Source organism: Chryseobacterium sp. JM1 (assembly GCF_000737715.1).
Lineage (GTDB): Bacteria > Bacteroidota > Bacteroidia > Flavobacteriales > Weeksellaceae > Chryseobacterium.
In genome coordinates, this window is sequence record NZ_JPRN01000001.1 from 288,358 (window position 1) to 403,700 (window position 115,343).

Here is a 115,343-nt window from a genome sequence, read left to right on the forward strand (position 1 = left end):
CAGAAGGGCTGGAGCCAGTCTGATCTTGCCCGTGCGTGCAACAAAGACCGTCAGGCTATTGAAAAACTGGAAAACGGAAAAGTGAATCCCACGCTTTATACTTTGCTTGAAATAGCGAATGCTTTGGAGGTTTCTTTGCCGGAGCTGGTGGATTTGGGTTGATGTGTGAATTTTCTTGACTTTGGATCGATTAATTTTACTCACAAGGTTTAGAGATTTTGTAGAGCAGGGACTTAGTACTAATAAACAGAAAGATTTCTTTGATTTAATTGGTAGCGAACAAGATGCTCGAGCCAGCATTAGTGGTGTTTTCCATATTTTGTTTGTATTCTGCTATTTTTGTTATACTCTTAGATTTTTCTATCGAAATATTCTTATCATAACTTAAAATACAAAAAGAAATTATCCAACAAGTCAATATTAATAGCTGATATAGAACCTTTTCCGAATATTTTAGCCCACTCCAAAATTCATGTAATATTGTAAAAATAAATAAGGAAAAAACTAAACTAATTTTAAAATAACTATTATAGCTTTCATTAAAGTTAATTAAAACGAGAAGTAATAAAGGTTGAATACTCCATAATGTAATAAGTTTGAAATAATTTTCTCTAGGTAGTTCTTCGTTTAGTTTTATTTCGATATCACCTAAAATATTTTCCTCATTATTCATTCCATTATAAAAACTTCTACGATTATTTCGTTCGATTTCTCGTTTTATAAAAATTATTGTTACTGTTAAAATTATTGAAAATCCTGCACTTAAAACCTGATAAATAATTGTCTCGTTAAAAATTTTAGATATATTCATAATTTAAAATCTATTATTTACCCAAGTTTGAATTCTATAATCTCTATCTTTTAATATTTGCTTCCAAAGTCTTTGTGTTTTTTGACCATTTTTATCAAAATCAGAAATAAAATATTCAAGAGATACACCTGGAGTTAAAAGAGGAATAAAGTAGTTTTTTAAAATTTTATCTTCTAAAGTTATTTCAATTCTATTCAATAAATTCAATTCTAAAAGTTTATCTAAATAGATAAAATTATTAGGTATAATTACCGATTCGTTTAATAAGTAAATTGAATGTTGGGATTGTGGTTTAAAATTCCAATCAATTATGAATTCATTAAAAAATCCTTTCTTTATGTCTAAGTCATTAGGATTCATTAAACTTAATTCTAGCCAAGTATAAATAAGAAGTAAACTTTTGAATGCTTGTTGTTCATAAAAATTTGCTTTTGCCCATTTGAAAAATTTCTTTTCATAAAATTTTATAGTAAGTGAGTTTGTGTCAGTTCCTCTTATTTTTTCAAATAACGAAACTAATTCAAATCTATTTTCAAACACTATATTTTCTACATTTGACTCTAGTGAAATTTTTTCAAATACATTTTTTGCAATTTGTATTTTAATGTGTCCATTATTATATTCTTTTGAACTAAAAGATTCTATATTATAATTTATTTCTATTTTATTCATGTGTAATTTAAAATCTAAATTTTACGTACTGTTCCCATAAATATATAAAATTTTGTTAGTGGTATAATGAATTGTCTTATTAAATTTTTAAGCGATTAGAGTAAATCTAGACAAAAGTTTGTAATTTTTTCTAGATTACTTTCTTTAACAAAATTCTAACAATTTCAGAACGGTTTAAATCTATTTGCTTCGTTCACTAACCGTTACATCATTCCCGGCATTCCACCTCCCATTGTCATAGCAGGTTCAGCGCTCTTCACTTCAGTGATCACACATTCAGTGGTAAGAAGCATTCCGGAAACAGAAGCTGCATTTTCAAGAGCAACTCTTGTTACTTTAGCTGGGGCAATGATTCCTGCTTCAAGCATTTGAATATATCAGTTCGTTTTAGAATTGTATGTTGTCTTTCAAAATGTTTTTCCTTCAAATTGATTTATTCTATTGGCTCAAGCCAGGAGACATTGCACTGCGAGGTGTAATCGAAACTTTTAATTAAAATACAATTTTCTACCGAAGCACAAAACGTGAATCTTGCATTTTAGCCCGCCTAGCTCAAAACCCATATTAGAGGTAGTGCTTATTGTTTCCACATTTTAGCTCCAATTCTTTCCTCTATTTGCAATGTTTCATTTAGTTCATTTGTCCAAATATTTGTGTCGAAATTGAAACTAAAAACTTCAAGTCTTGGATTAGTCAAAGCATTAGTAACGATACACAACTTATAATGTGTCTTTTTTTCTTTTGAGTTTTTATATTCGTTAGGTGTTAATTCTATTGATGAAATATTTCCTGATAAACCTTTTACTTCTAATAATAGTGTCTCATTAATATTGGTTGCCTCTAAGTCCCAACCTACGTTATCTTTTTCTTTGGATATAACTATGTAGTCTAATCCTTCAAAGTATTTGATGGTAGTTTCAATTGCAGAAATTTCTACTTGTTGCTTTTTGAAAATGTCAACTTGACGCTGTAAAGGTTTTGTATTCTTGTTGTTTCTTTCAATAGAGTAGTTTCTAAATTTTACAAACGCATTAAAATGACTTGAATAATCTTTTTTAAAATTTTCTGGTTTATCAATTAGATTGCGAATATGATTTAGATTTGTATTAACATCATAAATTCCTTCTCCTGGCAGATTGAATTGTTTGTTAAGAGCATTTAGCCCTGTGACATATTGTGTTCCTGTTGTCAAAGGGTTTTTGGTCTTATGAGAAATGTAGATTGTCTCCAACCAAACTTTAAATTTTTCTGCTGTTGTCATAAAATTTCGTGTTTTTAGCATTACCGCTAACATTCAAATTTACGTATTACATCCATATACAATATACAACGACGAATAAAATTTAAGGTAAAAAGTCAATTAGGCTTTCTGTATAAAAAAACCGCCCCACAAAAGCAGAGCGGTTTATATATTTAAAGCATCGTTGATGACTACATCATTCCCGGCATTCCACCTCCCATTGGCATAGCTAGTTCCATCACTCTTTACTTCAATGATCACACATTCAGTGGTAAGAAGCATTCCGGAAACAGAAGCTGCATTTTCGAAATATATTCTTTAAAATTAAAACTTTTCGTCGGCTCCTTTTTGTGTTGAATTGTATTCAATTAATGTAGCGAAGGCTTTTTTCAATCTTTCAACTAAAGCTTGGTCAGCTGTAAAATTAAATGGAGCAGAATAGTCATCATAGTTAGGTCCACTAATCGACAAGAAATCTTTTTCGGTACCATACTCTTTTCCTTCCAATACGGTATTAACTAATTTTTTCCCAGTCACATAAAAATCTTTTGAATACTCATTATTCATTCCTTTAACTGTGTTTAAATCGATTGTTGTAAAATACCATTCGTTCATTGTAGCCTCCTTTTTATAAACAAAAATGCCATTGCTGTAAGAAACAAAGTGTCTAAAATCGCCTAATGTCCCGGCTAAATTTTCTTTCATTTTTCCACCAATCCAATCCATGGTTTCCTGTTTGGTGGGTTTTGCGGTTTTGTTTTCAGTGGCTGCTTTGGTAGATTTTGCAGTTGTTTTCTTTTGGGCATTTACACCCATGCTTGCAACTGTTACTAGTAGTACAATTGCCAGCTTTAATTGTCTGGTCATAGTTTTAAGTTTCATTGAATGCTTACTACTGTTGTGGGGTGTCTGTTCAGCTTATTTCCCTGTATTCATGTTTAATATTTTTTTATAGAATTTCGTTTTTACTAAACGACTTCAATAATTTATATGGTTTGCAAATTTATAAATTGTTTTAATTGGCCAATATACTATTTATTACTTATTGCAGAATAGTTAACCAAAATACACAACAAAAAAACCGCCCTATAAAATAGAACGGTTAGTATATTAAATTGTCTCAGCGACACGCTGTTACATCATTCCCGGCATTCCACCTCCCATTGGCATAGCAGGCTCAACGCTTTTCACTTCAGTGATTACACATTCAACATTAAGCGGGACTATTGCAAATATCATGTTGCAAGCAGCTATTCTGTACTAAAGCTGTTTCAAATCTTTCAAAGCATTTGCTGTCAAGTGAATGTTACTTGTTTTGACTTTGGAATACGCTTCAAGCAGATTGTAAGTAGCATTGTAAATATTTCTAAATTGCTGTGTCCTCGCGTCAAAACGGTCATCTATAGAAACGTCAAGATTCTTAAATAGCCGGTCAATACGTTCTATCCACTTTTTATCTTCAGGTTCCTCCGAAAAGTAAATCTGTTCAAACTCTTTAAAGCCAATGACTTCAAATTTTCTATCAGTATCATTTGAAGCTTTCTTAATCATCATGTCACCCAATGCAGACTGCCAATCTCTAAAAATCCATGCTTCAACTCTCGACATTTCTCTAATTACAGTTTTAACAGTTTCGTTAATAACTTCTATATCAATTTTTGGGCTGTTGATTGTTGTGCAAATTAAATGACAGACTTCTTTCGCCAAGCATTTCTTTCCTTCATCTGATAAATTAAGGGCGATTTCAACATTTTCTTTGAAGCAAAGCTCATCAATAGCTTTTTCAATGTCTACACCTAATTTATTCCTTTGCTCTGATTGAAGTTTATCAATTTTTAAATTCCAATGTTTGGCTAAATTTTCTAAAATTGATTGCTCAATATGTTCACCATCAGCCAGACTTTTTTCAAATCCGGTTATAGCTTTTTCAAGTTGTTGATAGTCGTCGGTTGTGTCAACCTCAATGTGAGATAGCTCAATTTTAGATGCCCGTATCCAGCCAATCAGAGCGAGGATTCTGTAAACAGAGCTCACATATTTATAATTGTTATAAAAATTTTTAGGTGTAACGTCAAGCAAAAAGTAGCCACGAAAAAATATTTCTTTAATTCTGTAAAGCAATGCCACTGAAGACATCATCAATGGATTAGCATACTTTCTGAAAGTTTGTCTCCGTTTGGCTTTAGAGCTCCTTTTTTCTGTCAGGATTGGAAACCAAAAGTCTTTCGTCAAAATTGTCAAAATGGAAATGCCTGCTCCAATAATAGCAGCGATTATTGCTCCAATAGCAGCATCTGGTATTTTTAGAAGTGTCCACATATAGTTGCTTATAACATCCACATTTACGCATTAAGTGAATATACATATATACAGTTGCGCTAATGTTGTTTTGGTTTTAGCTGTCTATTTATTAATTATTAAATTTAAAATATAAATATACTGTTTCCTTACGGAAAACCATAAAACAAAAAAACCGCCCTGCAAAAGCAGAGCGGTTTTTTATATATTGTTGTAAGCTTACGCTATTACATCATTCCCGGCATTCCACCTCCCATTGGCATAGCAGGTTCAGCGCTCTTCACTTCAGTGATTACACATTCTGTTGTAAGAAGCATTCCGGAAACAGAAGCTGCATTTTCAAGGGCAACTCTTGTTACTTTCGTAGGGTCAATGATACCTGCTTCAAGCATGTTTACATACTCGTCAGTTTTAGCATTGTATCCGAAGTCTCCTGTACCTTCCGCAACTTTCGCTACGATTACAGAACCTTCACCACCTGCGTTGGCAACGATTTGTCTTAATGGCTCTTCGATCGCTCTTTTTACGATTTTAATACCCGTAGTTTCATCAGAATTGATTCCTGTAAGGTTTTCCAAAGCTGAGATTGCTCTTACTAAAGCAACACCACCTCCTGCAACGATACCTTCTTCAACAGCTGCTCTTGTAGCGTGAAGGGCATCATCTACTCTGTCTTTTTTCTCCTTCATTTCAACTTCAGAAGCTGCACCTACGTAAAGTACGGCAACACCACCAGCTAATTTAGCCAATCTCTCCTGTAGTTTTTCTCTGTCGTAGTCAGAAGTAGTTGTTTCCATCTGAGCTTTGATCTGAGCTACTCTTCCTTTGATTTTAGCTTCATCACCACCACCGTTTACGATCGTCGTGTTATCTTTATCGATAGTTACTTTCTCAGCAGTTCCAAGCATATCTAAAGAGATGTTTTCCATAGTGAAACCTTGCTCTTCAGAAATAACCTGTCCACCTGTAAGGATCGCGATATCTTCCAACATTGCTTTTCTTCTGTCTCCGAATCCCGGAGCTTTTACAGCAGCAATTTTAAGAGAACCTCTTAATTTGTTTACCACTAAAGTAGCTAAAGCTTCACCTTCCACTTCTTCAGAGATAATTAACAGAGATTTTCCGCTTTGTGCGATAGGCTCAAGAACAGGAAGTAATTCTTTCATTGAAGAGATTTTTTTCTCTACTAAAAGGATATAAGGATTCTCTACTTCAGCTACCATTTTCTCAGGGTTAGTCACGAAGTAAGGAGACTGGTATCCTCTGTCGAACTGCATACCTTCTACAACGTCTACCGTTGTATCGATACCTTTAGCTTCTTCTACTGTGATTACCCCTTCTTTACCTACTTTACCGAAAGCTTCAGCGATCAGAGATCCGATGGTTTCGTCGTTGTTTGCAGAAACGGAAGCTACCTGCTTTACCATTTCTTTAGAATCTCCAACTTCTTTAGACTGAGCTTTAAGACTTGCAACAACAGCTGTTACTGCTTTGTCGATACCTCTTTTTAAATCCATTGGGTTAGCACCTGCAGCTACGTTCTTAAGACCTTCTCTTACGATAGCCTGTGCCAATACAGTAGCGGTAGTAGTACCGTCTCCTGCGATATCATTGGTTTTGGACGCAACTTCTTTTACCATTTGCGCACCCATATTTTCTACTCTGTCTTCAAGTTCGATTTCTTTTGCTACAGAAACACCGTCCTTAGTTACGTGAGGAGCTCCGAAAGATTTCTCAATCACTACGTTTCTACCTTTTGGTCCTAACGTTACTTTTACTGCATTAGCCAATGCATCAACCCCTCTCTTTAAAGCGTCTCTTGATTCAATATCGAATTTTATTTCTTTTGCCATTTTTTGCTGTATTATTGTATGATGTACAATGTAAAATGTACTTTTTTATTTTTAAATAATTTGATTAAACGTTGCTAAAATACGTTGTACTTTTTACAAATCTTACCCGATTACTCCAAGTAAATCTCCTTCCTTAACGATTAAGAAATCTTTCCCGTCTAATTTTAATTCAGAACCTGAATATTTTCCATAAAGAACTTTGTCACCTACCTGAACAGTTGTAGGCTCATCTTTTTTACCTGGACCTACTGCTACTACAGTACCTTCCTGCGGCTTTTCCTTCGCAGTGTCCGGAATAATAATACCTGAAGCTGTTTTAGTTTCTGCAGCGATAGGCTCGATAAGAACTCTGTCTGCTAATGGTTTAAAGTTTACTGACATAATATATTTTATTTTTTAATTAATTCTCCGTTATAATTCTCTAAATGTATGCCATGAGGTCCCTGTGGATGAAATGGCAGAGTTTTAATTTCAAGTGTGAAAATTTGGCAGAAAAATGAAAAAGTAAAGCCGGAAACTTCCGGCTTTTGTATTTAACTCTAATAATTCGTTGAATTAAGGGCAGTGCTGTCCAGGCCCGATCCATAAAGTACATTTTCCCTGATCGTCGCGCTCGCAACAAACAAGTCTCGCCGCACCACCCATAATGGATTTTTGCGCGTCTCTGCTTAATGATTTAGCATTTTTCATAGATTAATATTTAATTTGTTTTACATTCCTGAACATTTAATGTCAATCAGGATTTTTGACGATTTGGTGTGGTAAGTGTACCTCAAAGATAGAAAAAATATCATTACATAATACACCGTGTGTAGATTTATTATTGATGTTTGTGTGATGATAATCAATTGTTTAATGATTGCTTTGTAGTAGGGGAGTGCGGAGATTTTGTAATTAGGATTACCCTTTAAAAAAGAAAAAGTTTACTATAACAGTAAACTTTAAAGATTTTTATTTGATGGTTTCCAGTGTCATTTTTCTTCCGCCGAGGTCCATATCCTGTTTCAGTATTTTTCGGGTTTCGGGATCAATATAATAGGTGACAAATGTTGTTTTATCTCTGATATCATCCGTTGTTTTTACGGCCCAGACTTTTTTCCCGTCGTAATCGGTTTTCTTCACTTCCAGGATATAGGCTTTTATAAGTCCCTGTTTAGCATCCGGATTATAATCGAAAATGGAAAGATCGGCGGTATAATTTTCTTTAAGCGGAGAAAACCGGATCATCATAGGATAACTGCTGCTGTCGAAATAATTCGCTGCCGGAATGTCTATACTGTGTTTTTCCTGAGATTTTTTGTTGAGATAATAACCGGTTACTTTTGTCTTACCTGATTTGAGAACCATATCCCGCATCATATTGAAAGAAGAATGATAAAGGGGTTCAAAACTGGCTGTTTTTACAATGGTAGAATCCGTCCACTTGGCATCAGGAGCCTGCTTCAACTTTACGGTGGTTCTGATGAGAAGATCCGTTTTGTTTAATTTTTTAAGCTCGGTAATGATGCTTCCTATTTCTGTTTTTGCGCCTGCATTGTCGGCATACCAGACCGCTTCCGAGGTTTCATCTTTGATCAGTTTAACATCAATACTGCTGTTGGCTGGAGTGAGCAGTTTCTGTGAAAATAAATGAACGCTGCTTACTAATAAAAGGATAAGAAATGTTCTCATGATTTTTTTTAGTAATAAGTGTTTCTCATTTTCAAAAAGTTACAACCCTGATTATAAGTAATGAGTAATGAGTAATGCGGGAATTTACTTCTTATCCTTAACCTTATTCTAATCTGAAATCTGAGTTTTTATTCTTTTGATTCTGGTTAATCTTCGAAATCACCGCCCCGGAAATCGCAATACTGATAAAATTGGTCACAGATCTCGCTTCGTTCATAAAACGGTCTACGCTGTAAAGAAGGGCAATATCTGTTAATGGAATTTTTCCAAATCTGTTCAACGTAAAAATTAAAGCTAAAAATCCTGAGCCGGGAACTCCCGATGCCGTTTTCGAAGTCACGGAGATAATAACGAAAAGCCATAGATAATCACTGACGGTTAATGAAATGTTATAAAACTGAATGAGAAAGCAACATGTCACAGAAATGTAAATACACGCCCCGGAAAGATTAAAATTATAACCCAAAGGAATCACAAACCTTAAAATTTTTCTGCTGTATCCTTCGGACTCCATTTTTTCAAAGATCAGCGGGAAGGCCGTTTTGGAGGAAGATGTGGTGATTACGAGGATAATTTCTTCCTTTAAATTCAGTAAAAATTTCCACAACTGTATTTTGAACAGGTACGCGACAATTCCCAGAATTCCAAAGATAAAGACGATATCAGCCAGATAAACCGTTGCCACGACTTTACTGAGCGGCAAAAGAGTATTGATGCCATATACTGAAACCCCATAGGCGATATTGCAGAAAATAATGACAGGAAGGATAATGTAGAGGTATTTAATGACGGTATAAAAAAGCTTAAGACCCTTGTCCAGGATGTTCAGGAATTTTTCTCTTGCTCCGGAAAGGTTCATGAAAATTCCCGCTACGATGGAAACAATCAGAAAAATTCCGTGCCTGTTGAGATACAGGTTTCCGGATAAAGTACTGTCGTTGATCTCAAATGTTTTAGGAAGAGACCTGCTGATCTTTGCGGTATCAATTCCCGTATCAGCACCCGGTTTTACAGCAAATCCAAATATGAATCCTAAGATTATAGCGACCGAACTGATAATCAGAAAATAGAGAATCGTCTTCCAAACGATGCTGCTCGCATTTCTGATTCCCGACAGCTGGCAGATTCCATACATGATCGCCATAAAGATAATCGGTAGGATCAGCATTTCCAGAACCATAAAGAAATACCGGCTCACAATACCCAGCTGAATGCTTGCCTCAGGCGCATAATGTCCCGTAAGCACTCCACCGAGAATGGCGGCAAATACATATAAGGTGAGATTTTTTAAGTATCTTCCTGTGAATGTTTTTTGGGTTTCAAAAAGGTTCATCTGAATAAATATACTGTCCGTACAAAGATCTGTTGTTTTTTTTACATCTGAAAAATAATAATTGAGTAAGGATGATGGAAGAGGGAAGATGGAGTTTCTTGAAGAGAAAATAATAGCTTCCAGCCGGTTTCTATTAATCTTTAAAGCCTCCCATTAATTTTAAAACTGCGTCCAATATCAACTTCCATCCTCCCTCTTCCAGCTTCCAATCTTTAGATTAAATCACTCCAAGAATCAATGCAGCGATCAACATGACAATTGAAGATCCCAATGCCCATTTCAGTGTATATTTCAAATGGTCTGAAAATTCTACACCAGCCAGCGATACCAATAAATAAGTAGACGGAACCAGCGGGCTCAAAAGATGGGAACCCTGTCCGATAAGGCTCGCTCTTCCAAGAATTTCCGGAGAAATACCCAGCTGATGCCCCGTAGCGACAATAATTGGGAGTATTCCAAAATAATAAGCATCATTCGAAAGGAAAAAAGTCAGCGGAATACTGAAAGCCGCTGTTACAATGTTCAGATAACCGCCCCAGCTTTTCGGAACGATTTCAATCATACTGTTTCCCATCGCCTGCATGATGCCGGAACCATTCAGAATTCCGGTAAAGATTCCTGCTCCGAAGATCATTCCCGCTACAGATAAGGCATTGCCCGCATGCTTTGAAATAATTTTCTGCTGGTCTTTTAATTTAGGATAATTAATAATGGAAGCGATACAGAAAGCAATCATAAAAGCAATTCCCAGCGGAACAAGGTCCAGAATCATGACCACCAAAAGAGTAATGGTAAGTGCCAGATTGATCAGGATCAACTTAGGACGTCTAAGTTTAAGATCTACTTCACCGATGATATCATTCGTGTTATAATTGGTGAATTTTCCATGTTTTGCAATTCTTATTTTTTCTCTTCTTCCTAAAATATAGGCAACGAATATCACCCACAGAATGCCAATGGCCATAATCGGGATCATAGGAACAAAAATTTCTGTGTGTCCCAGTTTCAGGGAACTCATAACTCTTGCTGTGGGACCACCCCAAGGAAGAATATTCATGATTTGTCCTGCCAGCATAATGATGCAGGTAAGAATCAACGGGTTCATACCCTGTTTTTTATAAAGCGGAAGCATTGCAGCTACGACAATTAAATAAGTGGAAGAACCGTCACCGTCCAGAGAAACCAGGGCAGTAAGAACGGCTGTTCCTATTGTTGTTTTAACGGGATTGTCCCCAACTGTTTTTAAAATGATATTGACCAAAGGCTCAAAAAGTCCCGTATCAATCATTAAACTGAAATACAGGATGGCGAAGATCAGCATAACGCCGGTAAGGGCTATTTCTTTAACCCCGTTTTTCATCATTTCTCCCAGTTCAGGACCAAACCCTGCAAAGAGAGCTACGGTTACAGGGACGATGACCAATGCCGTAAGCGGAGTCATTTTTTTGTTCATGATCAGAACCATGAAGATCAGAATCATGACGAATCCAAGGAATGTAAGCATAGATGATTTGATTTATAGTTATTTATTTTTGTTTTTCTTTCTCCAGTCGAAACTGTTTCTGTAGCCGATGTAGCCATAATTACTCGTAGATCCGGTCTCCAGCTGATTGATGAAAGCAACTTCAATGGCTGAGTTTTTCCCGACTTTAATTCCAAGTCCGGCCGTTAAACGGTTGCTGTCAAATGGGTCTTCCTTCACCACATTCATCCTCAATTCATTTTTCAGAATGCCGTACAGTTTTTCTTTTTCTCCCTTTCTGTTAAAAGGAATTCTCAGGGAAATCAGATAACGGAGCCTGACGATGAATTCATCCGGGTTGCTGATGAAACGCTCCTCCACACGGAAACGATGTGAGACGGAAGTTCTTCCGATATTGCCTCCCAATGTCACCTGCTGGAAAGGTCTTTTTTCATAGCGCTGTTTCTTTGAATTGTCAGTTTTATAGGAATCCAAAACCAAAAACATGAATCCGGCAGCGGGTTTCACTTCATTGGCCACTTCATAATCTACATAGGCAGAAACGAGGAAAAGTCTGGTATCATACGCGAGGTCAAAAGAACGGTACTGTGAAAGGGCAGTCAGTGTACTTTTGTCGGTGAGTCTTGCGGACATCAGATACTGGAACCACATATTGTAGTTGTCGCGGCTTTGCGCGTTGGCGAGCCGGATCATTCCCAGCAGCAAAACGATGATTAATCTGAATTTAATTTTCATGTAATATTGAGTTAATATCCTGATGTCTCAAATATATTTATAAGAACCAGCCGCAGATTTATTTTTCAATCAATGACAGTTTTTATCAGTGAACTGCACGATGGGGTAAAAAAGATGGTATATTTGAAAGATTGAAATTTGGATTTTTTAAATGTTTTTAATTATAAATATTGTATTTATATTATTGGTTTTCAGGATTTTGTTTAATGCAAAAGTTTTGAAAAGGCTGATGGAATATCATTGGGGATTTTTGTTGAAGTTTCAGCATGTTTTTTTCCTTTTGATCTTCGTGGTCATCACTTTTTTTACTGAAAACTACTTTTTAGACGTTCCGGAACTTATCTGGAGTGTTTTGTCGGTCATTATTTTTAATGTCGGAATTTACAGTCTGGTCTATTTTTATCTGGTCCCGGAATTCTATCTTTCCAATAAATATCCCGAGTTCATTCTTTATGCGCTGATCAGTTTTCTGGTCTCGAGCCTTTTCCGGATTTTATTGCAGCCGGCAGTTTTTCATATGAATTTTAATGAAACCCTTTCCAATACCAAATTCCTCTACAACGTATATACAGCGCAGGGAATTGTCATATTGGTGGCTTCATTCTTAGGCATTACAAAGGATAAATTTCTTATCGAACAGGATTTCAAAGATCTGGGAGAAGAAAAAGACCAGCTCTACCTAGACTTGCTTAAATCTAAAATGAATCCCCATTTTCTGCTGAATACGCTTAATAATATTTACTCCAAAAGTTTTCAGCCTTCTGAAAATACGTCAGAATCTATATTGCAGCTCAGTAAACTGCTTCAGTATGTGATTTACGACACCAGCAAGGAAAAGATTTCTATGGCGCAGGAATTTTCATCCATTAAATCTCTGGCAGGCTTGTATCAGTTAAAGTACAATAAAGAGCTCAATATCCGTTTTAGTATTGAAGATGAAGAAACTCTTGAATTAATTGATATTCCGCCTTCTGTTTGTCTTACCTTATTTGAAAATGCGTTGAAGCATTCTGCGGTGGGAATAGAGGCGGAAACTTATATCAATGTCAGCTATAAAATACAGGATCAGGAACTTTTGTTTGAGATTGAAAATTCTGTATCAAAGAAAAAAAATCTTGTCGGAAATATGAATGACAGCGGCTTAGGAAATGAAGCGGTCATCAATATTCTGGAAAAAAACTATGCGGGAAAATATACTTTTATATCCGAGCCCGCAGACCATAACAACTATCAGACTATTTTAAAAATTAAACTGTAATGGCTAATCTGACGATTGTAAGTGTAGATGATGAATACCCGGCGCTCCAGCTGATCCAGAAGTACTGCGGGCAGATGGAAGATGTAGATCTGCTGAAGGTTTTTCAGGACCCAGAAGAAGCATTGGAATATCTTAAACAGAACCCGGTAGATTTGGTGATTCTGGATATCAATATGCCCTACATCAATGGAATTGAGCTCCTGCATCAGCTTCCTTACAAACCATTGTGCATATTCCTCACATTGGAAACCCAGTATGCAGTCAAAGCTTTTGAATTGGATGTTGTCCATTATCTTGTAAAACCTGTTGATTTTGAAACATTCAGAAAGGCGATCAATAAAGCAAAAGATTTCCTGCAGTTCAAAAATTCTACAGAACAGCAGAAGAAAGAAGATTTCATCATGTTCAAATCCAATTACGTGATGCACAAAGTTCTTCTGGATGATGTGCGTTGGGTACAGGGTTTCGGGGAATATATCATTCTGGTGACCCATTTGAAAAAGTATATGATTCTTGAACGGATGTCCAATTTTGAAGAGAAATTTCAAAACCTGGGGTTTATCAGAATTCACAAATCCTATATCGTTCTCTCTTCCCATATCAGTTCGTATGATACGGCGAATGTGTATCTCAAAGATGGAGAAAAACTTCCGTTGGGGAGAACGTATAAAAATTCTTTAAAGGCTTATTTGAATTAATTTTTTTCGTGTAAAAATCTCTCGCAGATTACACAACTCCATAGATTTTTAAATATTGGCTTTAGCCCAATCATAAATCTGTCGCATTCATTAAAAGAAAAAAGGTTGTCTCAAATTTGAAACAACCTTTTTGATTTTTATGATTTTTTTCCGCCGGCCTGCATTGGGTTTACTTTTCCGTTGGCGCCACCTCTTACCGGGCCACCTCCCTGTTTCTGTTTAAACAATTGGAATTTTGAAACCTGAGTATCTGTGCCATTGCGGCTCCATAAGTTATTGGAAGTATCAATGTCAGCAGTCTCTCTCATCGGGTCCAGTTGGATAGACTTGATCTTTTTGTCAAAATAATAAGTCTTTGAAACCTTCTGTTCATTCTGTCTCCAGATCTGTGCCGAGGATTTGTCATATAACTTAGATCCGTCTTCGAAAGTGAATTCAAGGATGATCGGCATTACAAGCCCGCCTTTGTTCACAAAATCAATCTGGTAGCCTGTAAGATTTTTGAATTTCTCTTTATCCTTAGCATCCAGAGGTTGGCCCGCTTCCGTTTTTACGGTGTATTCCTTTTCGGTGTCAAATTTTTCCTGACCTCTGTCATATCGGTAATAGAAATCCTGTAACTCTTTATCTTTATCTACATAGAATGTGATGTTCTTATCTTCTTTATTTCTGATTTTAGAAATATCTTCAAAAGCATTCTGAAGTGGTTTTTCCACTTTATACTTTGTTTCTTTGGCATCTCTTGGAGGCGTATTGAGATCCGGAACTGCCACAGTTACTTTATCGATGGCAATATCTACAGGATCCGTTCCGTAGAACCATCCTCTCCAGAACCAGTCAAGATCCTCACCGCTGGCATCTTCCATCGTACGGAAGAAATCTGCAGGTTCAGGGTGTTTGAAGGCCCATCTTTTAGCGTAAGTTTTAAAAGCTTTGTCAAAAAGTTCTCTTCCCATGATTGTCTCACGAAGAATATTCAATCCGGTAGCCGGTTTTGAATAAGCATTTGGTCCAAACTGAATAATGTTTTCAGAATTACTCATAATAGGCTCCAGCTGATCTTTAGGAAGCTTCATATAATCGGTGATCGTCCATGCCGGACCTCTTTTGGAAGGGAATTTATTATCCCATTTCTCTTCCGTAAGATATTCCGTGAAGGTATTCAAGCCTTCATCCATCCAGCTCCATTGTCTTTCATCAGAGTTGATGATCATCGGGAAGAAATTATGTCCAACCTCGTGAATTACCACGCCAATCATTCCGTTTTTGGTTCCTTCAGAATAGGTTCCGTCTTTTTCAGTTCTTCCGAAGTTGAAACAGATCATCGGGTATTCCATTCCATTCGCTGCTTCTACAGATTGTGCGACAGGATACGGATAAGGAATCGTGAATTCAGAATAGGTTTTGATCGTATGAGCAACTGCTTTTGTTGAATATTTTCTGTATAATCCGTAAGCTTCTTTTGGATAGAAACTCATCGCCATTACTTTATTATTGTTTTCAGGAATCGTAACGCGCATTCCATCCCAGACAAATTTTCTGGATGAGGTCCATGCGAAATCTCTTACATCGTTAGCTTCAAAATTCCATGTTTTTCTCTCCTTTGAATGATTTTTCTCTGCTTTTTTAGCTTCATCTAATGTTACAATTTCAACCGGCTCGGTAGCACTTTCAGCCTTTCGGTATCTGGCCATTTGATCTGATGTTAAAACCTGTTCATAGTTTTTACATTCGCCGGTTCCGCCTATGATGTGATCTGCGGGCACATTCATGGAAACTTTAAAATTTCCGAATACCAATGCAAATTCGCCACGTCCTGTGAACTGGTGGTTCTGCCATCCGTGAAAATCACTGTATACACACATTCTCGGGTACCATTGCGTCATCGTGTACAGGTCATTGCCGTCTTCAGCGAAATTTTCATAACCGCCGCGGCCGCCCATTTTTATTCTGTTCGGGATATTATAGTTCCAGTCTACTTTGAAAACCAGTTTTTCTCCTTTCTTTAAAACCTTCGGCAGATCAATACGCATCATCGTTTTATTGACCGTATATTTCAGGGGATTTCCTGAAGCATCCGTTACCTTTTCCAGATTCACGCCATAGCCGTTATCTTTTTCCGGAAGTTCAGTAACTTTCAGTTGTTGATCATTGGAAGAAGCGGGAAGGGTAGAAGGAAACTGAAAACCAGCATTTTTAACGGTGGATTGTTCATTTTCGTCCAGCTGAAGCCAGATATAATCCAGATCATCCGGAGAATTGTTATAATAGGTAATGGTTTCAGAACCTTTCAGATTTCTTTTGTCTTCATCAAGGTAAGCGGTAATATCATAGTCAGCTTTATTTTGCCAATAGCCGTGTCCGGGAGATCCCGAAGCCGTCCTGTAAATATTGGGAGTCGGGAGAATAGTTCCCAGCTGCTCGAATCTGTTTCCGTGATTACTTCCAGGATTATTCTGGATATTTTGTGCGGTGAAACCTGTATAAGCAAATACAGAAAATGAAAGTAGAACTGTTTTTAGTTTCATTACCGAATTGATTTAATAATTACCAAAGATAATAATAAGTAGTTGAAAAATTGAAAATGTTTCAAAGTTAAAACGGAAGTCTTTCCAAAGTCATTTTTAACGCTAATGCAAATACTCCGGAAGAGACAAACAAGACCCAGTCTTTCTTATTGACCTTAAAGATTTTCAGAAGGATAAACAAAAGGATAAGAATACCCGATACAATAACGATCTGCCCAAGTTCGAGCCCAATATTAAATCCAAATAATGGAATAGCTATACTTTGACTTTTGGCGATCATTACCCTTGCCGTATTGGCGAAACCCATTCCGTGGACCAATCCGAAAATCAGAGCAAGATAATAATTGGCCCGCATAAGCGTCTGCTTTTTATTTTTCATCAGAATATTATCCAGAGAAGTAAGGACGATCGTCAGCGGGATTAAAAATTCCACCCATGCTGAAGGAACTCTGAAAACATCAAGTATACTTAAGGCAAGTGTAATGGAATGCCCGATGGTGAAAGCAGTCACCAGCACCAGTATTTTTTTCCAGTCGGTGTAAGAATACACTGCGATCAAAGCCAGTACAAATAATTGATGGTCCAATGCATCCAGAGAAATAATATGCTCCCAGCCAAGCTTTAAATAGAATAGAAAATCCTGCATTTTGAATAATGTTTATAATTTTTTATTTTTTGATGATAATTAGTTGAATTTTTTTAAAATAATTGTTTCTGATGTAATTTAATTAAAGGATAAATTAAAACCTGTAATTTTTCATTTATCAAGGCGATATTGTGAATTATTTTATATTAATTTGTTGTTTTTATGAATAATATTGGTGTTTTGATGGCATTGTTTGTATTATAAATATTTGTATAATTGTAATGTTAAAAAAACTTAAATATGCATTTAAAAAAACTATTTCTTACAAAAGTAAACATTCCGAATGGAGGAGCGAAGTTTCTTAGAAACGCTACAGCTGCTTTTTTAGGACTGTATTCGTATGCTTTCTATGGACAGGTACAGAAATTAGATTCCCGGTTTGATATTTTATTGAAAAATAAAGAAATTATATCAAAGGGAAATGCCGTTAAAGGTATGGAGCGGGATGATATGAAACTGGATAAACATCTGGTGGTGACTTCTAAAGGAGCTCAAACCATGTATTCATGTATTATTTATACAAGAACTCCTGAAAAACTTAAAGCCGACGGATTTTTAGTGCAAAGTCAGCTCCCTGGTTTTGCAACTGCTTTGGTAAGTATTGAAGATATTGAAAAACTGACCCAGCTTCCTTATGTAACTTCTGTAATGGCCCCTACATTTGATGAGCTTCATAACGATGTAAGCAGAGCCCAGTCTGGAGCAAGCCTTTTGCAGGACGGGGCCTTCAATAATACCGCTTACAACGGAACCGGAATCCTGGTAGGCGTTTTTGATACGGGGATAGACTGGAAACATCCTGATTTCAGAAATGCAGCTGACCAGACAAAAAGCAGAATTGTTTCCATTTGGGATCAGACATTAACCGCGCAGGGCACCGAAGTTCCTCCAGCAGGATTTGCAACAGGAGTGGAATATACAAGAGCCCAGATTGAAGATGAATTGGACGGCACTCCGGCAGGTTTTGTCCGGGAAAATGATACGAACGGCCACGGAACGCACGTATCCGGTACTGCTGCAGGAAATGGCGCTGCCTTTGCCGATAAAAGACACAAAGGTTTTTCTTCCGAAGCGGATATCGTTTTTGTAAAAGGAGGAAATGGTTCTTTTCCCACGACCAATACCATCAATGCTTTAACGTACTTTAAAAATGTAGCGACAGCTTTGAATAAACCCATTGTGGTCAATATGAGCATCGGAGGACAGGGAAGTGCCCACGACGGAACATCTTCTCATGAAGTAGCCGTCAATAGTTTTACCAGCTCAGGTCCGGGAAGAGTCGTTGTAATTTCTGCAGGAAATGATTACGGGGCTAATCTTCACCGAAAAGTAGATATAGAACCGAATGCTACACAGTCTTATGCGTTCACCGTAGGCAGTAATACTTCAGCGGCTTCCGTGTTTGCATTTCTGATGTATGCTAATAATGATACAGCTGTTACCGCCAGACTTACCACTCCGGATGGACAACAATATACACAGAACATAAGTACCAATACCGCACACAGTATTTTAGGCGGAGGTTTTACAGCATCCATGTACAACTATTGGAGCACAGATAACAACAAGCGCTATGTGCAGCTGGTCATAAGCAGAAATACAGGTTCTACTGCCAATTGCCAGGGAAATTATACACTTGAGATCACCAATGACGGAACTCAGCCTATTACTACCCATGGCTGGTTATACAGTAAAGGGACAGGAATTGTGGCCTCCCTTCAGAATGGAGATAATGAATATGTAGTGGGAAGTCCGGGAAATGCATCCAATGCTATTACCGTAGCATCGTATATGGGAAGAGGAAGCTGGTATTCTTCAGCAGGTGCTTATTTAACAACCACGGCACAGGAATCTATTTCGTCGTTCAGTGCACAGGGACCAAGAGTGGATGGTTTTCAGAAACCGGATATTACAGGTTCAGGTCAGAATGTGATTTCTTCAAGATCAGTTGATTCTGCGCCGGGAGCTACGGACATTATTATCGGAACCAATTTCTATGTGAAAAATCAGGGAACCAGTATGTCTTCACCGGGAGTGGCGGGAGCAGTAGGGCTATTGCTTCAGGCTAATCCTGCACTGACAGCCGCACAGGTGAAGAGCCGTCTTACTTCTAACGCAAAAAAAGATGTTGCCACCGGAAACATTCCGAATGCAAGATGGGGCTATGGGAAATTAGATATTTACAAGGCGGTTACCGATGAATTAGGATGCGTACAATCCAATTTTGAAACAGTAACTTATGATGAGCCTTATATTATTGCCAATACAGAAAATAACAATTTCTTCGATAATACAGCTTTAGCGGTTCGGTATACACCAACGTTAACCGGAAAATTAGGAGGCTTTTCATTTACAACGGGATCATCTGCTATTCCAAGTGATATGGCAGTTGATATCCAGATCAGGAAAGTGAATGCCAATGGCGATCCGGGGGACATTATTGCCACGAAAACCGTTTCTTCATGGGTGAATGATATTCAGAGATTTACCTGGAATTATGTAGATCTTTCCGGGCTCAATGTACAGATGGTAACAGGCAAGGATTTTTATATTGTCATTAACGGACTAAGCGGGAGAATTTCTATGAAAAATGAATCTGTTTCCGCTAGTGGGCGAAGTAAAACTTCAACAAATGGAACAACATGGACGGCAAGAACATTTGACCTGAAAATGAGAGCCACCGTTTATGAAAATATTGCTGAAGTGAAAAACCTGGCTACGGTAAACCTCAATAAAACAGCAACAGTAGCGGGAGGATACAACTATTTCACCAATACCTGTCAGCTGATCACAAGAGTAGAAAAAGAGACTGCCAGCACTGTTTCAGGAGATGTTACTTCCAAAGTTTGGGTAGATAACGCACAGCCGAATTATGTTTCAAGAAGATACGAGATCAATCCGGCAGCCAATCCGGCTACCGCCACAGGAAAAGTTACTTTATATTTCAAGCAGGCAGATTTTGATACTTATAATTTGACGAACACTGTGAAATTACCCACTTCAAGCACAGATAACGCGAATAAAGCCAATCTTGTGATTGAGAAATTTGCAGGAACCAGCGCGGGAAATACGGGTACTACAGCTTCTTTTGGTAGTTCTGCTACAGTGATAATGCCAAATGTGGCTGATATTATCTGGAACGAAACCTACCAATACTGGGAAGTAAGTTTCCAGACGACAGGTTTTGGAGGATACTTTGCGAAGTCAAGTTCAGCTGTATTGGGAACGGCAGATGTAAAGGTGAATATAGATGTGAATATCACACCGAATCCTGCTAAAGACTTTGTCAATGTAAGATTAGGGAAGTATTCTAAAGCTTCCGTAACTATTTATGATGCTTCCGGAAAATTGATTAACACGGCTAATGTTAATAGTTCAGAAAGTAAAATTGATGTTTCATCGCTGGTAAAAGGAGTTTATCTGTTTACCATTACATTAAACGACAATACAAAAATTACTAAGAAAGTAGTTAAGGAATAATTAAAGATAACCAGATAAGGGTAATCTTAAAAGGCAGCGGTTGTATAACTGCTGCTTTTTTTATATTTGTTTAAAAATAAAATCAATGCAGGGTAAATTTTTCTTCGCCTTTATTTTTTCGGTGCTGCTGGTGTTTCAGGGCTTTACAAAAGCCGATGAGGTTCACCCTTATCATGTAGGTTCTGTAGAAATTAATTATAATTCGAAATCAAAATCCTTTGAGATCACCGGCCGTTTTTTTCTGGATGATCTGGAAAACGGATTAGGAAAGAAATATGGAAGCTCTTTCCACTTTAATGATGAAAAATATAAAACGAAGCTGAATGAAGCTTTAGAAAAGTACTGTGCTGAGTATTTTAAATTAAAGGCAGACGGGAAGTTTTTAAAAATAAACTACGTAGGCTACGAAGAAGACAGCGAGTCAGTGAATGTCTTCCTGGAGTCTGAAACTGTGATCAGCCCCAAAAAACTGGAAGCAGCCGTAAGTTTTCTGTACAACCTTTTTGATGATCAGATCAATATTGTTCATATGATTATAAAGGGCGACCGGAAAAGTGAAAAGCTTACCTATCCGAACCGTTATCTGTACCGCCAATTTTAGCATTCCTTTTTCTTCATTTTCTTTTATACATCATTTCATATTTTAAATAAATATTAAATCACCACATATTGATTAATATTTTTGTATTGTCTCTCTTTTAAAATTATTTTTAATAATTAATTAATAGAAAATAATGTATTTTATTATTGATAATTAATGTATAAATATTATTTAATTAATTAACGCTTGTGATATTTGTTTTTTATTTAAAATAAATTATATTTGTGTAGATCTAGTTGTGTTTAATTATTTTTTTATTAAATCACTTTTTTAAGTAAAATTTTAATCAAAATTGTAATTTGACTACTGCTGGTGGAAACATATAAGTTTAATATTTTAATAATATACTAAAACAACTCATATGAATAAAACAAACTTATTTTGTATTTGATTTTTAAAGATAGTTGTTTGTTTTATTGTCTAGGTAGGTATTGCGACTTATGCTGTAATATTTGTATTTGACAGGCAACAGAACATAAAAATTTAAGATAACCGAAAATGAGATATTGATTCTAACAACACAAATTGTTAAAAGCACTTACGTTCCCTGTGAGTGTTTTTTTATTGATGATCGAGCTGAATCAGCGCATTGACACCTTTGGCGTGAGCGAGAAGATCAGGGAAGAAGTCATCATAACATTCCTGCAGAAAAGGTTTATTGTTTAGAAATGCTTCGTAAACAGCGATGTCCGGTTCCAGATATTTGGCTTTATTCATCACATTCCGCATGCTGAATTTAATGCCCCAGTCTTCGCGGTAATTGTACAGCCAGTCATCCTGTTCCATCTTAGTCAGCATTAATTTAAAGTTTTCAGGAAGCCATTCTTCATGTTCGTTAAGGACTCTGTACACTCTTAAGGAATGGGCCTTCCACTCAGCTAATGAATGTAGAGAAAGATCAGTAGCTACAAAATAATCCATAGCCACATCTACAAAAGCACCGGCATAGAGTCTGACCAAAGGAGCAAATACTTTTTTAGCCTCATGAATAGCCGGATGGGAATCTGTGAAAGTATCCACAGCTCTGTGCAGCGTAATACCATCCTGAATATCTTTCGGAAAAGAATAGCGGTCTTTGTTCCGGATAAAATCTTCAAGAAACTGTCCTACGATCTGTCCGTCCGAAAAAGTAAGAAAAGAATGGGCTAAATAATTCATAAACGAATATAAAAATTTTTACCCAAAAAACCTCCATCTGTAAGGAACAGAGCATTGAAAAACTTTTAAGAATTCTGAAAATATGTGAGGATTAGCCAGCCTGTTCTTTTTTGAACTCAGAAGGCGTCATATCCGTCATTTTTTTGAAAATCGTATTAAAAGCTGTTTTGGAATTAAAGCCGGATTCAAAGGCAATGCCTACCATAGATAATTTTTTGTACGAATCATCCGTGAGCATTTTCTTGGCATGTTCTATTCTGTATTTGTTCACAAAATAAAAGAAGTTTTCATGAAAGCCGTTGTTCAGTAGATAAGACAGTTGATGCGCATTGATCTGAAGCAGATCCGACAGCTTAAGCAAATTAAGATCGCCATCCAGATGAGGCTTTTCTGTTTCCATTAAAGCATTTAACCTGAGTTTTAAACTTCCAAGCTCATGATCGGGGATCAGTTTTTTTCTTTCCGTTTCTTCTTCCTCACTTTCCAGCTCGATAGATAAAAGCTCATCGCGCTGTTTCTTATTCACAGGATAAATTTCTTTCTGCCTCAGTACATAATATAAAGTGCTGTAGACAATGAATAAAAACAAAAGATCCATCACCAGATGCTGATGCATTTTATAGACAAAAGCATTAAACAGCTCGTAACCCACCGTAATAATAATGGTGACAAAAAGAAGGAAACTCAGCTTGATCAGCCATTGCAGATCCATATTTTCGGTATTGGAAGAAATGGTTTCAATCCTTTTCTGATGCCTCCTGATTTTAAAATAAATAAGCGCGATATAAGGAAGATTATGTGCAACATCGATCAGCAAAACCGCATTGTAAATCACCGGGTGTTTATCCGAGTTGAAAAGTAAAATCCAATAGATCGCGGGAACAATAAGACAGACCAGATCCCTCGTTTTAAAACGGTAATTGGGATTAATAAAAAACACAACACTGAAAAACAGGAGAACCGGCGTGAATATCTGTATCGAATAGACTGAAGATGTCAGCAAAGGCCCCGGAGGTAATCCGCAAAACTGTAAAACATTCAAAATCCAGTAGCTGGACCACAAAAGCAGGAATAGCCCGAAAAACAAGTTCGCTTTCCTGTTGACCCTCATCGGATTGATCAGTACCGTAAATGAAAGCAGGGTCAGACCTCCGTAGAGCAGGACAAGAACAAACTTTTGGATATTTTCAAGCTGCATGTGGAATGGTTTTTAAAAGATCCGTTCGTGGAAATCCTCAATTTTGCTCACTTCCTCGATTTTAATTCCAAATTTTCTTTTCGGAATCTTGTTGAGGTTGGAGACAAATATTTTTTCATAGCCTAATTTTTCAGCTTCTGTAATTCTCTGTTCCACCTGTGCGATAGGACGGATCTCTCCGCTTAGCCCGATTTCACCTGCAAAACAAAAATGCTCGGAAATCGCAATATCTTCATTGGAAGACAGGATAGAAGCCACCACGGCAAGATCCAGTGCGGGATCATCCGTTTTGATTCCGCCTGTAATATTTAAAAAGACATCTTTCGCACCCAGCTGAAAACCTGCCCGTTTTTCAAGGACAGCCAACAGCATATTCAGTCTTTTGGCATCAAATCCTGTAGAACTTCTTTGCGGAGTTCCATAAACTGCGGTACTTACCAAAGCCTGAATTTCCAAAAGCATCGGCCGGTTTCCTTCCAAAGTGACCGCCACTGAGTTTCCGGAAAGTTCTTCAAATTTCTTGGTGATCAGGATTTCAGAAGGATTTCTGATCTCTTTTAAACCTTGTGAAACCATTTCGTAAATTCCAATCTCGGAAGTAGATCCGAAACGGTTTTTATTGGCCCTGAGCAGTCTGAAAAGGTGATTTCTATCTCCATCGAAATTTAAAACCACGTCTACCATATGTTCCAGCACCTTCGGTCCGGCAATCTGGCCGTCTTTCGTGATATGGCCTACCAGGAAAACCGGGATATTATTTTCTTTCGCGTATTTGATGATCTCATTGGAACATTCTCTGATCTGGGAAACTGTTCCCGGCGAGCTTTCAATTAACTGAGACTGCAAAGTCTGAATGGAGTCGATGATCATCAAATCCGGTTCCAGCTTTTTGGCTTCGTGAAGGATTTTTTCCAGCGACGTTTCCGTAAAAAGAAAACAGTTCGGGTTTTGGACATCCGTCAGCCTGTCCGCTCTCATCTTGATCTGCGAAGCACTTTCCTCTCCGGATACGTAGAACACTTTTTTCTTCATCTTTAAAGCCAGCTGAAGCAAAAGGGTAGATTTTCCGATTCCCGGCTCTCCACCGATTAACGTTACTGACCCCAGTACAATACCACCTCCCAGAACGCGGTTCAGTTCTTCGGAAGGCGTTTTTATTCTCGGTTCTTCGCTGGTCACCACTTCAATAATGTTGATGACATGCTGTTTTGATTTTGAAAAGGGTGGGGTTTTGGATGAGGTTTTCTCAACAACTTCTTCCACAAGGGTATTCCATTCTCCGCAGTTTTTGCATTGCCCCATCCATTGGGAATATTGGGTTCCGCAGTTTTGACAGAAATATGCTGTTTTCAGTTTTGCCATACTGCGAAGTTAAAAAAAATGAATCTCCTTTCAGAATTTTAATTAATTTTCGGGCATGAAAAATATTCTGGTGAGAAGCCTGGTCGTATTTATTGTGATGAGTCTTCTCAATGCTCAATTCTGCGAATGGACATTGCAATTTTTAAAAGTAAAATCAGATGGGACAGCAATGGTGCCAATGGGGGTTTTGATAGAATGTCTTATCGTAACCGTTGTCAGTTTTATTACGGTATTAGTGTTCAGGAAAAATTATCATTCAATGGTAAGAATGGCGGTTTTATTTGAAATTATTTATTTACTCACGTTACTCATTTCAGGAACGAACCCCATTAAATATTTTTCAGACCAGGGAGATGCAGAGTTTCTGGCTTTATTTATTTATGTCAACTCATTCGTCGTATTTCTTGTGATTTGCCTTTTTAATTTAATGTATTCTAAAATAATCACTCCAAAATTAAAAACTAACATACATCAAGATGAGAATGAGTGATATATCATACCTTTACTTACTCAACTAAAAATAAGTTATAATGAAAAAAGTACTTTTATCTTTCGTATTCACGCTGTTAAGCGTTTTGAGTTTTGCACAGACAGAATGGGTGGCAGATCCGATGCATTCTTCAGTGAATTTCAATATCAAGCATATGGGAATCAACTTTGTACAGGGTAGATTTGATAAATTTGAAGGAAAAATAATGGCTAATGCGGCCAATTTAGATAATGCCGTTTTTGCATTCGAAGTGGAGGTAAACTCCATCAATACCGGAACGGAAATGAGAGATAAACACCTTAAAAGTGCCGACTTTTTTGATGCCGAAAAATATCCGGCGATGAGCTTCCACAGCAAATCTATCACTAAGGATAAAAATAATACCTACATTCTGAAAGGTGCTCTGAAGATCAAAGAAACGGTAAAAGATGTAAGCATTCCGGTAACATTCGGTGGTGTGACTAAAAATCAGCAAGGGAAAGAAGTAATGGGCTTCCAGGCGAAATTTACAGTTAACCGTTTAGACTACGGAATCAAATATGACCCAACCGGTGCAGGCGTAGCTAAAGATGTAGATGTAAGTTTATATTTTGAACTGGTAAAACAATAATTGTATAGATAATTTTGTTAAAAAAGGTTTTTCAAGTGATTGAAAAACCTTTTTTTTATTAGAATTGAGCTCTCGCAGATTCAGCCGATCAGGCAGATTTAACGTAAACATCTGTTCCATCTGCTCAATCAGCGCGAGATTATTTTTTAATTTAAGAATTAATCTTTCCTGAAGAAACGGTGAAAATACCGTAATCATCAATCAGCATGTTTTCTTTACGAACCCCGCTGTGATTCATGACTCTGTCCAGTTCCTTCTGCGAACGCCTTCTCATAACCCAGTCTTTGTTCTGATGATTATTCAAAACATAAGCGATCATTTTCAGTTGCGGATGCCACGGCTGTCCGGTATAAACAACAAAAGAATTTTTTTCGGAAACGGAAGCCGCTCCTTTTATTGCTTTAGCTGCCATTTCATTGTCTCCAAACAGTTCCAGAATTCCTGAAATAATGGTGATATTCGGCTCAAAGTTGATCTTTTTATAGGTTTCAGGATCAAAGCAATCGAAGTTGGTAAAACGGATATTCTGATAATTTTTATCTTTGATCACCTGTTCTCCGATCTCAATATTAGCCTTTACAAATTCATTGATAACGATTTCTGCTTCAGGATGTTTTTCTTTAATATCGAATAGATAATTTCCCGTTCCACCGGCAATATCAAGAATTTTAATCTTTCTGCCTTCCTTTTTAAGACTTTGAATATTCTGCTCCAAAAGTTGAATCAGATGTTCTTTACGGATACGGATTCCTTTCCAGCCGATCGCATTCAAGTAATTTTTATCCATCATTTTCCCAAAACCTAATTTTCCTTTCGGTTGGTTCTGATACACATAATGTAACGAAGCTCCGGAATCAAAACCGTGTTTCAGGCCGATAGCCATTCCGTTACTTATTTTCCCAATGTTATTAAGAGAGAACTTCTGAAGTTTAAAATTCAGATTATTCCCGACATTATTCTGAAGATCTTCATATTCCTTTATTGAAAAACGATCAGGATGAAGAGAAGCTGTTTTATGCGTTCTGTTGAAACATTTTTCTGCAAAATCGGCAACCTTATCGTAAACTTTCTCTTTTCCGGTGTCAAACATGATTCCATGGAAAAAGCCGGATAATACTTCATATTTCTTTAAATCGGTATCAAGCTTGTCATAAAACGTTTTCTGTTCTTTATTAAAAACCACATGGTCTTTTTCTGCGGCAAGAATGAGGGCTGGTGTATCAATAGCTTCGGCATCTTCTACCAGACGTTTTCCTGCTTTCGCAAGATCGATAAGAAGCTCAGCGTCGATAGATCTTGTAATCAGTGGATCTGTATCATATGCTTTTTGCTGCTCAGGATCGTGGGTCAGCATTTTGGATTTTACGTAGCTTTTAATAATGAGCCCTTTTTTAAGCTTTGTCCCAAGCGTGATCATTTCGTTGGCTAAGGGAACGATAAGATTAATTTTAAAAGCAGGCGCCAGAAGTGCCATTCCTGCAATATCCGGAGCGAAATCGTGGGCCCATGCCGAAGCTACAACACCTCCGATGCTGTTCGCTAAAACAAAAATATCTGAAATAGGCACACTGTATTTTGATCCCAAAAATTTGGAGAAAGAATCCAGATCTCTAACGTAATCCATGAAAACAGAAGAGGTCTTGGTTTCTGTATGCCCGTGTCCGCGGAGATCAAAAGCGAAAATACTGTACTTCGAAAACTGGGGTGACTGGGCGATATCGTTCAGTCTTTCCGAATGCTCATGACCACGGTGGATAATGATGATGCTTTTCTGTTGAGGCTGATAATTCCACTCGCGGTAGAACATACTACTGCCGTCAAAACTCTTAAAATGTCCGCTGTTCATAGTTTAAATTTTTTTCAAAAAATCCTTGAGATAAGGATGAATTACTGCATTTTTGTGAATGCCTGTCATGGTGTTTACTGCTTCATCTATGGGTAAAGATAGAATATTTTTCATTACTAAAATGCCTATGACAGAGCTTCTTGTAAAGCCCATCGTACAGTGAATGAAAATTTTTCCATCCGCCGAAAGTATTTTATAGTTTTCTGTGATTTCTGTAACCAGTTTTTTGGTTTGATCAATATCCAAAGTTCCAATATCCAGAAAGGGAACTGAGTGATAAGACGATTTCTTTTTTAAATCCTGTATTTCCTCCATTTCTGCTGAAAGATCATAGATCAAAGTATTTCTGCTGATCTCAAAATGACGAAGATCTTCAAGACCGGGCCTTGATGAAATATAAATGCGGGGCGCAATTGCCAACGGTTTTTTATTCTTCCTTAAAAATTTCCAGAACGTCCAATAGATCATTAGATAAGGTGCATAAAAGATCTTTTTCCACCATGAAATATTTCCGTTTTTGTCTTTTAAAAGATGGACATTATTCTTTTGATACTGATATCCGATGATAATAGCCATTGCGGCAGGCCACAATATAATAAGCCAGAAGTGTCCATAAAACTGGTTTATAAGAATTGATGCAGAAATCAAAATCCATCCGAATAGAAAATAGAAATTGGCCACCTGAAAATTTCTGTACTGAAAATCATTTTTCCGGTAAGGGAAAACCATAAAACTGATATGCGCTAGAACCGTTCCCGAAAGAATATCGATGAAATGATGTTGGTAAGTTGTTAGCGTAGAAATTCCAAGCACAATAAGCCATAGCATTAAAAAGATGCGGAATTTTGTAAAGTTTCTGAAAACGGTCCAGAAAATAAAAGCATAGGCAATATGAAGCGAAGGCGACTGGTTGAAAGGTGAATCAAATACTTTTAAAAACTGAAAAGAGTAGTCCAGAACAGAGCCGTCTGTCATTGGTTTGGGTAAAGAAAACTGTAACGGAAATACGATGAAACACAGACCCGCTGCAACAGTCGTAAACAGCATTCTTTTGGTCAAAACGGTAAGCTGTTCTTTATCGCGGCAGAAAAAGAATACGGAACAGAAAAAAATGCCGCTGGTCATGTACGGGATAATGCTCCATGACAGAAATGGAATGTATTTTTCAAAATCAAACACAAAAGACGGAACTTTTTCAGCTCTTGACGTATACCATGCGGCAAAATTGTAAACAGTCGTGAATACAATCGCACAGAGAGCAAAAGCGAAGATTTGCTGTTTTAAGGTCGGTCGTCTTTCATCCATTGGGCTTTCCTGAACATGATCATATTTAATAAAAAAGGAGGAAGTATGGATAATGATCTCATCATCCATTTCATTTTTGTGGGGAAAATTACCAGTTTTTCCTGCTTTTCAATCGCTTTGGAAATAATATGGACAGCCGTTTCCACATCAGTAAGGAAAGGTTTTTTATGAAGATCATTATTATTGAGCTGTCTGAGTTTTTCAGTGTCTACATATCCCGGAGCGATGGCTGTTACAGAAATCCCAAACGTTTTCAGTGCCCGACGATAAGCATCCGCAATCTGAATCACCGACCGTTTTGTTTTGGTATAAAGACTGGAGTTTTCATAATCTAATATTCCTGAAACGGAAGCAATAACAGCGATGCTGCCTTTTTTCTGTCCTTTCATTGCTTTTCTGGCGACTTCAAAGCAGTTGGCTGTTCCCAGAATATTGGTCTGAAGCATTTCTTCAGCTTCTTCATAGGAAATTTTTCCGGCTACATCTTCGGCATAACTTCCTGCACAATTGATGAAAATATCAAGAGTCTTTCCATCGGTTTGAAAAGAACGTAGTGCAGCGGCAATTGAATTCATATCACAAACATCAGCCTGAAATAGTTTCAGATTTTCAAAAGTATTTTCAGGAACCTTTCCGGGATTTCGTCCACAGATTCCTACATCGTATCCTTTTTTAAGATAATGCCGGGCAAGAGCATAGCCGATACCGGAAGTTCCGCCTGCGATAAAAATAGTCATGAGAGGGTTGTGATTTGAATTTTATGTAAAAATAGATTTTAAAACTGAAAGTTGGATTTTTATCAACCACAAAAGGTTCAAAAGTTTTAAACACTTTAGTCATTTGAAGTGTAAAGGTTTGAGGATAGAAGTTCACATGAATTTTTTGAAATTAAAGATTTTCAATATTCAATAGGAATGGGCTTTGGCACTTTTAATGAAAATAATAGCAATATCATTCGGCTTTAGCCAAAATATATTTCATCATAAAAAATCATCCACGAATAGATTTCATCGTCTGATCAAAACCATACTGCCACTGCATTTCCATGTCTTCTGCAAATTGTTCATAGGTCCTCGGGAAAGAAAAATCAATCTCAAATTTTCCCCAATTAATTCCTTTTTTTAAATAATGTCCTTTTAAATCTTGTTTGATATTCGTTGTGTCAATCTGGAAATTCGCTGAAAGTTTTTCAATCTCTGAAATTCTTTCATTACCACTGAAACCAAGTACAGCCCGGACAAAAGCTTCTTCAACAGAATTATATGCCTGTTTTTTTTCCATAATGACTTCGTCAGCAAGATGGTGAGCCAGTTCAGCAGGAATAAGATCAATTGCTCCGCCAGCGAAATATTTTCCCTGAAGATATACCGGTTCTACGTAAAACATATCGGAAACGGAAATACGGGTACTTTCGAGTAGAGAAAGATCAGTTTTTATCATTGGAATTCTTTCTACAGTACTGTTCATCATGTTTTCAGATGGGATGATGATTTGTTCAGGATTTATTTTTTCTGCCGTCTTTGGATCCGTCAAAATAATTTTCCGATAAAGCTTCCTGCCGTTTCTTTCCTGTCCTGCTTCTTTAGGATCAAAAAGAATTTCTGAACTGATGATAACGGTTGGGATCTCTTGGGAAAACTGAACGTTTTTTAAGGAGGGAAAAACTTCTGTTAAATCTTGAGGCATTTCCACCAGATATCTGCTGAAAACATCTTCAAGGTAGGGTGCATTTCTTTTGTCCAGCACTTTTTTTAATGAGAAAATCCCTATCTGTGAAAGTTTCTTATGCTTTGTCAAAACCGTACCGGATACAAATCTGAAATATTCTTCCGACTTTAAATATTCCTTTCGGGAAATAGTATCAGGAAAAACATTGATCACTGTTGCCGCAAAGGCTCCACCACACGAAGCAATCATTACATCAGGCTTTATATCCATTTCTTCCAAGGCGGCATAAATTCCGAGATAAATCATGAGTCTGGTTCCGCCTCCTGAAAATAGAACAGCTCTTTTAAATTTTTCACTCATGATTTTAATTTTTTACTAAAAGAGAAAGAATCCAGAAGAAAATAGGAGCATTGAAAATCAAACTGTCCATCCGGTCAAGAAGACCACCGTGTCCTGGAAGCAAGGTTCCTGTATCTTTTATTTCTGCTTTTCTTTTTAAATAAGACATTAGCACATCGCCGAAAAATCCAAAAATACCAAGGATAAATCCTATAATTGTATTAACGAAAATATCTGTCTTCAGTAAGAAAAATCCTAAGAGGTTACTTAATATCACTGTAAGAAAAATACCGCCAATAAAGCCTTCCAAAGTTTTATTCGGACTTATTGTAGGCGTGATTTTATGTTTTCCGAAGAACTTACCCATCAGGTACTGAAAAACATCATTCAATTCAGTCACAACGACCACGAATATAATTGAATTCAATCCGGAAGCAGTTTCTCGGATGAATGATAAATGCGGAAAAGCAAACAGACAGACCAATAAAGCGATGAAGATTCCGTAAAGTTGTTTCAGGGCTGTTTTTAAAAGACGAAAATAGAGCAGAACGATAATGGACAAAGCAGAACTGTATATAAAATAGTTGTCAATGGTGAAAAAATACAACAGAAAAAACAGTGCGGTTCCGACAAATAACGATGGAATAATACGGTTCGAATTGATCTTGAACAGTCTTAAAAATTCAAAGAAACACTGAAAACTGATCCATGAAACAAAAAGCTTCATAGCGAGAGGGTGTGAGATTCCCAGCGCAAAAACGATGATAATGCAGACCCATGTTTTTACCCTTAAAGGCACATCTGCAAATTTATTTTCTTCAGGCTTCATGCAGTGATTTCTTTAATCTGATATACGTACTGACGGTCAGCAGCATAATGATAAGGGCAAAAATATATTTTGAAATTCCTGAAATATCTGCTCCGAAAAATACAGCCAGTCCGTAGATTCCTAAGATCAAGGCGCGGTCGCTTTTACCCATCGGCCCATCGTAGCGGCGCTCTTTTCCAACGACTTTTCCTATCAGACCGGCAAATTCATTGATGATACTTAATATGATAAAGGTGACAATCAGGTATATACTTTCAGGCTGGAATTTAAGTAAAGGAAAAAAGATGATCACATCAGAAACGATGTCACCCACTTCGTTTAAAACTTCACCCAGTCTGCTGGTCTGGTTGAATTTTCTTGCCATCATGCCGTCCAGAGCATTCAACGCCATTCTTACAAGCAATCCGATGGGAAGGCTTAAAAAGAACCATTTCGACAGATCTGCATTCCAGAACAACACTCCAATAATCACGGACAGTACTATGGAACTTACCGTGATCTGGTTGGCCGTCATATTTTTCCTGTGCAGGAATAATAAAACCGGGGTGAGCAGCTGCTGGAATTTTGGTTTTAATTTATAAACGGAAATCATGATGGATAATTAACTGGTAACCGGCAATTACTAAATAGCTTGAAAGTCCTTTATTATTACACAGTTTGAAATAATGATATCTCTAATGTAAGCTTTAACAGATTTAGGTTTGTGGTCTGCCACTCTTTCGTTATTTTTAAAAACAGAGATTTCAGAATGAGGATACATACAGTCAGTAGGGCAATGAATAATTTTAAAAGTATAATTGTCCCGAGAACCTTCCGGTGAAAAAGACTCACTAAGAATATAATTTGAATTGATTTTTACAATTCCGTAATGTAGAAAGTGATCATCACAATCATTAGCCATTATATTAAAAAGAACATCATCAGCTTGAGAGTATTTTTCTCTGTTGCATGAGTCATCCTTTATTGGGAATATTGCCGCTGAAATCTCTTTCTCACTGATTTTGCTGCTATCTATAGAAATTCTTGTTCTTCTGAATAAATTTTCATTGATGAAATTTTCATCAATGGGTCTTGCATTCCAGTGTAATTCTGCTGGAATACAAATTTTTTCACAGGGATTCTGATCCATATATATTCTGTTTTAGAATATCCAGCAACTGTGGAAGCTGATCAGCCGTTAAATCCCAAGCTTTCCTTTTATTGTTTTTTATGTCTCTGATAAGAAGAACAATGTCATTATCATGAAAAAACTCTATTAAATAATATTTATCATGGTAAATAAATTCTAATAGATAGCTTTCGGTAGTTTCTTTAGGTTCTATATTTTGAGGACCTAGTATTGCCAAATATTTTTTTGTGATCTTAAGGCTGGATATAAGTTTGTTGGAATCAGTTTGTTCTACTATCATGTTTCTATTATGATATCTTGGATATCCGTGTCTCAATTGAAACATGTATTTCCCCTTTTTTTTTAGTATGGTCATGCTCTTATTTTTTCTGTTTCCAGATAATAGAGGAAAACCTGAGTTTTGTGGATAGACATTTAAAATGATATTTTCAGATGAATCCTGAATTAGAATGTAGGTATATACACGCATCTTTTCATTGGATTCATCTGAAGTAGGAGTAATTTTAATATTTTTTTTATCTATCGTTGACATTTTTGATACAGCTGATAATCAATAGTAAATATACTAATTAATTATAATAGAAACAAAAAATTGACTTGTGTCTGTTTTTCCCATAACTTTGCACAAACCTAATCTAATGAGTAAAAAGAATACAAAGTACATCTTTGTGACAGGAGGTGTAACTTCATCTTTGGGAAAAGGAATCGTCTCTGCTTCTCTGGGACTTTTGTTAAAATCACGCGGTTTTAACGTAACGATCCAAAAACTGGATCCTTATATCAACATAGACCCGGGAACACTGAATCCATATGAACACGGAGAATGTTATGTAACCGAAGATGGCGCAGAAACGGATCTGGATTTAGGCCACTACGAGCGTTATCTTGATGCTCCTACATCCCAAAACAACAACGTTACGACAGGGAAAATCTACCAAACAGTTATCGAAAAAGAAAGAAAAGGAGATTTCTTAGGGAAAACAGTTCAGGTAATTCCTCATATCACCAACGAGATTAAAAGAAGAATCAAAATGCTTTCCAAGCAGAACTACGATATCATCATCACTGAGATCGGAGGAACTGTAGGGGATATTGAATCTCTTCCATACATTGAAACTGTACGTCAGCTGAAATGGGAACTTGGTGAGAAAAATTCTATGGTGATTCACCTTACGCTGTTGCCTTACCTGGCTTCAAGCGGCGAATTGAAAACAAAACCTTCTCAGCATTCCGTTCGTCAGTTGATGGAAAGCGGAATCATGGCAGATGTTTTGGTTTGCAGAACGGAACACAATATTCCAAAAGATCAGCGAGCAAAATTAGCTCAGTTCTGTAATGTTTCTCTGGATAATGTTATTGAATGTAAAGATTTGGAAACGATCTATGAAGTTCCAATGTATCTTCAGAAACAGAATTTTGATGATGTAGTTTTAAAAGAGCTGGATCTGAAAAATGATAAAGAAGCTGATCTGAAAGACTGGAAAACTTTCCTTAAAAAATTCAAAAACCCTAAAAGAACTGTAGAAATTGCCTTAGTAGGAAAATATATTTCTCTGCAGGATTCTTATATTTCTATTGCTGAAGCTTTCAAACATGCCGGTGCAAGTCTTGAAACTGAAGTGAAAGTAAGATGGGTATATAGTGGAGATATCACCGCTGAAAATATTAAAGAGACTTTAGGTGGTGTAGACGGAATCCTTATCGCTCCAGGTTTTGGCGATAGAGGAATTGAAGGGAAAGTACTTACAGCTCAATATGCAAGAGAGAATAAAGTTCCGATGTTGGGAATTTGTCTGGGAATGCAGATCATGACCATTGAATTTGCAAGAAATGTTCTTGGTCATTCAAAAGCCAACTCCATGGAATTTGATACTTCTACACCGGATCCTGTAATTTCTATCATGGAAGAGCAGAAAAATGTAGTAGACAAAGGAGGTACAATGCGTCTTGGAGCATGGAAATGTTCACTGAAAAATGCGTCTAAGCTATATGATATCTATGGAGCTAAAAATATTTCTGAAAGACACCGTCACCGTTATGAATTCAACAGTGATTATCTTCAGGAATTTGAAAAGAATGGTTTCCTTGCAACAGGGACAAACCCTGAAACCGGACTGGTAGAGGCTCTTGAAATGCCAGATCACCCGTTCTATGTAGGGGTGCAGTATCACCCGGAATATAAAAGTACAGTAGCAACGCCGCATCCTCTGTTCAGAGCTTTTGTGAAGGCTTGCGAAAAGAAATAAGGTAATACTATACCATAAACGTCTTATCATAAACTCAGGCTGATTATTCTCAGCTTGAGTTTATTATATAGTAACATGGTAATGCATAGAGTTTTGATAAAAAAACAGTATTTTTGTCAGCTCAAAAAGTAGCATATTGTGATACTTGGGTTAAATTTAAAATTTTAATATAAAATAAAATGCAAGAAAACAAGGGAATCGATAAAAGTCAGATGATCAGTTTTGCGGTTTTATGTCTGGTTCTTTTCGGATTCATGTTCTATTTCCAGAACAAGCAGTCGAAAGAAGAGCAGGTAAAAGCTCAGGAGCAGAAAATCGAGCAGGTAAAAAATGCTGTAAAACAGACTCAGGCCAATAATATCAATCCAAATGTAACTCCTAGTGCCATTCAGACCGCCAGTTTGAAGAACAAAGAACTGAATGTGGAATTCTCAAGCTTAGGAGGACAGGTTTCTAAAGTACAGCTTTCGGAGTACAAAGCATATGATCATAAAACGGATAAGGCAGATCTTCCGCTTTATCTGATTGATAAAAAGAACTCCAACTACGGTTTTCAGTTTAAAGATAAAACCGGAAAAGTAATCAATACTAAAGACTTAGTTTTTACACCGGCTGTTAATGGGAATGCTGTAACGATGACAGCAGATCTTAATGGAGCGGTTATTCAGTTTATCTATACACTACTTCCAAAATATACATTAGATTTTAAAGTAAGAACAAAAGGGCTTGCCGCTGTTACTTCTGATAACAAAGCAGACTTTATCTGGGATTACAGCGTAAGAAACTTAGAAAAGGGTAGAGCTCAGGAGCAGTCTCACTCTGAATTCTCATATGCTTTCAATAATTATAAAGACTATGATTATGACGGAAGAACGGAAATGAGTGAGGAAAAAGAAACCCTTAACTGGATTGGTGTAAAACAGCAGTTTTTCTCTTCTGTAATTGAAGCTAAAAACGGTTTCACGCAGAGTAAAGGGAATCAGGAAGCTATCGAAGAAGGTGAATATCTGAAGAAACTTAATTTTGAAGGATTCGTACAGATGACTGGAAGCGAGCTTAATCAGGATTTTACGTGGTACTTTATGCCACTTGATTTACCACTGTTAAAATCTTACGACAAAAACTTTGACGAAATCTTACCATTAGGATGGTCGTTTATCGGATGGATGAACCGTGGGTTCTTTATGCCAATGTACAACCTTATTGCAGGTTGGGGACTTACAGCAGGTTGGGTGATCTTCTTGATGACGATCATTGTAAAACTGATCTTATCACCAATTATGTATAAGCAGCATAAGCTAAGTGCGATGATGAAAGTGATTCGTCCGGAGATTGACGAGGTAAATGCTAAGCTAAAAGATGCAGATCCAATGAAGAAGCAGCAGGCTACCATGGAAATCTACCGAAAGGCGGGTGTGAATCAGATGGCGGGATGTCTTCCGGCATTGGTGCAGATTCCGATCTTCTATGCCTTATTCCGATTCTTCCCGAACTTTATTGATCTTAGAGGACAGGGATTCTGGTTTGCAAAAGATTTGACAGCTTATGATGATTTGATTAAACTACCATTTAAGATTCCTTTCTTAGGAGATCATTTAAGTGTTTTTGCATTAGCATGTACGATCGTAATCTTAATTTATACTGTAATGACTTCAGGAAATATGCAGCAGCCTCAACAGGAGGGAATGCCAAACATGAAAGTTTTGATGTATATCTTCCCGATTACATTCCTGTTCTTCCTGAATACATCAGCTTCAGGTCTTTCCTGGTATTATTTTGTATCGAATGCGATTAACATTTTAATTATCCTGGTTATTAAATACGTGATACTGGATGAAAAGAAAATCCATGCACAGATCCAGGCGAATAAAGAGAAACCAAAATCTGAAGGAAAGTTCCAGAAGAAAATGAGAGAGATGATGGAGAAAGCTCAGGATCAACAGAAGATTCAGGAGCAGCAGAGAAAAAAGAAATAAGAAAATAAATCTATAATAAAAAAGAGAAGCAAAATTTGCTTCTCTTTTTTATTTGTATCGAATTTTGATCGAAAGAAATGCTCTAATTAGTCATATTTTAATCTGAAGGATTGTCTGTGGTGTTTTGTGGGGCCATACTTTATAAGAGCTTGCTGATGTGCTTTTGTGGCATATCCGAAGTTGGTGTTCCAGCTGTATTCCGGGTGCTCTTTGTGGAGTTCGATCATTAATTTATCCCTGTAGTTTTTGGCAAGAATAGAAGCTGCTGCAATGGACAGAACTTTTGAGTCCCCTTTTATAATGCACTGATGAGGAATAAAATTATAAGGATGGAATTTATTTCCGTCGACTAAAATTAGCTCGGGTATTATCGTTAATTGATCCAGCGCCCTGTGCATAGCATGGATACTTGCATTAAGAATATTGTGCTCGTCTATAAACTCCGGAGGCAGCTCAGCAATAGCGTAATTTTTTACATTATCCTTAATATAGCTGTCCAGTTCCATTCTTGTTTTGAACGTTAACTTCTTTGAGTCATTGACAAGATTTTGCTGGAAACTGTCATCCAGAATAACTGCTGCGGCCACTACAGGTCCGCTAAGGCATCCTCTGCCCACTTCGTCACATCCTGCCTCAATGTAAAGATCTGTCCACTTTTGCAATAAATCCATATAATTATTTATATCATTTCATAAATGAGGTGTAAAATTAGTAAAAATTGCATTTTGAGGTGAAGTGTATTTTTTTTATATAAATATTGTGTTTAATAAATATATTGCTTCTTTTTAACACAATGGTTGTATAGTGTTAAATGGTAGTTGTTTTGATTGTTTTTAAATAATATGCTTTTTTAATTGATATATTTCTAAGTATTTAACTTATTGTTGCTTTCTTGTTTGTTAATTAAATATTTTTAACGAAATATTTGGTGATTTTAAGAAAGTTTCACATATTTGCAATCATAAAAAAAAATAATCAATTTAAATATGAAGAAATTAACTACAAGTGTTTTAGCGATAGTTCTTACCGCTTCCTTTGGGATGGTAAGCGCGCAAAATACACCAGGTGATACTTTACAGGTGAATGACATCCGTGAGATCGTTGTTACAGGTGCACTTGGTCTTAAGAAGAGACAGGATGCTGTGATTACCAGTAATAAAGTTATTGATAATAAGGAGCTTAATCAGGCCGTTAACCCTAATGCTGCCCAGGCATTAACAGGTAAAGTAGCAGGTTTACAAATTAACACAACAAGTAACTCTGTTAATAGCCAGGCAACGGTGACAATTAGAGGAGCGAGATCTATCTCAGGGAATAACCAAGCGCTAATTGTAATTGATGGAGCTATATCTACTCTAAGTATCTTTCAACAATTACCACCTGAAGTAGTTGAGAGTGTAAACGTCATCAAAGGTCAGCAAGGTTCTGCACTGTATGGTGAAAGAGGAAGTAATGGTGTAATTGTAGTTACAACTAAAAAAGGAACAAAATCTGAAAAAATACAATTCTCTCTAACATCTTCAATAGATGTATCTTCTGTTTATAAAACACCAATTCGTCAGCAACTTTATGGACAGGGTTGGACTGGTGAACCTACAGATTTCAGTAGTGTTGAATATGGTGGAGCAAACTGGGTACCATACGAAAACGGTAGCTGGGGGCCGGCATATAATGATCCTCAGATTGGAGGGCAGTTGTTAGTTGCAGGTATGCCTCAAGCAGATGGAAGTCTGATCTACAGTCCTTTCGCTGCAAGAAAAGATAATGCAGATAAATTCTTTAAAAATGGAGTTTTGATGCAGAATGGAATTTCCATGAATGTAGGAGGTAAAGATTCTTATTCCTTCTTATCATTCAACAGAGTGGAAAATGATTTCATGGTTGATGGAGATAAATTAAAAAGAAATACATTATTCTATAAAGGTGGTAAACAACTAGGAAAACTTAGAATTGATGCTACTTTCAACTTTATTGATCAGAATACTTCTCAGTCAGGAGCAAACCTTTTCGGACAGCTTATTCAGACTCCTACCAACATTGATGTTAGAAGATATGCTAACTCTGGTATGGATGGACACTGGACGGCTTTTGCCCGTAGCCCATATTGGTTAAGAGATCATCAGCGTAATGATAATAATACAACAACATTCAACGGTATTATTTCTTTAGGGTATGAGTTCAACAAAAACATCAGCTTGACATATACTGGAAATATGTCCACAATCTCTAGTGTAATTGAAACTCATACAGACGCATATGGAGCAAAAGAAGCCAGAATGTATTCTGGTACAGGTACACCTTATGATGGGACTACATATTTAGATTATGGTGGTACCGCTATTGTATCTGCTTATAATAAATCTGTAAATAAAATCTGGAGATATTATGGAGACTTAATGTTAAATTTCGATTATGATTTAACTGATGACATTAACTTTAAGCTTAATTTAGGTAATAACATTCAGGATACAAAAGAGGATTATGCACAAGTTGGCGGAACCAATCTACAGATTCCGGGATGGTATAATGTTCAGAATGTACTGAACTCTACACCTTGGTATAACCTTAACAATGGAAAACTTAGAAAAAGAAATGTTGCTTGGTTCTCTAACTTAGATTTAGGATACAAAGATTACCTTTTCTTAAATGCAACGTACAGATACGAGCAGTCATCAGCTTTAAGTATTCGTGAAACACCGCTTGTAGGAGAGGGAGACAGACCATTAAGAAATGAAGGTTATTCTTACTACTCGGTTGGGGCTTCATTTATTCCTACAAAAGCGTTTAAGAATATCACCGAAGGAGGTATTCTTACTTACGCAAAAGTAAGTGGAGGATTTACAAGAACAGGTAACTCTGTTTTAGATGCTTATGCAGTGGATGAGGTGGGTGTTTTCCCAACAGGTTTCCCTTTCGGAACACTTTCATCTTACATCATTAATACAACTCCGGTTTCTCAGGACATCAAGCCTGAATTTAACAATACATTGGAAGCCAACTTAAGTTTAGGATTCTTAAAAGATAGAATTACTTTTGATGGATCAGTTTATCAGGTTAAAACTGATGGTTTGATTACCAGAAGTGGCGTATCTAATGCTACTGGTTTCAATACTGTATTGGATAATGCAGGATCTATGAGAAACAGAGGTTTCGAATTGGAATTGGGTGTAACTCCTTTTAAATCTAAAGACTTTGAATGGAACCTAAAAGGGTCTTATGCAACATATAAATCTGTTGTTACAAGTTTGGATAATGGAGCTTTATCTGTACCTAGAGGAGCTGCAGGACAAGGTATTCCAGCAGGTTTTTATGCAGTTTTAGGTGAAAGTGCAAACTCTCTTATGGGTACTGCATATCAAAGAGATCCTGAAGGCAGAATTATAGTAGATGATTTAGGTATACCATTAGTAAGTAGCCAGTATAAACTGTTAGGAAAGTTAGATCCGGACTATATTTTAGCATTCAGTACGTCTGTTAGAGTGAAAGGGTTTACAATCAGTGCTGTTGCAGATTACAGAACTGGAAACAGTTTTATTTCTGAAACTAAAGCACTAATGTCATACGTAGGAACACTTGAAAAACAAGCTGACTTTAACCGTGCGAATGGATATGTTGTGCCAAATTCTGTTCAGAATACAGGGACAGCAGCCAATCCAATATATGTTACCAACACCACAACAGTAGGTGATGATCCAACTTATGCAGGGACTGTAAATTATTTTACAACCAACTATGGAAGTGATATTGCAGAAGAGTTTGTAGTAGATGGTACAGCACTGAAGGTGAGAGAAATTGCTGTAAGTTATGCTATTCCAAAATCAGTATTGTCAAACACTTTCATTAACAGTATGAGTATTGGTGTGTATGCAAGAAATCCTTTTGTAATCTATGCAAAAGATAACAGAAATTTTGGTGATCCGGAAATGCAGACTGGAGCTAGTTTAGCGACAAGCCAGTATCCTACCGCTAGAAATTTCGGTTTCAATTTTAACATAACTTTCTAAAATTCTAAAAATGAATAAATTAAAATATATAATTTCGTCCGTTATAGTGGCGGCTTCATTAACATCTTGTAATGATTACCTGGATATTAATGAAAACCCAAACTCTATCCATGCAGAGAATATTACGCCTGAGCTCATATTGCCAGGTGCTATGGCACAGTCTTACAGAGCACAGGCAGGAGATATGATGCAGTTTGGTAATTTAATGATGAACTCTTGGGCTGGAGATGTATACCATTACGGTGGATTATACCCAAATGAATTTTCACTTTCAGCTGTCAATAGCCAATTTTATGATGGAATTTGGGATAACATCTACCAAAATGTTAACAATTTTGTTGTAATTGAAAAGTATCCAAACGGAAATCATGCCCAGGATAAATATGTTGCAATGGCTAAAGTGATGAAAGCTTTTTATATGCAGTATATTGTAGACTTATATGGAAATGCTCCTTATACAGAGGCATTTAAAGGTCAGAACAATCTTGCTCCGAAATATGATAAGGATGTTGATATTTACAAATCACTTATTACCAATTTGGATGAAGCAGTTGCTTTAATAGATTTAGATGATGAAGCTGCAGTGGATCCTGCGGGTAAGGACATCATTTTTGGAGGTGATATGGCTAAATGGAAAGCTTTTGCATATACAGTTAAACTTAGATTCCTGTTAAGAATGTCAAATGTTACCGGTGATCTTGCTACTTACCGTAATGCTCAGTTGTCTGCATTAAGTACTGCATCTGGTATGGGTACAGGTTTAATGACAACAGATGTTATTGAAAAACCGGGTTATTCAAGTTCTGATAATGATAAACTGAATCCATTTGCATTCAATTATTTTTATAATACAACACCTGCTGAGGTTCAAAATCATATCGTAATTACGTCCTCAGAACATTTGGCGATTGCTTTGAATGGAAACGTTGAAGCTAATACCACTGCAGAATACCAGAAATTCAACGGAGTTGTAGATCCTCGTAGATTTAGATTATTTACTAACGTTAACTATAATGGTGTACAAAAGGTAAAAGGGGTGAGACAGGGTGCTACTTCAGGTCAGCCTGGGGCTCCTACAGATAATCAGTCGGTTTCAAAATTAGCAGGTGGAAATCTGGCAGGAAGTGGAACTTTTGCTAATGCTGGACAGCTACTGACTTTAGCGAATGCGAGAGGAGGTGTGGTAATGTCGCTTGCGGAGATAAAGCTTTTATTGGCTGAGGCTTCTTTAAGATATCCTGCATTATTTACTGGTGGACAGACTGCCTTTAATGCTGCAATTTCTGCTTCTGCAACTTGGCTTGGTGTTACAGCAGCAAATACAAACAACTATCTTACACTTATTGCTGCGAAACCAGGTTTAGGTTGGACTGGGACAGATGCTCAAAAATTGGAGGCTATTATGACTCAAAAATGGCTGGCGCTTACCAATGTAAACCCGACAGAGATGTATATTGAATATAACAGAACTAACCTTCCTTATAACCCGGTTGCTGTAAATGCAGTAAAACCTAGAAGACCTTACAGATTAGTTTATCCTAATTCTGAGTTTGCTACCAATTCAGCAAACGTACCAAATATCGGAAGTGATGTTGTATTTACTAAAAACCAATACACTCCTTTCTGGAACCAAAATTAATTCAACAATTTTGAATATATTTAAAGACCGCCTTTAGGCGGTTTTTTTTGTTTTATGACTTCATAGCTCGCGTTTTAAGGTGAATAATATAATATGCATAGCATTGTTGTTTTTTAAATGATATTTTATATTTTTCATTTTGATGTGATTAATTGTTTTGATAATCAATATGTTATTTGATTTTTTTGGATATTTTATATAGAGAATATCAATTGAAATAATGTTGTAGTTTTCCGAAAAAAAATATTGTTAAAATGATTTGTTTTTGTTAATTGACTTGTTTTTAACTTAATTTAATAATTTTTTTTATATAAATTTTGAAAAATTATGAATATTTGATATTTTTTTTAAATTTTGCTTTGTGATTTTAAGAAAGTTTTACAAATTTGTACAGTCACAAAATTAAAATTTGATATGAAGAAACTAACAGCAAGTCTGCTTGTTTTGGTATTGTCATCATCTATCGCTGTTGCACATGCCCAGCAAAAGAATGATACCATCAAAACAAAAGAAATTGAGGGGGTAGTAGTAACTGCACTCGGAATTAAAAGAGAGAAGAAATCTTTGGGATATGCTTCTCAGGAAATTAAGGCAAGTGCTCTTTCTGATGGAACAACAAATACCGGAAATATCGGAGCCCAATTATCAGGTAAAGTAGCTGGTCTTAATGTTACAACAAATAACAATTTTGGTGGTTCAGCAAACTTACTCATTAGAGGCGTAAAATCATTAGGAGGAGGAAATCCATTGATTGTAATTGATGGATCACCGGTCAATAACACGTATACCCAGGAAAAAAATGTAGATTATGGAAATGCTCTGTCTGATATTAACCAGGAAGATATAGAATCAATTAACGTCCTGAAAGGTGCAGCAGCATCCGCATTATACGGGGAAAGGGGGTTAAACGGTGTTATTGTTATTACTACTAAAAACGGAAAAGGAAAAGACGATGGATCTTGGGGAGTTACTTTATCATCCTCAATAAATGTTGGTTTTGTTGATAAATCAACATTTCCGGAATATCAGACAAGATATGGAGCTGGATATTCTCAAAAATTTGGTACGCAAGGACCGGGTGGGCTGAATAATGCGAATTTTGGAGCAGATGCATCATGGGGACCAAAATTTGATCCAAATTTATTAGTATACCAATGGGATTCTTTTGATCCGACATCTCCCAATTATGGTAAAGCAACACCCTGGGTAGCTGCTAAAAATGGACCTATTACATTTTTCAATAACCCAACTACTTATAATAACACTGTAACTTTAGAAAAAGGAGAAAAAGGAAAAAATATTAGCTTTACCTATGATAATATGATGATGGATGGTCTTATGCCTAATTCTCATATCAATAAGAATACTTTCTCCTTAAAAGTTAATTATGATCTGACTTCTAAATTACATACTTCTTTCTATTCTACAATGACTTTACAGGATACAAAAGGACGTAGTGTGACAGGTTATAATGATAATACAATGAGTAATTTCAGACAGTGGTGGCAAACTAACGTGGATATGGCTGAGCTAGAAAGAGCTTATTTTACTAATGTTAATCCTGCTATTGCCAGTGCGGTAAATAACTACGGAAATGTTAGCTGGAACAGGAAATCTGCAGGTAATGGAGCGCCTGCATATTGGAATAACCCTTATTTCCAAGCATATCAGAATTATACAACTGATAGAAGAAACAGAAATTTTTCCTATGCACAGGTAACCTATGATTTACTGGATAATATTTCTGTTACTGGGAAAGTTTCTTATGACAGATCTAATCTTTTTGCTGAAAACAGATTAGCAGTAGGTTCTATAGCGCAAGCGTTTGGTCAGTCAGGAAATGATGTTTCTTCCGGGTATGCAAGACGTGATGTACTAAGAACGGAGACCAACTATGATTTAATGGCCAATTATAAATTTAACATTACTGATGACATCAACGTTTCTGGAGTTTTAGGTGGAAACATAAGACGAAATTATTTTAATTCTGTTTTCGGTTCCACAGAAGGAGGATTGGTAGTTCCAGGGTTTTATGCTTTGTCAAACTCTAAAAAATCACCTTTGGCATCGGATGAAAATGAATTTACTACACAAACAAATTCAGGATACATAACGGCTTCGTTCGATTTCTTTAAAAAATTCTATATAGATGGGACTTGGAGAGTAGACCAAAGTTCAACATTACCAGCTGGTAATAACGTATATAACTATCCTTCAGTAACGACCTCTATCATTATGTCAGAAATTTTGGATACTAAAAGTTGGATGAATTTCTGGAAATTAAGAGCAAACTATGCTGAAGTGGGAGGTACAGCAGACCCGTATATGCTAACTAACAACTACAGATCTGCAGGTATTTTATCGACTGTAGGTATATATAATTCAATACTGAATCAAGCTGACCCTAACTTAAAGCCCCAAAGATCTAAAGAATTTGAAGTAGGTACAGAAGCTCATTTCTTAAAAGATAGAATTACAGTTGATTTTGCTTATTATAAAACAAAAACTATTGATCAGATCATTACGCTTCCTGTATCCTCAGGAACAGGATATACAGGTAAAGTGATCAATGCAGGAAGAATAGATAATACCGGATTTGAAGTACAGCTAGGCTTGGTTCCTATAAAATCAAAAGATTTTACATGGAATATTGATGCTAACTGGTCTAAAAATAAAAACGAGGTTATGAGTTTATACCCTGGAATTACCAATCTTTTATTGAATAGCTTCCAGGGTGGAGTTTCTCTGAATGCAAGAGTTGGTGAAGCATGGGGTACGCTAATTGGTGGAGATTATGTTTATTTGAATGGACAAAGAGTTATTGACCCTACAACAGGTATTTACCAAATTAAGGCAAACCAAATTATTGGTAATACAACTCCTGACTGGATTGGGGGTATAAGAAATAGCTTTAGTTATAAAGGCTTCTCGTTAAGTTTCTTAATTGATATGCGTAAAGGTGGGGATATCTTCTCTACAGATATGTATTACGGTATGGATACAGGACTTTACAAAGAAACTGCTATCGGAGACTATAGAGATAAAGATGTTATACTTCCAGGAGTTTTGCCAGATGGTTCTCCTAACAATATTGCGTTGTCACAATTTACAACAGGAAGTAATTACGGATATGAGACTCAGCCGGCAAAAGAATTTGTTTATGATGGATCATTTATCAAATTAAGAGAGGCCAGTATTGGGTATATGCTTCCTAAATCTTTATTGGCAGGAACAAAAATCTATGACGCGAAAATTTCTATTGTTGGTAGAAACTTATGGATTATTCACAAAAATCTACCATATGCTGATCCTGAAGCTATGATTGGTGGAGGAATCAATTCTTATGGGTGGTCAATTGGATCAATGCCAACGACAAGAGATATAGGAGTAAATGTTACATTCAAATTTTAAAAAATCAACAATGAAAAATATATTAAAAACAGCCTTAACTGGTATACTTATATCGGCAAGTTTGGTATCATGTCAAAGTGATATGACCTCGCTGAATGAAGATCCGAAGCATCCATCGACGCTACCGTCAGAAAATTTACTGGCAACTGCATTATTTCAGTCTTCTTATTATATGGATAATCCCAGCGTGAATTTTAACAATTATCGTTTTTTCACACAGCAATGGGCAGAAGGTCAGTATCCACAGGAGACTCAGTATGATTTGGTGACGAGAAACCAGCCTAGGAATCATTTTAACAGAATGTATGTATACAGTCTGAATAATATTAGACAGGCTAAAGAAAATCTAAAAAAGGAAGTAGAAACTGAAGATATTCGTACTAATAAATTAGCAACTTTAGAAATTGAAGAAATTTTCATTTGGGAAAATCTGGTGGATACTTTTGGTGACGTTCCTTATTCCGAGGCGTTTAAACCAAATGAAATTTTAACACCAAAATATGATGATGCTAAAACAATCTATATTGATTTAATTAAAAGGATTGATGCTGCTATTGCAACTATAAAACCTTCAGTTAAAGGGTATGCTCCAATTACTGGAGACTATTCCGGGGATTTGGTATATTCCGGAAATATGCCCAAGTGGATAAAATTTGCAAATTCTGTTAAATTAAGATTAGGGATAAACTTAGCTGATGTTGATCCTACATTGGCAAAAGCAACGGTTGAGTCAGCCATCGCAGGAGGAGTTATTGCTTCTGAAGAGGATGCCTATAAATTTAAATATGATGGAAACACATTCTCAAATCCTGTTTTTGATAACTTAGTAGCTTCAAACAGAGACGATTTTGTTCCTAGTGAAATAGTGATCAATACCATGAATAGCTTGTCAGATCCACGAATGGAAAAATGGTTTACAAAAGTTGGGGAAATCTATAAAGGAGGAGTTTTTGGTGAATTGAATGATCCATATTCTGATTTTTCTCACTTAAACAACTATTTTAGATCCTCAACAACAGCTTCAAACTTATTAAGTTATACAGAAGTGAATTTTCTTAAAGCCGAAGCGGCAGCAAGAGGATATACTGCTGGTGGCACAGCTGTAGATCTTTACGCTACTGCAGTTACTTCATCTATGAAAGAAAATGGAGTTGCAGATGCTGCTATTGATGCCTATTTAGCTGCCAATCCTTATAATGCAGTTAACTGGAAACAGTCTATCGGAGTTCAGGCCTGGATTGCTATGTTCAACAAAGGATTTGCCTGCTGGAATTTTACAAGACGTTTGGATAATCCAACTCTTGTGAATCCTCCAAAATCTAACCTGTCTTCTGTACCATACAGAATGCCTTATTCAGATCAGGAATATGTATTGAATGGAGCTAACGTTAATGCAGCAGCCAGTAAAATTGGAGGTGATAAAGCCACTACAAAATTATTCTGGGATAAATTTTAATCTATCGGCTAAAAATTATAGCTTAGCTAAAGTAAATATTTAAATATGAAATTTTTTTTTGGAATTTGTCTTTTTATGACTGTTATCTCATGTTCAGGTAATGACGACAATGAGAATACACCTGTGGAAAGTGTAAGTATCAATGGTAGCTGGAAACCTTATAAATATGAATTCAGGGGAAAAAGCATTCTCTTAAATGACTGTGATAAAAAAGGGGAAATATCAATAAACTCTGATTTTTCCGGTACTTATGAGAGATATGCACTTTCTTCTACCGGTAGTTGTGATCATATTGATTCTTTCGGTGGTAAATGGTCTTATGACAATAGCAGTCTTACAATAACTTATAATGAGGCAGGTACTGTTAAAACATTAAAAAAGACAGTTCAGTCATTCACTAATGTTGAGTTAAGAATTTCGGATAATTCCAAAGACTTAGACGATACGCCCGGGAATGACATGGCAACCTTAGTTTTTGTTAAACAATGATATTCTTATATAAACCGCCTTCGGGCGGTTTTTTTATTTCCGTATATTTGTACTTTAAAATTTTGAGAAGAAAAGACTATTCCCCATAGTCTTAAAAAAAGTAATAGATACACATGAATATTAAAGATATCATAGAGAAGAAACTTTCGGAGGTGATTTTAAATGTATTTCAATTGAAAGACATCAATCTGGAAGTTCAGGAAAATAAAACGGAATTTGAAGGCGACTTTACCATTGTTACATTTCCATTGGTAAAACAGCTGAAAAAAAATCCGGAAAATATTGGCGTTGAATTGGGAGGAGCTTTGACGGAGTACTCTGATCTGTTCGAAAGCTTCAATGTAGTAAAAGGTTTCCTTAATGTTAAGGTAAAAAACCAGTTGTTTGTGGATAACTTCAGATCTGTGAGCAACGATTTCGATACTATAGAAAAGAAAAATTCTACAGTAATGGTGGAATATTCTTCCCCGAACACCAATAAACCGCTTCACCTTGGACACGTTAGAAATAACTTATTAGGATTTTCCGTAGCGCAGATTCTTAAGGAGGCGGGCTATGATGTGATCAAGTCTCAAATCATCAATGACAGAGGAATTCATATTTGTAAGTCAATGTTGGCTTGGGAAAAATTTGGAAAAGGCGAAACTCCGGAGTCAACGAATACAAAAGGCGATAAATTTGTAGGAAACTATTATGTAGAGTTTGATAAAAACTACAAAACAGAAATTGCAGAACTTGTTGCACAGGGTTCAACAGAAGATCAGGCTAAAAAAGATGCTCCATTGATCAAAGAAGCTCAAAAAATGCTTTTAGATTGGGAGAATGGCGATGAGACGGTAAGAAATCTCTGGAACGAAATGAACTCATGGGTTTATAAAGGTTTCAACGAAACTTACCAAAGATTAGGAGTGAATTTTGATCAGGTTCAATACGAAAGCAATACGTATATTTTGGGAAAAGATCTGATCCAGGAAGGACTGGACAAAGGCATTCTTTATCAGAAAGAAGACGGTTCGGTTTGGTGTGATCTTACAGATGAAGGTTTAGATCAAAAATTATTGTTGCGTTCAGATGGAACTTCTGTGTATATGACTCAGGATTTAGGAACGGCTGTTGAGCGTTTTAAAGAAAATAACATTCAGAAATTAATTTATACCGTAGGAAACGAGCAGGATTATCACTTCCAGGTTTTATTTAAAATTCTGAAAAAACTGGGATATGAGTGGGCAGATCAGCTATTCCATCTTTCTTACGGAATGGTAGAACTTCCGAACGGAAAAATGAAATCCCGTGAAGGAACTGTTGTAGATGCCGATGAATTGATGCAGGAAATGCACGATATGGCAAAAGCTAAATCTGAAGAACTGGGTAAATTAGAAAACTTTACCGAAGAAGAGAAAAGCATAAACTACGAAAGTGTAGGAATAGGAGCATTAAAATACTTCATGCTAAAAGTTGATCCAAAGAAAAAAATGCTATTCAATCCTGAAGAGAGTATTGATTTTAATGGAAATACAGGGCCTTTCATTCAATACACTTTTGCGCGTATTCAATCTTTGTTGGCTAAAGCTAATTTTGAACAAAAAGAAATTGCTGAAATTGAATTAAGCCAGTCTGAAAAAGAATTAATCATGCAATTGGCCAATTTCAAAACAGTGGTAGCGAAGTCTGCGGAAGTATTAAGTCCAGCTTTGGTCGCGAATTATGTGTATGATTTGGTTAAAACATACAATTCTTTCTATCAAAGCAATCCGATCTTAAATCAGGAAGATAAAAACGTAACCCAATTCCGTTTAAATCTATCAGATATAACAGCAAAAACAATACAAAAATCATTAAAGTTACTGGGAATAGGAACAGTAAACAGAATGTAAAAATAAAGCCTCCTGAATTTTTTGGGAGGCTATTTTTTTTATAATGTAAAATGTAAAATGTAAAATGTAAAATGTAAAATGTAAAATGTATTAATGATAAACAACTTATTAATACTACAGAATCTCGCAACGTGTGCTCCGAAACGCTCAACTCTCTCCCAACTCATTCTTCTTTGCACTATCTCTGTACATCTTCGCCGCACTCCATTTTGCATGCTTGGAAAGAACGACTTTGTAGCCTTTTTTGTAATTGTACACTTTAGTAAATTCCGCTCCGAAAAAGATCAGCATACAGGAATAATTAATCCACATCATAATTAAAATAACGGTTCCTGCCGCTCCGAAAGTAGAGGTAGGTTTGAAATTACCGAAATACAGACTCAATAAAAATTTACCCAATGTAAATAAAATGGTAGTCAGTAAAGCGCCTTTCCATACAGGTTTCCAGCTGATTTTTACATCAGGAAGCACTTTAAACATGAGTGCAAACAAGAGCATAACCAGACCAAAACCGATGGCAAAATTCACGAGCTCTACAAGCATATACGTTTCAAGACCAAAATAATTGGTGATCCAGTTATTGAACAGACTGATCATGGAAGATAAAATCATTGTGATCATCAGTAAGAAACCTAAAATAAGAATCATTCCCAATGAATTCGCGCGGTCCAGAAGAAATTTGATTAATGCTTTTTTAGGGGCAGCTTCCACATCCCAAAGCGTATTTAGAGTATGCTGCAACTGAAAAAACAAAGTAGTAGAACCGAAAACCAAAGATCCGATTCCAACAGTTTTCATGAAAACATTCTGCTTATCAATAAGGGCTCCGGCAATCATTCCTTCGATGCTTTTCGCCACATCAGCTCCCATTAATCCGCCGATCTGATTACTGATTTCTCCACGAATGGCTTCCTCACCAAAGAAATTGCCGGCGATCCAGATAATGATGATCAATAATCCCGGGATGGAAAAGATCGCATAATAGGCTAAACTTGCCGAATCTTTTGATGCGGAAGAATTGTTCCATTCGTCGAAAGTCTCTTTTAAAGTCTCCCAGAAAAATTTGATATTGTTGATCATATTAGAAAGGATATCCGATGGCTATATTTAAAATTAAATTATCTTTTCTCCATTGTGAATCTCCGAAGTTGATCCTGTTAAATGCCCATCGGTCTCCTTTTTCATAATAAGGAACACGTAGTGGCATCGCAAGATCCAGCCTCAAAATTAAGATAGAGAAATCAAGTCTTAGACCAACTCCGGCTCCGACTGCAACTTCACTTAAAAATTCCTTAGAAAATTTGGCGCCCGGTCTTTGGGTATCTTCATTAATTAACCAGACATTTCCTGCATCTGCGAAGACCGCCACATTTAAAAATTTATAAAGATTAGCACGGTATTCTGCATTAAGTTCCAGCTTAATATCTCCGGACTGGTCAAAATAATAACCGGATTTAATGGTTCTCGGGTCAAAACTTCCCGGACCTAATGTTCTCGCCCGAAATGCTCTGATACTGTTGCTTCCTCCTGAAAAGAACTGCTTGGAGAAAGGAATATTCTCCGAATTCCCGTAAGGATAAGCGATTCCACCTATAAATCGGGTGGCTAAAGATGTTTTTTCTGTAAATTTATGATAAAGCCTGAAGTCGTTTTCCATTTTAGCATACTGGCTGAAAGAGATTCCGAAAATCTTTTTTTCTTTTCCTTTTTCAACATTGGCACCAGTTACCAAACCTGTAATGTTTCCTGCCAAATCCAGGGTTCCTTTATAGTAAATGGTCGTCGGCTTGGAAAGCATTGTATTCGTATAGGTATAAGAATAGGTCGGGCCAAAAATAAGCTGCTTTTGAACAACCCTTTGCATAGCATCACTATTAGCCGATATAGAGTCATATAAAGCGGTAACCTTAGCAGGTGAAACCAATGTCACGTCCAATACCTTCAGATCATGCTCCTTTCTTACATTTTCCTTCCATAAATAACCAAATGATGCACTGAATGTATTAAGCGTATAATACTCGGTGCGGTTCTGGAATTCAAATCCTAAATTGATATTTGTTCTCGGAACAAATGCACTTGAAGAATTGAATCTGAAAGGAGCTACGATCCTTGGAATGGAAAGCTGTACGGTTGATCCTGCACGAAATAGATTTTTTGCATTTTCCTGACCTCCCATCTGGAAATCAAATGCACCGTAAATAGCTGCTTTAAACTGTTCGGCTCCTCTGAAAAAGTTTCTGTGCGTCCAGTTTAAATTCAATTCACTACCGGCATAATTCGCAGAATTGGTTCTTCCCAATGCTTCCAGCCTCAGCGACTGAATTTGTCTTGGGGTCAGTAAATAATACGCATCAAACTGATGTTTTAATGAATCTGAAACTATAAATTCATTTTTTACGAATTTAAAAACACCTAAACTGATCAAACGGTTAAGCGTAAGATTGTGATTAGAGCGGTTATACAGATCTCCTTTTTTAAAGTACAAAGCTCTGTCGAAGATCTTTGGTTTAAATTTATGCTGCGGATCAATCACATAAATATCATCATAAGCATATTTGGAAAGCGAATCAGGATTCATCGGAACGTTATACTTGCCTCTTTTTACATCCTGAATATTATAATTCGGGAAAACAATCACCTTGTCAATGCTGAACTGATCAGTCGCCAGATCCGGGGTGTCTTCTTTTAATTTTACGTTAAGCTCAACCTTATGACTTTTGCTTACAGTACTGTCCGCCTGAACAATAATATTGTCCGGACTGAAATAATAGAATCCTCTTTCTTTTAACCCATTATCTATCCTTTCTCTTTCATTTTTAATCACATCGAGATCAAAAGGTTTTCCGGATTTAAGAAGCGTTTTATTGGCCAGACTTTGGATTTCTTTATTAACCAGTGAAGAATCCTGCTGAAATTTAACATTGCTCACCAGATATCTTGCGCCGGGTCTTAAGGTGTAAATAACCTGTGCTTTCTTATTTTTGGAAACCGTATCATAAGTCGCTTTTGCATTAAAATAGCCTTTGTTTTCAGAATAGTTTTCAATAATCTTTCTGTTAAACTCACGGTCTACATCTCCCAGTAATACAGGTTTTTCACCTACTTTATATTTTAGCCAGTAATTAAAACCTTTATCTTTTTTAGGTTCTTTGGCGATATTGTAGAAATATAATTTCGGACGGAGACCTAATAAAGTTGAATTGGGTTTAGGAACTAAATTCTCCTCCAATGCAGCCTTAAGTTCTTTTTTCTCCTTCTTCGAAAGACTGTCGTTTTCTATTTTCACTTCCCCGCCGGTATACAGCATCTGTCCCTGCTTCAGATATTTCGTATTGCTGCAGGAAAGACTAGCTGCGGTAAGGCCCGAAGCGAACAGATATTTACAATATAGATTAAGTCTGCTTTTCATTATTTAAATTCTACCACTTGGTTATTTTTGTTTTCTTTTTTGCGTCTCTCTTTTTGTTTTTTCTGGAAAATTTCACGGAATTTATCATAGTCTAAAGTGATGATAAAACCTACCCCAGTTTCTATGATCTGCCCCTGAAGAGCCACCTGATATTCATCCTTACGATACGCTCTAAGCATATACCTTCCGTCTTTTGAAAGGCTGTAATCCACCGTGACATTTCCCGCAATATTCGTTGTGCTTTCGTTTTGTCGTGCTTCACCTTCCAGGGCAAAATTACTTCCCACGGAAACTTTCAGACGGTCATTCAGTAATTTTTTACTTACCCCAACATTCAGATCCGTTCTTGTGTTTTTCTTCCCGCTTGAATAATCTTCAGAAGAATCAAGGCCTAGATCTATATCCACTCCTTTAATTAAGCCCGAAGCAAGATTGTTCAGCTGTTGCGAAAGAATTTTACTCACACTTTGTCTGGCCATCATTTCAGCAGACATTCCCGCACCGGATTCAAAAGGATTTTCCCCAATGAAACGGTTCAGTAAAAGAAGCGCAAAAACCTGCTTATTCATTTCAGATTCCTGAGTTCTCAGCTGGGTTAGCTTTTGATCAACAATATCTTTTACCGTAGAGGAGATGGCATTATTTTTTTCGTCCGTCGTGATATCAAAACTGATCTGTGGTTTCAGAAGTTCACCTTTCATTTTTAGTAAAGTATTGAAAGGAATTCTCTGTTTAAACTGATTCAGTATGGAAGCATCTTCACCACTCACTTGCTGCTCAACGAGATCAATAGGTGGGGCTTCCGTTTTATACACAGCGGTGATATCCATAATGGCGGCAGTCGGTTCACCGGTCCACGTAATGGTACTTCCTTTCTGGATATCAAATTTACGTTTCAGAAGACTTACGGAAAGTTCATAGGAACCTTTTTCCACTTCATAAACTCCTACAAGCGTTGTTTTTCCTGAAGGATCAATTCCGCCCGTTAGTTCTGCTTCACCCTGAAGTTTTACAAAATCTCCGTTAGCTTTATCAATCACAATGGACATTTTAGCTTCCTTACTCACTTCAATATTCACACTCACATCCATTCCTTTGATGCGGCTTTGGGCTTTCAGAGAATCGGCTTTAACGGTTTTATTTAAAACCACCTGATCCTGATCAATGAACTCGACAATTCCGTCTCTTTCCTGTACAGAAGGGCTTGATTGTGGAAGGACAAAAGTGAAATCAGTGTCATCAGAAACGGCCAGTCTGCCGTCCACTTTCGGAAGATCCAGGTTTCCGCGGATATGAAGTCCTGCATCAATCGCAAGAATTCCATACATCATCGCGTCATTTGATTTTTCTGAATTCACGACTTTGAAATCTTTGGCATTCACATCAAGATTGAATGCGAAATCCCTGTACGTCTGCGTAAGAACCTGTCCGTTGATGACAAGAGAATTTCCATCCTTATCGTTGATTTTAAACTTATTAAATTCTATACCGCGGTTCGTAAAGTCAATTTCATCATTCAGTTTTCTGAAATCACTGCCGGTTTTGGCAATTTCCAGCCCTGCATCATTGAACTTTACTTTACCTAAAATATTCGGTTTTTCTGTATTTCCGGTGATCTTTAAATTCCCTGAAATATAGCCTTCCGTATTTGTTATCGCATTCATGGAGAATCCCTGAACACTCTTCATCTGAAGCTTGTTGATCGCCATATTCAGATCAAATGTACTTGAAGAAGTATTGTAGTCCCCAAGAATTTTCACATCGTTATCATTGCCGGATAGGGCAACATCAGCATTTAAAATATTCGGTGAAGAATTATTCACTTTGACCGCCAGATTTCCAACCGCATTTCCGTACACGATGAGATCCGTAATATTAAGGTCTGAAGTGAAGGTCATATTTTTCGTTACGTCACGAAGCTGAGCCGTTCCGTTGATTGTTCCTTTAGCCAGAACCGTATCTTTTTTAATCAGTTCGGTAATGGTTTCGATTTTAAAATCTTTCAGGGCAACATTCAGCGGGCTGGCTGGACTTTCGGTTTCAGACTGAAGCGAAATCTGACTTCCTCCATTGGACAAAACAAAATTATCTGCTAAAATCCCTTTGCTGCTGATCTGGATCTTATTGTTTTCAGCAACATTCCAGTCCGAATAATTAAGTTTTAAACCATCAGGGTTCAGAGATATTTCTGTAATATCATTCAGCGATTTGGCCTTTCCTGCAATAAGGAACTGCGTAGCATCTTTGTCGTCTTTGGTGGTAATATTATAATTGATGGTATTATCAGCCACATCTCCGGTCACCGCGATTTTTTTCAGGGTGAAACTGGAACTTTTTAAAGATCCGGCATTGAGACTGTACTGTAACGCCTGATTTTCATTGGTTACTTTTAACGCTACATTTTCCAGCGAATTTTCACCATATAATAATTGTGGGATCTGCCCGTCTATTTCAATTTTTTGAGAATCAGCATCATAATTTCCGGCTAAATTGATCGTTTCAAAAGTTTTCAGTTCCGGAACAAATTTCCTGATCAGATCATCATTTTTGATCTTGGCATTGAAGGTGAAAAACTGGCCCGGATCAATTTTTTGTCCTTTAGCCGGCTTCTGGAACTGATAATACTGATTGATCGTCTGCGTTAATGCACCAAAGATCTGGGTCAGCTTATATTTTCCTTTTAATGAAACATCAGCAATCTGAGAATTGAAAATGATCTGCGTGGAATCCTGTGTAGAAGACGCTTTCAGATTAACTTCCTGTACCGGATAAACTTCTTTGGTGTCGGAAAACGCAAAATCTTTTAAGTTTAAATACCCGTTCAGAGCATCCGGATCAAGGCTTGAAAAATCTCCGTCGATCTTTCCTGCGATAATCATCGGCTTTTCATAGAATCCAAGTTTATTCACATCAAGTTTGATCACTTCACCATTGATTTTCACGGTAGGATTTTTTTCACTGTAAACTCCCGAAGCTATTAAATTCAGATTCGCATTCGGATCTTTTGAATTTAAAACGATATTATAAACACCTCTGTTAATTTTACCCGTCAGATCCATATTCTGGTAACGGTATCCTTTATAAACAGCTGATGCTACATGACCTTTAAGATCTGCTTTTGCATGTTTAAAATCAAAGCTTTCACCTTTTGCAGAAATCTGAGCGGTAACGGCTCCAACATCCTTATTCTTAATAATCTTTCCAACCTGAATCGCCTGAAGATTAGCTTTTACATCATATAGTTCGCGGTTTTTTCTGCTCATATCCACATCTGCCACAATAGCAGCGTTTCCAAGAGTAGAGTAGAGGTTCAGGTCTGCCTTTACCAACTTTGTAGTTCCTTTTGCACTTCCCTTGATACTGAAATGAGAAGGCAGGGAAATATTGGATGGAATGGTGTTTTTCGGAACCAGATTGTAAACCGTTTTAGCTTCTGCTGAAAATTCTCCGATCCTGAGATCATAGGACAGATTTTCAGGTTTCATCGCGTTTTTGATTCTTCCTGATGCAGCCACTCTCAACTGGTCAAGGCCTGAAACTTTAAGATCTTTGATCAGTAAATCATTGACGATTCCCTGAACATTGGCATTCACATTCAGTATTGCATTCGGATATTTATTGAATGGAGCGGTATTTCGTAAAGTCGGAACAATATTCAGGATATCGGCGAAACCTATTTTTGAATCTTTGATATTGGCTGAAATTTTTACAGCACCCGGATTTGAAGTCAGCTGATCAAGGGATTCATAATTTAAAATCACCTCATCACGGATCAGCGTTTTTGGAGTCTGCAGATAAAGATCCTTTAGGTAAGCCTGTTTTTCGGCATACACAAAATCGGTATTAAATTTCTGGATATCCAGACCTCTTCCTTCCTGAATTTCTGCTGAATTCACGGTTCCTGCAAACGTATTGTTCTCCATTTTGAAATTTCTTACTTCCACGTTCATCTTAGAAAAATTCATGTGGTTGAAATCCATTCCCTGTTTGGTGGGAGCAATCGCGGTATTGTTGTATACAGCTTTTACATCATTCAGCACCAGTTTTCCGAGAAGTACTTTCATCGCTTTATCCTTGTCTGAAACTTTAGAAACTTCAGGTTCTTTTGTATCCTTCGGATTGGCGTTTTGCGCAGGAAGGTAAAGATTGGCGTTAATATCAGCTCCGGAAAGAAAAACATTGGAAATATTGTAGGAATTGTTCTCAAGATCCAGCTTATTCACCTTCGTACTTAATTCTTTGAACAGAACTTTAGCAAACGTTTTGGTGTTGTCATCCCCGTAATCAATATCGAAATTGGTCAGTTTGATTCCTCTAAGGCCAATATTCATCGGCTTTTTGTCGTTGAGTGAATCTACCTTTTTCTCTACTTTTTTAGAAACCTCTTCAATAAGGTCCTGCTTTAATTTTAATTTCAGTCCGTCAAGATTGATATCATTAACGGCATAGGTATTTTTATTGAGGTCAAAAGTTTTAACCCTCGTATCAAATGATTTGAAATATAATTTAATATCATTCTTAGATTGCTGATCGTTGAAGGTCACCCCAATATCCTTTAAATTAATCTTATCAAGAGAAATAATAAAGGGCTTGGAAGGACTTTCCTCTTTGTCGCTGGTCGCAAAAGCATTGATGATATAATCGAAATTGAACGTTCCGTTCGGTTTACGGACTACATTGGCGCGTGCTCCCTCAAGATCCACCGAAGTAATATCGGCGGTGGAACTGATAAGCTTCATCATATTCAGACCTACATCCAGCTTTTTAACAGCCAGAAGCGTGTCTACATCCTGTCCTTTGAGATAAAGGTTTTCCATCACAAGACTGTTCGGAAATCCTATATAGACCCTTTCCAGACTTACTTTGGTCTTGATTTTTTTCTCAAGATAGACGACGAGTTTGTCTTTGATGAAATTTTGAACGGCAGGAAGCCTCAGACTTAATATCAGAAGGGTAACAAAAACCAATATCGAAATAAAAGTTATTGCAATACGCTTTAAAATTTTTTTTTTGTTGATTTTCAGTTTCAAATGTGACTAGGTTTTTAACAAATATAAGAATACTATTTTATTAGTTCTTGGTTGTGGTATCCTAGTACAAGTACAAAAATCCTGCCTTGGCTGTCCTGATATGGAATTTAGCTGAATAGTTGTCAAGTGAATATGTTGATAAAGACAACCAAGGTTTGGATTTTTTTTAATAAAAGCCCCCTTTATATCATTTTTTAACGTTGAAAAGGTTTAGCAAAAATGAAATTCAAATGTTAGATAGGTTTCAAAGGGGGCAAGGAATATATGGAGATAATAAATTTTTGTTAATTATTTGATCTAAGTTTTAAAGAGCGGGAAGCTGGAAGAGGGAGGCTGGAAGTTCATATTGTCCACTCATTTTGATTGTTGTTTTAAAATTTAATGATTTGGCTAAAAAAAATAATAAAATGGTTCTCTAAGTTTTCCTTTCGACCTCAATAGCTTCCCTCTTCCAGCTTCAAACTTCCTGACTATTAAAACTAATTGTTTCCGTTTTCCCATTTCACTTCTTCACCCTGAGCAGCAGCACCGCCCTGAGCAGGAGTGATAGGAGCAGTTTCCTGGTTGATGTGATAGATATACGCTGCAATCTTCTCTGCATCTCTTCCCGTAATGGTTCCGTCTTTGATGAAAGGACGCATCGTAGGATTATTGGGAGAGCCGTTTTCAAGCATCCAGAAGACATTTTTAAACAGACTTTTTTCTTTGATATTGATCCAGTGGGTATCTGTAAGGTTTGGTCCGATGCCTCCTTTTCCACCGTCACCATGGCAGGTTACGCAGTTGGTTTTAAATAATTCCTGACCTTCAGCGATATTATCGGCGCTGTATTTTGCATTTTCCAGATTGATCTGAGGGGCATTTTTCTCATATTCTTCGATAGAGGCAAGCATGGTTTTTACTTCCTTGTCATATTCAGCTTCAGGATGAGCGTATTCTGTGAAGGCAAAAGCCATCAGATACACCACACAGAATATACATCCGAACCAGAACAGACCTATCCACCATTTCGGCAATGAATTGTCAAGCTCAGTGATTCCATCAAAACCATGGTCAATAAGAATGTCTTTTTCTTCCGTAGCAGACTGTTTCCTGAATGCTGAATTCCAAAGCTTCTGATAATATGGAATATTTTTTTCTGCTAAATATTCCTGCTTTTCCTCGTCTGTCAGCCTGTTGAAACTCTCGTTTTCCACCAGATCTCCAATCGAGTTCATGATCAGAAGAAGAATGACAGCGATCACAATAAGCGCCCAGAAAAACGGCGAGGAAAAATAACCTGAATCTCCGGCGAACATTTCAAACGCCATGATCGTTAAGCCTATCGTTGTTGCGATATATATTGAAATGGGGGTTCTCTTTTTCATTGCAGTACAATTTTATAGGTTATTCAGCACTTGCGGTCTGGATCTGTGTCGTTTTAATATCGGTACCCAATCTTTGCAGATAAGCAATCATGGCTACAATTTCTCTCTGCTCAAGCGGTATATAAGCAGCGCCTTTTGCGGTTTTTTCTTTTTCCATCTGGCTTTTCACATCTGCCGCTTCTGAATAAATTCTCTGTACAATCGCTTTGGACTGGTTGTCGGCCCATTGTCCGGCAGAATCTATTTCCGCTTTTGAATAAGGGACATCGAAAACATTTTTCATTAGCCTCATCTTGGCCACCATTTGAGTACGGTCCAGCTCATTCGTGATCAGCCATGGGAAACGCGGCATAATAGAACCTGCAGAGGTAATTCTCGGGTTGTACATATGTTTGAAATGCCATGAATCCGGGTTTCTGCCTCCTTCTCTGTGAAGATCCGGTCCGGTTCTCTTGGATCCCCATAAGAATGGTCTGTCATAAATAAATTCTCCCGCTTTGGAATACTGTCCGTTTTTACCTTCAAACCTCACGATTTCATCACGGAAAGGTCTGATCATCTGAGAATGGCAGGAGTTACACCCTTCACGGACATATAAATCTCTTCCTTCCAATTCAAGCGGTGTGTAGGGTTTTACGGCGGTAATCGTCGGAACACTTTGTTTTAATGATAAGGTCGGAACGATTTCTATTAATCCGCCGATGGCTACGGTAATGAAAGCCAGGATAGATAATAGTTTTGGTGTTCTTTCCAGCCAAAGGTGTACACCTTCGCCTTCTTTTCTTGCAGTGCCGATATCTGCCAATGCGGGAGCTTCTGCCGGAACGTTTTTCTGGAATGAACCTGATCTTACGGTTTTAATCACATTGATTACCATTAAAATAGCTCCGGAAAGGTAAAGAAGACCTCCTAAGAATCTCATTTTAAAGTAAGGAATGATCGCGGTCACCGTATCCAGCCAGTTTTTCCATAACAGAGTTCCGTCCGGATTGAACTGTTTCCACATCAATCCCTGGGTGAATCCTGAGATATACATCGGAACGGCATAAAAGATAATTCCTAATGTTCCCAACCAGAAGTGCCAGTTGGCTAATTTTTTAGACCATAACGGGGTTCTCCACATGATCGGGATCAGATAATAGACTACCCCGAAGGCCATGAAACCGTTCCATCCAAGCGCACCCAAATGTACGTGCCCAATAACCCAGTCGGTGTAATGCCCGATTTTATTTAAAGATTTAGTAGCTAATAAAGGTCCCTCGAAAGTAGCCATACCATAACAGGTAATTGCTACGACGAAGAATTTAAGGATAGGATTTTCTCTTACTTTATCCCAGGCTCCTCTTAAGGTAAGAAGTCCGTTCAGCATTCCTCCCCATGACGGAGCAATCAGCATAATAGAGAATCCCGTACCTACGGCCTGAGCCCATGCCGGAAGCGCCGTATATTGAAGGTGGTGAGGGCCCGCCCACAGGTATACGAATATCAGCGACCAAAAGTGAATAATGGATAATTTATAGGAGAATACAGGACGCTGTGCCGCTTTCGGCATGAAATAGTACATCAGACCCAGTACCGGTGTTGTGAGTACGAATGCTACGGCATTATGACCGTACCACCACTGTACAAGTGCATCTTTTACACCGGCATATACAGAATAGGATTTCCAGCTTGTGAATGATAAGGGAACTTCAAGATTATTAAAGATATGCAGCATCGCCACGGCAATCCAGGTTGCGATATAGAACCAGATGGCTACGTAAAGGTGTCTTACCCTTCTTTTCGCAATGGTTCCGAACATATTGATTCCGAAAATAACCCATGAGAAGGTAATCAGGATGTCAATCGGCCACTCGTGTTCTGCATATTCTTTAGACGTATTGATTCCCATTAAGAACGTGATCACTACGGCAACGATCATCAGCTGCCAACTCCAGAAATGAATCCATGAAAGCGTATCACTGTACATTCTTGTTTTTAAAAGTCTCTGCATGCTGTAATACGCACCGCAGAAGAAGGAATTACATACAAAAGCAAAAATAACGGCACTCGTATGCAGCATTCTGATCCTTCCGAATCCCATGGCACCCTGCGTGTTGATCAGTCCCTGGATATTTCCGCTTCTCAGACTCTGAATCGTGGTATCATCTGTCCCGAATAAAAATTCAGGCAACTCAGGGTAGAAAAGCATCAGTGCGGCCGAAAGTCCAAGCAGAAAGCCGACCAGCCCGAATACGATAGTAGCATACAAGAATGCTCTGACAATATTATTGTCATAATTGAATTTTTGCGTCTCCATAATTCCAATTGTTGTTGTACGGAAGTGATATTTATCCTCTGAAATCAGAAGGCAGTGACCTTGATTTGGATGAAAAAATAAATATCATGTAACGTGTATAATGTTTTGCCAAAGGTATTTATTAACTTTGTGTAAGTCTAGTAGGTATCCTTCTAAACTATACCGAAAACTACTAAAACAAAAACGATGAAAGTATGTGGCCAAAATATCAGGAAAATCCGTAGGAGCAAAGACTTTACGCAGGAGTATATGGCTTTTGAAATGGGCATTTCCCAAAAGGCCTATTCCGATATTGAAAATTCTAAAGTGAAGATCAATCTCGATATCCTCACGAAGATTTCAGATATTCTTGAAATTAAACCTTCCGATATCTGCAGTATTTCGCACAAATGCGGAAATAATGAGAACGAAGACCGGTATCAGTCGCTTTTGGAGTACATGAAAAAGAATAATATTTCAATTCCGGCAGAATATTTATAAAGAAATACTTCGTTTTTACTTTTTAATTCTTTAAAACTGAATCTTTTGAAGGTTCTTACCGCTTCACAGAAGGCAAATTTCTCTAAAGTTTTATATATTTAGGGCATAATTGATTTTATGAGCAGCGAACAGAAAACGGAGTCCAATGATGGGGCTCTTGTCAGAGGATTAACCAACAGACATATTCAATTAATTGCCCTCGGAGGAGCCATAGGAACGGGACTGTTTCTCGGGATCGGTCCGGCAGCAGTTTTAGCGGGGCCATCCGTTATTCTTGGATACGCTTTAGCAGGAATTATCGCTTTTTTTATTATGCGTCAGCTTGGCGAAATGGTGGTTCATGAGCCTGTTTCAGGAAGTTTCAGTCATTTTGCCTATAAATATTGGGGAAATTTTCCAGGTTTTGCTTCCGGCTGGAATTACTGGATTCTTTACATTCTGGTAAGTATGGCCGAACTAACGGCTATCGGACATTATATTCACTTCTGGTGGCCCGAAATTCCCCTCTGGGTTTCCAGTTTATTCTTTTTTATCGTCATTAATGCTTTAAACCTGGCTTCCGTAAAAGTCTACGGGGAGACTGAATTCTGGTTTTCCATCATCAAAGTGGTCGCGATCATCGGAATGATTGTTTTCGGGATTTACTTATTGTTGAGTGGTACCGGAGGTGATAAAGCAAGTATTTCCAATCTGTGGAACGACGGCGGATTTTTCCCCAAAGGATTCTTTAATAAAGGAGAAGGCGGATTCTCAGGACTCTTTGCCGCTATGGCAATGATCATGTTCTCTTTCGGAGGGCTTGAACTGATTGGGATTACAGCTGCAGAAGCTAAAAATCCGGAAAAGACGATTCCAAAAGCCACCAATCAGGTTATTTACAGGATTTTGATTTTCTATGTTGGTGCTCTGGTTATTTTATTTGCATTGAGCCCGTGGAGAGAAATTACAGAAGGAACCAGCCCGTTTGTGATGGTTTTTCAAAATTTAAATGGATTTGAATTCAACATATTCGGAAAGGTGATCCAGTTCAATGTTTTAATTGCCAATATCCTTAATCTGATCGTTTTGACCGCAGCTTTGTCGGTGTACAACAGCAGTGTTTACAGCAACAGCAGGATGCTTTTCGGATTGGCTCAGCAAGGAAATGCACCGAAATTTTTAAAGAAACTTAATAAGAACAGTGTTCCTACCAATGCAATACTGATTTCTTCCTGTTTTGCCGGAATCTGTATTATCATCAATAAACTGGTTCCTGAAAAAGCATTTGAATACTTAATGGCCCTGGTAGTTTCTACATTAATTATTAACTGGTTGATGATCTGTTATACACATTTGAAATTCAGAAAAGAGCAAGACAGAGCAGGGGTGAAAACTTCATTCCCTTCTATTTTTTATCCGGTTTCGAACTATATCTGCATCGTATTCTTACTGACTATTTTGGTATTGATGAGTATCACAGGTATGGAAATTCAGGTGATTTTAATTCCGATATGGCTGGCATTCCTGTTTTTAATGTTTAAAATATATAAAGCAAAATAATTCATAGAACAAACCTGTTACAATAATATAAAAGGATGGATTTTTATCTGTCCTTTTTTTGTTTAAATAAAATTCAGAATATTTGTGCTGTTCAATGGAATTGTGTAAGTTACCTAAGTATTTGTGCTTTAATTTGGCTTCATCAAACGAGTGCTTTTCGTCTGAACAACAAGTCTAAAAACGTAACCTGAATTGTATGAAAATAACACACCCCTTGAAATTTATTTTCCTTTTTTCATTAGTATCAACCTTTTGTTTTTCACAGAAGTTCAGTTTTATTTATGAAACTAAATTCTTGTCAGCTAAAGGAAAACCTGATGATATTTATAAAGATCATATGGTGCTGGATTTTGAGAATAATACTTCTATTTTCCGGGAATCAATGGCTAAAAAAGCAGATTCTCTTTCGTTCATTAATAAAAATGGAGGCTATAAAATGGGAGTTGAAAATCAGTTTTACATTAAAAAAGATATCAGCAATACTAAAACAGAAAAAATTATTACCTATTTACGTGCGAATTATCTTCTTCCAATTGATGAACCGTTAAACTGGAAAATCTCATCGGAACAAAAAACAATCGGAAAATATAAATCACAAAAAGCAGAAGTCAATTATGGAGGCAGAAACTGGATTGCCTGGTTTACTACAGAATTACCTTTTAATGATGGTCCCTATGTTTTCAGCGGATTGCCCGGGTTAATTATTTCTATTGAAGACACGGAACATGATTACTCATTCCATTTAGTGCAAATTAAAAAAGGGGGCGACTGGTTTGATGCAAGAAAAAAAGCGATTACTATCGATTGGGCAAAATATGATCATCTGGGAAAAACATATTATAATGATCCCTGGAATTCCAAAACTGCAGGGAAAGTTACATTTTATGATCCTCAGGGAAAAGAACAGGATATGAACGAAATGATCAAACGGGCACAAAAATCAATCCTTGAAGATGATAATCCTTTAGAGTTGAACCACAAAATCAATTATAAATAGAAGCTTTTTACTATCTGTATCAGTTATACTTTAGAACTGCTATTTGTTTCAATAATTTGCTGAGTAATTAAACTGAAAAGCATTATCTTTAGAATTAGGTAAGCCAATCCATTTGCAAAATATAAAGCCGTGCAGATCAGTTTTAATGAAATACAGAAGATTGTTGATCATATCGAAGAAAACTTTGACCGGGAGATCACGGCCGATGAAATAGAACATCTGTCGCAGTATTCTTACCGAAATTTTCAAAGGATTTTTTTTAAGATCTTTAAAGAAACCATCTCCGGATTTCAAAAGCGTCTCCGCCTCGAAAAATCTTACAAAAAGCTGATCTATACCACCGATAAAATCTCTGATATTGCCTGGGAAGTCGGTTATTTCAATATCCAGTCTTTTTCAAAAGCATTTAAAAAACAGTATGATATTTCGCCTGCAGAAGCCAGAAGTCAGAAACAGGAGATTTTTAAAGAGTTTCTGGAAAATGAAGTAACTGATTTACAATATGAGATCAAATACAAGGATGCGGTTTCTGTGTATTGTACATTCATTAAAGCTAAAGATTACAATAATCAGGAGATTGACGATTTGTGGACCACCATTGAAGAGGAAAACGGTGATTCTTTTCCTGCTTACGGAATTATACGCGATCAGCCGTTGATCACCAACCGTTCCCACTGCAGATATGGAGCAGCGATACTAAAGCCTGTGCCGGGAGCTTCAGGATTTCAGAAAGCAGAAATTTTTGGAGGGAAATACATCCGGTTTACCCATTACGGATCTTTTGAAAATATTTTAGAAACCTACCGGGCCTTTTACCGTTTCTGGCTCACTAAACCAGAGCTTTTGCTGAATAATTCAGATGTTATAGAAGAGCATGTGCTGTCTGAGAAGGGGAAAATGATGACCCATATTTATTTTCCGCTGCATTCGTAAGGATGTCCTTTTAGGACAAGTTTTGTTTTTTTGATGATCTAATTTTGCCCCAGATAAATAACCCTACTGATGGAATTTATCGCGTAAAATTTTAGAAAAACAGGACAGAATGAAAAAAAATGTATTGCTCTTTATTGTATTGATTTCATCTTATGCACAATCTCAGATCTCCATCCAGGCTTATGGCGGAAATAAAGAAGCTGAGGTGTTGGGGATTTATGATAAAGATTTTAAAAACAGATGGAATTATTTCGTTTCAGGAACGGTTTCCTATGATTATGAAACACGGAAGGTAAGTCCAGCCGTTTATCAGAGCCTTAATTATTATGTTGGCAGCAATTGGGGCGCTTCTGCCGGGGTTTATATTTCAGACGAAGATGTAATGCCTTCACTGGGTTTGGCTTTTGTGAAAGAAACCCGGACTTTAGGAATCAACTTATTTCCTGCCGTTACCTATTCTTTGGATACCGGAAAAGCAGGATTGGGACTTTACACCTTACTGGAATACACGCCTAAGCTGAATGAAAAGCTTAATTTTTACAGCATGCTGATGGTAGAATCTGATTTCAGTTTTCAGGAACATCAAGCCAGCAGCCAGATCATCCGTTTGGGATTGGAAAACAGCAAAAAAATGCAGTTCGGGATAGGGAGCAATATTTCCCAGACTGGAAGTACTTTCGAAACCGATATCAATTTTGGATTATTTATTGGAAAAAAATTTTAATGATATGAATCAATTATTCGCACTCACCTTTTTATTTAATGTAACATTTTGTATGGCACAGACGTATCACTTCCCTGAAGAATCTTCACCTCACGAAGGAACCTGGCTGCAGTGGCCGCACCATCATCAGCACGGCGCTGAATACCGGAAAAGAATAGAACAGACGTGGATCGACATGACACGCGAGCTTCAGTCCGGGGAAAAAGTTCACATCATTGCTTATGACGACACGGAAAAGAAAAGAATTTCCGATCTGCTGGAAAAAAATAAAATCCCTTTAAAAAATGTTGATTTCAAAGTTTATCCTACTGATGATGTCTGGGTGAGAGATAACGGACCTATTTTCGTGAAAGATAATAACGGACGTGTACTCATCGAAGATTGGGGGTTCAATGGCTGGGGAGGAAAATATGATTCCGAAAACTGTGATGAAATTCCTCAGCGAATAGGAGCAGATCTGGGCATTAAAGTGATTGATCTGAACGAAGAAATGGTAAATGAAGGCGGATCGGTAGAAACCGATGGAAACGGTGTTCTGATGGCCTGTAAAAGTTCTGTGATCAGTCAGAAAAGAGGAGCTACCCGAACGAAAGGAATTACGCAACAGGAAGCTGAAGAAATGTTTGAGAAATATTATGGGGTTTCCAAGGTTATCTGGCTTGATGGGGTTACCGGACTGGATGTGACCGATATGCACATCGACGGTTTTATGAAATTCATCAATCACAATACGATGATCACGATGGACGAGGACGGTCTTTTTGAAATGGGGCTTACCGATAAAGATATCAATACCCTGTACGCAGCATCCAATGTGGATGGAAAAGAGTACAAAAAAGTATACCTACCGGCTACAAAAAATAAAGTGAAAACTGCTTATGGAAAGCAGCTGGAGGAAAAAGGCTCTTATATCAATTTCTATGTGGCCAATAAGGTGGTTCTGGTTCCCAACTATGGCGATCCCAACGATAAAGTAGCTAATAAAATGATTCAGGAGCAGTATCCTGACAGAAAAGTCATTGGAATCGATGTAAGAAACTTATATGAAAATGGCGGAATGGTCCATTGTGTGACACAGCAGCAACCTGCAGGAATTCCATTGAAGTAGAATTTTATAATTGAAAACAAGCCCTCCCTAAGAATGAATATATTTTTATGGAGGTTTTTTCATATGATAGGAATATGAAGTTTTGTGAAAGAGATCACCAGTTTTTACATTTTCTGTCCTAATGATTTCAACTTTTTCAGACCGTATTCTCTGTATCATTTAAAAACAAAAAAACCATCCTTAAAAAAGAATGGTTTGTAGACCCACAGGGATTCGAACCCCAACTGATGGTACCAAAAACCAGAGTGCTACCGTTACACCATGGGTCTGTTTTATTTTGGTGGTGCAAATTTACAATTTTTTTCTTTACAGGCAAGAATCTCCCGTAAAAAGTCTGGAATTTTTAAGTGGAGAAAAGGTAAATGGCTATCTTTTGATGAGTTAAGATTTATTTTTCTGATGTAATTATCTTTCCTGGCATTTTAGAATAACTTTTAATGGGCTCAGTCTCAACTGGGGGAAAAAACCTATAACGTTCATTGTCAAAAATATACTTTTTTATTTTTTAAACTACAAGATTGTGTTTGTAATGATTTTGCTCTCGCAGATAATACCGATAAAGCAGATTAGAAAAGTAAAGATCTGCATCATCTGTATTATCTGCGTGAAATTTTAGAATCACACGATCCCTATCTATTCCTTTCATCAGAATCAACGAAGTTGATTCCGCCGTTGCTTTCCTCTATAAAACTTCATAATAATTTTCTTTGTGTGAGAAAAATGAATTTTATCTGCGCTATAAATTTTGACTAACTTTAATCATCACAAATAATGGAAATGATGTGAATAGGGAAGTTTATAAAAACAAAAAAAACCATCCTTAAAAAAGAATGGTTTGTAGACCCACAGGGATTCGAACCCCAACTGATGGTACCAAAAACCAGAGTGCTACCGTTACACCATGGGTCTGTTTTTATTTTGGTGAGGCAAATTTACAGCTTTTTTCTTTAGATACAAGAACTTTTTAAAGTTTTTTTTACATTTACATCACTTTTTATTTAGTACAATCATGCGGATAGACTTCAATAATCTCAATATTAATAATTTATCATTTCATACCGATTTTGAACAGAAAACCAAAAATTTCCTGGACGAATGGTTTTCTGACGGAAATACGGTAAAAGTGCAGACCTCCGGTTCTACAGGAACACCAAAGATTTTTGAAATTGAGAAAAAGAAAATGGTCAATTCTGCGGTGATGACCTGTAATTTTCTGGGTTTAAAACAAGATGATAAAGCCTTATTATGTCTTCCGGTAGAATATATTTCCGGTAAAATGATGGTCGTTCGTTGTATTGAAAGAAAACTGCAACTGATCGTTTCAGAGCCATCTTTGAAACCAATAGAACATTTAAATGAGGAAGTGGATTTCTGTGCGATGACTCCGCTTCAGGTAGAAAACTCGCTGGACAAGCTATATTTAATTAAAAATCTCATCATCGGCGGAGCTACGGTTTCAGAAAACCTGAAAGAGAAAATTAATAAAGCAGCTCAGCATTCCCAAACATCAAACCGTATTTTTGAAACGTATGGAATGTCTGAAACCCTTTCCCATATTGCCTTAAAACAGCTGATGCCTGAACCTGAAGATTATTTCACTGCTTTCGAAAATGTTTCTATCAGTACAGATGAAAGAGGCTGTCTGAAGATCTTTGCTCCGAATGTGAATGCTGAAGTGTTGCAGACTAATGATTTAGTCGAAATTAAGAATGAAAAGCAGTTTAGATTTCTTGGGCGAATAGATAACGTTATTAATTCCGGAGGAGCGAAAATTTTTCCCGAAGCCCTGGAAGCTTTGGTCAAAAAAGAAATTCCAAACGAGGCCGTTTTCATTGGAATACAGGATGAAAGCCTTGGTCAGAAATTAATATTGATCATAGAAGGAGAAGAATCTGTAAGCATGATCGAAAAAATTTCTGAAATACCCTTTGAAAAGAACTTTCACAGACCCAAAGAAATTATTTTCACCGAAAAAATTCCAAGAACCCCAAACGGTAAAGTAAACCGAATAGAACTCAATAAAATAATAAGCGAAAGTTTATAATCTTTTATCTTTACTCTTTAATCTATCAGTCTCTATCTTATGAAAGATTTCTCAAAAGAACTCAACTTTAAAACGTCCCGCAGCAGTGGAGCAGGAGGGCAGAACGTCAATAAAGTCGAAACTGCTGTAACGGTTCTCTGGTCTGTCGCTGAGTCCGAATTTTTCAATGAATACCAAAAAGAGCTGATCCAGACTAAATTAAAAAACAGGGTCAATGCTGAAGGCTATCTGTTCCTGACGGTTTCAGAAAGCAGAACCCAGCTGATGAACAAAAACAAAGCGATTGAAAAAATTATTGAGATCGTTAATAAAGCTTTAATTGTTCCTAAAAAAAGAGTCGCAACAAAGCCTTCCAAAGGACAAAAGCAAAAAAGGCTGGATACCAAAAAGAAAATTTCCGAGAAGAAGGATAACAGGAAGTTTAAGTTTTAGGATACGGGTTAAGAGTTTAAGATGGTTTTCTTCCGTATATCGGGATTTTTGAGTATCTTAGGGATATTATTAATTCAATTTATGACAGCACTAATTTCTTTATCTGCAGATTGCCATTCCAATGGTCTTTTGCTGTCGCTGTTATATTTACATACAGATTCTTTTCTGAAGAGTTCTAAGGACTTTATTAATTAAGCCCTGTCAGGATCCACGACAGGGAAAACATTCCGATCTATTTTACCTATTATTTTTGCAGTTTTCTACAGGAGAAAAACTGAACAGAAGTGTCATCCTGCATTGGATCACGAAGAATAACTGCATTCATTAATTTTTAAAACAAGTAAAAAATGTCCAAACCTATTATACTCACCACCGGAATTTATGATGCGATAAAAGATACCCTCAGGAGAAAAAAAGTAAGTATGCCTGAAGAAAAAAGGCTTGTAGAAGAGCTTAGAAAAGCGAAACAGGTTCTGAGAAGAGATCTTCCTACTGATATTGTAACGGTGGATAGAAAAGTAACCATCAAAGATCACACCCGGAATTTTGAACATGAATATATTTTCGTGGCTTCTGCAAAAGCTAAACCAGTAAAGAACAAACATTCCATCTTATCGGATATCGCTTTGGCAACGGTAGGATATAAAGTGGGAGATATCATCGACTGGCCTTTTAGAGATGGCGAAAGAAAGATTGAGATCTTAAAAGTAGAATCTTGTCACGGGTAATCCCTGTGTAATCTATATTGTTAGAGGAAGTACGGCTTCAGGGCTGTACTTTTTATATTATGGCAGTTCTGTTTATCATTTGTTAAAAAAGGATGTTCAGAGGAGAGTTTCTTTCCGTACTCATGTTGCATTCCGTTTTTAAGTTTTATCTTTGCAAAAATTAAAAAAAATGAGCAAACCGATTTCTGAATTTATAGAGAAATATTACCTGCACTTCAATGCGGCTGCATTGGTAGATGCATCTAAGGGGTATGTTGCACATCTTAAAGATGGCGGAAAAATGATGATCACTTTGGCAGGTGCTATGTCTACTGCTGAATTGGGGAAAATCCTTGCAGAAATGATCCGTCAGGGGAAAGTTGATTTTATTTCTTGTACAGGAGCCAATCTTGAAGAAGATTTGATGAACCTTGTGGCGCACTCTCACTACGAAAGAGTTCCTCACTACAGAGATCTTACGGCTCAGGACGAGTGGGCTTTATTAGAAAGAGGACTTAACAGAGTTACCGATACATGTATCCCTGAAGAGGAAGCTTTCAGAAGACTTCAGAAGCATATCGTGGATATCTGGAAAGATGCAGAAGCTAAAGGCGAGCGTTATTTCCCGCACGAATTCATGTACAAAATGATTCTTTCAGGAGTTCTTGAGCAGTATTACGAAATTCCAAGAGAAAACTCATGGATGATCGCTGCGGCTGAGAAAAACCTTCCAATCGTAGTTCCGGGATGGGAAGATTCTACGATGGGGAATATCTTCGCTTCTTACTGTATCAAAGGTGAGCTTACGGCAACCACTATGAAATCAGGAATTGAGTATATGATGTATCTCGCAGACTGGTACACTAAAAATTCAGCTGGAAAAGGAGTTGGTTTCTTCCAGATCGGAGGAGGTATCGCAGGGGATTTCCCAATCTGTGTAGTGCCAATGCTTTATCAGGATATGGAGATGCATGACGTTCCTTTCTGGTCTTATTTCTGCCAGATCTCGGATTCTACCACATCTTACGGTTCATACTCAGGAGCAGTTCCGAATGAGAAAATCACTTGGGGTAAACTGGATATCACAACACCGAAATTCATCGTTGAAAGTGATGCTACCATCTGTGCACCATTGATGTTCTCTTACATCTTAGAAAATTCTTAAGAACAGATTTTTATAAAAATACAAACGCTTCAATTCACTTTGAAGCGTTTTTTATATCCCCACACCGTCATTGCGAGCGAAGCGAAGCAATCTCATTGATACACCATACTTTTTACATTATACGTTATACATCATACATCATACAAAAAAAATGACGTGCCCCTCACCACCACACAATCCCATACCTCGGGTCGGGCTGCTCCGGGCTCCACTTCGTTCCGGTACGCGGTACCGCTCGCTGCGCTCGCGCCCTCCATATCCCTCACGCGGAGGTCAGTCAAGGGAATTCACCAGCACAAAATAACGGTAGGCCAGAATTCCTTTCTCTATTTTACTGAGACGGTTCGGATCTTTATTGCTCAACTTCGGGAGCATCTTTTTATTGACTGCATTCAGCAGTCTGAAAAATGATTTTTTCATATCTTTATATTTAAAATCAGACATCATTGAATCATTAAGAATTCAAAAATGATGCAGAAACGGGTTAAAATGTATTTAAACCCTATTTTTCAACAGAATAAAACCAATCACTTTACGATGGACGAAATTTTCAAACAACAGATTTACGAGATTACAAGGCTTATTCCGAAAGGGAGAGTTTCCTCTTATGGCGCCATAGCTAAAGCGGTAGGTTATCCCAATCATTCCCGTCATGTAGGAAAAGCGATGGGTGGATGCCCTGAAGATGTCCCCGCGCATCGTGTCATATCCAGTTCAGGCGTGTTATCTGTTCCTGAATTTCAGAAAAGACTAGAAGCGGAAGGAATTATCGTTGAAAATTTAAGGATAAAAGATTTTAAAAAACTGTTCTGGAACCCGCTTGAGGAGATTTAATCTTAACCTGATTTCGGGATGTTTTTAGATGTCAGATTTTAGGTTGAGGCTAAGACTAAGGTTTAGAAATGTCAATGGTCAATTTTGCTTCGCAAGTGAATGGGTAGATTCAAGAAACAAGAGCCAAGAAACAAGATTTTAGACATCAGACGATTATTTATTAGTTTAACTACCAACCAGCAACTAATAAACCAGCAACTAGCATTTTGAAAATTTTACCGTTCAGATAAAGATATTTACAGCTCAGTCATCTATTTTTTTAAACTGCTGGCCATCGCAATACCTTTGGTTCATAATAAAACTAAAACTTATGAAACCAATTTCAATTTTCACATTTGTATTCCTTTTTTTGGCTGTATTTTCAAAAGCTCAGTCGGATGAAAAATTCTATCAGCCTGGCAAAACCATGAAGCCTTTTGAATTTAAAATAGCTGAGCAGATTAATTTGCCGGTTGATCAAGATACAGTTACCGCCTTTATTGCAAAACCCAACACAAAAAATATCAAAAAAACGATCTTCTATTTTCATGGCGCTGCTGGAAATGTGACGACGTATCAGTTTATGACCAAACCTTTGGTAGATGCAGGCTATCAGGTCGTGATGATTGATTTCAGAGGATACGGCATGTCTACGGGAAAACCCAACCATAAAAATATAGCAGAAGACGGGCAGAAGCTCTTTGATGAACTGATGAAAAGACCCGATATCAAAAACACCAAAGTCTATATCTACGGAGCTTCTTTAGGAACGCAGATCGCAGCTCACCTTGCCAAAGATAATGTTTCAAAAATCTCAGGTTTGATCCTTGACTGTCCAATGTCTTCTTTCACCGATATAGCCGCTCATTTCGCACCTCAATATAAAGATTTCATCCTGCAGTCGATGGTTTCTCCATACGCTGCTAAAGAAGATGTAAAAGCCTTAGGAAAGCTTCCTGTGCTTGTGATTCATGGAGGAGAAGATAAAACCATTCCGTACGAACAGGGAAAATTGGTTTTTGATAATGCTTCCGAGCCTAAAGTATTCATTCAATCAAAAGGAGATCATCTGCAGGGATTGGTCAATAATAAAGAAGAGATTCTGAAAGCAATTGATAAACTATAATGAAAGTGTTTCCAGCGGCGAAGCCGCTGGAAACACTACAAAATAATAATCTGATATCCCTATATTCATAAGCAGGACCATCATTCCCCTTCCATGAAGGGGTGGATTTTTGCAGAGCAAAAAGACGGGGTAGTAAAAAATATACATAATAATTTGTCACAAAACAAAAACTCCCTGAATACGGATAGGTATTCAGGGAGTTTTAAATTTATAAATTAACAGGGAGATTTAAAATCCCACCATTATTTTCTTCCTTTCGGAGCTCTTAATTCTTCTTTCAATCTTTCATTTTCCTCTTTCAGCAGAGCAATATAATCCTGCAAGCTTTGAATAATGGAGGCCGAAATATTATGAAACTGAGTCATGGTTCCATTTCCTGAAGAGCTGTCATTAAATACAGGATGATCATAATTAACCACTACTTTAGCTTCCTCATCCTCATAAATATCTTCTACAGTCACATCCAGAAAACGGGCAATTTTGTCCCATTCATCTTTTACAATCCGTACATCTCCGCTTTCTTTTCTGCTGTAGTTGGATACATCAGTCGCGATAATATCAGCTATCTGCTGCTGAGTATAGCCTTTTTGTTTTCTGATGACGCGTAATTTTTCTTTTTGCATATCCGACATTTTATACAAAAATGGAAAAAAAGCGCAATGTGTACAATAAAAAACAGAAAAAATGTGCGATAAGATTTTATGTCCTGACTACGTTACATTCGTAGAATATTGATATTGGTAGTTTAATTTGAGTTTTTATCTGGGTTGCAGTAAAAATTATTTACGCATTCGGTTTTTAAAAGTGGAAAATCTACTGTTTTTTTTGACGGTCTTTTCTCTGGTAAAAAGCATTTTTAAGTATCCGAAGAAAGCAGGAATCAGAATTGTTACAAAAAGACTGCAAATTCCTAACGCCCAAACCGGCATATCATTTCTCCTCCCTTGAAAATATTCCCAGATCACCCAGGACATTACCCCGATAAAAAACAGCATGGCTGCAGGGAAAACCAGATAGGTTACAAAGCCAATTCCTATCCGGAAAATAATAGAGTAGTCCTGACCCCATGAATATAAGATAATCCAGGCCATCGCCAGTCCTAATACAAAAAGGAAAAGTGAAACAATAAAAACGATGAGTTTTTGTGTTCCGAAACTTAAGTTGGTCACACTTTGATCTCCATCCTCATAGCCAATCGTTATTATTTCGCCGATTTCTACGGGATGACTGCTCCCATAGTTTAAAGGTTTTTTGATCAATTGGTTTTTATGATCCTTGAATTCTACTATTGCTCTTTTAGCTTCATCGGTATCTGATTCCATGAGATCATAGTCAACCACTTTAGCTTCATATTTTGGGGATGAAAAAAAAGAAATTATCGGGTGAGAAATCATAGCGACCAAGCCGAAAAATAAACTGGAAACAGCAAAAACGACAAGGCCGGGGTAAATAAAAGAAGCCAGAGAAATGGGTACACCATCCTGTCTGGATTTCTTCCTTCTGTAATTCATGAAAAGGATGAAGACTGTAAAAATGAAGGGTGTCAATAAAATAAATTTTCCCATGGTTTTGTTTTAATCTTTTTGTGCGTTTTTCAGTTTTGAGGCGTCTTTGAGGAAATTAACGGTCTCCTCTGTATTGAATAATGTGAAACCGGTTACACAAATTAGAATAGCCAGATAAATCAATGTCAGCTTTAATTTTTCAAAGCCAATAAACGCTGAGAAGAAAATAAAAGGGATAAAAACAATTACAGATAAACCGAAAGTAAGAATGATGAACCTGAGAATTTTTTTGATAAAGAATATTTTCTTAAAAATACTGTACAGCATCAATAATCCGATGGTAAGAACCGGAAAACCAATGGCCAGACTTCCGAAAAATTTCTCAGAATTGATAAAACTGCCAAGGGCGCCTAAATCTATTTCCATAATTAAAGTGTTATTGTATTATTCTGTTTTTCATTATCCGAAAACTGGAGCATTTCCTTTTTTCGGTAATTCATCATTTTAGCAAAAATAAAATCCGGGAAAACTTCAATGCCGGTGTTGTACAAATTGATAGAATCGTTGAAATACTCTCTCCGGTCTGCAATAATATCTTCCAGTTCGCTTAACCGCTTCTGAAGCTCAAGAAATGACTGGCTGGCCTTTATTTCAGGATAATTTTCCACAGTAATCAAAAATGATTTCAGTTTTCCGTCGATGTTATCTGCGATTTTCATTTTCTGATCGTTTTCTTTAGTGGTAAGATATTGGGATCGAAGGGCTACAAGTTCCTTCAGAATTGTATTTTCGTTCAGAGCGGTTGCTTTCACGGTTCTTACGAGATTGGGAACTTCGTCTGCCCGCTGCTTCAGCACCACATCAATGTTGGCAAAAGCTTTTTGTGAATTATTTTCTAGCATTACCAGTCGGTTATAAGTACTGATTAAGAACGTAATCAGACCTACAGCAACAATAATGATAAGTAAAAGCGAAATCATAGTTGAATGGTTATTAATGGTTAAAAATACTTTCAAAAGGATTGGACTTCAGAACCTCTTTCCAGTTTCTCTGTTCAATAATGATTTTAGTCCCATTAATGGTAACAGGTGTAAAAAGAATAATAGCTGCCAATAGGGCGATGCTGGCCAATGCGGTTAGCGCTCTGAGTTTTAAAGGTCTCCATTTGTTGGAAAAATTCACAATATCCAATGGAGCAATTCCAAATACTTTTTTACCTTCATCAAAACGGAGAATTGAGTTTGAACCTTCATAAAAAGCCTGTCCGATTAAAAGGAAATCAGTCTTTTCATCGAGAATATATTCCTGATACCGTTTTCCACCACCTTCCCGCGAATGGGTGGGTGAAAAATTAATCCATTGAAGCTGGGCAGGAACGATTTCTATTTTTCCGGTTTCATCTTCAATATAAAAGTTTTTAAGATCTGTTTTTCTTGAAATCTCATGATAGGAAGTAGAAGTTCTGCCGTCATCATCTCTGGTGGTATGAATTTCATCAACGGTATAAATATAACCGACGCATGGTGTATCCGTATCCGGAGAAATAACCGGCTGAATGGCTTTTGCTTTCCCCGAAATTTCCGCAAGCCCCATCGCTACACTTTTTATTGTGGAAGTAGGAAGTGTTCTTTGATAGAAGTAAAATCTGTTTTTATTATTCGGGAGCATGGAGCTTAAGATGATCACAAAAAAGATGAGGAAGAAAGAATAGATGCCCAAGTAGAAAAAAGCAAGATATCCTAAAAGAGCCAACAATCCTCCACCAATAATTTTCAAGACCGGAGTTTTATTTTTTCGCTGTTCTTTAAAGGAATCGACAGTAGATTCAATGCCGTTTTTGATCATCCCGATAATAGCCATGGCAAAGACAGAAAGAAACAATGCAATGAAAACAATTCCCGATTCTTTCCGGAAAAACAGAAAAGCAATCCCTAAAATAGCAGGATCTATGACAAACATAATCCAGCCGGGTTTTAAGTTGACATTGAAAATTCCGGATAAAATAAAGGTATGAAACAAGGCAATCCCTAAACAGAACAGGAGGAGAAAAGGAAGTATTTCAGAGGTTATTTCGAACATCGGTTACGTTTTGAACAAATGTAATGATATTCAGGATAATAAAGAATTAGCAGGATAATTTAAACTAAACTTAGGTAATATGAAGGGGTTGGAAGAGGGAAGATATCCTTGCCAAGGATTAAGGTAATAAAAAAGGCCGTTGTCACGGTTGTGATACGGCCTTCTTTGTCATATTATTTTTCCAGTTGCTTATAGCTTCTCTGGATGAAATCTGTCAGGTCTTTTCCTTTCAGTAGATTCTGTGAAAGTTTCGCAAGATCTAGAGCGTATTTGATCAGCGTTTCTTTTTCCTCAGAGTTTTCTGTCTTTAAAATCTGGTTGGAAAGTTCACTGTTTGAATTCACTACAAGATTGTACATCTCAGGGAAACCTCCCATTCCGAACATTCCACCTCCGCCAGAGGCCTGCATTTCCTTCATTCTTCTCATGAATTCAGGTTGCGTAATGGTAAACGGAGCATCATTGCTGTCAAGATCTTCAAGCTGTACCGTGAATTTAGCATCTTTTACGGCTTCTTCAACGTTCTTCTTTAATGATTCTTTTTCAGTTTCGTTTAATTTAGAAATAACCGGCTCGTCTTTTTTGATCAGGTTGTTGATGTGATCTGCATCCACTCTTGCAAATGAAATCTTCTCTTTTGCAGTTTCCAGTTTCTGGATCACGTGAGAGATTACAGGGGAATCTAATAACAGAACGTCGTAACCTTTATCATTAGCTGCCTGGATATAGCTGTGCTGCTCATCTGCATTGGTTGCATAAAGAATCACTGTGTTACCGTCTTTATCCGTATGAGCTGGCTGGATTTTTTCAATCAGTTCATTCCAAAGGAAATATTTCCCGTCAGTGGTAGGATATAGCGTGAATTTATCAGCTTTTTCTGCAAATTTTTCTTCGGTGATAATTCCGTATTCGATGACGATTTTAATATCATTCCATTTTTGCTCATAATCTTCACGGTTCTCATTGATCAGAGAGGCCATTTTATCAGCAACTTTCTTAGTGATGTAAGAAGAGATTTTCTTTACTGCACCATCTGCCTGAAGGTAAGAACGGGAAACGTTCAACGGAATATCCGGAGAATCGATTACCCCTCTTAAAAGCATTAAGAAATCAGGAACGATACCTTTCACCTCATCAGTAACAAATACCTGATTCTGATACAATTGAATTTTATCCTTATCAATATTTAAATTGTTGCTCAGTTTCGGGAAAAATAAAATTCCGGTAAGGTTGAAAGGGTAGTCAACATTCAGGTGAATATTAAATAAAGGCTCCTCAAACTGCATGGGATACAATTCATGGTAGAACTTCATATAATCTTCGTTGGTAAGCTCGCTTGGTGCGATGGTCCAGGCCGGTGCCGGGTTATTGATGATGTTGTCAACTTCTTCAGTTTCTGCTACAGCATCTTCCGGAGCGTCTTCCGGTAATGGAAGTGTATGCGTTTTTGTTCCGAATTTAATGGGAACAGGCATGAACTTATTATATTTTGAAAGCAGTTCACGGATTTTTGCTTCTTCTAAAAATTCTGTAGAATCTTCAGCGATGTGAAGAATGATTTCTGTTCCTCTGTCGGTTTTATCAGTGGTTTCTTCAAGGGTGAATTCCGGGCTTCCGTCACAGATCCATCTTACGGCAGATCCGTCTTTGTAAGATTTTGTAAGAATTTCTACTTTCTCTGCCACCATAAATGCAGAATAGAAACCAAGGCCGAAATGTCCGATGATTCCTGAGTCTTTTGCTGAATCTTTATATTTTTCAAGGAATTCTTCAGCCCCGGAAAAAGCAACCTGATTGATGTATTTCTCAACCTCTTCAGCCGTCATCCCGATTCCCTGGTCGATAATGCGTAAGGTCTTTTGCTCTTTATCGATCTTAACTTCAATCTTCGGGTTTCCGTATTCCACTTTAGCCTCACCAATGCTCGTTAAATGCTTTAATTTCAAAGTCGCATCAGTTGCATTGGAGATCAGTTCTCTCAGGAATATTTCGTGGTCACTGTAAAGAAATTTTTTAATAAGCGGGAAAATGTTTTCCACAGATACATTAATATTTCCTTTAGTCATAATAATTTTTGTTTTAATTTCTTTTGAATGCTCAAAAAAAATACCGATTTGAAGAAAGTGACAGAATGACAGAAATTGTTGAGGATTTAAAGATTTGAAAATTTGAAAGATTAAAGGATCTTATTAAAATTCAATAGGAGCGGGCTTTAACCTGCTTACAAAATGTGCATAAAGACATGGGCTTTAGCCAAAACCTAAATAGTGCACAACAAAAAAGACAGCCCAAAAGCTGTCTTTAATATTGTCCGTAGATAGAACCTATTTTTTATTCTTCAGTTCTTCTTTGATTTTATTTTCCAATTCCTCAGCAAGCTCAGGGTTGTCTTTTAACACATCTTTTACTGCGTCACGTCCCTGACCTAATTTAGTTTCTTCATAGCTGAACCAAGAACCGCTTTTCTTTACAATTCCCTGTTCTACAGCCTGATCTAGGATTTCTCCTGTTTTAGAAACTCCTTCACCGTACATAATGTCGAATTCAGCCTGTTTGAAAGGTGGAGCTACTTTGTTTTTCACAATTTTCACTTTCACACGGCTTCCTACTGCTTCATCTCCGTTTTTAATCGGGGCACTTGCTTTTCTGATATCTACTCTTACAGAAGCGTAGAATTTCAAGGCGTTACCACCTGTAGTTGTTTCAGGGTTTCCGAACATAACACCGATTTTCTCTCTCAACTGGTTGATGAAAATTACGGTACATTTTGTTCTTGAAATCGTAGCGGTCAGCTTTCTTAATGCCTGAGACATTAATCTTGCATGAAGACCCATTTTGGAATCTCCCATTTCTCCTTCAATTTCTGCTTTTGGAGTAAGTGCTGCTACCGAGTCAATAACTACGATATCAATGGCTCCCGAACGGATCAGGTTGTCGGCAATTTCCAATGCCTGCTCCCCGTTGTCCGGCTGAGAAATGATTAAGTTTTCAAGATCAATTCCCAGTTTTCCTGCATAACCTCTGTCGAAAGCGTGCTCTGCATCAATGAATGCTGCAATTCCACCTGCTTTTTGAGCTTCTGCAATAGCGTGAAGGGTTAACGTTGTTTTACCTGAAGATTCTGGTCCGTAGATTTCGATAATTCTTCCTCTGGGATATCCGCCTACTCCAAGAGCAATGTCTAATCCTAAAGATCCGGAAGGAATCACTTCGATGGTTGTATCAATAGTACTGTCACCTAATGTCATTACAGTTCCTTTTCCGTATGTTTTATCTAGCTTGTCAAGCACCAATGCAAGTGCTTTTTTCTTATCGTCTATGTTGCTCATCTGTTGTTAAAATAATTTTTCAAAAGTACATAATTTAAACATCAAAAGCTAATATTATTTAGGGCAGAAATCTGTTTTTAGAGTTAAAAAATAATAAAATTGAGAGGCTGATATCGTTCATTACGAACAGGATGCAGCGTTTTATGATTCAAAACATAAAAAAATAATTTTTGCCTTCTGATGTAACAGTTGTTCAGGGCTTTTTTAGTGGAAATTTGAGTTTTTTGTAATGCTCAGATAGTCTTCCAGTACTTTCATCTGGTCGTTGTTCCCTTTTTCTATTCTGGTGTCCCGGCTTACAATCTTATCATAAATTTTGTTGATCATGATTTTGGTTTTGGGAAACAGGTTCCTGTTTGGGACATCCGGAATTTGTAGTCTTTTGCAGACTTCATCGTCAAGAAGAAACCACGTGCAGCAGATGTGAAGGTATCTTAAGTTTGTTCTTTGAAATTTAAACTTTAAAATAGGATTTTCCAACGATTCATTCAGTAAAGAATGAGCTAGCAGAATAGAGTCTTTATCGGAGGGAGGTTGTACAGAAGTCCACAGGTAGAAATATTCCGTTGCTTGTTTTTTACTGTCGGGAAGGAGCTCTTCCGGAATTCCCAATAAATAGCCTACGTATTTCCAAAGATGAAAAATTCCTTTTTCTTCTTCTTCCGTAAAAGTATTCCCCAGTTTCTGAAGACTGTGGAGAAAAACAAGACTGAAACCGATATATGTGGCCATCATATCCCATGAATTGATGGGTTCACCCCAATTTTCAGTATCCCATTGCTGATAATGCTTCCTGATGGAAAGTCTGGCATAAGAATGAATCAGGCGGGTTTTTATCGCAAATTCATAGCCTTTTGCGTGAAGTTCCAGGGCATCATAACGGGTCGCATTGACCCAGAAGTCCAGGGTTTCGGAAAGACGTTTTACTGCTCCTTTTTTCAAAGCTTCTGTAGCAGTAAGGGGTTTGTTGAGGTAAGCATAATCATAACCTCCCATCAGACAGTAATCCCTTAACGAAATTAGCGAGTCGATGTTGCCACGCATGCAAAGCTCTGCGCCGCTTTTTAACAGGCTGTAATCAAGCCATTCGGGAATGTGTTGGGTCTGGGTGAAAAGCTTCTTTACGCTTTCAGGAACATCATCTGTTTCGGAGACCCCGTTTCGGATATAATTTTCAATTTCTCTGGAGGCTTCGTGAAATTTTTTAGTAAAATAAACATCTTTCACCACTTCATCACCGATTTCATCCACATGATAAAAATGAGCAGAAAATCTATCGAAGTCCTTAAAACTTACTTCTGCTCCGGAAAAATCAAGAAGTTGTTTTCCGTTGCCTTTTTCCCAAAAATCTTTAAAATGAGGGGAATCTTTAAAACGAGGCTGGGTATTCATTCTTTCCATTGTATATAAAAATACAAGTTTTGCACCGAAATACTCTGGTGAGATTTATCAGTGTTAGATTATGTTGGATATTGAATGTTGAAAAATATTAGATAAGCCCTCGCTCAAAGGCCTTTTTCACGAGTTCCTTGCAGTTTCTGGAATCTGTTTTTCTTAAAATATTTTTTCTGTGGGTGCGTACCGTATGTTCAGACAGGATTAATGCCTGTGCTATTTCAGGTCCGGAATATCCTTTGGTGATAAGGCCAAGGATCTCCATTTCCCTTTTGGTTAAATGCTCTGAAAACTGCTGCGGCCTGGAAAAAGAATCCAGTTTTACCTGATGAAAATCATTTCTTGGTCCGATTCCGGAAATCAGCACGGTATATGGATTTTCTTTTGTGATGTGATGAATGTTGGTATGGATATTTATGGCCTGCACCGGAATACCGGTCTCGTCTTCCATGGTGATAACAGACTGGTGATGGAATAATTCATAATTTCCTTCCGCCGTTTTCATTCTGAAGCAGTAGCTGCACTTGATGTAAAGCTGGTGCTCCAGACCAATCTCTGTCATTTTATCAATGAGGGTCTGTTCGGCTTTCATGACAAATTCAATGTCATCAGGATGGGTCAGGTCGATAACTTCTTTTAAATTTTCGGGATATTCAGGGAGACCATGAAGCTTGAGAATGTTTTCATGATGGTGCGAAAGCGTACTGTTGGTAAGATTCAGAGCGTAATAATAAAACTCGCCGATCGCAAACATCTCGCCGATGATACGTTCCACCGGAGGTCTATTCAGGATTTCTCTGTCTCTTCTCACACCCGGGTAGGTATCCCAGACTTCAAGCAGAGGATGTTTTTTTTCTGAATTCCCCATGAATAAATAGTTTTACGCTAAAATAACTAAAAAACTTACAAAATACCACAAAAGGGGGATTTTTTTACACTGATAAAATGATAAACTTTGTACTAGCTAATAACCATGGCGACTCAATTTCTACTATCCCGTTTTGTTTTGTGATTTATTTTTTCCATAATTTATTGTAATTAGGAAAATGTTGAGCATAGCAAACTTGACGAACCGTCTTCAGGGCGGCTTTATTTGAAACGATAATGAATGTTATAAAATCAGTTTACTCTTTTCTTTTTAGTTGTTTGAAAATGATAAACTAATGGCCTCTCGTTGCTGGAGAGGCTTTTTCTTTTTTATTACCAACAGATTTCTTCAATATTCCGGCTCAGTCTAAAACTTTTTTTTTAAAACAATTTTTAACATTAAGAAATTAAGATCTTAAAAGATGGGGCGCTTAAAAACTTAAAAAAAATCAATTTATTGATTTCTTCATTCATAATAATAAACGTACTGCTTAAATCCTTAATGTTTTAAATTAAGAAATAAACTAAAATTTATTGAGGTTAAGAAAATTAAGACTATTTGTAGGTTTTATTGTATTTATTATGCTCCCTGAGTTTTGAGACAGAGCCAATATTCCCACATTTTAAAATCACCCAAACGGGTACTTTACTTGTATTCATGGAATTCCAAACTTTGTAGCAAACTAATAACTATGAAAGCATAGTTATAACAAAAAACCTTCCCGTAGGGAAGGTTTTCATTATGTATTGCTAATTGCTCATTACTGATTATAAAGAAGCAGAATGAATCAGCATATCTACCAATTTGTTTGAGTAACCCATTTCGTTGTCATACCAAGAAACAAGTTTTACAAAGTTTGGAGAAAGCATGATACCAGCGTCTTTGTCGAAGATAGAAGTTCTCTTATCTCCTACGAAATCCTGAGAAACCACTGCATCTTCAGTGTATCCTAAGATTCCTTTCAATTCACCTTCAGAAGCAGCCTTGATAGCAGCACAGATCTCATCGTAAGAAGTAGCTTTTTCTAATCTTACAGTAAGGTCTACTACAGAAACGTCAACAGTTGGTACTCTGAAAGACATACCTGTTAATTTTCCGTTTAGTGAAGGGATTACTTTTCCTACCGCTTTAGCAGCACCTGTAGAAGAAGGGATAATGTTGTTAAGCGCAGCTCTACCACCTCTCCAGTCTTTAGCAGAAGGACCATCCACCGTTTTCTGAGTTGCTGTTGTAGCATGTACCGTAGTCATAAGACCTTCTACGATTCCGAAGTTATCGTGGATTACTTTAGCTAAAGGCGCTAAACAGTTCGTTGTACAAGAAGCGTTGGATAAGATTTTGATATCGTCAGTAAGTTCCAGGTGGTTTACACCCATTACGAACATCGGAGTATCGTCTTTAGATGGAGCAGAAAGGATTACTTTTTTAGCTCCGGCGTTGATGTGAGCCTGAGCAGAGTCTTTAGATAAGAAAAGACCTGTAGATTCTACGATATAGTCTGCACCTACTTCATTCCACTTTAAGTTGTTAGGATCTTTCTCAGCAGTTACTCTGATTCTTTTTCCGTTTACCACAAGGTCATTTCCTTCTACAGAAACTTCTCCCGGGAAAATACCGTGTACAGAATCATATTTTAACATGTAAGCCATGTATTCTGCGTTGATTAGGTCATTGATTCCTACTACTTCAATGTTATCTCTTTCGGTCATTGCTCTGAAAACAAGACGTCCAATTCTACCAAAACCGTTGATACCTACTTTGATTGTTGACATAATAGTTTGTTTTAGATTTATAAAAAAATAATTAGATTGCTAAAATTTCGGAAATCAGTAAAAGATCTTTATTGATTTCATTATGTTTTTTAATGGCATCTTCGATCGGTGTGTACACCATATCGTTAGAACGCATTCCAGCCATTACATTTGTTTTTCCTTCCATTAATCCCACTACGGCACCGTAACCCAGTCTGCTGGCCAAAACTCGGTCTGCGCAGCTTGGAGAACCACCTCTCTGGATGTGTCCCAAAATGGTTACACGGATATCATAATCAGGGAATTCTTCTTTAGTCAGGTTGGCAAGATCATAGATGCTGCCTTGCTTTTCACCTTCTGCTACGACAACAATACTTGATGCCTTTCCAGTCTTTTCAGCCTTTCTGAAATTAGCGAAAAGCTCATCTCTGCTGTCTTTTTTCTCAGGAATAAGAATATCCAGCGCACCCGTGGCCAGTCCGCTGTTTAAAGCAATAAAACCTGCATCACGGCCCATTACCTCTACAAAGAAAACCCTGTTGTGAGAAGTTGCCGTATCACGAATTTTATCAATAGATTCCATAGCTGTATTTAAAGCGGTATCGTAGCCAATGGTATTATCCGTTCCGAAAATATCATTGTCGATTGTTCCTGGTACACCGATTACTCTGATCCCAAACTCTTCGTAAAAGATCTTTGCTCCGGTAAAAGTTCCGTCTCCTCCGATACATACCAATGCATCCACACCATGTTTCACACAGTTCTCATAGGCTTTCTGGCGTCCTTCGGGAGTTCTGAATTCCAAGGATCTAGCGGATTTCAGAATGGTTCCGCCCTGATTGATTATATTTTTTACGGAACGGGGACCCATTTTCAGGAAATCATCGTGGATAAGGCCGTTATAGCCTTCCCTTACTCCGTAGCATTCAATATTATAATAGTTTGCGGTCCTTACTACCGCTCTTAATGCCGCATTCATACCCGGAGCGTCACCTCCAGAGGTAAGAACTGCAATTTTTTTTACAGCACTCTCTTTCATCTAGTAAAAAATTTCGAACACAAATTTACAAAAACAAGTTCAGATAATGGCAGTAAGTTGAGAAGAGTTTTGAATATAAATAATTAAAAGCTTCTAAAATTTGTAGGTTTAAAAAAATACCTCGCCGTTTTCGTTTCTGCAGCATTTACATCAAGACTGTACCATGGCGAAATATTTTTCTCAAAAGGATTGGAAAGTGTATGAATAGATTGCGCCGGAGTGAATCCCTGACTTAATAAAAATAACTTTTTCCCTTCCTTATTCTGACATACTCCGGAAATAAAAACAATATGTCCCGGACTTCCCGCTGTGATCAGGATATCACCGGTTTTCAGATCTGAAGTTGTAGTAACAGGTTTTGTTTCCTTATTTAGAGATATGGTTCCTGCATAATTGAAGATCAGATCCAGATATTTTCTGAAATTGGGATAGGAATCATCAAAGCCTGCTGTTTTTCTGAAACTGACATTATTCCCACTGACAAAAGCCCGGATGCCGTTTTTATAATCATTCCATGAAACCAGATCACCACTTGTAAAATGAAATTTGATCTCGTCAAACTTTTTGGCTTTGTACAAATATTCAGCTCTCAGACGGATGGCGGCATCAGCGCACTGCTGTAGATCCTTATTTCCCGTGTCAATATCAAATACGGCTTCATGAAGATCCTGGGTTTCGATGGGAGTTCCATCATATCTCAAGATCTGACTGCCATAAGGTTTTAGCTTAAAATTTTCAAGGAAATACCCGAAAGAATCAGGTTGTTCTTCAATCCAGGTATAGCCTTTGGGAGGAGAAAATCTCTCTTTGACTGTGTTTTTATCTTTATGAATGGAAACGGAGTTTTCTTGAGTCAAACCTTCTGTAATACTGGTTTTGCTGCCTGATATGGCTTTATCATTGTTGCACGCTGCTGTCATCAGTGCAGCAGCCAGAATGGAAATAGTTTTTTTCATGTGGGTTTTCTTCAATTACAAATATCATTGATTTTTTGAATATGACGTGATTTTTTTTAACCACGGATTGCACAGATTTACACAGATGTTTGCGTTTTATTTGCGTTATCTGTTTAATCTGCGCGAGTGAAAAATACTAAACATTCTCATTTTCGGGGATTAAAAGCTTTCCCCAGTCGTTTAGCTGCCAAAGGATTTCTACCAGTTTTCCGCCAAGTTCTGTTAGGGTATATTCAACGCGGGGAGGTAATTCATTAAACGACTGTTTAACCAAAATGCCGTCTTCCACCATCTCATTCAGCTGCTGATTCAAAACTCTGCGGTCTACCTTAGCAATTCCCCGGAGAAATTCACTCGGACGTTTTTTCCCTTCATTGATCTGCCAGACAATCGGAATTTTCCACTTTCCACTGATGGTATTAACGGCAACTTCCAACGGACAGATTTTATTTTCTTCAGCTTTCTCCTTTGTTTTCATAAAATTGACTTTTTTATCCCTATGGGTGAAAAATATGCGCTGTTGCCCATCTTGATTCACTTTCGGACTTTTGTAAAGTTAATCATTAATAGAATCATGACCGGAAAACGAAAAGGCGCCCGCTCCATAAAAGATATTCCGAAAGATATCCTCGAACAGCTGAACCGGGGTGATATCGAAACTGCAAACCTTACAGAATGGCTGGCGGTAGATCAGAGGCTATTGCTGGAAAATTTGCTTCAGCAGAATCACCGTACAGAATATTTGAAGCCTATTATAGAACATGTAGACCAGCTGAAAAAACAAACCGTCAATACCATTAATGAAACCATCGGAATGGGTTTACTTAATCTGGCTGCTCAAAATAATGACGATGATTTTCTTCTCAAAATTTCAGCCCATCCGGCAGATCTCGTGCGTTGCTGGGGGGCTTATACTGTTGGACGCAACAATAATTTAAAACTTAGAGAAAAATTAGACAGGATTCAATTATTTGCTTCTGATTCTCATTTTGGAGTGAGGGAAATCTGCTGGATGGCGGTGCGTCCGGATATCTCCAAAAATCTTGATGAAAGCTTATCTGTTTTATCCGAATGGACGAGGCATGATAATGAGAACGTGAGACGTTTTGCCAGCGAATCTACCAGACCGAGAGGAGTTTGGTGTGAACATATCAATGCTTTAAAACAAAATCCCGGACTAGGACTGAAAATTCTCGAACCTTTACGGTCAGATTTCTCAAGATATGTGCAGGATAGTGTGGGGAACTGGCTGAATGATGCCAGCAAATCACAACCTGAGTTTGTCATAGAAATCTGTGATGAATGGCTTGGGGAAAGTCCGACAAAAGAAACGCAGTATATCGTAAAAAAAGCTTTGCGAACCCTTAAAAAGTGAGACTTATCCACAAAGAAAGAATGGTGGAGTTATTTTTCATTGCATATGTCACGGATTTTCACATTTTTAAATAATTTTCTCAAACCCTTTATTCCCGTTGACCAGGGAATAATTTGCTTCATTTGACAGGAAAAATAAGATTCAAAAAGCTTCAATGTTAACTATATGTTAACTTGAAAAAGTTATCCACAATATGAGTTTTTGAATAATGGGGATTATACATCTCACGAAATGAATGATTTAAATAATGAAGATCAAAAAGGGACTTGAAATCAGGTCTTTTTTCGCCGAAATAAAAAGTTATCCACAATATGGAATTATTGATTCGGTTTTAGAACTTATTTCCAGTGATCAGTTATTTAAATTTTAAGGATCCGTTTACCATTTTTCGGTCAGATATTTCCAGTATCTTTTCGGGACATGCTGAACATGCAGTTTTAAATTCTTTCGTTCAACAATATTGGTTTTAGTAAAGTATCGCTGCCAGAGAGTCTGGTAGTTTTGTTCTTCGTCGTGAAATTTTTGCTCGTATTGATGAAGGTTTAGTTTTTCTTCAGGATAAAAGAATTCACAGTTTTCCAGATCGTACAGAATGCCATAATCTCTTCTCAAATCATAAATCATCCATTTTTGGTCCTGATAGCGATCTTTAAAATGTTTCCGGATCAGCGGAAGAACATCAAAATCAGGATCTATTTTCGCAAAGAAAACACCGTCCTGCATTTTTTCAAAACGTACAAAAGCGGTCATTCTGTGCCGTTCCCGATTCACGGACTTACAGATTTTTGATATGGAAAGCATGTCGTTATCTGCATAATTCTGAAGGATATTATCTTCAGGATGTTTGATGGATTGTCTGACTGCCGATAAAATAAGATGCTCCAGCTCCGGGTCTTCTGACAGGAAAACTTTCAGCAGCTGATGAACTCCGGATCTCCCGATATTCTGTTCCAGTTTTTTGAATACCCTTTCAGATTTATCATTTTGCGTAATGGTCTCATGAATTTCTGCAAAGATATTTTCCTGATGAAATCTTTCTTTATTTACTATTTCCACATCTTTATACCGGTATTCGAAAACTTCAAATACTGCAGTTAAAAGGCCGTCGAAACTTCCGTCGTAGAGGAGTGTAGTCATTGGTTGATGTGATGATGTGATGATGTGATGATGTGATAATGTGGTAATGTGTTGATTTGGTGATGAGGTAACAGTTAAGCGGATGACTTCCAGTCCTTATTTCTAAATCTCTTAATTGCTCAATCTCTGAATCTTTAAATTTTTAAATCCTTCAATCTTTAAATTAACTTAAAACAAACTCAGCTGCTGCGAAAACTGATTATGAAACTTAGAAGAACTTCCGCCTACAAGCAGTTGCCTTAAATTTTTATCGGTTAAATATTTTAGATAAGCATTGCCTGCATTAAAATCGATGAAATATTTGGCGCGGTTGACGGCTGCTCCCAATTTTTTCAGGTGATCCATATTTAAAGCCTGAAAACGGCGTGCCTGAACAATCTTCTGTGCTGTTTTTACTCCGATGCCGGGAATTCTTAAAATCATCTGATAATCGGCAGTCTGGAGATTAACCGGAAACTGATGAAGGTGTCTCAAAGCCCAGCTCAGTTTAGGATCTACTTCCAGGTCGAGGAAAGGCATATGAGGATCAAGGATTTCTTCCGCTTTAAATCCGTAGAATCGCATTAACCAATCCGACTGATACAGACGGTTTTCCCGAAGCATAGGAACTTCCGTAGTCAAAGAAGGAAGTCTTTTATCTTCCAACACTGGAACATAGCCTGAATAATAGACCCTTTTCAAATTGAAGTTTTTATAAAAATGATCAGCCACTTTGATGATCTGTAAATCATTTTCATTGGTCGCTCCTACGATCATCTGTGTAGATTGCCCGGCAGGTGCAAACTTCGGAACTTTTCTGAAAATTTTCTTTTCATCTTTATACTGACTGATCCCTTTCTGGATATAACGCATCGGGTTGATCATATCCTGACGGTTCTTTTCGGGAGCGAGTAATTTAAGTCCGCTTTCCGTAGGGATTTCGAGATTCACTGAGAGTCTGTCTGCGTACAAAGCAGCTTCCTGCATCAGTTCATCACTGGCTCCGGGAATAGATTTTAAATGGATATAGCCGTTGAAATTTTCTTCAGTCCGTAGTTTTTTCGCCACTCTTACCAGGCGTTCCATCGTTGTATCTGCATTTTTGAAAATACCGGAACTCAGGAACAGGCCTTCAATATAATTTCTGCGATAAAAATTAATCGTAAGATCCACGACTTCTTCTACAGTAAACGCAGCTCTTTTGATATCATTGGAACTTCTGGATACACAGTACGCACAATCATAGATACAATGGTTGGTCAGGAGAATTTTGAGCAGGGACACACATCGCCCGTCTTCCGTATAGGTATGACAAATCCCGCTCGCGGAACTGTCTCCTAAAGCGCCTTTTTTATTTTTTCTCGTTCCTCCGCTGGATGAGCAGGAGACATCGTATTTCGCTGCATCGGCAAGGATTTCGAGCTTTTCTTTCAGGCGTTCAAAATTCATAATTTCAACTGGATGTTACAATTTGTATCTAAACTTTGTTCAAAAATAGTTCCAAAATATATAATTATCAATATTTTTCTATAGAAGTTATCAACAATGGAGACTTTCAAAATTACTATCTTTACACTTATTAAATTTATGCTATGAATCATAAACCGGTAGAAGGTTTCTCTAAATTGACCAAGCAGGGAAAAATCGATTGGCTTGTCGGCGAATACCTTGAAGGAAACGAAGAATATCAAAATATATTAAAACAATACTGGAACGAAAATGCTGAACTTCAGAAGCTTCACGAAGAGTTTTCTGAAAATACCATTTCCAATTTCTATATGCCTTACGGAATTGCTCCGAATTTCTTAATTGACGGAAAATTATTCGCTCTTCCAATGGCTGTTGAAGAAAGTTCAGTGGTAGCGGCCGCTTCCAAAGCTGCAAAATTCTGGATTGATAAAGGAGGTTTTAAAACGACCATTATCAACAATGAAAAACTGGGGCATACGCACTTTATTTTCAATGTAGAATCGCATAAACTTCTGCATTTCTTTAATTTCAATTTAAAGAAAAAACTCCTTGAAGCTACAGAAGACATTACCGCGAATATGAGAAAACGCGGGGGTGGAATTTTAGATATCAAATTGGTGGATAAAACCGCTGAAATGCCGAATTATTATCAGCTTAAAGCTAGCTTTGATACGGTAGATTCCATGGGCGCGAATTTTATCAATTCATGCCTTGAGCAATTCGGGAAAACCATGAAGCAGGAGATTGCAACAAGTGAAGATTTCACACAGGAAGAGAAAAGTTCACTTCAGATTGTGATGAATATTCTTTCCAACTTTACACCCGACTGTATTGTAAGAGCTGAGGTTTCATGTAAAATTGAAGACTTAAAAGATGATAGCGGAATTTCCAATGAAGAATTCGCAAGAAAATTCAAACAGGCCGTTACCATTGCTGAAATTGAACCCTTCCGTGCTACAACTCACAACAAAGGTGTGATGAATGGAGTAGACGCCGTAGTAATCGCTACAGGAAATGATTTCAGAGCAACAGAAGCCTGTGCTCATGCCTATGCAGCTAGAGACGGACAATACAGATCTTTAACACACTGTACGATAGATAACGGAATTTTCAGATTCTGGATCGATCTTCCTATTTCTGTAGGAGTAGTGGGAGGACTTACGAACCTTCATCCACTGGTGAAATTCTCACTGGCGCTTCTTGGAAAACCTTCCGCACAGGGACTGATGAGTATTCTTGCCGTTTCAGGTCTTGCGCAAAATTTCGGAGCCCTCCGTTCTCTGGTAACCACAGGAATCCAAAAAGGGCATATGAAAATGCACTTACTGAATATTTTAAACCAAATGGGCGCTACAGAGGCAGAAAAACAACATTTTGTAACGTATTTTAAAGATAAAACGGTAAGCCATCATGAAGTGATTCATGAGTTTAACAGATTAAGAGCTCAATAATGCTGCAGATCATCTTACCCATCGTATTCATCATTTTCGGGATCTTTTTAAAGAAAACGACATCGCCGGGCTTTAGAAATTCTAAAAAACTTTCCAATGTCTTTATTATATTGGGTATTTCAACGTTGGTGGCGAAACTTATTTTAATGTATATAAAATCGAAATAGTGAAACGGAACATTGTATTTTTCCTTTTGATTTCAGGTTTAAGTTTTTCACAACAAAAAAATGTGAAGATCAATGACCTGCCGCCTGCCTCTGAAAGTCATTATTTTCCATTAATTTCTTACAGCGGAAAGCCTTTGCTTGAGAATAAAATCAATACTTTTCTGCAGGTAAGTGAACTGGAATATGTTCCGAATTCCGGTGGAAATCCTTTTAAACGGGCTTCCACGGCTACCAATTCTTACTCCAATTATGTTGATTATTACAGTTGGGAAAAAATGGAATCCCCCGAAAATATTCTGAGTATTACGATGGAGGGTGAGGCTTCAGGAGCGTATCCGGAGAATTTTTTTATCGCAAAAAATTTTGACCTGAGAACAGGAAATTATATCAATGTTGAGGATTTGTTCCGGCCGGATGCTGCCAAAACCATTAAAAATTTAATCCAGAAAGAAATAAAGAAACAGATTGCTGATTTTCTTGTGGTGTTAAAAGCAGAGAAAAATCAGTCAGATGAGGTTCTGGCGCAGATTGGCCTTTATGAAAACTGCTATACTGATTATGGTTTAGACGGTATGGAATATTATTTCGCAAAAGATAAGATGAAGTTTATTGCACCAAGATGTGCCAACCATGCGATGAGAGCACTGGATGAACTGGATAGTCATGTGATTGAATTTTCTTATAAATTCCTGGAGAAATATTGGAGTCCTTATGCTAAAAACTTAGTATCAGGCTCCTCACAGGTAGATCATACAAGTTTCAGAAACAAACTGTACAAAGGGACAATTGGTGGAAAATATCCGGTTACTGTGCTTGTTAAGCGTTTGTATGATGAGCAGGGTGGCGGTGCCAGCTTTAACGCTTCGTACTGGTATGATAAAAATAAAAAACTCATCGAGTGGAACGGTAAAATGAAAGGGAATCATATCTCTATCACAGAAAGTGAATTCTACAGTGAAGAAGCCAGACAATGGATGGTGACGGGATTTGTGGAAGCTGATATCAAAGGGAACAGGATCACCGGAACCTGGCAGGATAACAAAACAAAAAAATATTTAAATCTGGAATTAGAAGAATTATAAAATGATCAAAAAAAAGATATTTTCACTTTTAGCCTGCACTCTTGTTACAGTTGTTTTTGCCCAAAATGCAAGAGCTACTTTATCCAAAACAATAAATAGTCTCTACTCTGATATTGAAAATAAATGCGGTAAAGATTTTAAACTACTTGATGAAAAGTATAAAGCAATTTTGGAGAAATCTCCAGATAGAAATCTGTCGAAAGCTGATGAAGCAGAATATTCTAAACAATTCAATGCTTTGAAACATTCCTATGCCGATTGTCAAAATAAAAATCAGCCTCAAAAAATTGAGAAGCTAAAATCATTGTTGGAACAAGTCGAAAGTGAAAATAAGGCTGTTTCTGAAATGAAAAACAATACTTCTTCATCTGCTACACAACAATTTTCACCAGACATTATCCGCAAGGAATTGGTTAACATCTTTAGTGGTAATGATCTTTTTCAGAATCTGGATGCACCTCTAAAACTCACATTTACATTTGTTCTGGATAAAGATGGTATTATAAAAGACATAAAAGTGATGGGGACAGATAATGAGGAAATCAAACTGTTTTCTGTTCTGAAATTTTACTCCATTCAGAAAGTGTTTGCACCTGAAATGGAGAATGGAGTTGCTGTAAGAAAAAGATTCAACCAGTCTCTGACCTTTGCGGTGCAATAAATAATTCTAATAAAAATATTTTAAGCTAAAATAATGAAAACAATTACTTTAATTTTCGGTGCTGCCTATGGGATGCTGTCGGTTATTCTCGGAGCTTTCGGGGCGCACGCTTTAAAAAAAATATTATCTGTAGAAAGACTGGAAAGTTTTGAAACGGGAGTGAGATACCAGATGTATGCTGCCTTCTTTTTATTGATTGTAGGATATATTTTAAAATTTGATACTTCATCGCAAAAATGGATTTCTATTTTCATGATTGCAGGAACGGTTCTGTTCTCTTTCAGTATTTATTTTCTGAGTTTACAGGATTATCTGGGCGCTAATCTGAAATTTTTAGGACCTATTACGCCGCTGGGAGGTCTGTTTATGATCCTAAGCTGGGGAATGCTGATTTGGTATTTCGCCAAGACAAAAATATAATCATTGCGGTTCAGTCTGTAGAAAGAAAATAGACTCACTTTACTGAGTGGCTCACCGAAAAATTTAAAAATGAATCATCGCTTTACAAGTTTTCTTATAACGTTCCTTTTCTTTTTTCTAAGTGTTCAGAATATGGAAGCACAGGAGAAGAGAAAATTACTGAATGGAAGTATTTTAACAGAAGTGAAAAATATTCAAAAGCGTTTTTCGGATAGCATCAGTCATTATGATTACAAAAAGAATTCTGTTGTATACAGTGAAAAATATAGAATTTTTTACAGTGAAAAAATACAGAATCTGAAAAATCTGTACCAGAGTATCTATGACAAAGATGTAATTACCGGGAAGTTTGATACCAGTGTTTCATTTAAAGCAACGGGCGAGGTACCAGCAAACACCGTGTCGCCCGGAGAAGCTCCTCCTCAAAATGAGACAAAAAGTAAAACCGTTGATATTACTCAGATTGAAAATTATCAACAGCTTACAGACTTAAAAAGACGTTTGACAACTGATTTTCCGGTTTATTTGATCGAGGACAGTGGTGAAGGTGTGTACCAATGTAAATTGAATTTCATCATTGATGTGGATGGAAAATTCAAAAAAGTAAAATACAGTGGGTCATCCGGCACAGAATTCAATTTGATCAGCGCACTGTTCCTGTATGCCATCGGATCTTTGGAAGAAGCGTTGATGTATAACAAAAAGCCAATCATCCAACAGTTTTCCCAACCAATCATAGTAAGATTTGAATAATTAGCAGCACATACTTTAAGAATTTATCGTGTATACATGCATATTCAAAAACAGTAAAAACAAATGATGAGGTTCTTTTAATATTTAAAATAAATTGAATGAAAATCAATAGAAGGAGACGTTTAATAAAAACATTCAATCTTCTGGATCAGCCTATAAGATTCAATCCGTTTGTATTCAGCAGAACTTTTTTCATGTGGGCTTTTACCGGTCTTGTTGGGGGCGCGATTGCCGGCGGTTACTGGATCGTACTGGAACATTTTACAGAGTTTTTAGTACAGTTTCAGGGATGGATGGTGATTCCTACCATGGCTATCTGTGGTCTTCTGGCGGGACTTGTCATTCACTTTATAGGAGATCCCGGGGAAATTCATTTGATCGTTAATAATATCAGATTTAATAAGGGAAAGCTGGATCCGAAAAATAATCCTTCCATGATCCTTTCGTCCCTGTTTTGTGTGGCTTCGGGTGGAAGTCTTGGTCCGGAAGCGCCTTTGGTTCAGGTCACCGGATCTACGGGAACCTGGCTTGGGAAAATCTTCAGACTGAAAGGAGAGGAACTGCGTTCTCTGAGTATCGCCGGAATGGCTTCAGGCTTTACTGCTCTGTTTGGGGCTCCGCTTGGAGGAAGTCTTTTCTCGCTTGAAATTCTGCATCATAAACATGCGGTTGAATATTACAGGGCAATCATTCCTGCTTTAGTGGCGAGCTGTTTCAGTTATGTGATGTTTGCTTTGATCATTCATTTGGGAATAGGCGCAACGTGGGACCTGAAGGCTTATCATTATTCCGGAGTCTATGATTTCATCTATGCCTTTTTATTTGGAGTAGTGGCCACTATTTTCGGATGGATCTTTATTTTTGTGGTTAAATTTTTCAAAAAGATTTTCGAATACAGACAATTCCCGATTTACATTAAAACCTTAGTGGGAGGAATTATTTTAGGCATTATTGCTTATAATTTCCCGATCACAAGATACTTTGGGCATCATGAAATCAATGAACTGATCAATGGGAATTTTGCACTGAACTTTTTAATTGTGGTCCTTATTTTTAAAATCATAGCTATTGCTGTGACCGTAACTTCAGGATGGAGAGGCGGTTTCATTATCCCGTTATTCTTTGTAGGAACTACTTTAGGACTGATCATTCATCAGCTGTTTCCCACTGTTGATACCACTTTAGCAATTGTAAGCTGTATGGCTGCCATTAATGCCTGTGTGACCAGAACGCCAATGAGTACAACGATTATTCTGGGAACCTTAACCGGGTTTACGTATTTCGTTCCGATACTTTTTGCAAGCTTAACAGGTTATTTTCTGGCTCCGAAAATTCCGTTCATCGGTTCGCAGTCTGAGAAATTGTCCGAAGAATAAAGCGAATTTAGAGGATATGTTAAAAATCAAGTTTCCGGTGCCTTAATTTTTAAGTCAATAAACTTGAACTTCCATGTCTTTTTAGTAAATTTGTCAACCTTTAAATTTTAAAATAAAATAATAAAAATAATATGAATCTTCACGAGTATCAATCAAAAGAGATTTTATCAAAGTACGGAGTTGCTATCCAACGTGGTTTCGTAGCGAACAATGTAGAAGAAGCTGTAGCAGCTGCTGAAAAATTGACTGCTGAAACCGGAGCTCAGGCTTGGGTAGTAAAAGCACAAATTCACGCAGGTGGACGTGGTAAAGGTGGCGGTGTAAAGTTCTCTCCAAACATGGATAAACTTAAAGAAAACGCTCAGAACATTATCGGAATGCAGTTGGTAACTCCACAAACTTCCGCTGAAGGTAAAAAAGTACACTCTGTTTTGGTTGCAGAAGATGTTTATTATCCTGGAGAATCTGAAACTAAAGAATTTTATGTTTCTATTCTTTTAGACAGAGCTGAAGGTAAAAATACCATCGTATATTCTACGGAAGGAGGTATGGATATCGAGCACGTAGCTGAGGTAACTCCTCACTTGATCCACAAAGAAATTATTGATCCTGCTTTAGGTCTTCAGGGATTCCAGGCTAGAAAAATTGCTTTCAACCTTGGTCTTGAAGGAAATGCTTTCAAAGAATTCACAAAATTCATTGCATCTCTTTACAATGCTTACACAGGAATTGATGCTTCTCTTTTCGAAATCAACCCGGTTTTGAAAACTTCTGATAACAAAATTATCGCGGTAGATGCTAAAGTAACTTTAGATGGTAACGCATTGTTCCGTCACAAAGATCTTGAAGCCTTAAGAGATACAAGAGAAGAAGATCCAATGGATGTAGAAGCTGGTGAAGCTGGTCTTAACTTCGTAAAACTAGACGGTAACGTTGCTTGTATGGTAAACGGAGCTGGTCTTGCAATGGCTACGATGGATATCATCAAATTATCTGGTGGTAGCCCTGCGAACTTCCTTGACGTGGGAGGTACTGCAGATGCTCAGAGAGTTCAGACTGCTTTCGGAATCATCCTTAGAGATCCTAACGTAAAAGCAATCCTTATCAACATCTTCGGAGGTATCGTAAGATGTGACAGAGTAGCTCAGGGAGTTGTAGACGCTTACAGAGCGATGGGTAGCCTTCCGGTTCCATTGATCGTAAGATTACAGGGAACTAACGCTGTAGAAGCTAAAAAATTAATTGACGAGTCAGGTCTTCCTGTACATTCTGCAATTACTTTGGAAGAAGCTGCAAACAAAGTAAAAGAAGTTTTAGCGTAAGCTGAACTTTTAAATAAATAGAGAAACCGTTCCATTTTTTGGAGCGGTTTTTTTATATTTAAAAATCAAAATGTAACCTGATGAAAAAAATATATATCCCCAATCCTTGTTCCGAAAACTGGGAAACAATGTCTTCTCATGAGCAGGGAAAGTTTTGTTCTGTCTGCAGCAAATGTGTGGTTGACTTTACACAAAAGAAATCCGAAGAAATTGAATATGTTTTCAAAGAGAAGCAGGGTGAAGATATTTGCGGCAGATTTTTTATTCATCAATTGGATAAAGATGTTGAAAAATCTGAGAAACTGAAAAGCAAGGTTTTAAAATATATTCCCCGGAATTTTCAGAACAGCAGAATGACACTGGCTGCCTTTTCCTTGATTCTATTTTTGGCAGGCTGTGCAAAACCAAAAGAGAAAACTCATGCTATCATTGGGGAAACCAAGATTGAAGAAGATTCTATTCCTAAAAATGACGACTATGTTGTGGGTGCGCCTATGGTCCGTAATGATTCAGTAGCTAACATTCTTCAGAAAGACAGCTTAAAATTAAAACATCCCAAATAATTTGAAGCATAAAAAACCGCTTGAAAAAGCGGCTGATATTTTATTTGTCCTGATGTTCAGGAGGAAAAGATTCTCCATTCGTTATGCTGATACTCGTAGGTGTGACCAATTGGATGTTGTCGGCATCCAGACGTTCCTTGATCTTCAGATAAGCCTCACTTTTCAGCTGAACGATGTTGGCCCCTACCTTCATCCAGAATTTAGCCTGGAGGTTAAAATTGCCCTGTTTCAGGTCCGTAAAGATCACTTCTGAAGTATCCAGCCGATCTATATTATCAAGATTTTTAATCACATCCAGCATTCCTTTCTGCGCCTTGGTAATATCTTCATCTGCAGGAATTTCAAAATTTAAAATAATTCTGCGCTGTGGTGATGCTGTAATATTGTAAAACGGGGCATTAAAAATAACCTGATTTGGGATGTATGCTTTCTTTCCGTCATCTGTGATGAGCTTAGTCGTTAAAAAGCCAATCTCCTGAACCGTTCCGGAATGATTTCCAATGGTAATATAATCTCCTACCTTAAATGCTTTATCAATCCCAATCAGCATACCTGAAAAAATACTCGATACGAGATCTTTCAAGGCTACCCCGGCAATAACCCCGGCTACCCCTAAACTTCCGATAAACTTCCAAAGGAAACCACTAAAGCCCATAATTTCGAGGGCAATAAAACTCCCCATCATCATGATCAGAAATCTGAAAACACCTATTAAAGTAACCAGAGAGCCTTCTTTCTGGCTTTTCGGGAAGAATTTGTGGAATAATTTTACCGCGCCTATACTTAAATACTTACTTGTGATAAGAAAAAATGAAAATACCAGAATTCCGACAATAAGTTTCGGTGTAAGCTCGGCAAACCTCATATACCAGCTTTCTAAAACCCTGTAAACAACGTCTATGTAGCTGTGTTCAATGTTCTTCATGAATAAAATTTTAATTAAAGATATAAATAATTAACAAAAATTTTGCCAGTTCCAAAAAGTCTACTAAATTTGTAGACTAATAAAGCAGAATATTATGTCAATTAAACTAGGAGATACAGCACCGGACTTTCAGGCAGAGACTTCTTCAGGGGATATTAAATTTCACGAATTTTTAGGGAATTCCTGGGGGATTCTGTTTTCACATCCTGCAGATTATACACCGGTATGCACTACGGAACTTGGGTATACTGCAAAGCTTAAATCAGAATTCGATAGGAGAGGAACGAAAGTAATTGCCCTGAGTGTAGATGGAGTAGAAGATCATCAAAGTTGGATCAAAGATATCAACGAGACCCAGCATACGGATGTACAGTTTCCTATTATTGCAGATAAAGACAGACAGATTTCAGAGCTTTATGATTTCATTCACCCGAATGCTTCAGTAACTGCGACTGTGCGCTCTTTATTGATCATTGATCCGGATAAAAAAGTGAGACTGATCATTACGTATCCGGCTTCTACAGGACGGAATTTTAATGAAATCCTGAGAGTACTTGATTCTCTTCAGTTAGTTGATTCCCATAAAGTAGCAACTCCTGTCAACTGGGAAAACGGCGAAGACGTTATTGTTCCGCCAGCCATTTCTACAGAAGATGCCAGAAAGATATTTCCGAAAGGCGTGACAGAAATAAAGCCGTATCTGAGATATACGCCCCAACCCAATACATGATTTATTTGATTTTTTATAGTTTAGTTTTAATTTGTACGAAAATCGCCCCGAAAAATATTTCGGGGCGATTTCAATTTTTTTATTCGGTAAGTTATAAGGATTAATTTCTTACATCTCTAGCTACATCTTTAGCTTTTGAAGTCGGTAAATAAATACTGAATCCTACGTTGAAAGTAATATTTGAATTTAAACCTTCGCTACCAAATCCTGCTCTACCTTTATATTTTACCAAACCTTCAATACCGATGTTAGGTGTAATAAAATAAGAATAACCAGGACCAGCTCCAAAATCTAAACCAGTTGTAGAATCTGCATTTTCCACAGATCTTCCTCCGATACCTACGTTACCTTCAAGGAACCATCTTCCGTGGTGAAGTAAGTTATCCACCCCTTTTTCTCCAGGTGAAAGGAAATAACGTCCCAAAGCACCTACTCCATAAGTAAATTCTGTTGGAGATCCGTTTGTCACTTTGCTGATACCTAAATCTACATATCCACCCACAGCTACGTTATCTTTAATAAAGTAAGCTGCCTTAGGCTGTAGTCCAATACTATAACCACCTCCTGTATTTAATCCAAAATTACTGGTTACAAGGCTACTACCTACCATCCAATTACCTTGTTGAATCTGTGCATTAGCTGTTGCAGTCAAACCTGTTGCTGCTAATATTCCTGCAAAAATTAGTTTTTTCATAATTTATTATTTTAATAATTAAATGTTATCATTTGTAGATTAAAGAAAAAACAAGAAATGTGCCAAGCTTCTTAATTTTAGATAAAAACTCAGAATAAGTGTTAATTTGGGAGGAATCGAAATGTGAATTATTTGGTCATTTTTTTGATGATACCACAATTTATATGCAGAGAAGAATCACTGAAATAATAAGGCCTGCAATCGCAAACTTGATTCCTCTTTTAAAGGCTTTTGTCTTTGGATTGAACATCCAGAAACTGGAGATTACAAAGAAAAATAAAGAGATCCCGAAAAATGTATTCAGAGGGGATAATGTTTCCTTGGACTGGGATTTATGAAGTTTCACCATCTTGTCCAGAACGAAAGGAAGTTCTTTTTTTGCATATTTTGCCTTTCCGGAGGCTGCATCGTATGTTCCCTGCTTAAAGTATAAGATATTTCCTTCGGTTTTTTCCACTTCCAGCCCTTTGATCTTTAACTCCTTACCTAATTCTTTTTCAGAAAGATTCACAGCAACTGTTTTCTCATATTTTTTTTCCTTTTTCAGGAAATCAGTATCTCTGTAAACGAGGAGAACTCCGCTTACTGCATATACAGCCATTATTCCTGCAAGAAAAAAGCCCAGATAACGGTGCGTAATTCTCATGAAACTTCTTGTGTCCTTGATCTTATCCATATCGTATTGTTTTTGTTTTAATTTAAAAAAGGAAACTGCAAAAATGCAATTTCCCCTTTGATTGATGAAATTATTCGTTCTTTAATTCTAAAGTTTGTACGTCAATGTGAAATAATAGTTTCTTGGAGTAATAGGGTTTACCGAGTAATTTTCGTGCACGTTATAGTTCACTACATCGAATAAGTTCCCAACTTTCCCTTGGATAGAGAATTTTTTCCACTCGTAGCCTACAGAAACGGTTACTGTGGTGTAGTCTTTTAATTCGAACATTCTGCTTACCCCATTTCTTGCAGCTAAGCTGTTACTTCCGGTTTTTGTATCATTCCATCCAGCCAAACGATTACCAATGTAATAAGCACCTGCCCCTATTTTAAGTCCCTTTGCAAAACGTGTAAATTTATAGAAAACCGACGCGTTGGCTGTGGTAGCAGGAGTTCGTACAAGTCTCTGTTCTTCTACATATCCGAATTGTTCAGGTGTATCAAGATATACGGAATTATTATATGAGAAACCACCTATAATAGATAAATTTTCATTAGGATTTCCTGTAATATCCAATTCAACTCCACGGCTTCGCATTTTTCCTGCAAAATCTTTTAAAAGTCCGTTAGGATCAATCTGTAACCCAGCATCATTTAGAGCAACCTGATAATAATTTTTGTATAAAATCTGATAAACAGTAAGGTTAATGGCCACAGCATTGTTCCATAGATTTTTCTTTGCTCCAACTTCATATTGGTCAATATATGTAGGCTTCAGTGCCTGATCTTCTCTGTCTAAACCAACGTTATTGGAGAATGAATTGGTATAAGTAGCAAAGACAGAAAGATTACTGTTTGGCATATAAACAATACCCGCTTTCGGTGAAATAGCCATATCGGAAGAACTTGAAAACGGTACGTATGGAGTGGTATTGTCCTTAAAGTTTTCTTTTCTTGTGCTTTTATTTTCTACATAAGACCATCTCAATCCAGCCAGAACCTTAAACTGCTTGGAAATACTGATGTAATCCTGGGCATAAACTCCTATTCTTTGTGTAGGAATTCTTGTACGTTCAAATTTTGCTGCGTGTTCAGAAGTTGGCATGCTTCCTCCTGCCCATGTTGATGGATCATCTAAGTAAACTAGACCGTTAGGGTTTCCATTGGTTCCGAATAAATAAGAAGTTCCATAGACTGCTTTTTTAGGATCAGCAATAGTAGGATCATAATAAGTATATGAGTCAGAAAGACCATAATCAGCATCTGTTCCGATTAAAATCTTGTGATTGATCTTCCCGGTGTTAAACTCACCATTGATATTGGCTTGAAATGAAGTATAATTTTGTTCGTTGTACGTTCTGTTTAAAGGTCTTTTCCATACCAGTCGGTTATCTGCAGCATATTCCCATTGCACTCTTTCTGTTGAAAAATAATCCTTAGTGTAGTTTTGATAAGAAGCGGTGGCATTTAAAGACCATCTTTCATTGAACTGGTGATTAAACGTAACATTGGTAGACAATTGCTCTACATTCTGATACTGCCAGTCGGTACCCAGAAAGGCATTTCTTGAAAGCAGATTATTCATAGAGTAGCTTTTGTCTGCATTGGTGAAAGCGCCAATCCCGAAATCCGGAGTGAAATTATTTTTAAGATAATCCGCTTCTACAATTAACTGAGATTTTGGACTTAAATTAAATAAGAATGAAGGATTAAAATAATATTTCTCAGATTGTACCACATCTCTGAAACTTTCAGCATATTCGTAAGCACCATTTACTCTGAATGCAATATTTTTAGATATCGGACCATAAAGATCAACAGTTGGCTTATATGAATTCCAGCTTCCCCCATTAAGTCCTATACTTCCTCCGAAATTAAATTTAGGCTTTTTAGTGATCATATTAATGATTCCTCCCGCAGCCGTATTTCCGTAAAGCATTGCATTAGCTCCTTTCAATACTTCAACTCTCTCCAAACCACTTACCTCCGGAAAAACACCACTGTTGATTCTCGATCCGTTTTTAAAGATGTTATCATTTCCCAAAATGAAACCACGGCCTCCAAAACTGTCCTGAGAATTTCCTCTGGATGAAGTCACATACATACCGTTGATATTCTGAATAACATCGCTCAGTTGTTTTGCCTGTTGCTGCTCAATAATTTCGTGGGTTACGATTGAGATAGCCTGAGGATTTTCCATTACCGTAAGTGCTGATTTCGTAGATAATGTTCTTGCCTGGTTGGGATTTCCTGTTTTGTGAAGATTAATGTCTTCAATGGTTTGAGACCTGATGGTATCGGTTTCAAGGTTTTTCATCTGCGCACTTACAGATAGGGCGGCCAATAAAAAACCTAAAGAAGCTAGTTGTTTTTTCATTTCTTATTTTTATGTAGAACAGTTTTAAATAGCGGCAAAAATAAGAATTCGGAAAGGATTAATTTAGAATTAATAAAAATAATAAAATGATTTTTGTCATACTTTGAAGATGTGATAAAAACACCAGTTGCTGTCAAAGGCTGTTAAACTGAGGATTATTGAATATATTTGTTAAAAAATATATACATATGCAATTGGTAAAAGCAGGACTTTGTGCCTTTGGAATGAGCGGAAAAGTATTTCATGCTCCGTTTTTGAAAGAACATCCGGGATTTTTTATGGCTGCTATCGTAGAAAGAAGCAAAGAAGAATCTAAAGAAAAATATCCGGAAGCTACCATTTACCGTTCGGTGGAAGAGATGCTTCAGCATGCAGATATTGAACTTGTGATCATCAATACGCCCGTACAGACCCATTTTGAATATGCTAAAATGGCGCTTGAGGCCGGGAAAAATATAATCGTTGAAAAACCCTTTACCGTAACCGTTTCCGAAGCAGAGCAACTCGTGAATTTAGCGGAAGAAAAAGGTTTGTTTGTAAGCGTCTACCAAAACAGAAGGTTTGACCGCGATTTTTTACAGGTTCATAAAATATTGAATGAAGGAAAATTAGGCGAGATCAAAGAAGCCGAAATCCGTTTCGACAGATTCCGTACAACGCCAAGCGGAAAACAGCACAAAGAAGATCCGCAGCAGACAGGTTCGGGATCACTTCACGATCTGGGTGCTCATCTTGTAGATCAGGCGGTACAGTATTTCGGATATCCTGAAAAGCTTTTTGCAGACGTGTTTTCTATGAAGGGTGAGGAATATGCCAATGACTATTTTGAGATCTTACTATATTATAAGAATAATTTAAGGGTAAGACTGAAATCATCGGTCTTTACGAAAGAAGCGCACTATGCCTATAATATTCACGGAGAAAAAGGAAGTTTCCTGCAGGAAAGAACCGATAATCAGGAAAATGAACTGGTGGCCGGATCTATACCTGTTTACGGGAATGAATGGACGAAGCCATTAGAGGGAACAGACGGAATTTTAAATTATTTGAATGAAAATTCAGAAACAGAAAGAGAGCTCACTTCCAGCGATCCCGGAAATTATATGGATTATTACCAACATATCTATGAATATATTGTCTTTGGATATGCATTACCATCTCAGGGTAGAGAAGTGGTTCAGAATATGAAGATCATTGATGCTTCTCTGGAGAGTTCGAAAGGGGAAAAGGTGGTTTATTTGTAGGAGAGTCTGAGAGTTTGAGAGTTTGAGAGTTTGAGGGTTTTAGAGTAAAAGCGTTGGGTATAAACCCTAATACACTCTTACTCTAAAACCCTCTAACTTATTTAAATTTCCTGAAGCTCAAGCCATCTCATCTCATATCCCTCGAGCTTTTCAGAAATGGTTTCCAGTTCCGCAGAAAGCTTGGCTACCTTTTCGTATTCCGTTTCGTTATTGAGCTGATCCATGATCCTGGCACGTTTTTCTTCAAGTTCAGGCATTTCTTTTTCTATTGTTTCCAGTTCTCTCTGTTCCTTGAAAGACATTTTTCTTTTTGGGGAAGCAGGCTGAGAAACTTCTGGTGCTGCTACAACAATTTCTTTTACAGGTTCCGGTTTAGGAGGTGTATTTTTTCCCTGTGAATCCTCGCGGCTTTTCGCTTCTCTGTATTCTGAGAAAGTTCCTATGAAATCTCTGATTTTTCCTTCCCCTTCAAAAGCAAGAACATGGTCAATAATTCTGTCCATGAAATACCTGTCGTGAGAAACAATAATCAAACTTCCCTGGAAGTTCAGTAAGAAATTTTCCAGTACAGTCAATGTAGGAAGATCCAGGTCATTGGTAGGCTCATCAAAGATCAGGAAGTTAGGGTTCTGATACAGAATATACATCAGGTGCAGCCTTCTTTTTTCACCACCCGAAAGTTTTGAAATAGGGGAGTATTGCGTCTGATCGTCAAATAAGAATAATCTAAGGAACTGTGATGCAGAGATCGTTTTCCCATTTGCCAGAGGAAAGTTCTCAGAAATTTCCTTAATGAAATCAATGACCCTTTCATCTTCTTTATACTTCAGTCCTTTTTGTGAGAAATATCCGAACTTGATCGTTTCTCCGGTTTCAATTTCTCCCGAATCTTTGGGCTCAAGTCCCTGAATAATGTTCAGTAAAGTAGATTTCCCGGCACCATTTTTTCCTACAATTCCAACTTTCTCACCTCTCTGAAACTGATAGCTGAAATCTTTTAATAATAATTTATCACCATAGCTTTTGGAGATATCTCTAAGCTCCAGAATTTTGTTTCCAAGCCTTTTCATTTCGAAATCGAGTTCCAGAGATTCTTTTCTTGTATCGGTTTTCGCTATTTTTTCAGTTTCGTAGAAGTCATCCTGTCTGGATTTCGATTTTGTCGTTCTCGCTTTGGGCTGTCTTCTCATCCACTCCAATTCTTTTCTGTAAAGATTATTGGCTTTGTCGATAGTAGAATTCATATTGTCCTCACGAATCATTTTGTTCTCAAGATAAGTCGCGTAAGAACCATTATGGAAATATAGGTTTTTATCCTCCATTTCCCAGATAATTCCACAAACAGCATCCAGGAAATACCTGTCGTGAGTCACGAGGATTAATGTAATTTTTGCTTTACTCAGATAACTTTCCAGCCATTCTACCATTTCCACATCAAGGTGGTTGGTAGGCTCATCCATAATCAGAAGAGTATGACGGTGTTCCGCTCTGGTTTCAGTCAGTAATTTGGCCAAAGCCACACGTTTGATCTGTCCTCCGGAAAGAGTTCCCATTTTAGCCTCGAGATCTGTAATCTTCAGCTGGGAAAGAATTTGCTTCATATCATTCTCCAGATCCCATGCTTTGTGAATTTCCATTTCAGCCAAAGCTTTTTCAATGAAATCATAATCTGTGGAAAGTAATGATTTGTGATAATTTTTCAGAGCCTGAATAGGCGCAGAATCCAGAGTCATCATAAACTCGTCAATGGTCAGATCAGAATCAAACTCGATTTCCTGGTCAAATAAAACCACCTGGATGTCTTTATTGATCGTTACAGTTCCGCTATCTGCAATTTCTTTCCCCATTAATATTTTAAGAAGGGTAGATTTTCCGCTTCCGTTTTTGGCAACGATGGCTATTTTGTCACCCTCATTAACGTGGAAGGAGATGTTTTCGAACAAAACTTTGATGCCATAAGATTTAGTAAGATTTTCGACAGAAACGTAATTCATTGGAATGTAATGGTTTGATATTGATTTTGTATTGAGCGGCAAAAGTACGAAAATGTAACTAGAAAAGTTTGACCTAATGCAGTGAATTAGGGGTAAGAAAATTAATATCAGGTGGCTGGAAGATAGAAGGGAAAGATGGAAGAGGGAAGAAGGAGGCTGGAAGTTACTATTGGACAATAATTTTACTAGCTACCACAAAATTTGAAGAAGTATTTTTGAAAAAGTAATAAAACTGAATCTAGCTATGCTTTGGATTCAATAACCTCCATCCTCCGGCTTCCATCTTCCATCCAATAAAATATCAATCATTCTTAAGATTTATTTAATACCCATAAAGTAAATTTCCCCAAACACATTCCCTAATTTTGAATGAGCTAAGGCGCGATTTTTGCTGCCAAATAATGCTAAATCTTATTTAAAATAATGAAAAAAGTAATTGTCGACATGGACGGGGTGATGGCGGATGTATACCATCAGCTGGTGAAGTTTGAAAAAAGAGACTCCGGAAAAGAAATTGAGATCAAAGGTCTCGCTGGAATGTCTGAAATAGAAGCATTCCCGAATGGAAAGAAACACGTTAATGAAGTTGGTTTTTTCAGAACACTTCCGGTAATGGAAGGAAGCCGTGACGCTTTGGAATACATTAACAATAAATACGAACTCTATATCGTTTCCGCAGGAATGGAGTTTCCCAACAGCTTAAGAGAAAAATTTGACTGGTTGGCAGAACATTTCCCATTCATCAGCTGGGAACAGATCGTTTTATGCGGAAGTAAAAGAGTAGTCCACGGAGATGTAATGATTGATGATTATCCTAAGAATCTGGATCATTTTGCCGGGGAGAGATTAATCTTCACTCAGCCGCACAACGAACTGATTGAAAACGAAAATTACAAAAGAGTGCATTCATGGGATGACATCATGAATATCCTGTAAAAAAGAAAAGTTTATACATTTTTTAGAATTAGCATCACAAACGGGTGATATTTTACATAAAATTTAACTAAAAGGATCTTAAATTTAATAAGCTGTTATGAGTGTTCAAAGCCGGAAATAAAGAATTTTGCAGCAAACTTACACCATGAAAAAACTGAATACTTTATTCTTACTTTTAGCCGCTTATTCTTTCCATGCACAGGTAATTTCCGGAACGGTGATTTCCAAAAATGATAACCAGCCTGTTCCTTACGTGAAAATCGGGATAGAAAAAGAAAATGCCGGAACAGTTTCCGATGAGAAAGGAAACTTTTCCATTGATCTTTCCGGACTGGACGTTTCCCGAACACTCAGAATAGAAGTTCCCGGTTATGAGCCGTTTGCTGAAACCGTACAAAATTTCAGAAAGCAGGATCACAGGCAGGTATTTTTAAAAGAAAAAGTTAAAAATATAAAGGAAGTCAATATTAAAGTAAAGAAACTGGTTGATAAAAACTGGGGCGTCAATACCAAAACGAAAAGTGTCCTGTATTCCGTGAATTCTAAATTTAAAAAAGAAGATTTCCTTGGTGAAACGGCTTTGGAATTTAATGCCAGCAAACGATCCAAGATCAAAAATATCAATCTGAATATTGCCAGCTACACTTCCGATAGGCCCGTACTGATGCGGTATAGTATTTACAGTGAGAAAAACGGATTTCCAAATGAAAATATTCTGGATGAAGAAATCACGGTGGAACTTACGCAGGATATGATCAAAGACGGAACCTATACACTGGATGTCAACGAGCATAATATTTGGGTGCAGGGGAAATTCTTTGTCGGAATTCAGTTTTTGAAAGAATTTGATGGTAAGATTAATATCAGTGCAGCGTTGTTCCGGACAGGATTTATGAGGAAATTTTATGGAGACTGGCACAAAATGACACTGGCGGCACCGGCGATCAATATAGATGTAAAAGTGGATAAAAATGCAAAAAATACCAGAGATGAAGCAGCAGCTTTAGGGGATGACCTTGAAGGGCTGGTTTCCGATGTGTCCCAATATCAGGCTGCATCTGAAAATTCCGGCTACGGGAAAAATGAATCTTCAGGGAATTACATTGAATTAAAAGACACAAAACTTTACTACGAAATCTACGGAGAAGGAGAACCTCTTTTTCTTCTTCATGGAAATTCAGGAAGCATAAAAGATTTTTACCAGCAGATTCCGGTTCTTTCGAAACAGTTCAAAGTGATTGTTGTAGATACCAGGGGACAAGGCAAAAGTACCGATACTTCTCACAGACAGTTTACCTACATTCAATTTGCAGATGATATAAAAGCGCTTGCAGATCAGCTTGGATTAAAGAAAATAAATATTGCCGGTTGGAGCGATGGTGGAATTACAGGACTTGAGTTTGCTTTAAAATATCCGGAAAATCTTAATAAATTAATTGCCATTGGAGCCAATACTTTTCCTGAAGGTGTTGATGAAAGACTGGTTAACCATATGAAAAACCAGCTTCTGGTACTGAATATTGAAAACAAACCGGAGAAATTCGACGAACGCAGACTGGTAACGATTATGCTGAAAGAACCTCACATCAGCAAAAAAGATCTTTCAAAAATACAAAGCCCTGTTTTGGTAATCGCAGGTGATAAAGATGTAATCAAACAAGATCATACGGAAATGATCGCCAAAGAAATTCCACATGCTGAATTGAAGATCTACAAAGATGCGACCCACATGATTCCTTTTGAAAAAGCAGATGAATTGAATGCGGATATTTTGAAGTTTCTGGGGAAATAAGTTAAGAATGGAAGAGGGAAGATGGAAGCTGGGAGATATCGCAGACGATTGAGAGGTATCAGTCATTTCATTAACTGATTAAATTTTAAATTGATTTTAAAAGTGAATAAGCCCGGGAGAAGTCATTCTTTCGGGTTTATTCACTTCCATCATCCAGCTTCCCTCTTCCTTTCGTATTAATCTAATCCAGCGTCAGTCTCTTCAAAGACCACGTACTTCCGTTATAGATATCAAGATCTACTTTGGTATTGATGCCATGAACGATTCCGTTTTCCGTAAACTGCCAGAAATCCCAGTGATCATTCGGGGTAGGAGAAGGAACATCATTGTAATTGGCCAGCCAGAGCGGATAACCATCGAATTCACCTTTCAGGAAATCTTTGTAATAATGATAGTAAGTGTAGATAATTGGTTTTTCACCGTAGGTTTCCTCAACGATCTTACACCATACCTTCAAATCCTCGATCAGTTTTTTATTGGTCTTTCTTTTGGGAATTTTTTCGATATCCAAGATAGGAGGGAGGTCACCGCTTTCCAGTTTTACGTTTGCTAAAAAATTATTGGCCTGGATGACAGGATCTTCATCAGCTCTGTAAAAATGGTAGGCTCCACGGATCAGATTATGTTTCTGAGCTTTTGCCCAGAATTCATCAAAATGTTTGTCGGCATTCCTGTTTCCCATCGTGGCACGCATCACTACAAATTCAAGAGGAATGGTTTTATTGCCGATGCTTAAACTGTCCCATTTGATATCTTCTCTGTTCTGATAATGCGAAACGTCAAAACCATACGTTTTATCCAGATTGGAAGAAAGTATTTTCTGAATCCTTAAAGTTTCTATTTCGCTGTTGTGAAGTTTTTTATGACTGAATTTATTAAAGTATAATGCGTAATAATAGCTGATAGACTGCTTTAAGTAAAATCCCGTCCCTATTAAAGCAAGAATTAAAACAGCCAATATTACTTTTCTCCGGAAAAAATAATTCTTCCGACGGTTCTCATGTACCTTTTTGGCAGTTTTTTTGGTGTACTTTCTGGGTGTCATAAAGTTTTGCAAAACTAACTTTTTTCACTACTAAATGCTAAATAAAATCAGTAAATTTGTGTATTATGGAAACACGCGAAAAAATCATCATTATAGGAGGAGGATTTGCGGGGCTGCAGCTTGCAAAAACGTTAAATAACAAGAACAAAAAAGTAATCGTTCTGGACCGGGTGAATCATCATATGTTTCAGCCGCTTTTTTATCAGGTTGCGTGCGGGAGGATAGAACCTTCCAATATTTCCTTTCCTTTCAGAAAGATTTTTCAGCAATCCAGAAATACACAATTCCGCCTTACCGAAGTAAAAGAAATTGATCCTGCGCACAACAGAGTGATCACGGATGAAGCAGAATTTACCTATGATAAACTCATCATAGCTACCGGATGTAAAACGAATTTCTTCGGGAATAAAGACATGGAATCAAGAGCTTTTGGGATGAAAAATACCCAGGAAGCGATAGGGATCAGAAATCATATCCTGATGACCTTTGAAAAGCTGATTCTCGAAAAAAGCAGAAGCGACGATGGTAACTGGAATATCGTTATTGTTGGAAGCGGACCTACCGGTGTAGAGCTGGCAGGAGCTTTTGCGGAGATGAAAAAAGAAATTCTTCCGAGAGATTATCCCTACATGAATTTTGACCAGCTTAAAATCATTCTGGTGAGTTCTACCGAAAAACCACTGGCTGTCATGAGCAGCGAGGCTCAGGAAAAATCTGAAAAATATCTTAAGGATCTTGGCGTTACTTTCTTAAGCGGTGAGATCGTTACAGATTATGATGGCAACAAAGTTTACATGAAGAGCGGAAAAGATATTCCGTCCAATAATGTGATCTGGGCAGCAGGTGTTACGGGAAATGTAGTCGATGGATTTCCGGCGGAAAAATTAGTGAGAAACAGATATATAGTAGATAGATTTAATAAAATAAAAGGGTACGATAATATTTATGCAGTCGGGGATATTGCCTATATGGAAACTCCAAAGTATCCACAGGGACATCCGCAGGTAGCAAACGTAGCCATTAATCAAGCAAAAAATTTAGGGAAAAATTTCCTGAAGAAGAACGAAAGCGAGTGGGTAGAGTATGAGTATAAAGATCAGGGCTCGCTGGCAACTATTGGAAAGCATAGAGCAGTGGTAGATCTACCGTTTATCAAATTCCAGGGATTTCTGGCGTGGTATTTCTGGATGTTCCTTCACCTGATGCTGATTCTGAGTGTGAGAAATAAACTGGCAGTCTTTTTCAACTGGATGTGGAGCTACTTCAACAAAGATTCTTCTTTAAGATTAATTATTTCGCCCAATAAGAAAAACGGAACATTACAATGAGAATTGACATAATAAGCGTACTTCCTGAATTGATGGAAAGTCCGTTTCAGACTTCTATTTTAAGAAGATCAATGGATAAAGGTTTGGTAGAAGTTCACTTTCATCAGCTGAGAGACTGGGCTATCAATAAGCACAAGCAGATAGATGATGAGCCTTACGGAGGTGGAGCCGGAATGGTGATGATGATAGAACCAATTGATAAGTGTATTTCTGAGCTTAAATCCCAGAGAGACTATGACGAAGTGATCTATCTGACGCCCGACGGTGTTACTCTGAACCAGAAAATAGCCAATTCCCTTTCTATCAAAAATAACCTGATCTTCCTTTGTGGTCATTACAAAGGCATTGATCAGAGAGTTCGGGAGCTTCATATTACCAAAGAAATTTCAATAGGGGATTATGTACTTACCGGAGGAGAGCTGGCAGCATGCGTTCTGGCAGATTCTATCATAAGGCTGGTTCCCGGAGTTTTGAATGATGAGCAGAGCGCTCTTACAGACAGTTTTCAGGATGATCTTCTTTCACCACCTATTTATACAAGACCTGAAGTTTATAAAGGCTTAGAGGTTCCAAAAATACTTTTAAGCGGCAATTTTGCCAAGATTGAAGAATGGCGTCACGAAGAAGCAGTAAGGATTACTCAGGAAAAGCGTCCGGATTTACTGTAAAAAGAATAAATAAAATACCTTAAATCGGTACTTTTTTCACATTTTTAGATCGCTGAAAATAAAACGGAATAAGAATTGATATTAAAACTAAAACAAGCGAAAATTATTAATTTAAAACTTTAATATGTGTCATTTTTTTCTTGTTAAATTGAAAAATAGATACTGTTTTAATTTTCTCCTTTTGGTTAATAATTCCAAATGCTTGATAATTTAATCATATAAAAGCTTTCTTGTTGATGTTTTTTATTCAATAAGTTACATTTATTGTATAACATTAATATAAAAATATTATAAATAAATTAACGGAATTTGAAAAAAAATAATAAATTTACAACGGAAAAGAAAGTGATAATTTTAAGATAGCAATTTGTGCAGATGGAGATGTTCTCTTTTTACAATGTCGAAAATTTATTTTTACCTGATCCCAAACCAGTCCACAGATTAGATCCTACGAGATCGGGCTTGAAAAATTGGGACGAACAAAGATATAGGAACAAGCTATTTAAAATATCACACGTTTTTCAACTGATGAAGGAGGAAAATGGTGTCCTCCCATTTTTAATTGGACTTTCAGAAGTCTCCGGAAGGAAAGTTTTGGAAGATCTGGTAGAAATGGAACCCTTTAATTCCGAATACGGGATTGTACATTACAATTCTATGGATGAAAGAAAGGTGGATGTTGCCCTGCTGTATGATAAAAGCAAAGTAGAAATTATAGATTCAGAAACTATTACCTTCTTCTTTGAAATTATAAATAAAAAAAACACAGAAAATTACGACACAACCAGAGACGTACTATTTTCTAAAATTAAATATAAAGGAACTGTTGTTAATGTTTTTATCGCCCATCTTCCCTCCAAGCGAGAAAAAGACGTTAACAAGCCCAAAAGAGACTTTATTCTTAATGAGATCCGTTCTCGGATCTTGAGGATTGTACTTGAAGAAAAGGGACATGTGATATTGTGCGGTGATTTTAACGAAAACCCGGATGATGAAAATTTAGTAAAAATTCTCTACGACAACGATCATGAGAAGGTATTGGTAAATCCTTTTCAAGAGTTGTTCTCTACAAGAAATTATTCTACTTTTCATTATAAGTCAGGTCTGCTTTATGATCAGATTATCTTGTCAAAATCTCTTTTTGACAACGATGCTTTGAACTTTCAGAATGCCAAAATTTTTAATTCTGAAAAAATAAGCAGCCAGACACGAAATTTTGAAGGACGACCCTTCCGAACCTATGCCGGTACACGGTATTTGGGCGGATACAGCGATCACTTTCCGGTTTTTGTACAATTTGAAGAAACAAAAACATAAATAATAAAAAAGTAGAAAATGAAAAATTCAAGCAACACAAGTTATCATTTAGATTCAATTGACAAGGAGATCATTTACATGCTAATGGATAACGCTAAAACGTCATTAGCACACATCTCGAAAAACGTGGGAATTTCCACAACGGCAGTACACCAGAGAATCAAAAAACTGGAACACGCCGGAGTTATTGAAAACTCTATTTCTTTTCTTAATCCTAAAAAAATAGGATACAAAGTAATTTCGTATATCGGGGTTTTTCTGGATCAGCCCAGCCATTATCCTGATGTTGTAAAATCTCTGCATGATGTGAATGAGGTAGTAGAAGCTCATTATACAACAGGGAATTATACCATATTCTTAAAAGTTCTTTGCAAAGATAATGACCATCTTATGCAGATCCTTAACAAACTTCAGAAGTTTAAAGGAGTGACAAGAACAGAAACTTTCAT

At 37.2% G+C, this 115,343-nt stretch carries 96 protein-coding genes, 2 tRNA genes and 1 pseudogene (2 of these 99 only partly in view); 44 read left to right on the top strand and 55 right to left on the bottom strand.

Translation table 11 applies throughout. The annotated features are described in order from the left end of the window. Positions 1-162, top strand: partial view of a helix-turn-helix domain-containing protein gene (locus IW22_RS01275; RefSeq protein ID WP_034723520.1) — the 3' portion only. 57 nt of this gene lie to the left of the window's left edge; 162 of the gene's 219 nt are visible here — the last part of the coding sequence; the start codon falls outside the window, past its left edge; the stop codon is at positions 160-162. 103 nt (positions 163-265) lie between these two features. Here IW22_RS01275 and IW22_RS01280 read toward each other — a convergent pair whose 3' ends face one another. From IW22_RS01280 to IW22_RS01330, 12 genes and pseudogenes are all read right to left on the bottom strand, one after another. Continuing rightward, the gene (locus tag IW22_RS01280; RefSeq protein ID WP_034723522.1) at positions 266-811 is read right to left on the bottom strand and encodes a hypothetical protein; all 546 of its coding nucleotides are present in this window, start codon (positions 809-811) and stop codon (positions 266-268) included. A 3-nt stretch (positions 812-814) separates the two neighbouring features. After that, positions 815-1,483, bottom strand: coding sequence for a hypothetical protein (locus IW22_RS01285; RefSeq protein ID WP_034723524.1), 669 nt, complete (start codon positions 1,481-1,483; stop codon positions 815-817). Between the two features lie 203 nt (positions 1,484-1,686). Next, a pseudogene (groEL, locus tag IW22_RS24115) lies at positions 1,687-1,881 on the bottom strand (chaperonin GroEL); the annotation flags it as partial. 179 nt (positions 1,882-2,060) lie between these two features. Then, a complete protein-coding gene (locus tag IW22_RS01290) occupies positions 2,061-2,744 on the bottom strand; it encodes a DUF3883 domain-containing protein (RefSeq protein ID WP_165571855.1) in 684 nt (227 codons plus the stop codon). 303 nt (positions 2,745-3,047) lie between these two features. Then, a complete protein-coding gene (locus IW22_RS01295; protein ID WP_131401668.1) occupies positions 3,048-3,590 on the bottom strand; it encodes a hypothetical protein in 543 nt (180 codons plus the stop codon). Between the two features lie 393 nt (positions 3,591-3,983). After that, the gene (locus IW22_RS01300) at positions 3,984-5,042 is read right to left on the bottom strand and encodes a hypothetical protein (RefSeq protein WP_034723529.1); all 1,059 of its coding nucleotides are present in this window, start codon (positions 5,040-5,042) and stop codon (positions 3,984-3,986) included. Between the two features lie 206 nt (positions 5,043-5,248). Then, a complete protein-coding gene (groL, locus tag IW22_RS01305; RefSeq protein ID WP_034723530.1) occupies positions 5,249-6,874 on the bottom strand; it encodes a chaperonin GroEL in 1,626 nt (541 codons plus the stop codon). 102 nt (positions 6,875-6,976) lie between these two features. Next, the gene (groES, locus tag IW22_RS01310; protein ID WP_034723531.1) at positions 6,977-7,255 is read right to left on the bottom strand and encodes a co-chaperone GroES; all 279 of its coding nucleotides are present in this window, start codon (positions 7,253-7,255) and stop codon (positions 6,977-6,979) included. Positions 7,256-7,825: 570 nt separating this feature from the next. Next, positions 7,826-8,545 carry a hypothetical protein gene (locus tag IW22_RS01315; protein WP_034723532.1) on the bottom strand — a complete coding sequence of 240 codons (720 nt, stop codon included), beginning with the start codon at positions 8,543-8,545 and terminating at the stop codon, positions 7,826-7,828. Between the two features lie 103 nt (positions 8,546-8,648). Beyond that, on the bottom strand, positions 8,649-9,878 hold the full coding sequence (locus tag IW22_RS01320) for a cation:dicarboxylate symporter family transporter (protein WP_034723533.1): 1,230 nt from the start codon (positions 9,876-9,878) through the stop codon (positions 8,649-8,651). Positions 9,879-10,095: 217 nt separating this feature from the next. Then, entirely contained in the window at positions 10,096-11,382 is a 1,287-nt protein-coding gene (locus IW22_RS01325) for a CitMHS family transporter (protein ID WP_034723535.1), read from the bottom strand. A gap of 18 nt (positions 11,383-11,400) precedes the next feature. Beyond that, the gene (locus tag IW22_RS01330; RefSeq protein ID WP_034723537.1) at positions 11,401-12,096 is read right to left on the bottom strand and encodes a DUF2490 domain-containing protein; all 696 of its coding nucleotides are present in this window, start codon (positions 12,094-12,096) and stop codon (positions 11,401-11,403) included. A 151-nt stretch (positions 12,097-12,247) separates the two neighbouring features. Here IW22_RS01330 and IW22_RS01335 point away from each other — a divergent pair, with 151 nt between their 5' ends. Both IW22_RS01335 and IW22_RS01340 read left to right on the top strand, forming a co-directional pair. After that, positions 12,248-13,354 (top strand): sensor histidine kinase, encoded by a 1,107-nt coding sequence (locus IW22_RS01335; RefSeq protein WP_228383972.1) that lies wholly within the window; start codon positions 12,248-12,250, stop codon positions 13,352-13,354. Further along, positions 13,354-14,052, top strand: coding sequence for a LytR/AlgR family response regulator transcription factor (locus IW22_RS01340; RefSeq protein ID WP_034723538.1), 699 nt, complete (start codon positions 13,354-13,356; stop codon positions 14,050-14,052). The genes IW22_RS01335 and IW22_RS01340 overlap by 1 nt, the downstream gene beginning before the upstream one ends. A gap of 137 nt (positions 14,053-14,189) precedes the next feature. On the opposite strand, the gene IW22_RS01345 is transcribed toward IW22_RS01340, so the two are convergent. Both IW22_RS01345 and IW22_RS01350 read right to left on the bottom strand, forming a co-directional pair. Beyond that, a complete protein-coding gene (locus IW22_RS01345) occupies positions 14,190-16,580 on the bottom strand; it encodes a M1 family metallopeptidase (RefSeq protein WP_034723540.1) in 2,391 nt (796 codons plus the stop codon). Positions 16,581-16,647: 67 nt separating this feature from the next. Next, the gene (locus IW22_RS01350) at positions 16,648-17,226 is read right to left on the bottom strand and encodes a HupE/UreJ family protein (RefSeq protein ID WP_034723541.1); all 579 of its coding nucleotides are present in this window, start codon (positions 17,224-17,226) and stop codon (positions 16,648-16,650) included. 240 nt (positions 17,227-17,466) lie between these two features. On the opposite strand from IW22_RS01350, the gene IW22_RS01355 reads away from it, so the two are divergent. Next, positions 17,467-20,706 carry a S8/S53 family peptidase gene (locus tag IW22_RS01355; protein WP_034723542.1) on the top strand — a complete coding sequence of 1,080 codons (3,240 nt, stop codon included), beginning with the start codon at positions 17,467-17,469 and terminating at the stop codon, positions 20,704-20,706. An 85-nt stretch (positions 20,707-20,791) separates the two neighbouring features. After that, positions 20,792-21,307: a DUF6702 family protein gene (locus IW22_RS01360; protein ID WP_034723543.1), complete on the top strand. Its 516-nt coding sequence runs from the start codon at positions 20,792-20,794 to the stop codon at positions 21,305-21,307. 561 nt (positions 21,308-21,868) lie between these two features. Here the strand turns inward: IW22_RS01360 and IW22_RS01365 are convergent. The 3 genes from IW22_RS01365 to radA all read right to left on the bottom strand — a co-directional run bounded on the left by IW22_RS01365 (position 21,869) and on the right by radA (position 25,025). Further along, positions 21,869-22,465 (bottom strand): ACP phosphodiesterase, encoded by a 597-nt coding sequence (locus tag IW22_RS01365; protein ID WP_034723544.1) that lies wholly within the window; start codon positions 22,463-22,465, stop codon positions 21,869-21,871. 91 nt (positions 22,466-22,556) lie between these two features. Further along, a complete protein-coding gene (locus IW22_RS01370) occupies positions 22,557-23,663 on the bottom strand; it encodes a helix-turn-helix domain-containing protein (protein WP_034723545.1) in 1,107 nt (368 codons plus the stop codon). 12 nt (positions 23,664-23,675) lie between these two features. Continuing rightward, the gene (radA, locus tag IW22_RS01375; protein WP_034723547.1) at positions 23,676-25,025 is read right to left on the bottom strand and encodes a DNA repair protein RadA; all 1,350 of its coding nucleotides are present in this window, start codon (positions 25,023-25,025) and stop codon (positions 23,676-23,678) included. Positions 25,026-25,080: 55 nt separating this feature from the next. Here radA and IW22_RS01380 point away from each other — a divergent pair, with 55 nt between their 5' ends. Together IW22_RS01380 and IW22_RS01385 are read left to right on the top strand one after the other, a co-directional pair. Then, positions 25,081-25,515, top strand: a complete 435-nt coding sequence (locus IW22_RS01380) for a hypothetical protein (protein WP_034723549.1) — start codon at positions 25,081-25,083, stop codon at positions 25,513-25,515. 40 nt (positions 25,516-25,555) lie between these two features. Then, the gene (locus IW22_RS01385) at positions 25,556-26,125 is read left to right on the top strand and encodes a YceI family protein (RefSeq protein ID WP_034723550.1); all 570 of its coding nucleotides are present in this window, start codon (positions 25,556-25,558) and stop codon (positions 26,123-26,125) included. 151 nt (positions 26,126-26,276) lie between these two features. Here IW22_RS01385 and IW22_RS01390 read toward each other — a convergent pair whose 3' ends face one another. The 8 genes from IW22_RS01390 to IW22_RS01425 form a co-directional block, all read right to left on the bottom strand. Continuing rightward, positions 26,277-27,971, bottom strand: a complete 1,695-nt coding sequence (locus IW22_RS01390) for a bifunctional alpha/beta hydrolase/class I SAM-dependent methyltransferase (protein ID WP_034723551.1) — start codon at positions 27,969-27,971, stop codon at positions 26,277-26,279. A gap of 3 nt (positions 27,972-27,974) precedes the next feature. Then, positions 27,975-29,345: a phosphatase PAP2 family protein gene (locus tag IW22_RS01395; protein WP_081873865.1), complete on the bottom strand. Its 1,371-nt coding sequence runs from the start codon at positions 29,343-29,345 to the stop codon at positions 27,975-27,977. After that, positions 29,252-30,013 carry an SDR family NAD(P)-dependent oxidoreductase gene (locus IW22_RS01400; protein ID WP_034723554.1) on the bottom strand — a complete coding sequence of 254 codons (762 nt, stop codon included), beginning with the start codon at positions 30,011-30,013 and terminating at the stop codon, positions 29,252-29,254. The genes IW22_RS01395 and IW22_RS01400 overlap by 94 nt, the downstream gene beginning before the upstream one ends. A gap of 253 nt (positions 30,014-30,266) precedes the next feature. Continuing rightward, complete coding sequence (locus IW22_RS01405; protein WP_034723556.1) at positions 30,267-31,304, bottom strand: patatin-like phospholipase family protein; 1,038 nt, start codon at positions 31,302-31,304, stop codon at positions 30,267-30,269. A 4-nt stretch (positions 31,305-31,308) separates the two neighbouring features. Continuing rightward, positions 31,309-32,112: a phosphatidate cytidylyltransferase gene (locus IW22_RS01410; protein ID WP_034723559.1), complete on the bottom strand. Its 804-nt coding sequence runs from the start codon at positions 32,110-32,112 to the stop codon at positions 31,309-31,311. After that, positions 32,102-32,704 carry a CDP-alcohol phosphatidyltransferase family protein gene (locus IW22_RS01415; protein ID WP_034723561.1) on the bottom strand — a complete coding sequence of 201 codons (603 nt, stop codon included), beginning with the start codon at positions 32,702-32,704 and terminating at the stop codon, positions 32,102-32,104. Before IW22_RS01415 ends, IW22_RS01410 begins: the two co-directional genes overlap by 11 nt. A 30-nt stretch (positions 32,705-32,734) precedes the next feature. Further along, a complete protein-coding gene (locus IW22_RS01420) occupies positions 32,735-33,241 on the bottom strand; it encodes a hypothetical protein (protein WP_034723563.1) in 507 nt (168 codons plus the stop codon). After that, the gene (locus IW22_RS01425) at positions 33,222-33,773 is read right to left on the bottom strand and encodes a hypothetical protein (protein WP_034723565.1); all 552 of its coding nucleotides are present in this window, start codon (positions 33,771-33,773) and stop codon (positions 33,222-33,224) included. The genes IW22_RS01420 and IW22_RS01425 overlap by 20 nt, the downstream gene beginning before the upstream one ends. 106 nt (positions 33,774-33,879) lie before the next feature. Between IW22_RS01425 and IW22_RS01430 the strand changes: the two genes are divergently transcribed. Next, positions 33,880-35,487, top strand: coding sequence for a CTP synthase (locus IW22_RS01430; RefSeq protein ID WP_034723566.1), 1,608 nt, complete (start codon positions 33,880-33,882; stop codon positions 35,485-35,487). A 179-nt stretch (positions 35,488-35,666) separates the two neighbouring features. Further along, complete coding sequence (yidC, locus tag IW22_RS01435; RefSeq protein ID WP_034723568.1) at positions 35,667-37,463, top strand: membrane protein insertase YidC; 1,797 nt, start codon at positions 35,667-35,669, stop codon at positions 37,461-37,463. A gap of 86 nt (positions 37,464-37,549) precedes the next feature. Here yidC and IW22_RS01440 read toward each other — a convergent pair whose 3' ends face one another. Then, complete coding sequence (locus IW22_RS01440; protein ID WP_034723570.1) at positions 37,550-38,134, bottom strand: ribonuclease HII; 585 nt, start codon at positions 38,132-38,134, stop codon at positions 37,550-37,552. Between the two features lie 315 nt (positions 38,135-38,449). Here IW22_RS01440 and IW22_RS01445 point away from each other — a divergent pair, with 315 nt between their 5' ends. The 6 genes from IW22_RS01445 to argS all read left to right on the top strand — a co-directional run bounded on the left by IW22_RS01445 (position 38,450) and on the right by argS (position 50,336). After that, on the top strand, positions 38,450-41,467 hold the full coding sequence (locus IW22_RS01445; protein ID WP_034723571.1) for a SusC/RagA family TonB-linked outer membrane protein: 3,018 nt from the start codon (positions 38,450-38,452) through the stop codon (positions 41,465-41,467). Between the two features lie 10 nt (positions 41,468-41,477). Then, entirely contained in the window at positions 41,478-43,106 is a 1,629-nt protein-coding gene (locus IW22_RS01450; RefSeq protein ID WP_051890894.1) for a SusD/RagB family nutrient-binding outer membrane lipoprotein, read from the top strand. A gap of 414 nt (positions 43,107-43,520) precedes the next feature. Continuing rightward, positions 43,521-46,517 carry a SusC/RagA family TonB-linked outer membrane protein gene (locus tag IW22_RS01455; protein WP_034723572.1) on the top strand — a complete coding sequence of 999 codons (2,997 nt, stop codon included), beginning with the start codon at positions 43,521-43,523 and terminating at the stop codon, positions 46,515-46,517. Positions 46,518-46,527: 10 nt separating this feature from the next. Further along, positions 46,528-47,973, top strand: a complete 1,446-nt coding sequence (locus IW22_RS01460; protein ID WP_034723828.1) for a SusD/RagB family nutrient-binding outer membrane lipoprotein — start codon at positions 46,528-46,530, stop codon at positions 47,971-47,973. A 45-nt stretch (positions 47,974-48,018) separates the two neighbouring features. Next, entirely contained in the window at positions 48,019-48,462 is a 444-nt protein-coding gene (locus IW22_RS01465; RefSeq protein ID WP_081873866.1) for a lipocalin family protein, read from the top strand. A gap of 113 nt (positions 48,463-48,575) precedes the next feature. Continuing rightward, positions 48,576-50,336, top strand: coding sequence for an arginine--tRNA ligase (gene argS / locus IW22_RS01470; protein ID WP_034723574.1), 1,761 nt, complete (start codon positions 48,576-48,578; stop codon positions 50,334-50,336). A 147-nt stretch (positions 50,337-50,483) separates the two neighbouring features. On the opposite strand, the gene IW22_RS01475 is transcribed toward argS, so the two are convergent. The 5 genes from IW22_RS01475 to ccoN all read right to left on the bottom strand — a co-directional run bounded on the left by IW22_RS01475 (position 50,484) and on the right by ccoN (position 62,441). Beyond that, a complete protein-coding gene (locus tag IW22_RS01475) occupies positions 50,484-51,416 on the bottom strand; it encodes a YihY/virulence factor BrkB family protein (RefSeq protein ID WP_034723575.1) in 933 nt (310 codons plus the stop codon). Between the two features lies 1 nt (position 51,417). Then, positions 51,418-53,745: a BamA/TamA family outer membrane protein gene (locus IW22_RS01480; RefSeq protein WP_034723576.1), complete on the bottom strand. Its 2,328-nt coding sequence runs from the start codon at positions 53,743-53,745 to the stop codon at positions 51,418-51,420. Further along, positions 53,745-58,775 (bottom strand): translocation/assembly module TamB, encoded by a 5,031-nt coding sequence (locus IW22_RS01485; RefSeq protein ID WP_081873867.1) that lies wholly within the window; start codon positions 58,773-58,775, stop codon positions 53,745-53,747. The genes IW22_RS01480 and IW22_RS01485 overlap by 1 nt, the downstream gene beginning before the upstream one ends. 479 nt (positions 58,776-59,254) lie before the next feature. Continuing rightward, positions 59,255-60,142 carry a cbb3-type cytochrome c oxidase N-terminal domain-containing protein gene (locus tag IW22_RS01490; RefSeq protein ID WP_034723577.1) on the bottom strand — a complete coding sequence of 296 codons (888 nt, stop codon included), beginning with the start codon at positions 60,140-60,142 and terminating at the stop codon, positions 59,255-59,257. A 19-nt stretch (positions 60,143-60,161) separates the two neighbouring features. Further along, positions 60,162-62,441, bottom strand: a complete 2,280-nt coding sequence (ccoN, locus tag IW22_RS01495) for a cytochrome-c oxidase, cbb3-type subunit I (protein ID WP_034723578.1) — start codon at positions 62,439-62,441, stop codon at positions 60,162-60,164. Positions 62,442-62,627: 186 nt separating this feature from the next. Between ccoN and IW22_RS01500 the strand changes: the two genes are divergently transcribed. The 6 genes from IW22_RS01500 (at position 62,628) to IW22_RS01525 (ending at position 68,222) form a co-directional block, all read left to right on the top strand. Beyond that, on the top strand, positions 62,628-62,921 hold the full coding sequence (locus tag IW22_RS01500; RefSeq protein WP_034723579.1) for a helix-turn-helix domain-containing protein: 294 nt from the start codon (positions 62,628-62,630) through the stop codon (positions 62,919-62,921). A 117-nt stretch (positions 62,922-63,038) separates the two neighbouring features. Further along, positions 63,039-64,460, top strand: a complete 1,422-nt coding sequence (locus tag IW22_RS01505; RefSeq protein ID WP_034723581.1) for an amino acid permease — start codon at positions 63,039-63,041, stop codon at positions 64,458-64,460. 196 nt (positions 64,461-64,656) lie between these two features. After that, positions 64,657-65,457 carry a GLPGLI family protein gene (locus tag IW22_RS23440; RefSeq protein ID WP_051890897.1) on the top strand — a complete coding sequence of 267 codons (801 nt, stop codon included), beginning with the start codon at positions 64,657-64,659 and terminating at the stop codon, positions 65,455-65,457. A gap of 129 nt (positions 65,458-65,586) precedes the next feature. After that, positions 65,587-66,390 (top strand): GyrI-like domain-containing protein, encoded by an 804-nt coding sequence (locus tag IW22_RS01515; protein WP_051890900.1) that lies wholly within the window; start codon positions 65,587-65,589, stop codon positions 66,388-66,390. Positions 66,391-66,499: 109 nt separating this feature from the next. After that, positions 66,500-67,114: a hypothetical protein gene (locus IW22_RS01520; RefSeq protein ID WP_034723582.1), complete on the top strand. Its 615-nt coding sequence runs from the start codon at positions 66,500-66,502 to the stop codon at positions 67,112-67,114. Positions 67,115-67,118: 4 nt separating this feature from the next. Then, the gene (locus IW22_RS01525; RefSeq protein ID WP_034723833.1) at positions 67,119-68,222 is read left to right on the top strand and encodes an agmatine/peptidylarginine deiminase; all 1,104 of its coding nucleotides are present in this window, start codon (positions 67,119-67,121) and stop codon (positions 68,220-68,222) included. A gap of 198 nt (positions 68,223-68,420) precedes the next feature. On the opposite strand, the gene IW22_RS01530 is transcribed toward IW22_RS01525, so the two are convergent. Then, positions 68,421-68,491 (bottom strand) — tRNA-Gln (locus IW22_RS01530). A 569-nt stretch (positions 68,492-69,060) separates the two neighbouring features. Next, a tRNA-Gln gene (locus tag IW22_RS01535) sits at positions 69,061-69,131 on the bottom strand. A gap of 100 nt (positions 69,132-69,231) precedes the next feature. Here IW22_RS01535 and IW22_RS01540 point away from each other — a divergent pair. The 4 genes from IW22_RS01540 (at position 69,232) to IW22_RS01555 (ending at position 72,570) form a co-directional block, all read left to right on the top strand. Further along, positions 69,232-70,266: an AMP-binding protein gene (locus IW22_RS01540; RefSeq protein WP_034723583.1), complete on the top strand. Its 1,035-nt coding sequence runs from the start codon at positions 69,232-69,234 to the stop codon at positions 70,264-70,266. Positions 70,267-70,305: 39 nt separating this feature from the next. Continuing rightward, on the top strand, positions 70,306-70,698 hold the full coding sequence (gene arfB / locus IW22_RS01545; RefSeq protein ID WP_034723585.1) for an alternative ribosome rescue aminoacyl-tRNA hydrolase ArfB: 393 nt from the start codon (positions 70,306-70,308) through the stop codon (positions 70,696-70,698). Positions 70,699-71,045: 347 nt separating this feature from the next. Beyond that, on the top strand, positions 71,046-71,426 hold the full coding sequence (locus tag IW22_RS01550; protein WP_034723586.1) for a GreA/GreB family elongation factor: 381 nt from the start codon (positions 71,046-71,048) through the stop codon (positions 71,424-71,426). Between the two features lie 169 nt (positions 71,427-71,595). Beyond that, on the top strand, positions 71,596-72,570 hold the full coding sequence (locus IW22_RS01555) for a deoxyhypusine synthase family protein (protein ID WP_034723588.1): 975 nt from the start codon (positions 71,596-71,598) through the stop codon (positions 72,568-72,570). 273 nt (positions 72,571-72,843) lie between these two features. On the opposite strand, the gene IW22_RS24285 is transcribed toward IW22_RS01555, so the two are convergent. Then, on the bottom strand, positions 72,844-72,990 hold the full coding sequence (locus IW22_RS24285; RefSeq protein WP_165571856.1) for a hypothetical protein: 147 nt from the start codon (positions 72,988-72,990) through the stop codon (positions 72,844-72,846). A gap of 117 nt (positions 72,991-73,107) precedes the next feature. Between IW22_RS24285 and IW22_RS01560 the strand changes: the two genes are divergently transcribed. Beyond that, positions 73,108-73,404: an MGMT family protein gene (locus IW22_RS01560; protein ID WP_034723835.1), complete on the top strand. Its 297-nt coding sequence runs from the start codon at positions 73,108-73,110 to the stop codon at positions 73,402-73,404. A 310-nt stretch (positions 73,405-73,714) separates the two neighbouring features. Then, entirely contained in the window at positions 73,715-74,509 is a 795-nt protein-coding gene (locus IW22_RS01565) for an alpha/beta hydrolase (RefSeq protein ID WP_034723590.1), read from the top strand. A 242-nt stretch (positions 74,510-74,751) separates the two neighbouring features. Here IW22_RS01565 and IW22_RS01570 read toward each other — a convergent pair whose 3' ends face one another. The 13 genes from IW22_RS01570 to IW22_RS01630 form a co-directional block, all read right to left on the bottom strand. Continuing rightward, positions 74,752-75,132, bottom strand: coding sequence for a helix-turn-helix transcriptional regulator (locus IW22_RS01570; protein WP_034723592.1), 381 nt, complete (start codon positions 75,130-75,132; stop codon positions 74,752-74,754). Between the two features lie 156 nt (positions 75,133-75,288). Next, positions 75,289-76,074, bottom strand: coding sequence for a hypothetical protein (locus IW22_RS01575; protein WP_131401669.1), 786 nt, complete (start codon positions 76,072-76,074; stop codon positions 75,289-75,291). Positions 76,075-76,083: 9 nt separating this feature from the next. Next, complete coding sequence (locus IW22_RS01580; protein ID WP_034723596.1) at positions 76,084-76,440, bottom strand: hypothetical protein; 357 nt, start codon at positions 76,438-76,440, stop codon at positions 76,084-76,086. 2 nt (positions 76,441-76,442) lie between these two features. After that, positions 76,443-76,994 carry a LemA family protein gene (locus tag IW22_RS01585; protein WP_034723598.1) on the bottom strand — a complete coding sequence of 184 codons (552 nt, stop codon included), beginning with the start codon at positions 76,992-76,994 and terminating at the stop codon, positions 76,443-76,445. A gap of 13 nt (positions 76,995-77,007) precedes the next feature. Beyond that, positions 77,008-78,093, bottom strand: a complete 1,086-nt coding sequence (locus tag IW22_RS01590; RefSeq protein WP_034723601.1) for a hypothetical protein — start codon at positions 78,091-78,093, stop codon at positions 77,008-77,010. Positions 78,094-78,266: 173 nt separating this feature from the next. Beyond that, complete coding sequence (htpG, locus tag IW22_RS01595) at positions 78,267-80,159, bottom strand: molecular chaperone HtpG (protein WP_034723603.1); 1,893 nt, start codon at positions 80,157-80,159, stop codon at positions 78,267-78,269. A 258-nt stretch (positions 80,160-80,417) separates the two neighbouring features. Next, positions 80,418-81,422 (bottom strand): recombinase RecA, encoded by a 1,005-nt coding sequence (gene recA, locus IW22_RS01600; protein ID WP_034723605.1) that lies wholly within the window; start codon positions 81,420-81,422, stop codon positions 80,418-80,420. A gap of 204 nt (positions 81,423-81,626) precedes the next feature. Then, a complete protein-coding gene (locus IW22_RS01605; protein WP_034723837.1) occupies positions 81,627-82,814 on the bottom strand; it encodes an oxygenase MpaB family protein in 1,188 nt (395 codons plus the stop codon). Between the two features lie 97 nt (positions 82,815-82,911). Beyond that, positions 82,912-83,685, bottom strand: a complete 774-nt coding sequence (locus IW22_RS01610; protein ID WP_034723608.1) for a LuxR C-terminal-related transcriptional regulator — start codon at positions 83,683-83,685, stop codon at positions 82,912-82,914. Between the two features lie 767 nt (positions 83,686-84,452). After that, positions 84,453-85,457: a type I glyceraldehyde-3-phosphate dehydrogenase gene (gene gap / locus IW22_RS01615; RefSeq protein ID WP_034723610.1), complete on the bottom strand. Its 1,005-nt coding sequence runs from the start codon at positions 85,455-85,457 to the stop codon at positions 84,453-84,455. A 31-nt stretch (positions 85,458-85,488) separates the two neighbouring features. Beyond that, positions 85,489-86,475 (bottom strand): 6-phosphofructokinase, encoded by a 987-nt coding sequence (gene pfkA / locus IW22_RS01620; protein WP_034723612.1) that lies wholly within the window; start codon positions 86,473-86,475, stop codon positions 85,489-85,491. Positions 86,476-86,558: 83 nt separating this feature from the next. Next, on the bottom strand, positions 86,559-87,431 hold the full coding sequence (locus IW22_RS01625) for a DUF4846 domain-containing protein (RefSeq protein ID WP_034723614.1): 873 nt from the start codon (positions 87,429-87,431) through the stop codon (positions 86,559-86,561). Between the two features lie 136 nt (positions 87,432-87,567). Further along, positions 87,568-87,909: a winged helix-turn-helix transcriptional regulator gene (locus tag IW22_RS01630; RefSeq protein ID WP_034723615.1), complete on the bottom strand. Its 342-nt coding sequence runs from the start codon at positions 87,907-87,909 to the stop codon at positions 87,568-87,570. Between the two features lie 96 nt (positions 87,910-88,005). Between IW22_RS01630 and IW22_RS01635 the strand changes: the two genes are divergently transcribed. Beyond that, entirely contained in the window at positions 88,006-88,806 is an 801-nt protein-coding gene (locus IW22_RS01635; protein WP_034723616.1) for a DNA alkylation repair protein, read from the top strand. Positions 88,807-89,184: 378 nt separating this feature from the next. Here the strand turns inward: IW22_RS01635 and IW22_RS01640 are convergent, their stop codons facing one another. Both IW22_RS01640 and IW22_RS01645 read right to left on the bottom strand, forming a co-directional pair. Next, a complete protein-coding gene (locus IW22_RS01640) occupies positions 89,185-89,943 on the bottom strand; it encodes a TIGR03915 family putative DNA repair protein (RefSeq protein WP_034723617.1) in 759 nt (252 codons plus the stop codon). Between the two features lie 168 nt (positions 89,944-90,111). Further along, positions 90,112-91,371 carry a putative DNA modification/repair radical SAM protein gene (locus IW22_RS01645; protein WP_034723618.1) on the bottom strand — a complete coding sequence of 420 codons (1,260 nt, stop codon included), beginning with the start codon at positions 91,369-91,371 and terminating at the stop codon, positions 90,112-90,114. Between the two features lie 143 nt (positions 91,372-91,514). Here IW22_RS01645 and IW22_RS01650 point away from each other — a divergent pair, with 143 nt between their 5' ends. From IW22_RS01650 to IW22_RS01685, 8 genes are all read left to right on the top strand, one after another. Next, complete coding sequence (locus IW22_RS01650; protein ID WP_034723619.1) at positions 91,515-92,843, top strand: hydroxymethylglutaryl-CoA reductase, degradative; 1,329 nt, start codon at positions 91,515-91,517, stop codon at positions 92,841-92,843. Positions 92,844-93,009: 166 nt separating this feature from the next. After that, a complete protein-coding gene (locus IW22_RS01655; protein ID WP_034723620.1) occupies positions 93,010-94,092 on the top strand; it encodes a hypothetical protein in 1,083 nt (360 codons plus the stop codon). A gap of 1 nt (position 94,093) precedes the next feature. After that, positions 94,094-94,753 carry a hypothetical protein gene (locus IW22_RS01660; RefSeq protein WP_034723622.1) on the top strand — a complete coding sequence of 220 codons (660 nt, stop codon included), beginning with the start codon at positions 94,094-94,096 and terminating at the stop codon, positions 94,751-94,753. A gap of 33 nt (positions 94,754-94,786) precedes the next feature. Beyond that, entirely contained in the window at positions 94,787-95,173 is a 387-nt protein-coding gene (locus IW22_RS01665; protein WP_034723624.1) for a DUF423 domain-containing protein, read from the top strand. 69 nt (positions 95,174-95,242) lie between these two features. Next, a complete protein-coding gene (locus IW22_RS01670; RefSeq protein WP_131401670.1) occupies positions 95,243-95,926 on the top strand; it encodes a hypothetical protein in 684 nt (227 codons plus the stop codon). A 98-nt stretch (positions 95,927-96,024) separates the two neighbouring features. Beyond that, positions 96,025-97,302 (top strand): chloride channel protein, encoded by a 1,278-nt coding sequence (locus tag IW22_RS01675; RefSeq protein ID WP_034723628.1) that lies wholly within the window; start codon positions 96,025-96,027, stop codon positions 97,300-97,302. A gap of 131 nt (positions 97,303-97,433) precedes the next feature. Next, complete coding sequence (gene sucC / locus IW22_RS01680; protein ID WP_034723629.1) at positions 97,434-98,624, top strand: ADP-forming succinate--CoA ligase subunit beta; 1,191 nt, start codon at positions 97,434-97,436, stop codon at positions 98,622-98,624. Between the two features lie 80 nt (positions 98,625-98,704). Next, positions 98,705-99,187 carry a hypothetical protein gene (locus IW22_RS01685; protein WP_034723630.1) on the top strand — a complete coding sequence of 161 codons (483 nt, stop codon included), beginning with the start codon at positions 98,705-98,707 and terminating at the stop codon, positions 99,185-99,187. 40 nt (positions 99,188-99,227) lie between these two features. Here the strand turns inward: IW22_RS01685 and IW22_RS01690 are convergent, their stop codons facing one another. Then, positions 99,228-100,112, bottom strand: a complete 885-nt coding sequence (locus tag IW22_RS01690) for a mechanosensitive ion channel family protein (protein ID WP_034723631.1) — start codon at positions 100,110-100,112, stop codon at positions 99,228-99,230. A gap of 94 nt (positions 100,113-100,206) precedes the next feature. Here IW22_RS01690 and IW22_RS01695 point away from each other — a divergent pair, with 94 nt between their 5' ends. After that, complete coding sequence (locus IW22_RS01695) at positions 100,207-100,842, top strand: peroxiredoxin (protein ID WP_034723632.1); 636 nt, start codon at positions 100,207-100,209, stop codon at positions 100,840-100,842. A 100-nt stretch (positions 100,843-100,942) separates the two neighbouring features. On the opposite strand, the gene IW22_RS01700 is transcribed toward IW22_RS01695, so the two are convergent. The 3 genes from IW22_RS01700 to IW22_RS01710 all read right to left on the bottom strand — a co-directional run bounded on the left by IW22_RS01700 (position 100,943) and on the right by IW22_RS01710 (position 104,570). Further along, on the bottom strand, positions 100,943-101,536 hold the full coding sequence (locus tag IW22_RS01700; protein WP_034723634.1) for a hypothetical protein: 594 nt from the start codon (positions 101,534-101,536) through the stop codon (positions 100,943-100,945). A 160-nt stretch (positions 101,537-101,696) separates the two neighbouring features. Beyond that, a complete protein-coding gene (locus tag IW22_RS01705; protein ID WP_034723635.1) occupies positions 101,697-102,212 on the bottom strand; it encodes a membrane protein in 516 nt (171 codons plus the stop codon). Between the two features lie 87 nt (positions 102,213-102,299). Continuing rightward, a complete protein-coding gene (locus tag IW22_RS01710) occupies positions 102,300-104,570 on the bottom strand; it encodes a TonB-dependent siderophore receptor (RefSeq protein WP_034723636.1) in 2,271 nt (756 codons plus the stop codon). 188 nt (positions 104,571-104,758) lie between these two features. Between IW22_RS01710 and IW22_RS01715 the strand changes: the two genes are divergently transcribed. Beyond that, the gene (locus IW22_RS01715) at positions 104,759-105,814 is read left to right on the top strand and encodes a Gfo/Idh/MocA family oxidoreductase (protein ID WP_034723637.1); all 1,056 of its coding nucleotides are present in this window, start codon (positions 104,759-104,761) and stop codon (positions 105,812-105,814) included. Positions 105,815-105,915: 101 nt separating this feature from the next. On the opposite strand, the gene IW22_RS01720 is transcribed toward IW22_RS01715, so the two are convergent. Further along, positions 105,916-107,808: an ABC-F family ATP-binding cassette domain-containing protein gene (locus IW22_RS01720; protein ID WP_034723638.1), complete on the bottom strand. Its 1,893-nt coding sequence runs from the start codon at positions 107,806-107,808 to the stop codon at positions 105,916-105,918. Positions 107,809-108,231: 423 nt separating this feature from the next. Between IW22_RS01720 and IW22_RS01725 the strand changes: the two genes are divergently transcribed. Then, on the top strand, positions 108,232-108,744 hold the full coding sequence (locus tag IW22_RS01725; RefSeq protein WP_034723640.1) for a 5' nucleotidase, NT5C type: 513 nt from the start codon (positions 108,232-108,234) through the stop codon (positions 108,742-108,744). Positions 108,745-108,889: 145 nt separating this feature from the next. Continuing rightward, on the top strand, positions 108,890-110,536 hold the full coding sequence (locus IW22_RS23445) for an alpha/beta fold hydrolase (RefSeq protein WP_051890903.1): 1,647 nt from the start codon (positions 108,890-108,892) through the stop codon (positions 110,534-110,536). 181 nt (positions 110,537-110,717) lie between these two features. Here IW22_RS23445 and IW22_RS01740 read toward each other — a convergent pair whose 3' ends face one another. Beyond that, complete coding sequence (locus IW22_RS01740; protein WP_034723642.1) at positions 110,718-111,581, bottom strand: glycoside hydrolase family 25 protein; 864 nt, start codon at positions 111,579-111,581, stop codon at positions 110,718-110,720. A 65-nt stretch (positions 111,582-111,646) separates the two neighbouring features. On the opposite strand from IW22_RS01740, the gene IW22_RS01745 reads away from it, so the two are divergent. The 4 genes from IW22_RS01745 to IW22_RS01760 form a co-directional block, all read left to right on the top strand. After that, positions 111,647-112,909 (top strand): NAD(P)/FAD-dependent oxidoreductase, encoded by a 1,263-nt coding sequence (locus IW22_RS01745; protein ID WP_034723644.1) that lies wholly within the window; start codon positions 111,647-111,649, stop codon positions 112,907-112,909. Continuing rightward, positions 112,906-113,577 (top strand): tRNA (guanosine(37)-N1)-methyltransferase TrmD, encoded by a 672-nt coding sequence (gene trmD / locus IW22_RS01750; protein WP_034723646.1) that lies wholly within the window; start codon positions 112,906-112,908, stop codon positions 113,575-113,577. The genes IW22_RS01745 and trmD overlap by 4 nt, the downstream gene beginning before the upstream one ends. Positions 113,578-113,958: 381 nt before the next feature. Beyond that, positions 113,959-114,894 (top strand): endonuclease/exonuclease/phosphatase family protein, encoded by a 936-nt coding sequence (locus IW22_RS01755; RefSeq protein WP_228383976.1) that lies wholly within the window; start codon positions 113,959-113,961, stop codon positions 114,892-114,894. An 18-nt stretch (positions 114,895-114,912) separates the two neighbouring features. Beyond that, positions 114,913-115,343: the 5' portion of an Lrp/AsnC ligand binding domain-containing protein gene (locus IW22_RS01760; RefSeq protein WP_034723648.1), read on the top strand. It continues 40 nt past the right edge of the window; the window shows 431 of its 471 coding nt (coding positions 1-431); its start codon is at positions 114,913-114,915; its stop codon lies off the right edge, out of view.

Excerpts from the sequence above, each read along its gene's own strand:
- IW22_RS01520 (WP_034723582.1), top strand. The coding sequence starts at position 66,500 with ATGAAAAAAAATGTATTGCTCTTTATTGTATTGATTTCATCTTATGCA.
- IW22_RS01675 (WP_034723628.1), top strand. The coding sequence starts at position 96,025 with ATGAAAATCAATAGAAGGAGACGTTTAATAAAAACATTCAATCTTCTG.
- IW22_RS01370 (WP_034723545.1), bottom strand. The coding sequence starts at position 23,663 with ATGCAGCTTGAAAATATCCAAAAGTTTGTTCTTGTCCTGCTCTACGGA.
- IW22_RS01325 (WP_034723535.1), bottom strand. The coding sequence starts at position 11,382 with ATGCTTACATTCCTTGGATTCGTCATGATTCTGATCTTCATGGTTCTG.
- IW22_RS01490 (WP_034723577.1), bottom strand. The coding sequence starts at position 60,142 with ATGAAAAAGAGAACCCCCATTTCAATATATATCGCAACAACGATAGGC.
- IW22_RS01480 (WP_034723576.1), bottom strand. The coding sequence starts at position 53,745 with ATGAAAAGCAGACTTAATCTATATTGTAAATATCTGTTCGCTTCGGGC.
- IW22_RS01710 (WP_034723636.1), bottom strand. The coding sequence starts at position 104,570 with ATGAAAAAACAACTAGCTTCTTTAGGTTTTTTATTGGCCGCCCTATCT.
- IW22_RS01290 (WP_165571855.1), bottom strand. The coding sequence starts at position 2,744 with ATGACAACAGCAGAAAAATTTAAAGTTTGGTTGGAGACAATCTACATT.
- IW22_RS01475 (WP_034723575.1), bottom strand. The coding sequence starts at position 51,416 with ATGATCAACAATATCAAATTTTTCTGGGAGACTTTAAAAGAGACTTTC.
- IW22_RS01395 (WP_081873865.1), bottom strand. The coding sequence starts at position 29,345 with ATGGATGATGAGATCATTATCCATACTTCCTCCTTTTTTATTAAATAT.
- IW22_RS01755 (WP_228383976.1), top strand. The coding sequence starts at position 113,959 with ATGTTCTCTTTTTACAATGTCGAAAATTTATTTTTACCTGATCCCAAA.
- IW22_RS01625 (WP_034723614.1), bottom strand. The coding sequence starts at position 87,431 with ATGAAAAAAACTATTTCCATTCTGGCTGCTGCACTGATGACAGCAGCG.
- IW22_RS01445 (WP_034723571.1), top strand. The coding sequence starts at position 38,450 with ATGAAGAAATTAACTACAAGTGTTTTAGCGATAGTTCTTACCGCTTCC.
- IW22_RS23440 (WP_051890897.1), top strand. The coding sequence starts at position 64,657 with ATGAAAATAACACACCCCTTGAAATTTATTTTCCTTTTTTCATTAGTA.
- IW22_RS01690 (WP_034723631.1), bottom strand. The coding sequence starts at position 100,112 with ATGAAGAACATTGAACACAGCTACATAGACGTTGTTTACAGGGTTTTA.
- IW22_RS01315 (WP_034723532.1), bottom strand. The coding sequence starts at position 8,545 with ATGAGAACATTTCTTATCCTTTTATTAGTAAGCAGCGTTCATTTATTT.
- IW22_RS01440 (WP_034723570.1), bottom strand. The coding sequence starts at position 38,134 with ATGGATTTATTGCAAAAGTGGACAGATCTTTACATTGAGGCAGGATGT.
- IW22_RS01715 (WP_034723637.1), top strand. The coding sequence starts at position 104,759 with ATGCAATTGGTAAAAGCAGGACTTTGTGCCTTTGGAATGAGCGGAAAA.
- IW22_RS01605 (WP_034723837.1), bottom strand. The coding sequence starts at position 82,814 with ATGAATACCCAGCCTCGTTTTAAAGATTCCCCTCATTTTAAAGATTTT.
- IW22_RS01580 (WP_034723596.1), bottom strand. The coding sequence starts at position 76,440 with ATGGAAATAGATTTAGGCGCCCTTGGCAGTTTTATCAATTCTGAGAAA.
- yidC (WP_034723568.1), top strand. The coding sequence starts at position 35,667 with ATGCAAGAAAACAAGGGAATCGATAAAAGTCAGATGATCAGTTTTGCG.
- IW22_RS01385 (WP_034723550.1), top strand. The coding sequence starts at position 25,556 with ATGAAAAAAGTACTTTTATCTTTCGTATTCACGCTGTTAAGCGTTTTG.
- IW22_RS01455 (WP_034723572.1), top strand. The coding sequence starts at position 43,521 with ATGAAGAAACTAACAGCAAGTCTGCTTGTTTTGGTATTGTCATCATCT.
- IW22_RS01565 (WP_034723590.1), top strand. The coding sequence starts at position 73,715 with ATGAAACCAATTTCAATTTTCACATTTGTATTCCTTTTTTTGGCTGTA.
- IW22_RS01745 (WP_034723644.1), top strand. The coding sequence starts at position 111,647 with ATGGAAACACGCGAAAAAATCATCATTATAGGAGGAGGATTTGCGGGG.
- IW22_RS01590 (WP_034723601.1), bottom strand. The coding sequence starts at position 78,093 with ATGTTCGAAATAACCTCTGAAATACTTCCTTTTCTCCTCCTGTTCTGT.
- argS (WP_034723574.1), top strand. The coding sequence starts at position 48,576 with ATGAATATTAAAGATATCATAGAGAAGAAACTTTCGGAGGTGATTTTA.
- IW22_RS01560 (WP_034723835.1), top strand. The coding sequence starts at position 73,108 with ATGGACGAAATTTTCAAACAACAGATTTACGAGATTACAAGGCTTATT.
- IW22_RS01420 (WP_034723563.1), bottom strand. The coding sequence starts at position 33,241 with ATGGATCAGAATCCCTGTGAAAAAATTTGTATTCCAGCAGAATTACAC.
- IW22_RS01295 (WP_131401668.1), bottom strand. The coding sequence starts at position 3,590 with ATGACCAGACAATTAAAGCTGGCAATTGTACTACTAGTAACAGTTGCA.
- IW22_RS01570 (WP_034723592.1), bottom strand. The coding sequence starts at position 75,132 with ATGCAAAAAGAAAAATTACGCGTCATCAGAAAACAAAAAGGCTATACT.
- radA (WP_034723547.1), bottom strand. The coding sequence starts at position 25,025 with ATGGCAAAACTGAAAACAGCATATTTCTGTCAAAACTGCGGAACCCAA.
- pfkA (WP_034723612.1), bottom strand. The coding sequence starts at position 86,475 with ATGAAAGAGAGTGCTGTAAAAAAAATTGCAGTTCTTACCTCTGGAGGT.
- htpG (WP_034723603.1), bottom strand. The coding sequence starts at position 80,159 with ATGACTAAAGGAAATATTAATGTATCTGTGGAAAACATTTTCCCGCTT.
- IW22_RS01525 (WP_034723833.1), top strand. The coding sequence starts at position 67,119 with ATGAATCAATTATTCGCACTCACCTTTTTATTTAATGTAACATTTTGT.
- IW22_RS01725 (WP_034723640.1), top strand. The coding sequence starts at position 108,232 with ATGAAAAAAGTAATTGTCGACATGGACGGGGTGATGGCGGATGTATAC.
- IW22_RS01640 (WP_034723617.1), bottom strand. The coding sequence starts at position 89,943 with ATGACTACACTCCTCTACGACGGAAGTTTCGACGGCCTTTTAACTGCA.
- IW22_RS01550 (WP_034723586.1), top strand. The coding sequence starts at position 71,046 with ATGTCCAAACCTATTATACTCACCACCGGAATTTATGATGCGATAAAA.
- IW22_RS01345 (WP_034723540.1), bottom strand. The coding sequence starts at position 16,580 with ATGAAACTAAAAACAGTTCTACTTTCATTTTCTGTATTTGCTTATACA.
- gap (WP_034723610.1), bottom strand. The coding sequence starts at position 85,457 with ATGTCAACAATCAAAGTAGGTATCAACGGTTTTGGTAGAATTGGACGT.
- IW22_RS01540 (WP_034723583.1), top strand. The coding sequence starts at position 69,232 with ATGCGGATAGACTTCAATAATCTCAATATTAATAATTTATCATTTCAT.
- IW22_RS01660 (WP_034723622.1), top strand. The coding sequence starts at position 94,094 with ATGATCAAAAAAAAGATATTTTCACTTTTAGCCTGCACTCTTGTTACA.
- IW22_RS01610 (WP_034723608.1), bottom strand. The coding sequence starts at position 83,685 with ATGGGGAATTCAGAAAAAAAACATCCTCTGCTTGAAGTCTGGGATACC.
- IW22_RS01400 (WP_034723554.1), bottom strand. The coding sequence starts at position 30,013 with ATGACTATTTTTATCGCAGGCGGAACTTCCGGTATCGGCTATGCTCTT.
- IW22_RS23445 (WP_051890903.1), top strand. The coding sequence starts at position 108,890 with ATGAAAAAACTGAATACTTTATTCTTACTTTTAGCCGCTTATTCTTTC.
- IW22_RS01505 (WP_034723581.1), top strand. The coding sequence starts at position 63,039 with ATGAGCAGCGAACAGAAAACGGAGTCCAATGATGGGGCTCTTGTCAGA.
- groL (WP_034723530.1), bottom strand. The coding sequence starts at position 6,874 with ATGGCAAAAGAAATAAAATTCGATATTGAATCAAGAGACGCTTTAAAG.
- IW22_RS01320 (WP_034723533.1), bottom strand. The coding sequence starts at position 9,878 with ATGAACCTTTTTGAAACCCAAAAAACATTCACAGGAAGATACTTAAAA.
- IW22_RS01635 (WP_034723616.1), top strand. The coding sequence starts at position 88,006 with ATGACCGGAAAACGAAAAGGCGCCCGCTCCATAAAAGATATTCCGAAA.
- IW22_RS01430 (WP_034723566.1), top strand. The coding sequence starts at position 33,880 with ATGAGTAAAAAGAATACAAAGTACATCTTTGTGACAGGAGGTGTAACT.
- IW22_RS01740 (WP_034723642.1), bottom strand. The coding sequence starts at position 111,581 with ATGACACCCAGAAAGTACACCAAAAAAACTGCCAAAAAGGTACATGAG.
- IW22_RS01280 (WP_034723522.1), bottom strand. The coding sequence starts at position 811 with ATGAATATATCTAAAATTTTTAACGAGACAATTATTTATCAGGTTTTA.
- IW22_RS01405 (WP_034723556.1), bottom strand. The coding sequence starts at position 31,304 with ATGAGTGAAAAATTTAAAAGAGCTGTTCTATTTTCAGGAGGCGGAACC.
- IW22_RS01465 (WP_081873866.1), top strand. The coding sequence starts at position 48,019 with ATGAAATTTTTTTTTGGAATTTGTCTTTTTATGACTGTTATCTCATGT.
- IW22_RS01360 (WP_034723543.1), top strand. The coding sequence starts at position 20,792 with ATGCAGGGTAAATTTTTCTTCGCCTTTATTTTTTCGGTGCTGCTGGTG.
- IW22_RS01425 (WP_034723565.1), bottom strand. The coding sequence starts at position 33,773 with ATGTCAACGATAGATAAAAAAAATATTAAAATTACTCCTACTTCAGAT.
- IW22_RS01355 (WP_034723542.1), top strand. The coding sequence starts at position 17,467 with ATGCATTTAAAAAAACTATTTCTTACAAAAGTAAACATTCCGAATGGA.
- IW22_RS01335 (WP_228383972.1), top strand. The coding sequence starts at position 12,248 with ATGTTTTTAATTATAAATATTGTATTTATATTATTGGTTTTCAGGATT.
- ccoN (WP_034723578.1), bottom strand. The coding sequence starts at position 62,441 with ATGGAGACGCAAAAATTCAATTATGACAATAATATTGTCAGAGCATTC.
- IW22_RS01700 (WP_034723634.1), bottom strand. The coding sequence starts at position 101,536 with ATGAAAAAACTAATTTTTGCAGGAATATTAGCAGCAACAGGTTTGACT.
- IW22_RS01300 (WP_034723529.1), bottom strand. The coding sequence starts at position 5,042 with ATGTGGACACTTCTAAAAATACCAGATGCTGCTATTGGAGCAATAATC.
- IW22_RS01665 (WP_034723624.1), top strand. The coding sequence starts at position 94,787 with ATGAAAACAATTACTTTAATTTTCGGTGCTGCCTATGGGATGCTGTCG.
- IW22_RS01460 (WP_034723828.1), top strand. The coding sequence starts at position 46,528 with ATGAAAAATATATTAAAAACAGCCTTAACTGGTATACTTATATCGGCA.
- IW22_RS01670 (WP_131401670.1), top strand. The coding sequence starts at position 95,243 with ATGAATCATCGCTTTACAAGTTTTCTTATAACGTTCCTTTTCTTTTTT.
- IW22_RS01415 (WP_034723561.1), bottom strand. The coding sequence starts at position 32,704 with ATGATTTCCGTTTATAAATTAAAACCAAAATTCCAGCAGCTGCTCACC.
- recA (WP_034723605.1), bottom strand. The coding sequence starts at position 81,422 with ATGAGCAACATAGACGATAAGAAAAAAGCACTTGCATTGGTGCTTGAC.
- IW22_RS01720 (WP_034723638.1), bottom strand. The coding sequence starts at position 107,808 with ATGAATTACGTTTCTGTCGAAAATCTTACTAAATCTTATGGCATCAAA.
- arfB (WP_034723585.1), top strand. The coding sequence starts at position 70,306 with ATGAAAGATTTCTCAAAAGAACTCAACTTTAAAACGTCCCGCAGCAGT.
- IW22_RS01695 (WP_034723632.1), top strand. The coding sequence starts at position 100,207 with ATGTCAATTAAACTAGGAGATACAGCACCGGACTTTCAGGCAGAGACT.
- IW22_RS01410 (WP_034723559.1), bottom strand. The coding sequence starts at position 32,112 with ATGAAGCCTGAAGAAAATAAATTTGCAGATGTGCCTTTAAGGGTAAAA.
- IW22_RS01585 (WP_034723598.1), bottom strand. The coding sequence starts at position 76,994 with ATGATTTCGCTTTTACTTATCATTATTGTTGCTGTAGGTCTGATTACG.
- IW22_RS01285 (WP_034723524.1), bottom strand. The coding sequence starts at position 1,483 with ATGAATAAAATAGAAATAAATTATAATATAGAATCTTTTAGTTCAAAA.
- IW22_RS24285 (WP_165571856.1), bottom strand. The coding sequence starts at position 72,990 with ATGAAAAAATCATTTTTCAGACTGCTGAATGCAGTCAATAAAAAGATG.
- IW22_RS01365 (WP_034723544.1), bottom strand. The coding sequence starts at position 22,465 with ATGAATTATTTAGCCCATTCTTTTCTTACTTTTTCGGACGGACAGATC.
- IW22_RS01555 (WP_034723588.1), top strand. The coding sequence starts at position 71,596 with ATGAGCAAACCGATTTCTGAATTTATAGAGAAATATTACCTGCACTTC.
- IW22_RS01705 (WP_034723635.1), bottom strand. The coding sequence starts at position 102,212 with ATGGATAAGATCAAGGACACAAGAAGTTTCATGAGAATTACGCACCGT.
- IW22_RS01645 (WP_034723618.1), bottom strand. The coding sequence starts at position 91,371 with ATGAATTTTGAACGCCTGAAAGAAAAGCTCGAAATCCTTGCCGATGCA.
- IW22_RS01330 (WP_034723537.1), bottom strand. The coding sequence starts at position 12,096 with ATGAAAATTAAATTCAGATTAATCATCGTTTTGCTGCTGGGAATGATC.
- IW22_RS01685 (WP_034723630.1), top strand. The coding sequence starts at position 98,705 with ATGAAAAAAATATATATCCCCAATCCTTGTTCCGAAAACTGGGAAACA.
- IW22_RS01500 (WP_034723579.1), top strand. The coding sequence starts at position 62,628 with ATGAAAGTATGTGGCCAAAATATCAGGAAAATCCGTAGGAGCAAAGAC.
- IW22_RS01350 (WP_034723541.1), bottom strand. The coding sequence starts at position 17,226 with ATGCAGGATTTTCTATTCTATTTAAAGCTTGGCTGGGAGCATATTATT.
- IW22_RS01390 (WP_034723551.1), bottom strand. The coding sequence starts at position 27,971 with ATGAACAGCGGACATTTTAAGAGTTTTGACGGCAGTAGTATGTTCTAC.
- IW22_RS01340 (WP_034723538.1), top strand. The coding sequence starts at position 13,354 with ATGGCTAATCTGACGATTGTAAGTGTAGATGATGAATACCCGGCGCTC.
- IW22_RS01575 (WP_131401669.1), bottom strand. The coding sequence starts at position 76,074 with ATGGGAAAATTTATTTTATTGACACCCTTCATTTTTACAGTCTTCATC.
- groES (WP_034723531.1), bottom strand. The coding sequence starts at position 7,255 with ATGTCAGTAAACTTTAAACCATTAGCAGACAGAGTTCTTATCGAGCCT.
- IW22_RS01650 (WP_034723619.1), top strand. The coding sequence starts at position 91,515 with ATGAATCATAAACCGGTAGAAGGTTTCTCTAAATTGACCAAGCAGGGA.
- IW22_RS01450 (WP_051890894.1), top strand. The coding sequence starts at position 41,478 with ATGAATAAATTAAAATATATAATTTCGTCCGTTATAGTGGCGGCTTCA.
- IW22_RS01630 (WP_034723615.1), bottom strand. The coding sequence starts at position 87,909 with ATGAAAACAAAGGAGAAAGCTGAAGAAAATAAAATCTGTCCGTTGGAA.
- sucC (WP_034723629.1), top strand. The coding sequence starts at position 97,434 with ATGAATCTTCACGAGTATCAATCAAAAGAGATTTTATCAAAGTACGGA.
- trmD (WP_034723646.1), top strand. The coding sequence starts at position 112,906 with ATGAGAATTGACATAATAAGCGTACTTCCTGAATTGATGGAAAGTCCG.
- IW22_RS01380 (WP_034723549.1), top strand. The coding sequence starts at position 25,081 with ATGAAAAATATTCTGGTGAGAAGCCTGGTCGTATTTATTGTGATGAGT.